The sequence below is a fragment of the Neisseria sp. HMSC073G10 genome, from assembly GCF_001812605.1.
GTDB classification, from domain to species: domain Bacteria; phylum Pseudomonadota; class Gammaproteobacteria; order Burkholderiales; family Neisseriaceae; genus Neisseria; species Neisseria subflava_A.
Genome location: NZ_KV809536.1, coordinates 443,762 through 559,104 on the forward strand (window position 1 = coordinate 443,762; position 115,343 = coordinate 559,104).

The following is a 115,343-nucleotide window of genomic DNA, read 5'->3' on the forward strand; positions in this document are numbered from 1 at the left end:
AAGCTAGCGCGTCTACCAATTCCGCCACCTGGGCTTTGCTTTATTCTTCAAATTAAGGTACAGTTGACTACCTGAACTGCGAAGAAGCAACTATTATATATTTTAAAAAAAGAATGTCAACTATCAAAATGAACAAAAATACTAAATCTTTAAATTTACGAGAAAAAGACCCGTATTTGGAGCGGGAGAAACAACGTTACGCTCATCCGTTGCCCAGCCGTGAGTGGGTCATTGAATTATTGGAACAAAAAGGTGTGCCGACAAAAATCGAAGCTTTGGCACATGAATTGTCGATTACAGAAGATGAATATGAATTCTTCGAACGCCGTCTGAAAGCGATGGCGCGCGATGGTCAGGTGTTGATCAACCGACGTGGTGCGGTATGTGCGGCAGAAAAATTGGCATTGGTTAAATGCCGTGTCGAAGCGCATAAAGACGGCTTTGGTTTTGCCGTGCCGCTAACGCCGACAGGAGAGGGCGATTTTGTCTTGTATGAGCGTCAGATGCGCGGCGTGATGCACGGGGATATTGTTACTGTCCGTCCTGCCGGTATCGACCGCAGAGGCCGTCGTGAAGGTACGGTTTTGGATGTGGTGGAGCGTGCGCAGTCTAAAGTGGTCGGCCGTTTTTATATGGATCGCGGCGTGGCTATTTTGGAAGCCGAAGACAAGCGTTTGAGCCAAAGTATCGTGTTAGAGCCTGAAAGCGTGGCGCACTTTAAACCGCAATCCGGCCAGGTGATTGTGGCTGAAATTGAGACGTATCCTGAAGCGCATCGTCCTGCTGTGGCTAAGCTGATTGAAGTGTTGGGCGATTATGCCGACAGAGGTATGGAAATTGAAATCGCTGTACGCAAGCACCATTTGCCTCATCAATTCAGCGAAGCATGTGTCAAAGCCGCGAAGAAAATTCCTGATCATGTGCGTAAAACCGACTTGAAAGGGCGCGTGGATTTACGCGATTTGCCTTTGGTAACCATTGACGGCGAAACTGCGCGGGACTTTGACGATGCGGTTTTTGCTGAAAAAGTCGGCCGCAATTACCGTTTGGTGGTGGCGATTGCCGATGTCAGCCATTATGTCCGTCCTGATGACGGAATTGATGTAGATGCTCAGGAACGCAGTACCAGCGTGTATTTCCCACGCCGCGTGATTCCGATGCTGCCGGAGAAGTTGTCCAACGGTATCTGCTCGCTCAATCCTGATGTCGAACGCCTGTGTATGGTGTGCGATATGGTGATTACCTATGCAGGCAATATCAAGGAATACCGTTTCTATCCGGCAGTAATGCGTTCTCATGCGCGACTGACTTACAATCAAGTTTGGGATTGGATTTCAGACGGCCAGGATCATCCGTTTAAGCAGCAAATTGATACTCTGTATCAGTTATTTAAAATCTTACAGAAAAAACGTTTTGAGCGTGGCGCGGTTGAGTTTGAGAGCGTTGAGACTCAGATGATTTTCGACGACAACGGTAAAATCGATAAGATCGTTCCCGTCGTCCGCAACGATGCGCACAAATTGATTGAAGAATGTATGTTGGCGGCGAATGTTTGCGCGGCAGAATTTTTGCTGAAAAACAAACATACGGCTTTATTCCGCAATCACTTGGGTCCGACTCCCGAAAAACTGGCCACTTTACGCGAGCAGCTTGGTTTACTGGGGCTGAGTTTGGGTGGCGGTGATAATCCGACGCCGAAAGACTATGCTGCGCTTGCAGAACAATTTAAAAACCGTCCGGACGCGGAGTTGTTGCAAGTGATGATGTTGCGTTCTATGCAGCAGGCGGTTTATGAGCCGCATTGCGACGGTCACTTTGGTCTGGCTTATAGCGCATATGCACACTTTACTTCTCCTATCCGTCGTTATCCCGATTTGACGGTACATCGTGCCATTAAGGCTGTGTTGAACGGGCAAACTTACCAACCCAATAAAACCTGGCAGGCTTTGGGCGTGCATACCTCTTTCTGCGAGCGCCGAGCCGATGATGCCAGCCGCGATGTGGAAAACTGGCTGAAAACTTATTATATGCGCGACAAAGTCGGCGAAGTCTTCAGTGGTAAGATTTCGGGCATGACCAGTTTCGGCATTTTTGTAACCTTGGACGATATTCATATCGACGGTTTGGTACACATCAGCGATTTGGGAGAGGATTATTTCAACTTCCGTCCTGAAATTATGGCAATTGAGGGCGAGCGTAGTGGTGTCCGTTTCAACATGGGCGATACGGTTACTGTAAAAGTCGCGCGTGCCGATTTGGATACCAGCAAGATTGATTTGACCTTAATCAGCGGCGGTTCAGTCGGTAAGAAACGCGGCGGAAGAAAAGCGAAACCTGTGAGTAAGCCGACAGCTGCTGACAAGCCTGTCGAAAAGCGTAAGCGTAAACTTTCGGCTAAAGAAATTGATGAAGCGTTGGCTACTCCCGTGAAGGCAAAGAAGAGCAAGGTGAAAAGTAAACCTGCCTCCAAGCCTGCCAAGTCAAGCAAACCTAAAGCCGTAAGCAAGAAAAAAGCGCAGACGAAAACAGCTTCTGTCAAAGCTGGGCATAAAAATAATGCTCAAGGTAAAAGCGTGAAGATTAAAGTGAAGAAAGCTGCTAAGAAATAAGTAGCATTCAATTCAGGCCGTCTGAAAAGTTTCAGACGGCCTGAATTTGTGATTTTATGAATAAACTTAAGGATAAATAAGATGATAAAACTATACGGTATTCCCAATTGCGATACGGTTAAAAAAGCGCGTAGTTGGATGGCGGAAAACGGCATCGAGTTTGAATTTGTAGATTTTAAGAAAAACGTCCCGACTGCCGAATTGATTGATGGCTGGCTGGAGCAGGTAGTTTTGGAAATTTTGCTCAATAAAAGAGGTACGACTTGGCGCAAGTTGGATAAAGATGCGCAGGAATCTGCCACCACAAGAGAAGGTGCGATTGCTTTGATGGTGGAGAATCCCAGTATCATCAAGCGGCCTGTATTGGTCAAAGAAGGGCAGGTTTATGTCGGATTTTCAGTAGAAGCGTACCAGGAAATTTTCGGATAAGGCATTTTTAGGTTTTTAGGCCGTCTGAAAAAGCAAGCCTCGAAAAAATACGTTACAATACGCGCTTTGAGCCTGTTTTCAGGATTTTAAGATTTTTGCGGCAGCATTTTCCGGCTGCTGCGCCAAACTTTTCTTTCGGATAAATATGTTCCATATTGTTGAAAAATATAAAACACCCGCCCAGATTGTTTTAGGTATCATCGGTCTGACCTTTATCGGATTCGGTGCCAATAACTTGTCTTCGCCGGGTTCTGATTACATTGTTAAAGTCGGGGATGAGAAGGTCAGCGAGCATGCTTTACAGATTGCGATACAGAATGAGCAGGCTGCCGGCAATAATGCGCCTTCGCGTGATGCTATATTCCAATCTTTATTGCAACGAGCTTACCTGAAGCAGGGTGCCAAGCTGATGGGCATTGCTGTGTCTCAGGAACAAATAAAGCAAGTTATCGTGGATGATCCGAATTTCCATGATGCTTCCGGCAAATTCAGTCAGGATTTGCTCAAGAAGTATTTGGATCATCGCAAAATGACCGAGGATCAGTTTGTTGAAGATATCCGCGAACAGTTTCAGTTGCAAAATCTGTTGAATTTGGTGCAAAACGGTGCGTTGGTCAGCGATGCGCAAGCGCGTCAGTTGATTAACCTGACTCAAGCAACACGTACCATCCGTTCATTTACTTTCAGCCCTGAAGCATTTGCGGCACAAGTAAAAGTAGATGATGCGGCTTTGCAAAAGTATTATGAAGCGCATAAGAAAGATTACTTGATTCCTCAAGCCGTTAAGCTGGAATATGTGGCTTTGAACATCAAGGATTTGGCTGACAAGCAAACCGTCAGTGCAGAAGAAGTACAAAAAGCTTATGACAGCAAAAGCGTAGATTTGTCGCCAAGAGCGGAAATTGCGCATATTTTCATTCCGGTTATGCCTAACGGAGATGAAGCAAGCAATGCGGAAATTAAAGCCGAAGTAGACAAAATGGCTGCAGAACTCAAAGCGCACCCAGATGCTTTTGCCGAGCTAGCGGCCAAGTACTCCAAAGACTTGTCCAGCAGCAATAAAGGCGGCAATTTGGGCTATCTGAGCAAAAGCGGCGGCAGTGGCTTTGGACCTGAATTCGATAAAGCGGCATTTGCATTGGGTAAAGGCGAAGTCAGCGATACCGTTAAATCGTCTTTGGGTTATCACGTTATTAAAGTTTTGAATGTCGAAGCTGAGCCGACTTTGGAACAAGCCAAGGCGCGTATCGAAGCAGCCTTGAAACTGAAAAAAGCAGCTTCTGCCTTTAATGCTGCGAAAGAAAAACTGGGTGAAGATACCTTTAATGATCCATCTTCTTTGGCAAAAGCAGCCGCCAATTCAGGTTTGAAAGTGGAAAGCCTGGATGAATGGGTGACCAAAGCGGGCGCGAAGGAAGCCGGCTTGCCTGAAGCGTTGATTAATGCCGCGTTTAGTGATGATGTACTGAAGAAAAAACACAATTCTGAAGTGATCGCCATCAACAACGATACCGTTTGGGTCATTCGTGCGAAAGAAGTGCGCGAAGAGAAAATCGCACCATTTGCGGAAGTCAAAGACAATGTCCGTGCAGCATATCAGCGCTCTGAAGCCGCCAAACTGGCAGAGAAAAAAGCCCAGGAAACTTTGGCCGCATTGAAAGCCGGTAAAGCTGCTGATGTTCAATGGTCGCCTGTTTCTCAATTGAGCGCACAAGATGCACGTAAAACCATGTCTCCGGAGGCTTATGCAGCTTTGCTGAAAGCGCGTCCTGTCGGCGGCAAACCTGCGTATACATTGTTGGAAGGTATGCCTGCGCCGGTGATTATGGAAGTTCAGAGCGTTTCTGCTCCTGAAAATGCCGATTCACAGATTCCGGCTGCTAAACAGGCTTTGGTTCAGCAGCTTTCCGCCAATGTTTTCGATGCCTTGCTCCAGTATTTGGATAAGAAAATCGATCGTACGCAAGGTGCACAACAAGTTAATAATGCTGCCGAATAAGCAGAATATTAGAGTAGGGCAGCCGGATGAATTCCGGCTGTTTTCTTATTTTTAGCTATCTTTTTAAAGGCCGTCTGAAATCATGAGTAAAAATCCTGATGCCTTTGTCCGCTTGATTAATGCATTAAAAATCCTGCCTAATGTCGGCCCGAAATCCGCTCAACGCATGGCTTACCAGCTTTTACAGTACAAACGCGAAGAAGCGCAGGAGTTGGTGGATGCTTTGCAGTTTGCCTTAAGACAGGTGCAGCATTGTCGGATGTGTAATACATTTTGCGAAGGCGATTTGTGTGAAATTTGCGCCGACGAAAAACGTGAGAAAAGCCGCTTGATGATTGTGCATATGCCGGCGGATGTTTCCAGTATGGAGGCGGCTAATTGCCATGATGGCCTGTATTTTGTTTTGATGGGGCAAGTCAGTCCGGCGCAGGGCATGGATATTTCGGCAGTGGCATTAGATAAGCTGGTTGCCCGTTTGCAGGCGAGTGATATTGAGGAAATTATCATTGCAACCAACTTCACAGCCGAAGGCGACGCGACAGCGTATGTATTGGCGGAATTGTTTAAAAATCTTCCTTATAAAGTCAGCCGGTTGGCAAGGGGAATCCCTTTGGGCGGCGAGATGGAATATGTGGATGCCGGTACTTTGGCACAGGCTGTTTACGATAGAAGAAATATCCAATCTTAAATGCCAATATAAAAAGGCCGTCTGAATGTTTTTCAGACGGCCTTTTCATTGATGAAATCAGATTATTTGCAGCTGACGCCTTGAATTTGAGGCGTATCACCGTTGCCGACTTTAAATGCGCATTTGGTTGCGCTGCTGCCGGATACGGTAACAACACCGTTTCCGCTGTTGAGGCTGACAGGTTCTTTTACGCCCATGCCGACAGCAGTGGCTGCCAGTTTTTGAACATCGGCGTCGGAGTAAGCGGTATTGTTTGAACTGATTTTGATTTCTTTGGCGGCATATGCATTGAAGCTGAATGACAAACCTACAGCTACGGATACGAGGGCCAAGAATTTTTTGCTGTTCATTAGTGTATTTCCTTTTTGATGGTGACAAAGTGTGTCACAGCTTCAGAATAAGGGCGATTGGCCGATTGTGCAAGTTTTTCGGCGGAATTTACGGGAAGATACATGGTTTTACATACACTTTATCCCTGAATGCTACATCAGTCGGGCAATCGGACGACCTGTCGGTTTTACGGTACAATAAGCCATTTTTGACAAACGAATGAGGCATTTTTGAATGGCTTCTTTAGAAACTTGGATAGGCCTGCGCTATTTGCGTGCGAAAAAACGCAATGGCTTTATGTCATTTATTACCATGATTTCAATCGTCGGTATCGCCTTGGGTGTAACGGCGCTGATTGTGGTGTTATCGGTAATGAACGGATTTCAGAAAGAGATACGAGGTCAATTGTTGAACGTCGCACCTCATGCAGAAATCGGCTATTACGATGTCGGCAGTGCGCCGGGTTGGCAGAGTTTGCGCGAATTTGTAAAAGGCAAAAAGGAAGTATTGGCCAGCGCGCCTTATGTTTCCGATCAGGCTTTGCTTGCTAATGCAGGAGAAGTGCGCGGTGTACAAATACGCGGTATTTTGCCGTCTGAAGAAAAAAATGTCGTTGATTACGGCAAGGATATGCCGGCCGGCAGTTTCGACGATTTGAAGCCGGGCGAATTTGATATTATTTTGGGTCAAGGGCTTGCTGAGGCATTGGGCACGGAGATTGGTGGCAAGGTTACAGTGATTACGCCTGAGGGGAATGTTACTCCTGCCGGTGTAGTGCCGCGCTTGAAGCAGTTTAATGTGGTCGGTGTGGTAAAAACCGGTGTATATGAAGTCGATAACACATTGGCCATGACGCATATCAAGGATGCGCAAGTCTTGTATCGACTGGGAGAAAATGTCGGTGGGCTGCGTTTACGATTGGCTGATCCTCAGAATGCGCCGTCTTTCATTGCCAAGTTGATTCCTGATGCTAAAAAAGATGAAGTATGGGTGCGCGACTGGACGTTTAACAACCGCAGCTATTTTGAAGCCGTTGAGTTGGAAAAACGCATGATGTTCATCATTTTGACACTGATTATCGCGGTTGCTGCGTTTAACCTCGTTTCTTCTTTGGTAATGGCGGTAACGGAAAAACAAGCCGATATTGCGATTTTGCGCACTTTGGGTTTGTCCCCGGGTGGGGTCATGAAGATTTTCTTGGTACAGGGCGCATTTGCGGGGTTCTTTGGTACGCTTGTGGGCGTGGTATGCGGTGTATTGTTGGGGTGGAATGTTGGTAAGATTGTCGCGTTTTTTGAAGACCTATTTGGCGTACATTTGATTAACTCACAGGTTTATTTCATCGATTACCTGCCTAGCGATGTGAACTTGAAGGATGTCGCCGTTATTGCCTGCATTTCGCTTGGCTTGGCATTTATCGCCACACTGTATCCGAGCTGGCGTGCTGCAAAAACCCAACCTGCGGAGGCTTTGCGTTATGAGTAAGACAATTTTGAAATGTACCGGCGTTGGCAAAAGCTATAATGATGGCGCATTGAATGTACAAGTGTTGAATCATTTGGATTTTGAAGTTGCAGAAGCGGAAAGCGTGAGTATTATTGGTTCGTCAGGCAGCGGTAAATCCACATTGCTGCACCTTCTTGGTGGCTTGGATATGCCGTCTGAAGGCAAGGTGATACTGATGGATCAGGATTTGGGCGGCTTGAGCCAAAAACAGTTGGGCGAATTGCGCAACCGTTATTTGGGCTTTGTGTATCAGTTCCACCATCTATTGCCTGAGTTTTCTGCGTTGGAAAATGTCATGATGCCGCTTTTAATCGGCAAAATGCCCAAGGCGATGGCTGAGGAGAAGGCTGTCAAGATGCTGAAAAAGGTTGGCTTGGACAAGCGTATGCTGCATCGTCCGAGCGAACTTTCCGGCGGTGAGCGTCAGCGTGCGGCGATTGCCCGTGCTTTGGTTAATGAGCCGAAATGCCTGTTGGCAGATGAGCCGACAGGGAACCTTGACCGTAAAAATGCGCAAAATGTGTTGGACATGATGCTGGATTTGAAACGCGAATTAAACACCAGCCTGATTGTGGTGACCCATGATGACGAGCTGGCTGAGCGTTTCGACCGGGTAATGACCATGAAAGACGGCAGCCTGCAAGTGCTGCAATAAGGTTATTATTTCAGGCAAATATTTTATGCTTTGAAAGGTATAATAGAGGCCGTCTGAAAAATAGGTTTTCATTTATGGAAACGCTGTTTTTCAGACGGCCTTTCTTTTTTCCGTATCAATCAATTCTGAGCCATGAATCCGACCGACTCTATCCTTTCCTCTGCCGCAGATGCGGCCATAGCGTTTTTCCGCCGCCACGAAGTACAGGGCGCATCCGTTATTGAGCCTTATGTGGTTCGACTGTTTGCAGCCTTGCAAAACGGGCATTCGTTTATTTACTTGGATAAAGCGGATGTCGATGCCTTAAGCAACTTGCCGAACTTGGTCGGTAATGCGGATAAACCGCTTATCCTGCAAGGCCGGAAATTGTTTTTGGGGCGGATGTGGCAGTTGGAGCATGATTTGGCTATTGAAATCAAACGGCTGGCAAGTGCCGAGGCGGAAGAAGTGAATTTTATGGCGGCTTCAAAAAGTCTGAGCGATTGGTTTGATACTAAAGACAGTAAAGAGCAACGGGATGCTGCGGCTTTGGCTTTGCTGCAAAACTTTATGCTGATTACCGGCGGGCCGGGTACGGGTAAGACGACGACCGTAGCAAAGCTTTTGGGTCTGATTTGTAATAACAGTACGAAGCTGCCCCATATTGCGTTGGCGGCGCCGACGGGCAAAGCGGCTGCGCATATGGCACGGGCCTTGCAACGTGCTTTGGATGGTTTTGATTTGTCTCCGAGCATTAAAGCTCATTTAGAAAACTTGGAAGGGCAGACTGTCCATCGTTTGCTGAAACTGCGGCCGCCGCAAATGCGCCCTGCATTTAATCATGAATATCCGCTTGCTTTGGATGTTTTGGTGGTGGATGAGGCTTCGATGTTGGATCTACCGCTGGTATTGGATTTGTTGCGTGCCGTACCGAGCGGCTGTCGTTTGGTGTTGCTTGGCGATGAAAACCAGTTGCCGTCGGTTGGCTTGGGAGCCGTGTTGGCAGCATTGTCGCGTCCGACGGCTTTGGATAAAGAAACTGCTGAAAAGTTGGAAGTTTACCTGCCCGATCATGGTTTTGAGATTAAAGGACAGCCACAGGCTTTATCGCAAAACAATGCTAAATTGACGTTCAGCCACCGTTTTGGTGCAGACAGCGGTATCGGCTGTTTGGCAAGGGCGGTGGTGTCCGGGGAAAAGCAAACTGCGGTCGAACAGTTTGACAAGTTCCCCAAAGAATTGGAAATGAAATCAGGCCGTCTGAAAGAGCAGGTCGCCTTGCTGTATCAAAAGCAACAGGATTATTGGCAGGCCGTGGCAGAGAATAATGTTGCACTCGCCTATGGTCATGCTGCCGATGTGGTGGTATTGGCAGCTTGGCGGCAGGATGCGGATGATTTAAATCAGGCTTATCAAGAATACTTGCAACGACAAGGCAAGGTTTCGGGCGAAATGCCTTGGTTTGCCGGACAAATCATCATGATTACGCATAATGATTACATGCTGGAAGTGTTTAACGGCGACATCGGGCTGATTATGAAAGATGAAGAATCGTTGAATGGCTTGTCTGCCTATTTTCCTGAGAAAGATGGATTCAAAAAAATTGCCATCAGCCGTTTGCCGGATTTTGAATCGGCTTTTGCCATGACTGTGCACAAGAGCCAAGGTTCGGAATATCGGGAAGTATGGCTGTTGCCCCCGTCAGTGCCTGCGACAACAGAGAGCGAAGAGGAAGCCCGAGGTTTGGATAAGGCTCTGCTTTACACAGCCATTACCCGTGCGCGTGAACGTTTCGTGTTTTGGGGAAATGCAGAGGAATTATGTAAAGCTGTGGGATGCCATCAAAAACGCAGGACGGCATTGGCCGATGCCTTGAAATGGCAGTTTGAACAGCCTGATGAGCAGGCTTCCGTTTGACCTGAATCAAGAGGCCGTCTGAAAGAGGATAAAGCGTTTAAATCTGCTTGACTGATTACACTAATTTACATACGATAAAAATAATTAGTAAATAAAATGAATAATTTATACAAAATTCATAATTTTGTATGCTTTATCGAATACTTCACTTTCAATACTTTCTTTTGGAGAGTCGGCATGAAATTTCAAACCAAACTGATTGCAACCTGTATTTTATTGGCTTCATCATCTTATTCATTGGCAGAAAATGCTGATGGCGGACGTGATGCGGCAGCTTTGGCTACCCCCAATGATTACGTCAATTCTGGCAGTATTATTCGCAAAGATGACGATAAAATCAGTATTTTCAATGATTTGTTGACTGTGAATGGTGGCTTGCGCGTGCGTGCGGATACCAAAGACATCAATGCCAATAACAGCGGTATCAATCCGACGCCTGAAGACACCAATGCCAACTTTAATGCGGAGTTTTGGTTACGCGCGAAACTGTACAAAGATTGGAAATTGGTTGCGCAAATCGAGCCGAATATTGATTTGGAAACCGGTAAGTTCAACGGCGATCATGATGTTCCGGTGAATAAACTGTATGCCGAAGGTACTTTGTACAACAATATTAAAGCGCGTGTCGGTAAATTTGGTGCGTTCTCTTCATACGGTCGCGTATGGGATACCGAAGTAACCGGCGGCGAAATTTTCTTCGACAATAAAACCCTGCCTACTAAAATCTATGCGGGTCGCCGTACTGGCAATCTGAACGACAACGCATGGGGCATTGGCGGCCGTCGCAGACATTTTGCCGCGGTGCAAAGCATGTTGCCTGTGAATGAGAATATCAACGTCGGCGCAACCGTTAGCTACATGAAAGACATCGATGTACGCGGTGCGAAGAAAAATGCGGTCTTCGGAGAAATCGGTACGGACATCAAGTTTAATGACGATTGGTATTGGATGGCGGCGGTTAGCAAGTCCAATATCAAAGCCTATAATGATGCCGGACAAAAAATTAAAAATGATGGCGTGTTCACTGAAGTGCGCTATAAATCAGCCGATTGGAACGTCCGCAATTCTTACGACGTATTCTTGAACTACCGCCGTGTCGGTTCGTTGTCCGGTGTCTCTTCTGTTGAGGATTACAGCAAAAACGTCCAAGGTGTGCAAATCGGTGCGACCTATATTCCTTGGAAAAACTGGAAACTCAAAGGCTTCTATTTGGCCGGCAAACAGGTTACGCCTACCGTCGGCACAGATAAGCAGGGCGTAAATGTTATTCGTGGTCAGTTAGAATATAAATTTTAATCATCACAAATAAAAAACAGGCAGGATGTTCTGCCTGTTTTTGGTTTTCAGGCGGCATGGATATGGGGCCGTCTGAAACAATGGATTCAACGCTTACCAGCTATCGCGCTTCATACGGTCAAGCTGGCGGCGGTCGCGTTTGGTTGGGCGTCCGTCCGGATAAGCAGCACTGATGCGGCTGGCTTGGTCGAGCTGTTTTTGAGCTTCGCGTTCGGCAGCCGTTTTCATGTCTTCTTCGTAGAGTAAACGCGCTTCCGGTGCCGGGCGGCGTTGATGATTGAGTGCGGCAACTTTGAATTTGTAGGGTAGGGAGTTCAAAGTCATGTCGATGGTGTCGCCGGCAGAAATATTTTTGCTGTTTTTCACCTTCGAGCCGTTTACCAAAACCCTGCCCAGCTCAATATGTTTTTGTGCCAGCGCGCGGGTCTTGAAAAAGCGTGCGGCCCACAGCCATTTGTCCAAGCGCATGGACGAATTGTCATGATCGTTTTTCATAGCCTGTTTGAAATGATTGAACTGAATTGAAGTTTATCATAAGATACGGCACTTCATTCGTTTAGTGCAGATATACTATTTCTTTGTTAAAGGCCGTCTGAAAGATTTTTTATTGCAAAAGATGGCAGTTTCCCTTTGAGAAATGCTGTCAAATACGTCTGATTAGCGTATCATGTCAGCAACCGTTACCGAGAGCTTTGTTTTATGAAACCCGTTTTTTTGGACTTCGAACAACCCATCGCCGAATTAACCAATAAAATCGACGAGTTGCGATTCGTACAAGACGAATCTGCCGTTGATATTTCCGACGAGATTGCCAGACTGCAAAAGAAAAGCAACGAGTTGACCAAGTCGATTTTCAGCAAGCTGACTCCGGCTCAAACTTCACAAGTGTCCCGCCATCCGCAGCGTCCTTATACTTTGGACTACATCAACGGTATTTTTACCGATTTTGAAGAGTTGCACGGCGACCGCCATTATTCTGACGATCATGCCATTGTCGGCGGTTTGGCGCGTTTCAACGGCCAAAGCGTGATGGTTATCGGTCATCAAAAAGGCCGCGATACCAAAGAAAAAATCCGCCGCAATTTCGGTATGCCGCGTCCTGAGGGTTACCGTAAAGCACTGCGCTTGATGCAGACTGCCGAAAAATTCAATATTCCGGTCATGACCTTTGTCGATACCCCGGGCGCGTATCCGGGCATTGGAGCAGAAGAACGCGGCCAGTCTGAAGCCATCGGCCGTAATTTGTACGAACTGACCCGCCTGCATGTGCCGGTACTGTGCACCATCATTGGCGAAGGCGGTTCGGGTGGCGCGTTGGCAGTGGCTGTCGGCGACTACGTCAATATGCTGCAATACTCGACTTATTCGGTGATTTCTCCCGAAGGTTGCGCCTCTATTCTTTGGAAAACTGCTGAAAAAGCAGCAGATGCCGCGCAAGCATTGGGTATTACCGCCAAACGCCTGCAAGAATTGGATGTCATCGATAAAGTGATTGATGAGCCTTTGGGCGGCGCACACCGTGATTTTGAAACCACGATGAAAAACGTTAAAACCGTTTTGGAACAGCAATTAAGCGAAGCGCAAAGTATGCCCATGCCTGACTTGCTTTCTCGCCGTTTTGACCGTATCATGGCTTACGGTAAATTTACCGATAAATAAGTTTGACTGCTGAAAAAGCAAGCAGATGTCGCTGCTTGCTTTTTTTGTGTTCTATTTTTGAGTAATTCACAATTTCAGGCCGTCTGAAATGTCGCAAGTATCCCCTGATTCCCTATTTAAAAGTTTTCAAGCAGCTTTTCCTGATTTGCCGAGCCACACTGTTTTTGAAGTTGGCTTGAGTGGTGGATTGGATTCTGTCGTCCTGCTGCATCTTTTGCATCGGATGCGCGAATTTTGCTATTTTGATTTGCGTGCCGTCCATGTTCATCATGGTTTAAGCACTAATGCCGACAGTTGGGCAAAATTTTGTCAGGATTATTGTCGGGGTTTGAATGTTGCCTTTCGGGTGTGCCGTGTCAATGTGGAAAAACAAGGAAAAGGTTTGGAGGCTGCGGCCAGGGCTGCCCGATATCAGGCATTTTCAGACGGCCTGAAGAAAATTATTGTTTTGGCCCATCACCGCAATGATCAAATCGAAACATTTATGTTGTCGGCTGTGCGCGGGGGTGGATTGCGCGGTATGGCAGCTATGCCGGTGTGGCGTGATTTAAATAAAGAGATTCAAATCTGGCGGCCGCTTTTGGCATTTTCCCGTCAGGAATTGGCTGAGTATGCGCAACAATGGGGATTGTCTTTTGTTGAAGACGAAAGTAATGAAGACTCCGGCTATTTACGCAATTGGATGAGAAATCAGGCTTTGCCGCAATGGCAGCAGCGTATTCCGAATTTTGAACAGCAAATTTGTGCCAATGTTCGATTATTGCAGGAAGATTTGCAGCTTTTAGATGAATTGATTGAGTCTGAATACCAGCGCATCAGTCCAAACGGCATATTCAGCATCAGTCTGTGGCGGCAATGTACGCCGCTTTTGCGTCGTCGTTTGCTTTGGTATTTTTTGCGAAAGCAAACGGAATCATTGCCTTCTTATCACAGTATTGCCGATTTTGCCCGAGTGTTAGAAACCGCAGATCAGGCGCAGTTGAATTTGTCAGACGGAGAACTGGTCGCATATCGGGATAAGCTGTTTGTTTGTCAGGAAAGTGAGTTTCAAAAACTGCCTTGGTGTAATGGCAGGGAAGTTCGAGGCCGTCTGAAAGATATTTTGTTGGAAAACGGTTTCGTTTTATTACCGTTGAAGGGAGGTTTGTCAGAAGAGGAGTTGGAGCAGCCGGCGGTACTTAGAAGTGTGGCCAAAGGTGATGTGATTCATTCGGGAGAGAGGGAAAAATCAGTCGAAAAACTATTGCAAGAGTGTCATATTGTGCCATTCGTCCGTAAATATTGGCCGATTATCTTAAGTATGGGCAACAAGTGCCTTGCTGTTGTTAATCTTCGGGTGGGAAGCGATGTTCGAATGGAACAAGGTTATTTACCTGCTCATGAAAAGTTAGCCAAATATATAGCAAAAGATAAAGTAGTTGACTCTAAGTTTAGTAACTATTAGTAATTAAACTACTTTTATTAAGTACATGTATATCAAGAAATATAGTCAATGTTAGAGTATCTATACGAATAAACTTTGGCAATTGAGTGTAATCTCGTGGAACTATTTCAAAGCGTTGCTGTCTTTACTGTGCACAGCACGCTTTACTATTTTTGGTTTAAAGCAGTAAAACGATTAAAGGTTGAATATGAACGATCGCCAAATAGATCAAGTTTTGGTGGAGCGCGCACAGAAAGGTGACCATAAGGCATTCGAGATGCTGATGTCCAAGTATCAGCGTCGGCTAAACAGACTGATTTCCCGTTTTATTCAGGATGAGCACGAAGTACACGATGTAACCCAAGAGGCAATGATTAGGGCTTATCGTGCATTGGCAAATTTTCGTGGAGAAAGTGCATTTTATACATGGCTGTACCGTATCGGTATCAATACGGCAAAGAATTTTCTAACCACTTCGGGTCGCCAGTTTTTTGTCAGTTCGGAAGCAGCCAATGAGGAGGGAGATGTTCTTGATTTAACCGATCAGATTGCGGATTACCATACGCCGGAAGCTGAAATGATGAATCGGGAAATCTTGCAGACCGTCGAAGCAAGCATCGCGCAACTGCCAGACGATATGCGTCAAGCCATTACGCTTAGGGAAATGGATGGCTTGTCTTACGAAGAAATAGCTCGGGTAGTGGATTGTCCGATAGGTACTGTACGTTCGCGTATTTTCAGAGCGCGTGAACTGATTGCAAAAGATTTGCGGCCGCTGTTGGATACTTCTGAAGATCAAAGGTGGTAATAAAAATGAACGACAAAACAAATAAAGCATTGGAGTATGTGTCTGCATTGATGGACGGTGAAGCATTGACTGATGAGATGCTGGATGCCGTATTGGCAGACGAGGAAGCTATGCGCGCTTGGCATGAGTACCACATTATCGGCGACTGTATCCGTCAGGGTGCGGCGGCGAGTGTTGCCGGTGAAACCATGCAAAGCAAAGCATTTACAGTGCCCCAAGCCGAAGCTGAAGGTAAGCAGGAAAAATATGCTCAGCGTGAAGCGGCCAATAGTGGCTTCTTCAAATTCTTCGCAGCCGCTGCAAGCGTGTGTGCGATTGCTGTTGCTGTATGGCAATTTACACCGCAAACTTCTCGTGACGCTATGCCTGTTGCAGAGAAGTCTAATGTTCAGCCTGCGCAAAATATCATTCCGGTAAGCGGTACGCCTAGTGATAAAGCAGCTTCCGAGCCTGGCGAGACTGTTGTGCCGAATGCGGCAAAAGATGGAAAAATTGAAAATCGTCCGACTGTCCGCACCGAGCAAAAAAATGAGCAGCAGACTGTTGTGCAGTAAAAAATGAAATCATGTGAAACCCTTGCTTCATTGCAAGGGTTTTTTATTTTCGAAGCAAAACCGTCAGGCCGTCTGAAAGCATAGCTTCAACGAAGTCAAAACAGTTATAATGCGCTCCATGAAACTGATTACCTCTGCTCAAAACGAACAGCTCAAACATTTATTCCGTCTGCTGACGCAGGCCAAAGCAAGGCGTGAAAGCGGTGAAACCGTATTGGAAGGCGTACATCTACTGCAAACTTATTTGCAAAGCGGCGGTACGCCCAAACAGGTTTATCTGCCTGAAAAGAAACAGCAGCATCCTGAAATTCAAGAAATTGCGGCGCAGTTGGACGAGGGATTGATTACTTGGGTCGGTAACGAAGCGCTGTCTAAAATCACCAGTCTGACCGATGCCGATGATGTGATGACTTGGATTGATATTCCGCAGCAGGCAGGTTTGCCTTCAGACGGCGATTGTGTGGTATTGGAGCGGGTACAAGACCCCGGCAATGCTGGGACGATTTTGCGCAGTGCGGCAGCAGCCGGAGTCAGGCAAATCGTGTGCGGCAATGATTCCGTGGATATCTGGTCGCCTAAAGTGTTGCGAGCGGGGATGGGTGCGCATTTTCTGCTGTCTATTTTCATCCGAGTGGAATTATCCGCTTGGATGGAAAGGTATCAGCATCAAATTTGGGCAACTGCCTTGGGCGGTCGCAATATCGGTTTGTATGAAATGGACCTCAGTCAACCTTGTGCTTGGGTGTTTGGCAACGAAGGCAGCGGCGTGAGCGAAACGGTAAAAGAGAAGGCCGATGCCTGTGTCAAAATCCCTATGTTGGGGCAAACCGAATCTCTGAATGTCGCGATGGCGGCAACGGTTTGTCTGTTTGAACAAATGCGGCAGCGTATCCATACCCAGGCCGTCTGAAAACAATAATACGATTTTATTTTAAGGAACAAAAATGCAAATACTGACTTTTGATGAAGCGGCACGCAGCCGCTTAATGGAATTGCTGGATGCCAAATCCGAAGCCCACAACACCATGCGTTGTGATGAAGTTCAAGGTTTTATGATGGCTTTATTGAGCGGTCCGGATGCTTTGAACCCGACCAACTGGCTGCCTGAGATTTTGGGTGAGGAATCTTTGTTTGATGCCAAAGAGCGCACCGAAATCGAGCGTTTGGTCATGGCAATGGCTGCCGATATGCGCATGAAGCTCAACGAAAAAATTCTGCCTGATTTGTGGTTTTATGAAGATGAAGCCGGCAATCCAGATTTCTACACTTGGTGTAACGCCTATCTTTACGCACTGGATATTGTGCCTACCGATTGGTTTGAAGCAGTCGATCAGGAAGAGTTTGAAGATTTGTTCTATCCGATTATGGCTTTGGGCGGCATCTATGACGATGAGGAAAACGGCGAAGTCATCTTGCATCTCAATGAAAAAGAGCTGACCCAGCTGGAATCTGATTTGCCGCACGTCCTGCTGGATATTTACTGGTACTGGCAGGCCATCATCAATAAACCGCAAACCGTCCGCCGCAAAGGCGAAAAAGTGGGGCGCAACGATCCTTGCCCGTGTGGCAGCGGTAAAAAATACAAAGCCTGCTGCGGCAAATAAGAAAAATAAATAGTGAAATGAAAAGGCCGTCTGAATGCTTGAAATTCAGACGGCCTTTAATGTTTTGTCTTAGAACAACGAGGCCAACCAAACAAACAGGATGGTCAGTGCGATGGTCAAGGCGCAGCCGATTTTGGCCACGGTGCCGATGATAAAGCCGATGAACGTACCGATACCGACTTTGCCTGCCTGCCATGTGTCTTTGCGTGCGATAAATTCGCCGATGGCCGCGCCGGTCAACGGGCCGAGCAATAAGCCGGGAATGGAGAAGAATGCGCCGACGATACCGCCGATAAATGCCCCCCAAACCGCTGTTTTACTTGCGCCGGTATATTTTGCCCCCAACGCACCCGCCACATAGTCCATCGCAGTACCGAATACGGCAACGATAGCCAAAAAGGTCAGCGTACCCGAGCCAAACACTTGATAATCGCCGGCATAACCCAACAGCCATGCACCACCAAACATCAAACCCAATCCGGGCAGGGCGGGATAAATCGTTCCCAAAATACCGACGACAATGGCGATCAAACCGAGGATAATCAGAATGGTGGTCATGGTTTTCCTTTTGATAGAGGGGTGGATAACGGCGCTATTATGAGGGCGTTTTGCCGGATTGCGATAAAGGTTTATGCAAGAAAATGAAAATATGCCTAAATATTCAGACGGCCTTTCAGTCAATAGCTACCGAAAGGCCGTCTGAACGTTTAAACGCGTTTACATACCGCAGGTTTTAGGTTTGTTTGCCAGAATATTGATGACTTTTCGTTCGGCTTTTTGAGGTTCGATTTTGATTTCGCTTTCGTCTTCTTCGCTGCCGTCGGAGAAACGTTCCGGCATTTTTTCGCTGTCAAACGCCAAGTCGCCGCCGTGTTTCAGGCTTTGACCGCGCTCTAAGCCGACAAAGTCAAAAAGTTCGGTATCGGCCAAATGCGATGGAACGATGTTTTGCAGGGCGGAGAACATAGACTCGATACGGCCGGGGAAGCGTTTGTCCCAATCGCGCAACATATCGCCGATGACTTGGCGTTGCAGGTTGGGCTGAGAGCCGCAGAGGTTGCATGGGATAATTGGGAATTGCTTCAGCTCGGCATATTTGATCAAGTCCTTCTCTTTGACATACGCGAGAGGACGGATGACGATGTGTTCGCCGTTGTCGCTCACCAATTTAGGCGGCATGGCTTTGAGTTTGCCGCCGTAAAACATATTCAGGAACATGGTGGCGAGGATGTCGTCGCGGTGGTGTCCCAAGGCGATTTTGGTGCAGCCCAATTCTTTTGCAGTACGGTAGAGGATGCCGCGGCGTAAACGGCTGCACAGCGAGCAAGTTGTTTTGCCTTCTTCCAATACGCGCTTGACGGTGGAATAAGTGTCTTCTTCAACGATTTTGTAGGGAACGCCGATGCTTTCGAGATAGGTCGGCAATACTTCTTCAGGGAAGCCCGGCTGTTTTTGGTCGAGATTGACGGCGACCAGTTCAAAATCAATCGGCGCACTGGCTTGAAGCTGGCGCAGAATATCTAAAAGGGCGTAGCTGTCTTTGCCGCCGGAGAGGCAGACCATGATTTTGTCGCCCGGCTCGATCATATTGAAATCGTTAATGGCATCGCCGACGGCGTGGCGCAGGCGTTTGCTGAGTTTGTTGTTTTCTAATTCTTGCTTGGTTTTTTTGGACATGGCTGTTTGTGCTTTGAAATAATAGAAAAATTTAAGGGCGGTATTGTACCTCAAAAGAATAAAGGCCGTCTGAAAAACTGCGCTTGCTTGGTTGAAGCGGCGTTTTCAGACGGCCTGATATTTGTGCTTTATTTGATTTGAAGGGCGGTAATTTTGATTTCAACCTTCCAGTCGGGCGAAGCCAGTTTCGCCTCCACACAGGCGCGGGCCGGAGCGCGCTCAGGTGCTGTCCATGCGTCCCAGGCTTCGTTCATGGCGGCGTAGTCGCTCATATCGGGCAGATAGATGGTGGCCTCCAAAATATGGGCTTTGTCGGATTGGCATTGTGCGAGCCATGAATCGATTTGCGCCAAAACATTTTCAGTTTGCGCTTTGGCATCGGCTTCAGGATTTTCCGGAACCATGCCGGAGAGGAAAACCAAGCCGTTGGCTACGACGGCTTCCGAATAGCGTTTGCTTGTGCCAAGATAGCGGATGTCCATGTTGTCTCCTGATTTCAAAAAGAAGGTATGGTAACATTGCAGTTGTTTACGTTCCACATTTAAGAGGGGCCGTCTGAAAAGGATGGTGGAAAGCAACCATGAGTAAAGCAGAATATCCGGTTACGCAGGCGGTGCGCTTTTTACGCAGTAAAAAAATCGATTTTATCCCTTATGTTTACGCGTATGAAGAACACGGCGGTACGGCGCGTTTTGCCGAATGTACGGGCAAGCCCGAGCATCAAGTCATCAAAACAATTGTCTTGCAGGATGAGTATAAAAAAGGCTTGGTTGTTTTAATGCACGGCGACAAACATATTTCCACCCGCAATCTGGCGCGTGAACTGGGCTTGAAACACATCGAGCCGGCAACGGTGGATCAGGCGGCGAAATGGACAGGATATTTGGTCGGCGGGACATCGCCGTTCGGTATGAAAACCGCGTTGCCGGTTTATGTGGAAGAAAGCATTTGGGCTTTGGACGAGATTTTTATCAATGGCGGCAAACGTGGGTTTATCGTGGGCATGAAACCTGAAAACCTGCGGACGCTCAACCCGCAAGATGTTCATGTTGCAGTCGATTCATAAAGGATAGGAATACAGATGGAACAATTAAATTTATACGAAATCTTGGGCGTGTCTCAGGATGCTGATATTAACGTTATCCGCGAAGCTTACGGCAAATTGGTGGCCAATCCGGATATTCAGAAAGATGCGGATCGGTTTAAAGCCATCGGACAGGCGTTTGAAGTATTGTCTCATCCGGAAAAACGTCTGGCTTATGATGCGGCTATGCAGTACGAGCGTCAGGAAGTCAAAGACCACAGCTTCAATGATACGGCGACAAATGTGGTCAACACGCCCAGCTCTGACGTAAAAAACTATGTTTTTATTGCTTATGTTACATATGCTGTGGGCTTATTGATTTTGTTTACCCCCGTTGTCGGTGTGATTATGGCGTATGTTAAACGCGATGAGGCTCAAGGCAGTATTTACGCCAGTCATATCGATTATTTGATTAAGACATTTTGGGTGTCTTTAGTGGGTACGGTTTTGGGAACTTTTACTACACTTATCTTAATTGGTTGGCTGATTTTGTTGGTAACTGCCATTTGGTTTATTTACCGTGTAGTCATCGGACTGATTAAACTGAATGAAGATAAGCCCGTCTCCACTCAAGGATGGTTTTAAAGCATGGCATATTTATTGGCAAGTATCGTTTGCAGCGTGTTGGTTTCCGTATTGCTGAAAGTGGCGCGCAAACAAAAAATCAATATTGAGCAGGCGGTGGCAGTGAACTATATCGTTGCCGTTACTTTGACCATGCTGGTGTTAAAACCCGATTTGAGCAATCCGCAGGTATTTTTGCCGACTTGGTGGCTCTTTGCGGCTTTGGGCATATTGCTGCCAAGCGTGTTTGTCATTATGGGCAAATCCGTAGATGCGGCAGGTATCGTCAAATCGGACGCGGCCCAGCGCTTATCGCTGTTTTTGCCCATTATCGCTTCATTCACGCTTTTTCATGAACAACTGACCGAAGGCCGTCTGATTGGTTTGGTATTGGCATTTACAGCATTGTTTTTCTTGCTTTGGAAAAGCGATGGCAGTAAGAAATCCGGCGGTCTTAGCACGCAAGTGATGCTGCTTTTGGGCGTTTGGTGCGGCTATGGCGTCATTGATATTTTGTTCAAACAAGTGGCAAAAAGCGGTACCGCGTTTGCCGGCAATTTGCTGGTGGCATTTTGTTTGGCCGGTATCTTGATGTTTGGCTACCTGTTTGCCAAAGGAAGCAAATGGACCAAAGAGGGTATAGTGGGCGGTATGATTTTAGGCTGCCTGAACTTTTTGAATATTGTTACCTACATCTCGGCACACCAAATTATGAAGGATAATCCGACCTTGGTTTTTGCTGGTATGAATATTGGCGTGATTGTTTTGGGTACGCTGATTGGTGCGGCAATATTTAAGGAAAAAATCAGCAGCATTAATGCAGCCGGTATCAGCATTGCTATTTGCTCGATAGCCTGCCTGTTTTACTGGCCGCAGATTCGCAGCTTACTGGGTTAAAAATACTCAGGCCGTCTGAAAGTTTTCAGACGGCCTTATTTTTATTATAAAATAGCCATTCATGCGCCGATTTGTCCGTATGGAAATTAATTTGCGCTTACGGGCGTTTCTATGTTAAACAAAGAAGTTGAACTCACACAATAATATCGATAGTTACATCATGAAACATATTAAAAAACACATTCAATGCGCCGTTCTCGGCATGCTGGTATTGTCCGGATGTCAATCGTATCAGGAAGATCAAAGCCGCCGCAGTAAAATGGCACAATTTGCGCTTAACCATCCCGTAGCCGCCCAAGTTATCGGAATGGAAGACGAAGGCTTAATCAATATGACCAGTAACGCCACACGCTTTGCCGAGCGTACAGGTTTGGACGACAAAGCAAACGGCGACAGCAGGGGGACACAAGTCAATGCCGTACGCCAAGCATTATGGCAGGCGGCGATTGCTTCTAAATTCGACAGCATGATTGCCGAAAAAGCAGGGAATGCGCGCCTGACGGATATGGAGTTGCGTGAAGGTAAAGACGACTACTTCAGCCGCTACCTTGCCGACCAAGCGGTCGATCAACGCAACAACCGTATCGGCCGCAGTATCGGCAGTGCCAAGCCCGACAGCGATATGAAGACGCTGGCGGCAAGCATTTTGTTCTACTATAACAAAGTAGGCTTATGGACGGCTTCCGAAGTGAACAACCGTTGGCACATCAAACAGGAAAAACTTTCAGACGGCCAGTATGCCGAGGCATTGAAAAATATCGCCAAATTGGATCAAAACGGTATGATCGAACAGGAACGTAATAGTTATAAAACCGGTACGCTCAGCGAAATTAAACGTTCGGTCAAAGCCATACGTCAAGTCGAAGACTGATTTTAAGACTTCATTATTGAAAGGCAATTGTTATGAATTTCCCTCCGCGTTATGTCTCAAACACCCGTATGCGCCGTATGCGTAAAGATGATTTTTCACGTCGTCTGATGCGCGAGCATACTTTGACGGCAGATGATTTGATCTATCCGGTTTTTGTATTGGAAGGCCAGAATCAGGAAGAGGCAGTCCCATCCATGCCGGGTGTCAAACGCCAAAGTTTGGACAAATTGTTGTTCACTGCTGAAGAAGCACTGAAACTCGGCATTCCTATGCTGGCTTTGTTTCCCGTGGTAACGCAAAACAAAACCGAGTTTGCTGAGGAAGCTTATAACCCTGAAGGCTTGGTACCGACAGTGGTACGAACCCTGCGTGAGAAATTCCCAGAGCTGGGTATCATGACCGACGTTGCCTTGGACCCTTATACCATTCACGGCCAAGACGGTTTAACCGATGAAAATGGCTATGTCCTCAATGATGAAACCATTGAAGTTTTGGTAAAGCAGGCTTTGTGTCATGCTGATGCGGGCGCACAAGTCATTGCCCCATCAGATATGATGGACGGACGTATTCTTGCTATCCGCGAAGCCTTAGAAGATGCCGGACATATCCATACGCGCATCATGGCATATTCGGCAAAATATGCTTCAGCGTTCTACGGACCGTTCCGCGATGCTGTCGGCAGCTCCGGTAATTTGGGTAAGGCAGACAAGAAAACCTACCAAATGGATCCTGCAAACACTAACGAAGCCTTGCACGAAGTAGCATTGGATATTCAAGAGGGTGCAGATATGGTAATGGTAAAACCGGGTCTGCCGTATCTGGATGTCGTCCGCCGAGTTAAAGACGAGTTCGGCGTACCGACTTATGTTTACCAAGTTTCCGGCGAATATGCCATGCTTCAGGCTGCCATTCAAAACGGTTGGCTGGATGGCGAAAAAACCATTTTGGAAAGCCTGTTGGCATTCAAACGCGCCGGAGCCGATGGCATTTTGACTTACTATGCGATTGAAGCGGCAAAATTGTTGAAGAAGTAAAATAAAGAAATAAATTAAAAAGCGGCAAACAGTGTTTATCCTGTTTAGCCGCTTTTTTGTATTGCTTAAAATTAGCTCAATGGGAGCCGCTACTAAGGTTTATTTTTTTAAAATCTAAAAAATCGTGTATAGTCATTTTGATCAAATAAAGGCCGTCTGAAAAATCAGAGAACTGTTTTTCAGACGGCCTTGTATAATTTAAACCTTAGTGGTGGCTGCAACCGCCGTGGGTTTCACGTAAAGCTTCGGCTGCTTGCTCGTCTGCGTGGTAGCTGGAGCGAACCATTGCGCCGATGGCGGCATTGGTAAAGCCCAATTCGTATGCTTCTTTTTCAAAAACTTTGAATTGGTCAGGCGTTACATAGCGCAAGACTGGCAAGTGGCCGTCTGAAGGTTGCAGATATTGGCCGATGGTAATCATCTCGATATTGTTGGCACGCATATCGCGCATGATTTCGCGCACGTCCTCGTCTGTTTCGCCCAAGCCGACCATGATGCCGGATTTGGTCGGGATATGTGGCATCATTTCTTTGTAGCGGCGCAGAAGCTCGAGGGAGTGTTGGTAGTTGGCACCCGGACGGGCTTTTTTATACAGGCTTGGATGGGTTTCCAAGTTGTGGTTCATCACGTCGGGCGGTGTTTCTGCCAAGATTTCCAATGCGATGTCCAGACGTCCGCGGAAATCGGGAACAAGGATTTCGATTTTGGTATTCGGGCTGGTTTCGCGGATGGCTTTGATGCAGTCGGCGAAATGTTGGGCGCCACCATCACGCAGGTCGTCACGGTCGACGGAAGTAATCACGACATAGCGCAGGTTCATGGATTTGACGGATTCGGCCAAGTGTTTAGGCTCGTCAGGATCCAACATATTGGGACGACCATGGCCAACGTCGCAGAACGGGCAGCGGCGGGTACAAATATCGCCCATGATCATAAATGTGGCTGTACCCTTGGTAAAGCATTCGCTGATATTTGGACAAGATGCTTCTTCGCACACGGTATGCATTTTTTGTTCACGAAGAATATTTTTGATTTCAAAGAATTTCTTGCCCGGTAATTTGGCGCGGATCCATTCGGGCTTTTTCAATTTTTGTTCCAATGGAACAACTTTAATCGGAATACGTGCAGTTTTGTCTGCGCCTTTCAGTTTGATGCCGCGTTTGGGGTCGTGTTTTACTTCTTCACTCATGGTGATGTGTTCTTTCTGTCGTTATAAAGGCCGTCTGAAAAGCTTATTGTAGTCTTTATGAACTAAGGGCTTGTGGGTTCAGAGGGGCAGTTAAAAGATGGCGTTGGGGTTGAATATTTTCAGACGGCCTTATGCCAGCTCTTTTTGTAAATGCTTGGTCAATTTGTCTGAAACTTCTGCCAAACTGGGTGCCGGAGAGACATAGTCGGCAATTTGGGTCATTTCCATACCGGCATAACCGCAGGGGTTGATATGGGTAAACGGACTTAAATCCATGTCCACATTAAGCGCCAAGCCGTGGTAAACGGAGCCGTCTTTAATACGCAGGCCTAGGGAAGCAATTTTACGCTCGCCGACGTAAACGCCGGGGCGTTTGGGATCGGCTGCTGCTTCGATGCCGTATTCTGCCAAGGTGGCGATGATGCTGTTTTCAAGTGCGGAAACAATATGGCGCACACTGGTCTTACGGCGTTTGAAATTGATCATCGTATAGACGACCAGTTGGCCGGGGCCGTGATAAGTAATTTGACCACCTCTGTCAATTTGGACAACGGGTATATCGTCGCGGATGAGGAGGTGTTCGGGTTTTCCGGCCAAGCCCTGGGTGAATACGGGCGGATGTTCGACCACCCATAATTCGTCTTCGGTGTTTTCGTCACGCGAGGCATTAAATGCCTTCATGGCTTCGAAAGTCGGCAGGTAATCGACCAAGCCTTTGTGCACGATTTTCATTACAGCACCACTTTTACCAATTCGTGTGAAGTTAGGTCGCGGTAGATATTGTCGAGCTGCTCTTGGTTGTCGACATTTACTTTGACGGTTGCGCTGGTGTAGTTGCCTTTGCTGCTTGGGCGCGTAGTAATGTGGTGCGGCTCAGTATCGGGAGCGTGTTTGCGCACGGTTTCCAAGATGGCGGATTCAAATTCCGGATGAACTGCGCCCATGACTTTTACAGGAAAGGTGCAAGGGAATTCAATTAATGATTTTTTTTCAGTTGAGTCTGTCATGGTTTACTACCTTGTTTGGTTAGCCAGGGTCGTCTGAAAAGTTTTCAGACGGCCCAAAATCCGATATATTTTATCGTAAACGTCCATATCGGGCTATTAAAAATGATGTTTTCGAAAATAGGTGCGGATAAGCTGTTTTCAAGTCTTGAAATGGAGCGCTTCAGCCCAATTTTGAGCTACATTCTGATTTAACAATGATTGAGATTATTAACTATGCCGACAAAAGACAAATATTTCGAGGAATACAGTGCGCTGGCTACTTTGCCTTTACGCGATGTCGTGGTGTATCCGCATATGGTATTGCCGCTGTTCGTCGGTCGTCCTAAATCGATTGCGGCCCTTGAGGCGGCAATGGCTAATGATGATCCGGTTTTCCTGTTGGCCCAGCTTGACCCTAATACAGAAGACCCTAAAGCTGAAGATTTGCACCAAACTGGTACGGTTGCCCAAGTTTTGCAGGTTTTGAAGCTGCCTGACGGTACTGTTAAAGTGTTGGTGGAAGGTATCCGTCGTGCGCGCGCATTGACGGTTGACGAAACAGGCGGACTGTTTTTATCCTATGTTGAGGCGATTGATGAAAACAGCGACAAGGACAATCCCGAAATTGAAGCCTTGCGTCGTACCTTGCTGACTCAATTTGAGCAATATGCGAAATTGAACAAAAAAATCCCTGCCGAAGTTATCAGTACCATCAGTAGTATCGATGACAACAGCCGTCTTGCCGATACTATTGCCGCGCATTTACAGCTGAAATTGGAGCAGCGTCAATATGTGCTGGAGACTGCCGGCATTATTGAGCGTTTGGAATTTCTGCTGGCTCAGTTGGAAGCCGAACTCGACATCATGCAGGTTGAGAAACGCATTCGTGGCCGTGTGAAACGTCAAATGGAAAAATCCCAACGCGAGTATTACTTGAATGAGCAAGTAAAAGCGATTCAGAAAGAATTGGGCGAAGAAGACGAACGCGGCGAACTGGATGCGTTGGAAAACAAAATTAAAGAAGCAGGCATGAGCAAAGAGGCTGAAGAAAAATGTCTGTCTGAATTGAAAAAACTGAAAATGATGCCGCCGATGTCTGCGGAATCTACCGTCGTGCGCAACTATATCGATACTTTGCTTGAGCTGCCGTGGAAGAAAAAATCCCGTGTCAGCAAAGATATTGCCAAGGCTGATTTGATTTTGAATGCCGACCATTATGGTTTGGAAAAAGTCAAAGAGCGTATTTTGGAATATTTGGCCGTTCAAAAACGTATGGACAAGCTCAAAGGCCCGATTTTGTGTTTGGTTGGCCCTCCGGGGGTAGGTAAAACTTCCTTGGGTGAATCGATTGCCAAAGCCACAGGCCGACAATATGTGCGTATGGCATTGGGCGGCGTGCGTGATGAAAGTGAAATCCGCGGTCACCGCCGTACCTATATCGGCTCTATGCCGGGCAAAATCCTGCAAAACATGGCGAAAGCGGGTGTGAAGAACCCATTGTTTCTGCTTGATGAAATCGACAAGATGGGCAGCGATTTCCGTGGTGATCCGGCCAGTGCATTGCTTGAAGTGCTCGATCCTGAGCAAAACAATAAGTTCGCCGACCATTATGCCGAAGTCGATTATGATTTGAGCGATGTGATGTTTATTGCCACTTCAAACAGCTTGAATATCCCGACTCCGCTGCTTGACCGTATGGAAATTATCCGTCTGTCCGGTTATACGGAAGACGAAAAAATCAATATCGCCATGCAATACCTTGTGCCGAAACAAATGAAGCGCAATGGTGTGAAAGAGGGCGAGTTGGTGGTTGATGAAAGTGCGGTGCGCGATATTATCCGTTACTACACCCGCGAGGCCGGTGTCCGTTCGTTGGATCGCGAAATTGCCAAAATCTGCCGTAAAGTGGTGATGCAGGTTACTTTGAATGAGGACAAGAAAAAAGCGTCCAAATCCAAAACAGTAAGCAAGGCCAAGCCTAAAGCAATTAAAGTTACTGAGAAAAATCTGCATGACTATCTAGGCGTGCGCCGTTTCGACTATGGCGTGGCCGAAAGCGAAAACCGCATCGGCCAGGTAACCGGTCTGGCTTGGACTGAAGTCGGTGGCGAGTTGTTGACTGTTGAGGCGGTTGCCTTGCCGGGCAAGGGTACGATTCAATGTACCGGCCAACTGGGCGATGTGATGAAAGAATCAGTATCGGCCGCATGGTCGGTTGTCCGTTCCCGTGCCGAATCAGTGGGTCTGGCTCCTGATTTTTACGAGAAGAAAGACATTCACGTCCATGTGCCGGAAGGTGCGACGCCGAAAGACGGTCCAAGCGCAGGTATTGCCATGACTTTGGCGATGGTTTCTGCCTTTACCAAAATTCCAGTGCGTGCGGATGTGGCGATGACCGGTGAAATCACTTTGCGTGGCGAAGTGTTGCCGATCGGCGGTTTGAAAGAAAAACTGCTGGCTGCTTTGCGCGGCGGCATCAAGCATGTATTGATTCCGAAAGACAACGTCAAAGATTTGGAAGAAATCCCTGAAAATGTCAAAACCGGTCTGACCATCCATCCGGTCAAATGGATTGATGAAGTGTTGGCTTTGAGTCTGGAAACTCAGCCTGAGCAATGGGTTGCCGAATTGGCAGTTGCCGAGACCGTGCAAACTCCTAAGACAAAGTCAAGAACAAAAGCAACCAAGCATTAAGTTGGCCGTCTGATGTTGCAAAAAATGTGGTTTTGCCCTGAATGCCCCAAAAATAGGGCAATTCCACATTTTTTACTTGACATGATAATTTCAGAATTGCTATAAAGTGCGTATGTGCTTTGAAAGCGCTCAAGCCCCGAGTATTCGGGCATTTCATCATCTTTATACGATAGGAAGGGACTAATTGTGAACAAGTCTGAATTGATCGAAGCAATTGCTCAAGAAGCCGGCATTTCCAAATCTGCTGCGCAAAAAGCTTTGGATGCTACTACTAATGCCGTAACCAACGCATTGAAAAGCGGCGACACTGTTACTCTGGTCGGTTTCGGTACTTTCTACGTCGGCGAACGCGCCGAACGTCAAGGCCGCAACCCAAAAACTGGCGAGCCTTTGACTATTGCTGCTGCTAAAACTCCTAAATTCCGTGCCGGTAAAGCATTGAAAGACGCTCTGTAATTTAGAGTCTTTCCCTGAATGGGAATAAAAAACCGATTTGATTCGGTTTTTTATTTTGAAGGCCGTCTGAAACCTTTCAGACGGCCTTTAGTTTGTTGAGTGCATAAAAAGGCTGAAATCCTAATGATAAAAGGATTTTAGCCTTTTTAGTTTATCTTGTTACATTTGATTTTTATATTGATATACCTTATCATTAAGGGAAACAATAACAGTATTCAAAACAAACCGCACTTATCGAAAGAAGGGGCAAATAGCCATTCGTAAACAATCTTTCAAATGTGCTACACATTCATCATACTTCTCACGTTTTTTCAATAATCTATTTTTAAAACAAAAAGAAAAGAGAGACTTATGTCTGCTGTTCCTTTGTCGCGCCTGAAAAAAGGCGCAGTCGTACATATTGATTCCATTGCTCCCAATCCTGTTTTTGGTGATTTGGATACCTTGGTAACCCGTCGTCTTGCAGATTTGGGTTTTTCCAGCGGAATGCCGTTGCAAGTGATTGCAGTGGGTGGTTTTGGGAGAGGCCCGTTTGCGGTACGTTTGGGTAACCAATCTCAATTTTCCCTGCGTTCGGAAGAGGCCGGGAAGATTATGTGTCGTATCGTTGAGGCCGTTTAAGGCCGTCTGAAAGAATAAGGAAAAATGATGGAACTAAGCTATTTTGCCTTGATTGGCGCGCCAAACTGCGGCAAAACCGTTTTGTTCAACGGTTTGACCGGCTCACATGCCAAGGTTGCCAATTATCCGGGCGTAACTGTCGATAAGCGCGAGGGCGCCTTCCTCGACGACGAGGCCGTCCGCATTATCGACCTGCCGGGCACATACAGCCTACGCACGACCAGCCCCGACGAAGCGGTGGCGAAAGATGTAATGGTAGGCAAGATGGGCATTCCGCCCGATGCCATTATTGCCGTTGCCGACGCGACCAACCTGCGTATGACCCTGCGCATGATTTTGGAACTGAAAACGCTGGGACTGCCTATGGTGGTGTCGCTGAATTTGAGCGACGTGGCCCGCAAAAGGGGCTTGAATATCGACGCGGCCAAACTGAGCGAGTTGTTGGATGCACCTGTTTTGGAAACAGTTGCAGTGAGCGCGTCGGGTGTACAGGCTGTACGCGAAGCCGTGGCGAAGCTGCCGCGCAAACGCTCTTTCCCCGCAAACCCCGCCTCTGCCGAACGCACGCTCGATGCGCTGGATAGCGACAAACTTTATCAAGAAGTCGAATCGATTTTGGCACAAGTGGTACGCACCCAGATGACGCTGCCCGCATGGCACAAAAAACTCGACGACATCGTGCTGCACCCCGTCTGGGGCATGATTATGCTGCTGGTCATCCTGTTTATGGTGTTCCAAGCGGTTTACACATGGGCGGCGCCGATTATGGACGCCATCGAAGGTGGCTTTACCGCGCTGGGCGAATGGATAGGCGCGAACATGGAGCCGGGCATCCTCAGCGACTTGCTCGTCAACGGCGTCATTGCCGGTTTGGGCAGCGTGTTGGTGTTCCTGCCGCAGATTACGATTTTGTTTGCCTTTATCCTGCTATTGGAAGACTCAGGCTATCTGCCGCGTGCAGCCTTCCTGCTGGATAACATCATGGCAAAAAGCGGTTTGTCCGGCCGTTCGTTTATTCCCCTTTTGTCCAGCTTTGCCTGTGCCGTTCCTGCCGTGATGTCGGCGCGTACCATTAACGACCCGCGCGAACGCCTTGTTACCATCGCGGTTGCGCCGTTGCTGACTTGTTCCGCACGTTTGCCAGTGTATGCGCTGATTATCGCCGCTGTTATTCCTGACCGTACAGTGGGCGGTATTTTCAACCTGCAAGGCCTGACATTGTTTATTCTTTATATCGTAGGCATTCTGTCGGCCGCATTGGCAGCGTATATCATGAAACGCTTGGCGCGCATGAAAGGCAATGTGCAACAATTCCCACTCTTGATGGAATTGCCGACTTTCCGTACGCCTAACTTTAAACACATCATGACCAGCCTGTGGGATAGGGTGAAAGCCTTCCTGAAACGCGCGGGTACCATCATTTTTGCGTTGGCCGTAGTTCTGTGGGGCTTGGTAAGCTGGCCGCAACCGCCTGAAGGCGCAACCGGTGCAGCCATCGATTACAGCTTGGCAGGTACGCTTGGTCATGCTATTCAGCCGTTGTTTGCACCTTTGGGCTTTACTTGGGAAATGTGTATCGCCATGATTCCGGGTATTGCCGCGCGTGAAGTCGTCGTTGCCGCACTGGGTACGGTCTATGCCGTCAGCGCGTCGTCTGAAGATGCCGTACAAAACGCATTAATTCCCATCATACACAACAACTGGGGCTTGCCGACCGCCTTTGCCTTCTTGGCTTGGTATGTGTATGCTCCGATGTGTGCCGCGACTTTGACCGTAATTAAACGCGAAACCAAATCCACGAAAAATATGCTTATGATTACAGGCTATTTGTTCCTGATGGCTTATTTTGCCGCATTCGTGGTTTACCAAATTTCTTCAAGGATACTATCGTCATGACTCAATATATTATCGTCGGCTTGATTATGCTCGCCTGCGTATTCTTCCTCTTGCGAAAATTCGTATTCAAACCAAAAAAACGCGACTGCAGCAGCGGCTGTGGAAAATGTGGTGGTTGCGGTTAAATAAAGAGGGTTAGGTAAAAGTGAAAGGCCGTCTGAAAACTTTTCAGACGGCCTTTTTGTATGTTTGGACTATGGTTCAATTGTTGTTGTAGTGCTTTCTAAGATTCTGTGACAAAATGTTTAAACTGTCTTTTTTCTTGGGAATAGGATACAAGTGATTAAGAATATCAATGCTCCCCCTACGAAATCAATCAAATGGTGTTGATAGACAAATAAGACCGAAATGGCGAGTAAAAATCCCCATATACCAAAAAATGATTTTAAGAATTTGGATTTGAATTCTCTACAATAAACCTCAGCCGAAAGAAAAGCGAAACTCACATGTAATGACGGGCATTGATTAAAACTACTGTCCAATTTTCCCAAAATATAAAAGAAGGATTTTAAAATTTGGTTATCGACTTCAGGCTTGGGAAAATAAAATTTCATGGGAAATATTACAAATAGAGCAGTAGAAACTCCGATTAAAAAGGTTGCTCTTTTTATCAGTAATTTCAGACTGCTTTCGTTCTTTTCCAAAAATATAGTGACCAAGAAGAAAAACGGTGATGTCATATAAGGCAACATAAATATGGGCAAGAAAGGAATATTCCTTTCCCAGTCCATAAAATATGAAGGCACATTATCGACTGTATAGGTATAAAACTCAGCTCCCTTGTAAAAAACGACAAAAAATATTGATATAAAAATTGTATATTTAATCTTTAGTTTCGATAGCTTATCCACTTACCGATTCTCTCCATCCATGATTCCAATATAATTAAAATCGTAAAAATCCATCACATTATCATATGTATCAGTGATATGGAATATGTCGCACTGTCTCTAATATTTTGTCGGATGGTTATCCCACCTATGGTTTCAGACGGCCTCGAAAGGTGGATTGCAAAAAAAGCGCAAAACTACAGATTGGATATGATATTGAAGTGAATTTTTCAGTAGTCTCATGATTTATTGAATGGGAAGCCTGAAATGTCCAGTGATGGTGTAGCGGTAGAGGATATATCATCTTCACGGGTTCCTGAACCGATATTATGGATAATCAGAGGCCTATCGCCGATTTTTCGATCGGAGACGATGCCGATATGGGGACGGTTGCCTTTCAGTTCCCAAGTTACAATATCGCCAGCTTGATAGTTTGTATCTTGAACTGCCCAGCCTTGACGCGTGAAATAAGTTATTAGGTTAGGGACGCGGCGGTGATCGATATTAGTGTCCGGCTGTTTTAATCCCCAGCGTTTCGGATAAACGGAAAAATTCCGACTCATATCTTGATGAACAAGCTCTTGCAAATCTATATTTTGGTCACGTAAGGCTCGGATAATGACGTCTGTGCAAACGCCTTTTGATATCGGCACATCGCCCATCGGATAAGTGAGCTTCGTGTAAGCTGGGTCGTAACGAAGGGTTTTGCCAATTTGGTTTCGCGCAAATTGTACGATTTGCGGTGATGGTCCTTCGGGTTCGGTAATCTTCTGTTGTAGGAAATTGGTATTAATACTTGAGATAGAGTTGTGATGACGGGCAAAAAATACCGCTGTTGTAATCAGAAGGATAGAAAGCGCAATACTGAGAACTATGGGCTTAAAGAGAGTTTTGTGTTTCATGATATATGCACAGATTAGATGTTGTCTGCATTATTATCAGATTTTGGGGAGGCTTGGCAATGCATAATGGAAAAATGGTCTTGAGCAAGTATGTATGGGCTAATAATGGATGAGTGTTATTTGGGTATTATTAAAACGTTTTTTCGTAAATATAGATTTTAATTAGCACATGATAAAAGGCCGTCTGAAAACTTTTCAGACGGCCTTGGTTATTGGAGAAGGCTTATTTCAACGCTTCCAGCAGCTTTCCGTGTATTCCGCCGAAACCGCCGTTGCTCATGACCAAAATATGGTCCCCTGCTTCTGTATTTTTCACGATTTCGGCAACAAAGGCATCGAAGTCTTTGCCGACGTGCAGCTTGCTGCCTAAAGGCGCGAGGGCTTCAGCGACGTCCCAGTCTACGCCGCCGGCGTAGCAGAACACTTGGTCGGCATCGTTTAAGCTTGCAGGCAGGGCGGCTTTCATGGTGCCGAGTTTCATGGTATTGGAACGAGGCTCGAGGACGGCGAGGATGCGAGCATCACCGACACGTTGGCGCAGACCTTCGATAGTGGTTTCGATGGCGGTCGGGTGGTGGGCAAAGTCGTCGTAAACAGTGATGCCGTTTACTGTACCTTTGATTTCCATACGGCGTTTGACGTTTTTAAATGCACTCAAAGCTTCGCAGGCCGTCTGAATATCGACGCCGGCATGACGCGCGGCAGAGATAACGGCGAGGGCGTTCATGCGGTTGTGTTCGCCCATCAGTTCCCAAGCGACATGTCCGACCGTTTCGCCGTGATGGCGTACATCAAACGAGCCATCGGCATGGACGGTACCAACCTGCCAGCCTTGTTCGGTACCGAATTTTTCTACGGGCGTCCAGCAGCCTTTGTCCAAAGTATCTTGCAGGCTTTGCTGCTGGCCGTTGCAGACAATGAGGCCTTCAGACGGCACGGTGCGTACCAAATGATGGAATTGGGTTTGAATGGCGCCCAAATCGACAAAAATGTCAGCGTGGTCGAATTCCAGATTGTTCAAAATGGCGGTATGCGGACGGTAGTGTACGAATTTGGAGCGTTTATCGAAAAAGGCGGTATCGTATTCGTCAGCTTCGATAACGAAGAATGGGGATTTTGAATTAGGGTCTTGGCGCGGCGTTTGCGGCAGACGGGCGGAAACGCTGAAGTTTTCCGGTACGCCGCCAATCAGGAAGCCCGGTGCAAGGCCGGCATATTCTAAGACCCATGCCAGCATGGAGGCTGTGGTCGTTTTGCCGTGTGTGCCGGCTACGCCGAGCACCCAATGATGGTGCAATACGTTTTCAGCCAGCCATTGCGGGCCGGAAATATAAGGCAGGCCTTTGTTCAAAATGGCTTCAACCACATCCATGCCGCGTTTGGCAACATTACCGATAACGTAAATATCGGCTTTAAATTCGTCTAATTGAGCGGCATCAAAACCTTCGTGTACGTCAATGCCCAAGGCTTCGAGCTGGGTGCTCATCGGCGGATACATCTTTGCGTCGCAACCGCTGACTTTAAAACCTGCTTCTTTGGCAATAGCCGCTACGCCGCCCATAAATGTGCCGCCGATACCGATAATGTGGATGTGTTTCATGATAAGACTGTCTTTGGATAAATTAATTTTAAAGCCGTCATTATAACGGAGTTTGGATAAAGGGGTCGTCTGAAAAGTAAAGCGGCAATAAGAATAGGGAAAAATATGGGGGATTTGATTTTAGAAGTAGGGCGTTGAGGTTTTTAAGAATGGGATTGGGTAATTTATTTTTTGGAAAGAGTTATTTGATACGGTAAAGTCGTTCATGAAGGCCAAGGGAAGCATTGCCTTGAATTCCTCCATACTTGATGGCGTGAGGTTTTCGGTAACCGGTTTACTTGGATAGACTTTAGAGAATGGGGGGGTATTCAATTAATGCCGTCTGAAAAATAAGTCCTGAACAAACCACGCTACGACTTATTTTCAGACGGCATTTGTATTCTGTGTTTTGCGATTTCTATTAAAGCGCTGCTTCCGAGCGTTCACCGGTACGGATACGGATAGCTTCTTCAACCGGATAAATAAAGATTTTACCGTCACCGATTTTGCCGGAATGCGCGGTTTCCAAGATGGCATCAACAGCTTGATCGACTTTATCGTCAGCCAATACCAATTCGATTTTTACTTTAGGCAGAAAATCGACTGCGTATTCCGCGCCACGATAAATTTCTGTGTGGCCTTTTTGGCGGCCGAAACCTTTGACTTCGCTGACAGTCATGCCGGTAATGCCGATTTCAGTCAGGGTTTCGCGTACATCGTCAAGTTTGAAAGGTTTGATAATAGCTTCGATTTTTTTCATATTGAGTCTCCTTATTTGCGAAAAGGCCGTCTGAAACATTCAGACGGCCTTTGTTCCATCAAGTTCGTTCAAATTTTATTTGAGTGAACTTATTTCTTTTTCTGAGCAGGCAGGTCGGTACATACGCCCAATGCCACTTCCGCAGCCATACCGATGGATTCGCCCAGGGTTGGGTGTGGGTGGATGGTTTTACCGATATCGGCTGCATCACAGCCCATTTCGATGGCCAAGCAGACTTCGCCGATCATATCGCCGCCGTTAGGGCCAACGATACCGCCACCGATGATGCGGCCGGTTTCAGCATCAAAAATCAGCTTAGTGAAACCATTGTCGCAACCGTTGGCAATCGCACGGCCGGAAGCAGCCCATGGGAAGTTGGCTTTGGTGATTTTGCGGCCGGAGGTTTTGGCAGACAACTCGGTTTCGCCAACCCATGCCACCTCAGGAGAAGTGTAGGCAACGCCCGGAATAACGCGTGCGTCGAAGTAGGCTTTGTGGCCGGCGCAGTTTTCAGCGGCAACGTGGCCTTCGTGAACGGCTTTGTGTGCCAACATCGGTTGACCGACGATATCGCCGATGGCGTAGATGTGCGGCACGTTTGTACGCATTTGTTTGTCAACTTCGATGAAGCCGCGGTCAGTCACAGCAACACCGGCTTTCTCAGCGCTGATCAGTTTGCCGTTAGGCGCACGACCGGCAGCTACGAGTACGGCATCGTAACGTTGTGGCTCTTTAGGCGCATTTGCACCTTCGAAGGTAACGTAAACGCCGTCTTCTTTAGGCTCGACAGCAACAGTTTTGGTGTTAATCATGATGTTGTCAAAACGGTATTCGTTTTGTTTTTGCCATACTTTAACCAAGTCGCGGTCTGCGCCTTGCATCAGGCCGTCCATCATTTCAACAACATCCAGGCGAGAACCCAGAGTGCTGTAAACCGTACCCATTTCGAGACCGATGATGCCACCGCCGATAATCAGTAGTTTGCCCGGCACTTCTTTCAGAGCCAAAGCACCGCTGGAGTCGATGATGCGCGGATCTTCAGGGATGAAAGGCAGTTTGGTTACGCGGCTGCCTGCTGCGATGATACAGTTTTTGAAGGCAACGATTTTTTTCTCACCGGTAGGCGTAGCTTGTTCGTACACTTCGCTGGTCGTCAGAGAAACTTCCAAGTGGTGTGGGTCCAAGAATTGGCCATCACCTTGGATAATGTCTACTTTACGGCCTTTAGCCATGCCTGCCAAACCGGTAGTCAGGCGGGAAACAACGCCGTCTTTGTAGCCGCGCAGCATGTCGATATCGAGTTCAGGCTCAGGGTATTTGATACCGTTGGCAGCCAAGTGACGTACTTCATCGATAACGGCAGCGTTGTGCAACAGGGCTTTGGAAGGGATACAGCCGACGTTCAAGCAAACGCCGCCCAAAGTTTTGTAACGTTCAACGATGGCAACTTTCAAGCCTTCGTCAGCAGCAGCAAATGCAGCAGAATAACCGCCAGGGCCGCCACCCAATACGACTACGTCGTATTCGGCATCGGCAGAACCGCCGAATTGAGCAGCTTGAGGAGCAGGAGCGGCTGCTTTAGGGGCTTCTTGTGCAGGAGCAGCTGGTGCTTCGGCTTTAGGAGCAGCAGCTGCACCTTCGGCCTCAACGACAACAATCAAACCGCCTTCAGAGATTTTGTCGCCCACTTTAACTTTAACTTCTTTGACTACGCCTGCAACTTCGGCAGGTACGTCCATAGTCGCTTTATCGGTTTCCAAAGTAATCAGGGTATCGTCCACAGCAATGGTATCGCCCACATTTACTTCAACCGCAATAATATCTACATTTTCGTGACCGCCAATGTCGGGCACTTTCAATTCAACTAAGCTCATGTCTAATCTTTCTGAATGATGTTCGGACTTCTTTTTTCAGACGGCCTTTCTATACAGGCCGTCTGAAAATGCTCGGATTACAGGGTAATGCGGCGGAAGTCTTTCAACAGGTTAGCCAGGAATACGGTAAAGCGCATACCGGCGGCACCGTCGATGACGCGGTGGTCGAAGGACAGGCTCAATGGGCACATCAGGCGAGGAGCGAATTCTTTGCCGTTCCAAACCGGTTTGATTTGGGATTTGCACACGCCCAAGATAGCAACTTCAGGAGCATTCACGATCGGTGTGAAGCCTGTGCCGCCGATACCGCCCAAGCTGGAAATAGTAAAGCATGCGCCTTGCATTTCTTGTGGTTTGAGCTTGCCTTCGCGGGCTTTTTTAGACAATTCAGTCAGCTCTTGGCTGATTTGTTTCAAGCCTTTTTGATCCACATCTTTGATGACTGGAACAACCAAGCCGTTTGGCGTGTCGGCTGCAAAACCGATGTTGAAGTAGTTTTTCAGCACCAGGTTGTCGCCATCCAGAGAGGCGTTGAATTCAGGGAAGGCTTTCAGCGCAGCAACAGAGGCTTTAATGATGAAGGCCAATGGAGACAGTTTCACGCCTTCGCGTTCCCATTCTTTGTTCAGTTGTTTGCGGAATTCTTCCAATTCGGTCATGTCCGCTTCTTCGTGTACGGTAACGTGAGGAATCACAACCCAGTTGCGAGACAGGTTTTGACCGGAGATTTTCTTAATGCGAGACAGTTCTTTAACTTCGACGCTGCCGAATTTTGAGAAGTCAACTTTAGGCCATGGCAACAAGTCCAGACCACCGCCCAAAGAGGCAGCAGCAGGTTTGCCTGCACCGCTTTGCATAACGGATTTAACGAAGGCTTTAACGTCTTCGCCCATGATACGGCCTTTCAGACCGGTACCTTTTACTTGGCCCAAATCTACGCCCAATTCGCGCGCCAGTTTACGTGCAGAAGGACCTGCATGGGCTTTGGCAAATGCAGCTTCGTCGATTTTGGCAGCTGCAGGTGCAGCCGGAGCAGGCGCAGCGGCTGGTGCTGGAGCGGCAGCAGGGGCTGAAGCAGCGGCTGGTGCAGGTGCGGCAGCTTGAGCGGCAGGAGCAGGAGCAGCTGCGGCTGAACCGGCGGTTTCTACTTCGATAATGGCAGAACCTTCAGATACTTTGTCGCCAACTTTTACAAATACGGCTTTAACCACACCGGCTTCAGTACATGGTACGTCCATAGTAGCTTTGTCGGTTTCCAAAGTAATCAGGGTGTCGTCAACGGCAACAGTATCGCCAACTTTAATTTCAACGGCAATAACGTCTACGTCAGAGTGGCCGCCGATATCAGGTACAACAACTTGTACGGTAGCGCCTCCGGCAGGAGCAGCTGCGGGCGCAGCAGCTGGAGTAGCAGGAGTAGCAGGAGCTTCTGCTGCAGGAGCAGGAGCGGCATCAGCAGCGGCAGCACCGGTTTCAACGGTCAGAATAACGCCGCCTTCAGAGATTTTATCGCCAACTTTAACTTTAACTTCTTTCACGACACCGGCTGCATCAGCAGGTACGTCCATAGTGGCTTTGTCGGTTTCCAGAGTAATCAGGGTGTCGTCAACGGCGATGGTGTCGCCCGCTTTGACTTCTACTGCGATGATATCGACGTTTTCATGACCGCCGATATCGGGTACTTTGATTTCTACGATACTCATTTGAGTTCCTTTGATGATTTCGGTTTGAGGTCGTCTGAAAAACAGTTTCAGACGACATCACTTATGTTTTCCGGCACGGATAACCATTTCCAAGACAGCTTTTCTGCGCTTCGAACCTTTTGCACGACTTACGCCCGCAGCCCGGTAATTCAAGGTTTATCCGTTATACAAACCGTCAACGTATTCTTGATTCAGACAACCCCGCAAGCAAATTGACTTTGAGGTCGTCTGAAAACAGGATTAGCGTTTCCAGCTTGGCGCCACGTCGGCATTGATGCCGTATTTTTCGATGGCTTGTTGAACGGTTTCTTTGCTGACTTTGCCTTGTTCTGCCAATGCGCTCAATGCTGCCACGGCAACGTTGTAGCGGTCCACTTCGAAGAAGCGGCGCAGGTTGGCACGGCTGTCGGAACGGCCGAAACCATCGGTACCCAAGACATGGTAGTCGTTCGGGATGTAGGCGCGGATGCGGTCAGCATAGCTGCGGATATAGTCGGTAGCGGCAATCACTGGGCCGTCATGACCTTGCAGTTGAGAAGTAACAAACGGTACTTTTGCAGTTTCCAAAGGATTCAGGCGGTTGAAACGTTCTGCTTCGATAGCGTCGCGATGCAACAGGTTGAAAGATGGGCAAGACCAGATGTCTGCTTCTACGCCGAAGTCGGCTTTCAACAATTCAGCACCGGCAATGACTTCTTGCAGGATGGTACCGGAACCCATCAATTGAACTTTCTTGTCGCCTTTGCCGCCGGCTTTCAGCAGATACATACCTTTCAGGATGTTTTCTTCTGCGCCTTCAGGCATATCCGGGTGAGCGTAGTTCTCGTTCATCAGGGTGATGTAGTAGAACACATCCTCATTGTTGGCATACATACGGCGCAGACCGTCTTGAACGATAACGGCTACTTCGTATTGGAATGTCGGGTCGTAAGAAACGCAGTTTGGAATCAAATCTGCTTGAATATGGCTGTGGCCGTCTTCGTGTTGCAGACCTTCACCGTTCAGCGTTGTACGGCCGGCAGTACCACCCAACAGGAAGCCGCGTGCATGCATATCGCCGGCAGCCCATGCCAAGTCGCCGATGCGTTGGAAACCGAACATAGAGTAGTAGATATAGAAAGGAATCATCGCAAAGTTGCTGTTGGCGTAGCTGGTTGCAGCCGCGATCCAGTCAGCCATTGCGCCTGGCTCATTAATACCTTCTTGCAAGATTTGACCGTCAACAGATTCTTTGTAGAACATCAGTTGGTCTTTATCTTGAGGGGTATATTGTTGGCCTTTAGGGTTCCAAATACCGTATTGGCGGAACATACCTTCCATACCGAAAGTACGGCTTTCGTCAGGAACGATAGGTACAACGCGTTTGCCGATTTTTTTGTCTTTCAACAGGGTAGACAGGATGCGTACGAAAGCCATGGTGGTGGAGAATTCACGGTCACCGCTGGATTTCAGTTGGGCATCAAATGCTGACAGTTCAGGCACTTCCAGAACATCTTGGGTTGGGTTGCGTTGAGGCAGGTAGCCACCCAAAGATTCACGGCGTGCGTGCAGGTATTTGTATTCTTCGCTGTCAGGAGCAAAAGTCAGGTAAGGCAGGTCGCCACTGTCGATTTGCTCGTCAGTTACAGGAATGTCAAAGCGGTCACGGAATTGTTTCAGAGACGCTTTGTCCATTTTTTTGGCTTGGTGGGCAACGTTTTGACCTTCGCCGGATGCACCCATACCGTAACCTTTAATGGTTTTTGCCAAGATTACAGTAGGTTTACCGTTGGCGTGGTTCGCAGCGCGGTCGTAAGCGTTGTAGACTTTTTGAGGGTCATGACCACCGCGGTTCAATGCCCAAATTTCGTCATCAGTCATATCGGCGACCAATGCTTTCAGTTCAGGCGTATTGAAGAAGTGTTCACGGACGTATGCGCCGTCTTTGGATTTGTAAGTTTGGTAGTCACCGTCCAAGCACTCTTCCATACGTTTACGCAGGATGCCATCTTTGTCTTTTGCCAAGAGGCGGTCCCAACGACGACCCCAGATGACTTTCACAACATTCCAGCCGGCACCGGCAAAGTTGCCTTCCAGCTCTTGAATGATTTTGCCGTTACCGCGTACTGGGCCGTCCAAACGTTGCAGGTTACAGTTGATGACGAATACCAAGTTATCCAAGCCTTCGCGTGAAGCCAGAGCAATAGCACCTTGGCTTTCAGGTTCATCCATTTCGCCGTCGCCACAGAATACCCATACTTTACGGCCTTTGGTTTTAGCCAGGCCGCGAGATTCCAAGTATTTCAGGAAGCGTGCTTGGTAAATCGCCATCAATGGGCCCAGACCCATAGATACGGTTGGGAATTGCCAGAAGTCAGGCAACAGGTGAGGGTGAGGGTAAGAAGGCAGGCCTTTACCGTCAACTTCTTGACGGAAGTTGTTCAGCTGGTCTTCAGTCAGACGGCCTTCAACGAACGCACGTGCGTAGATACCAGGGGCTACGTGGCCTTGGAAGAATACCAAATCGCCTTCTTCACCTTCGCCTTTAGCTTTCCAGAAGTGGTTGAAGCCGACTTCGTACATAGTGGCGGCTGATTGGAAAGATGCAATGTGTCCACCCAATTCCAAATCTTTTTTACCCGCGCGCAAAACGATAGCGGCAGCGTTCCAACGAACGAATGCACGGATGCGGTGTTCGATGTTTTGGTCGCCGGGGATGCCTTTTTCGTCTTCTACGGAAACGGTGTTCAAATATGGAGTAGTGGTGCCGTGAGGCATACGGATGCCTTTGTCACGGCTGTATTTGACCAAACTTTCCAGCAGGTATTGGGCGCGTTCGCTACCTTCATATTCTAAAACAGAGCTTAACGCGTCTAACCATTCTTTGGTTTCAATTGGGTCAACATCGTGTAATTGGGTGGACATAATATCTATCCTTGTGTTGAGTGTTTTTCAATGACGGAGTATTACTCCGATATTTTCGTTTGCGAACAGATGTGAGTTTAAAACGAAAATTCCTAGAGTTAAATTCGAAAAAAGTTTTAATTACTGAAATATTATCAATACGTTATAACCGTTGATAAAAAATCAGAAAGAATTGAACTTTTTACAAACCAGCTAACCTGCAAATGCTATCAGTAATTGGGCAAACTGGCAAATTGTGCTGTAGATATTGATAGGATTTAGAGGTTGAAATTAAGATTTTTTAAAAGAGTTATGTAGCTTGTTTTTAAATCGAGATATTGAGTGGATACAGTAAAAAAGCATCAGATATTTGAGAAAGTTTATTCGAATACGAAAAATATTTTTCAAATTTTGTTGTAAATAGAAAATTAAATTTAGATTATCTGGTTTTTTACAAAGAGAATAGGCCGTCTGAAGACTCTAAAGAGATTAAGGAGAAATGGGATTTGAAGATGGCGATTGTTGAGGAAGGGTAAATGAAAAAAATGACATGTACAGGCTACTTTAGCGCTGACATGTCATTTATGTAGGAAGTTAGAATTTCAGACGGCCTCTAATTATCAGTAGAGCCTTTTTGAGAGAATTGCTTCCATTGAGTCAGAAGCTCTTTGAGAACGTCTTGCTGTTCATGTCCATGTTGGATGGCTTCTTGCAACCAGAAGCAAGCATTGTTGATGTCTTTTTTTACACCCATGCCGTGATAATACAGGCAGGCAAGATTATATTGAGCCATCGTGTCTCTTTGTTTGGCCGCTGCTTCAAACCATTTTGCAGCTTGGGCGTAGTCGACAGGTACGCCTTGTCCGCAGTAATACATCATGCCAAGATTGGTTTGGGATTTACTGTGTCCACGTTCTGCGGACTGATGGTATAACTCCAGTGCTTCAGTGTAATTCTGTTTGCGTTTTAAGCCATAGTGTGCTGCAAATGCCAGCTTGTACAGACGCTCGGCTTCCTGACGTTGGAGGGCAATTTCTTTCGTCAGTTCATAGTTTTGCTGGTTATTCAACGCGCTGTCAGACAGAAGTTTTTGGTAAGCGACAAGATTACCTAAATCGGCCGAGCGTTGATAATATTGACGGGCGGTGTCTGCATCAACTGATCGTCCCAATCCGTAGCGATGGATATCACCTAAAAGGCGCAAACCTTCCGGATCATTTTGATCCGCAGCAAATTTAGCGTGCTGATAGGCCTTCTGAGGGTCTCGTTCGGTGTTTTTGCCTAGCAGATAGATTTCGGCAAGTGCTACATTCGCATTGCTGTCACCTTGTGCGGCAGATTTTTCAAACCATTCCAATGCTTCAGCAGGATTTGATGCGGCTAAGAGTTCTGCAAGAGAAGTTTGAGCTGGAACAATGTCGTAATCGGCGGCAATACGTAAATGTTCGATTGCTTTTTCAGGATTTTGTGCGACACCTTGCCCCAATTTGTATTGGAGACCGAGTTGCCAGTGTGCTGCAATAAATCCCTGTGCAGCGGATTGCTGATAAAGTTTATGAGAATATTCCAAATCAGAAGAGCTGGAATATTGGTAATGTTGGGCTAAGAAGTATTGTGCCTGAGGATTTTGCTGTTCGACAGCTTTCAATGCCCATTTGACTGCTTCTTGGTCATTGCCATTATCTGCATATAAACGCATGAGGTGTAGTTGTGCTGGGGCTAATCCTTCTTCAGCAAGCTCTTGATAGGCTGCAATGAGCTTTTCTATTTCTATTCCATTATTTTCTTGTAACTGGAGAAGATTATAGCGGGCGTATGGATGACCAGCTCTTGCAGCTTGCTTTAAATATTCAACTGCAATTGCTAAATCTTGCGCATTTTCGTGGTGTTCGATCAGACATCCTGCTAGCTGAAATGCGGCCTCAATATGCCCGGCTTCTGCTGCCTCGCAGAGCAATGGGATGGCTCGTGCAAAGTCAGGAGGGTCTTGAGTGATTAATTTTTCTGCTAGAAGAAAAGATTCTTCATATTGTTGAGCATTCATCGGTTTGCTTTTATATTTTGCGAAGGATTAAGAATAAAATAATCGGCCGACAGAGTGCGGCCGTTATGATTTTGTAATTTTGAGGTTATTTACAAAAACAGACGACCGTATTTGTATTTTTATACTTAGAATAATGGAATAAATCATTTCGTACTGCATAAATACAACAGAAGGATATGATTAAAGTGGATTGAGAAAATACTTCTGCTGTTTATTCAGTTTAAATTATTCGTCTTCCGGTTTCTTACGCCACAAAACAAGTAATTTGCCAATATGTTGCACCAGTTGAGCCCCCAGTGTTTCACACAGGGCATTGCAAATTTCAATACGTTCAGCGCGATCATCGCCAAAAACACGGACTTTAATCAATTCATGTGCTGTCAATGCGGCATCGGTTTCTCTGATGACTGAGTCGGTCAAGCCTTGTTGGCCAACCATAACAACAGGATGGAGGTGATGTGCTTGGGCTTTCAAGGCCAAAATTTCTTTGGTGCTTAATTTGTTGTCGCTCATATTAATAAGTATCCAATTCAAAAGAATAATGGCTATATTGTACGCGATTTAGAACATTTACGGGGGAAATAACGTACAATGCTGATTTTAACTTAAGCATTTCAAATCAAGATGGCTGTACGCTCAAAATCTTCAAAAGCATGGCTGCATGAGCACGTCAACGATCATTATGTCCATATGGCACAAAAGGACGGATATCGTGCCAGAGCGGCTTATAAATTATTGGAAATAAATCAAAAAGACAAATTAATCAAGCCAGGTACGGTTTTGGCGGATTTGGGCAGCGCGCCGGGAAGTTGGTCACAGGTTGCGGCCAAGCTGGTCGGTAAAACAGGAGCAGTGTTTGCTTTGGATATTTTGCCGATGGAAGCTATTGAAGGTGTGTCGTTTATTCAGGGTGACTTTAGGGAAGATGCTGTTTTGGAGCAGTTTGAAGCCTTATTGGATAATCGTCCGTTAGACCTTGTAATCTGTGATATGGCACCCAATATGTCAGGCAATGCCGTAACCGACCAGGCACGCAGTTTTTATTTGTGTGAACTGGCCTTGGATTTTGCCTCCCAACATTTGAAAACCGGCGGCAGTTTTTTAGTGAAGGTGTTTCAAGGCGCGGGTTATCAAGAGTATACGGCGGCTATGCGTGAAATTTTTGCCAGTGTACAAACCCGAAAGCCGGATGCTTCCCGCAATCGTTCCAGTGAGATTTACCTATTAGGTAAAAATAAACGCTGACAATGTAGGGTGGGTGCTTTAAAATTCTTTCCCTTGATTTTATTTATTTTGTAACCATGGAGCCTGTTCAGTGGGGAATACCATTAAAAACATATTAGTCTGGGTAGTGGGTGGTGCTATGCTTTTAGCAGCATTCAATGCGCTCAGCGATAAGCAGGAAGATAAACAGCAAATCGAATATTCTCAATTTATTCAGCAAGTTAATAGTGGCGAAGTATCCAATGTCAATATTGAAGGATCTGTTGTCAGCGGCTATCTGATTAAAGGTGAGCGCACCGATAAAACTGCCTTCTATACCAATGCGCCTTTGGATGACAACTTGGTTAAAACACTGTTGGACAACAAAGTACGCGTCAAAGTGACTCCGGAAGAAAAACCAAGCATGCTGGCCAGTCTGTTTTACAGCCTGCTGCCTGTTTTGTTGTTGATCGGTGCATGGTTCTACTTCATGCGCATGCAAAGCGGCGGTGGCGGTAAAGGCGGCGCATTCTCTTTTGGTAAGAGCCGTGCACGTTTGTTGGACAAAGATTCCAATAAAGTTACTTTTGCCGATGTTGCCGGTTGTGATGAGGCTAAAGAAGAAGTACAAGAAATCGTGGATTATCTGAAATCTCCTAATCGCTATCAAAGCCTGGGTGGTCGTGTACCGCGCGGTATTTTGTTGGCCGGTAGCCCTGGTACGGGTAAAACATTGCTGGCTAAAGCGATTGCCGGTGAGGCCGGTGTGCCATTCTTCAGCATTTCAGGTTCTGACTTCGTAGAAATGTTTGTCGGTGTCGGTGCGAGCCGTGTCCGCGATATGTTCGAGCAGGCCAAGAAAAACGCGCCATGTATCATCTTTATTGATGAAATTGATGCGGTTGGCCGTCAGCGTGGTGCTGGTTTGGGCGGTGGTAATGATGAGCGTGAGCAAACATTAAACCAATTGTTGGTTGAAATGGATGGTTTTGAAAGCAATCAAACCGTTATTGTGATCGCAGCAACCAACCGTCCTGATGTACTTGACCCAGCGTTGCAGCGTCCGGGCCGTTTTGACCGTCAAGTCGTTGTTCCATTGCCTGATATCCGTGGCCGTGAGCAAATCTTGAAAGTACACGCTAAAAAAGTACCTTTGGATGCATCCGTAGATTTGACTTCTTTAGCACGCGGTACACCTGGTTTTTCAGGTGCGGATTTGGCAAACTTGGTCAATGAAGCAGCTTTGTTTGCCGGTCGTCGTAATAAAGTTAAAGTCGATCAAAGCGACTTTGAAGATGCTAAAGACAAAATCTACATGGGTCCGGAGCGTCGCAGTATGGTAATGCACGAAGATGAAAAACGTGCGACAGCCTATCATGAGGCCGGTCATGCAATCGTAGCGGAAAGCCTGCCGTTTACCGATCCGGTTCACAAAGTAACGATTATGCCTCGTGGCCGTGCATTGGGTTTGACTTGGCAGCTGCCTGAGCGTGACCGCATCAGTATGTACAAAGACCAAATGCTGAGCCAGCTCTCAATCTTGTTTGGTGGCCGTATTGCTGAAGATATTTTTGTCGGCCGTATTTCTACCGGTGCATCTAACGACTTTGAGCGTGCAACTCAAATGGCACGCGAGATGGTAACGCGTTATGGTATGAGCGACAAAATGGGTGTGATGGTTTATGCTGAGAACGAAGGTGAGGTATTCTTGGGTCGCAGCGTAACCCGTTCTCAAAATATTTCCGAGAAAACCCAACAAGATATCGATGCGGAAATCCGCCGTATTTTGGATGAGCAATACCAAGTGGCTTACAAAATCTTGGATGAAAATCGTGATAAGATGGAAACCATGTGCAAAGCACTTATGGATTGGGAAACCATCGATCGAGACCAAGTTTTGGAAATTATGGCCGGTAAACAGCCTAGTCCGCCTAAAGATTATAGCCACAATGTCCGCGATGACAAAGTGGAAGAGTATGAAGCGCCTATTGCTGAAGCTGCTGAAGCTGTTGAGCAAAATGAGGTTCAGAATACTGAGTCAGTAGAAACAGACAAAACAGATAAATCTGTATAAGGTTTGAAACAGAAAACGGTAGCTTTTAAGCTACCGTTTTTATTTTGAAGATAAGCTAAAGGCCGTCTGAAAATTTTCAGACGACCTGATTTTATTGAGTCAATTACAAAACAGCTAAAGCTGCTTCGTAGTCAGGCTCGTTCGCAATTTCAGAAACCAACTCAGCGTGGAGAACTTGGTTTTGATCATTTAAAACCACCACTGCGCGGGCAGTCAGGCCGCGTAATGGGCTTTCTGTCAGTGTTACTCCGTAATCGTTAGAAAAGCTGCTGCGGAATGTGGAAAGTGTCACTACATTTTCTAAACCTTCTGCACCGCAGAAACGGGCTTGTGCAAACGGTAAATCGGCAGAAATGCACAAGACGACGGTATTTTCTAACGAAGAGGCACGTTTGTTGAAAGTGCGGACGGACTGGGCGCATACACCTGTGTCAATGCTAGGGAAAATATTCAGCACTTTGCGTTTGCCTGCATAGTCAGCCAATGATTTCTCAGATAGGTCTGCTGCTACCAATGTGAAATCAGGTGCAACTTGGCCGATGGCAGGCAAATTGCCGTTTGTAGAAATAGGTGAGCCTTGGAAAGTAACTTGAGCCATGATTCAGTCCTCGTGTCAGGGGAAAATAGGATGGTTAGAAGTTTAGTAATGACGGCGACGGAAATAGAACATGCCTTCGCTGTCAATTTCTAAAATATAGCGGCCGTTTTGTACGGCGGCATAACCGCTTTTGCCTTCGGTATAAGGCTGCAAAGCAGCGTGTGAAATCAGATAGTCGGTCAGTTTGCCGCCGTCTTGGGCAATATTGTCCACCATTTTTGCAAAGGCTGTGTGGCAGACTCCGTTGGCTGACCAGCCGGCTGAAACGCCTTTTTCATTTTTTTCCATGCATTGGCCGCTGATGACTTCTAAGTCGGTAGGGTGCTTGCCAATCAGATTGATGACGCCACCCTCTATGCCGTTAATCGGATAGGTACGTTGTTTTTTACCTTCTTTGGTTTCGCCTTCTTGAGCTGTACCTAAATCCAAACCGGCTATGGCTTGTTCATCGATATATTTAACTTTGAAGGTAGGTTTGGGTGCTTTGCCTGAAGTAATATCATTGGCTGCAGTATCTTCAGATTTACCGCCGCAGGCAGCCAATGAAAGGCTGAGCAAGATAAGGGGGAAGGTTTTTTTCATATGAGAAACCCTAGAAAATGATTATATTTCAAATGATAAACGATATTATGGCCGTCTGAAATTTTCAGACGGCCTTATTATTATTTCAACGGACGAATACCTACCGCATCGCGTACTTTATCCAACAATTCGCGTGCTTCTTTACGTGCTTTTTGTGCGCCGGCTTGCAAAATGTCTTCAATTTGAGAGGGTTTGGCTGTCAACTCATTGTAACGCTCACGCGACTCTGCGAGCTCGGCATTGATTTTTGCACCCAAGAGTTTCTTAGCCTCACCCCAAGCAAGGCCTTCGGCCAGCATTTGCGTGAACTCGGCAGTTTCAAACGGCGTGGAGAAGGCTTTGTAGATTTCAAACAGAGGACTTTCATCAGGCTGTTTCGGCTCGCCGGGTTCTTTCATATTGGTGATGATTTTGTTGACCGATTTTTGGGTTTTCTTGTCGTTTTCCCAAAGCGGAATAGTATTGCCGTAGGATTTGGACATTTTTCGTCCGTCCAAGCCGACCAAGAGTTCGACATTTTCGTCAATTTTTACTTCAGGCAAGGTGAAGAGTTCTTGGAAGCGGTGATTGAAGCGACCGGCAATATCGCGTGCCATTTCAACGTGTTGGATTTGGTCGCGACCGACTGGAACTTCATGGGCATTGAACATAAGGATGTCGGCAGTCATGAGGATAGGGTAGCTGTACAGGCCCATTTCCACGCCGTGATCTGGATCTTCCTGACCGTTTTCGGTATTTGCCTGTACTGCAGCTTTATAAGCGTGGGCGCGGTTCATCAGACCTTTTGCAGTGATACAGGTCAGAACCCAGTTCAACTCCATCACTTCGGGAATATCGCTTTGACGGTAGAAAGTGGTCAGTTCCGGATTGAGTCCGCAGGCGAGCCATGTGGCGGCAACAGCTTGAGTAGATTGATGAATCATTTCCGGCTCATGACATTTGATGATGCCATGATAGTCAGCCAAAAAGAGGAATGATTCGGTATTGGCATCCTGCGCAGCACGGATAGCCGGGCGGATGGCGCCGACGTAGTTGCCCAAGTGCGGAATGCCTGTTGTGGTAACGCCTGTTAAAACTCGTTTTTTGCTCATGAAAGTATCCTTCGGCATAAAGGCCGTCTGAAAATAAATATGGTGCCGATTATACCTGATTATTCTTGATTTTTCAGACGGCCTTTTGAGTAGAGGGTAACTGGATAATAAAAGTTATACACATAAAATTTAAAAAATAAAACACTATAAAACAATAAGATAGTAAAAAATTATTGATTAATGAGTAAATGGCTCTTGAGTTATCCACATTTGCGCTTATATAGGCTCTAACAGAATATATTTGAAGAGGAACTTAAAATGAGATTTGATAAATTGACTGCCAAATTTCAGCAAGCTCTGCAAGAAGGTCAAAGTCTGGCTTTGACTGCGGACAGCAGCTACCTTGAGGCAGGCTTTATCTTAAAAGCGTTGCTTGACGATCAAAACAGTGGTGCTGCTGCGTTACTGGCTCATGCAGGTGTGAATGTGCCTCAAGTAAAACAACGTTTGCAGCAACATTTGAGCAGCTTGCCAAAAGTATCCGGTCAAGGTGGCGACATTATGCCTAGCCGTGAGCTGCAAGCTGTATTGAACTTGATGGACAAGGCTGCGACCAAACGTGGCGATGCCTATATCGCCAGCGAACTTTTCCTGCTGGCTTTGGTTCAGCAAAATGATGCGACCGGCAAAATCCTGAAAGAAGCTGGTGCGACCGAACAAAATATCAATGCCGCGATCGATGCGGTACGAGGAGGACAAAACGTGAATGATGCGAATGCTGAAGACCAACGCGATGCTTTGAAAAAATACACACTTGACCTGACTCAACGCGCCCGAGACGGCAAGCTTGATCCTGTTATCGGTCGCGATGATGAAATCCGTCGTGCAATTCAGGTATTGCAACGCCGTACCAAAAACAACCCTGTGCTGATTGGTGAGCCTGGTGTGGGTAAAACCGCTATTGTTGAAGGTTTGGCGCAACGTATTGTTAACGGCGAAGTGCCTGAATCCCTACGTAACAAACGCCTTTTGGTTTTGGATTTGGCGGCTTTGATTGCCGGCGCGAAATACCGTGGCGAATTTGAAGAACGCTTGAAAGGTGTGTTGAACGACTTGGCTAAAGACGATGGTAACACTCTGATTTTCATTGATGAAATCCATACTTTGGTTGGTGCAGGCAAAACCGACGGCGCAATGGATGCGGGCAATATGTTGAAACCGGCTTTGGCGCGTGGCGAATTGCACTGTATCGGTGCGACTACTTTGGATGAATACCGTCAGTACATCGAGAAAGATGCGGCACTCGAACGCCGCTTCCAAAAAGTATTGGTTGGCGAGCCAAGTGTGGAAGATACCATCGCTATTTTGCGCGGTTTGCAAGAGCGTTATGAAATCCACCACGGTATCGATATTACCGACCCTGCTATCGTTGCCGCAGCGGAGTTGAGCGACCGTTACATTACCGACCGCTTCCTGCCTGATAAAGCAATTGATTTGATTGACGAAGCTGCCAGCCGCATCAAAATGGAGCTGGACAGTAAACCCGAGCAGATGGACAAACTCGACCGCCGCATCATCCAGCTCAAAATGGAAAAAATGCACGTTGCCAAAGAAAGCGATGACGCCAGCAAAAAACGTTTGGAACTGATAGACGAGGAAATCGACGGCTTGCAAAAAGAATACGCCGATTTGGACGAAATCTGGAAAGCCGAGAAAGCCGCCTCTTCCAGCACTGCCGACATCAAGAAACAGATGGACGACATCAAAGTCAAAATCGAGCAGGCCAAACGCCAAGGCGACTTTGCCCGCGCGTCTGAACTCGAATACGGCGAGTTGCCGAAATTGGGCGCACAGTTGCAAGCTGCGGAAAGTAACCCCGACGGCAAAAAACAAAACAAACTCTTCCGTACCGAAGTTGGTGCGGACGAAGTGGCCGAAATCGTATCGCGCATGACCGGCATCCCTGTGTCCAAAATGATGGAAGGCGAACGCGACAAGCTGTTGAAAATGGAAGAAGTATTGCACCGCCGTGTGGTCGGCCAAGATGAAGCCGTGCGTGCTGTATCCGACGCCATCCGCCGCAGCCGTTCCGGCCTTGCCGATCCAAACAAACCTTACGGCAGCTTCCTGTTCCTAGGCCCGACCGGTGTGGGTAAGACCGAATTGTGTAAGGCATTGGCAGGTTTCCTGTTTGACAGCGAAGATCATCTGATTCGTATCGATATGTCCGAATACATGGAAAAACATGCTGTTGCCCGCTTAATCGGTGCACCTCCCGGCTATGTTGGCTACGAAGAGGGCGGTTACCTGACCGAACAAGTCCGCCGCAAACCGTACAGCGTGATTCTTTTGGACGAGGTGGAAAAAGCCCATCCCGACGTGTTCAACATCCTGTTGCAAGTTTTGGATGACGGCCGTTTGACCGACGGACAAGGTCGCACTGTGGACTTTAAAAATACTGTTATCGTCATGACTTCCAACATCGGTAGCCAACATATCCAACAAATGGGTACTCAGGACTACGAAGCAGTAAAAGAAGTCGTGATGGAGGATGTGAAAGAACATTTCCGTCCTGAAATGATCAACCGTATTGACGAAGTCGTCGTGTTCCACGGTTTGGATCAGGCCAATATCCGCAGCATTGCGAAAATCCAGCTTAAAGGTTTGGAAAAACGTTTGGAAGCACAACATCTGCATCTGAAAGTCGATGATGCTGCCTTGGATCTGATTGCTAAAGCCGGTTTCGATCCTGTGTATGGTGCTCGTCCCCTCAAACGCGCCATCCAGTCAGAAATCGAAAATACGCTGGCAAAAGCCTTGCTTGAAGGCAAATATGCGCCCGATAGCACAATCCATGTTAAAGAAGAGGGTGGTAAGCTTTTGTTTGCATAAGTTTAAAACAATGTAGTATGTTGTTGCAAAAGGCCGTCTGAAAGAATTCAGACGGCCTTTCTTGATTATTGATTCATATCATATATTTATTATGTAATTTAGTTATTCATTGAATTTTAGAGAATATTAATTGAAAATCTTGTGCCATGGGTTGATAAAGAATGAGATATAATCCGACCTGTTTGCCAAGGTTCTTGCTAAATATCTCATTTTGTGTAATAATACTACAATGCAAAAACTGACTAATCAAAATCTTCACATTATTTTGTCGGAGCACTTAAATGATACCGACTTTGTTCTTATTCTCAATGCATTAATCAAATTTTTGCGCCGAGGAGGCAAAAAACAGGCTTCCGAACGTTTCGATTTGATTTTATCTACTTTAAAACAAGACGATGCTTTATGCCGTCAATTCAGCCTGCGCTTCTATGCCTGGCTGTCTAAAGTTCACATCTATCCTGCGCTGATTAAGCTGGGTATTTTCTCGCGCCATAGTTTTACTCGGGAGATGGGCATACGGATTTACGAACGTTTCAGCCCGTCTTATAAAGATTTTTCCAATCTGCGCGAAGTATTTTTATATCTTTTTCATTCGAAAAACGATGATAAATGGTTGCAAACCCTGAGTTTGCGCCAATGGTTGAGTATGTATGAGTTGTTGCAGGGTAAAGCCGATCCTGCTTTGCTTCAGACGGCCAGCCGACAGTTGGCAGATGCTCGTTTGCGTGCAGTGGAGATGCTGTCTATTTGGATTGCTTCCGAAGCGATTGAGCCGGATTTAATACGGATCGCCCCCCGTTTGTTGGAGGCGGATTCGGCATTTGTTGCCTTACAACGTGAAATTGCAAAATTGGTTGAACACTATCGCCACAGTGAAGAAACTTACGACACGGCGCATTTGGAGGTTATGTTTGACCAGTGCGACAAGCAAATTGAGTATCTGCGTCGTCGTGGTACAGGAGCAGGGTCTGGCTCATCAGTGAAAGTGGCACACTTGCTGGAGCGCCTGCAACAAACCATAGGCCGTCTGAAACTGTTGACCAATATTCAAATCGAAACCGGCAGCCGTACCCGCTTAACCATCAATCTGATGAATGCGATGATTTACGCGGCGGTAGAGCAATACAGCACCAGCCACTTGCGTAAAAGCAGTATCCGAATGCTGGCACGCAGTATTACGGAAAACAAAAGCCATCATGGTGAGCATTACATCACGCGCAACCGTAGTGAATATTTCAAAATGTTTTATTCCGCAGCAGGCGGCGGCGTAATTATTGCTCTGATGGCATTGAATAAAATCCATATTGCGTCTTTGGGATTCGGCGAGTTTACTACTTCATTCCTTGCCGGACTTAACTACGGCTTAGGCTTTATGTTGATTCATATGCTGCACTGCACCGTTGCGACCAAGCAGCCTGCCATGACGGCGGCGAGTTTTGCCGAGCAGGTGGACTCAAATGAAGGCAGCAAAGCGGTGGACAACAAATTGGCAAAACTGCTGATTGACGTGTGCCGTTCGCAAAGTGTTGCCGTGTTTGGCAATGTATCAATTGCCGTATTGTTGGCGGCGGGGATCGCTTGGGGTTATGCCTACACGCATGGACAGCCCTTGTTGAATGAGGCGATTACAGCCTACCAGCTTAAATCTATTGAGATTTTTACTCAGCCGACCTTGTGGTATGCTGCTATTGCCGGAGTATGGTTGTTTTGCTCGGGGATTATTGCAGGCTTTTTTGACAACCGTTCCGATTATCTGAACCTGCGTCAGCGTCTGCCATTTAATCCGTTTTTACGAAAAATCATGCGTCCGCAGCCACGCCGCCGTTTGGCCGCTTATATTCATAAGCATTACGGCTCGCTTATGGGCAATTTTATTTTCGGTATGCTTTTGGGGATGACCGGCTATTTCGGCCATCTTTTCGGCTTGCCGCTGGATATTCGCCATGTGGCGTTTTCTTCGGCAAATTTGGGTTATGCCGCGATCAGCGGCCATGCAGATGTATTTACGTTTATACTTGGCTTGGCAAGCGTATTGGCAATCGGCATGGTGAATCTAGTGGTCAGCTTTTCTTTGGCTTTGGCCGTTGCGCTTCGTTCACGCGGCACGCGTTTGGGCAGTATGCGTAATCTGCTGAAGAGCTTCTGGAGTCAAGTGAAAGCCAATCCTTTGATTTTGCTGTATCCGGTTCAAGTGAATAACAAAGAAAACACGAAGTAAGATTGAAGGAAAGGCCGTCTGAATATATATTTTTCAGACGGCCTTTTAATTTAAAACCGATAAAGATTAGGCTTGCAGAGAGGCGCGGTTTTCCAAAACTTGGTCAATCAAACCATATTCTTTAGCTTCATCGGCAGACATATAATTGTCGCGGTCGGTATCGCGTTCCAAGTCGGCCAAATCGCGATCACAATGTTTGGCGAGTAAGCGGTTCAGTTTCTCTTTGATTTTCAGCAGCTCTTTAGCGTGAATTTCAATATCGGAAGCCTGACCGGCTAAGCCGCCGTTGATGAGCGGTTGGTGAATCATGATGCGGCTGTTTGGCAGGGCAAAGCGTTTGCCTTTTTCGCCTGCGGACAACAAGAATGCGCCCATGCTTGCCGCTTGACCCAAGCATAAGGTAGAAACATGAGGCTTGATGAAGTTCATGGTGTCGTAAATCGACATACCGGCAGTAACCGAACCGCCCGGAGAGTTGATATAGAAGAAGATATCTTTATCAGGGTTTTCACTTTCCAAGAACAGTAATTGCGCAACAACCAAGTTGGCAGATTCGTCTGTCACCGGGCCGATCAAGAAAACGATGCGCTCTTTCAAAAGGCGTGAGTAGATGTCAAATGCGCGCTCGCCGCGACCGCTTTGTTCGATAACGGTAGGGACAAGGTAATTATTGAAATCGAAGGACATTTTTGTCTCCTGTTAATGATGGAAAAGCACCAAAGCCATTTAAAGCGCTTCGGTGCTTTTGATTGTCTGTTTCAGACGGCCTTAGAGCAATTAAGCTTGTGCGCCCATTACTTCGTCAAAAGACAGCGCTTTTTCAGTTACTTTAGCTTTGCTCAGAACGAAATCAACAACGTTGCTTTCTACTGCCAAAGAAGTCGGACCTTGCAGGCGGGAAGGCTCTGCGTAGTACCAGTCGATAACTTCTTGAGGATCTTCGTAGCTTTCAGCGAAGTTGGCAACAACGGCTTTGATTTGGTCTTCAGTTGGCTCAAGTTTGTTTTCTTCAACCAATTTAGCCAAAATCAGACCCAAAGAAACGCGGCGTTCTGCTTGTTCTTTGAACATATCCAAAGGCAGATCCAAGTTGGCAGCGTCAGCCATGCCTTGGTTAACAAAGTTTTGTTTCATTTCGTTTGCCAAGCGGGCGGCTTCTTCGTTGACCAAAGTAACAGGAACTTGCAAATCAGCTGCTTTGAGCAGGGCGTTCATTACAGATTCTTTGGTTTGTTCACCGATGCGGCGCTCAACTTCGCGGCCAACGTTTTTCTTCACTTCTTCGCGCATTTTGGCAACGTCGCCGTCTTCAATACCCAGAGCTTTAGCAAAGTCAGCGTCAACTTCAGGCAAAGTAGCTTCAGAAACATTGTTCAACGTGATGGTGAATACGGCAGATTTACCGGCAACATCTTTACCATGGTAGTCCTCAGGGAAGTTTACGGTAACATCTTTGCTTTCGCCGGCTTTCATGCCGACAACACCGGCCTCGAATTCAGGCAGCATTTGACCTGCACCCAATACGAAAGCGTAGTTTTTAGACGCGCCGCCAGCGAAAGGTTCGCCGTCGATTTTGCCTTCAAAGTCGATGATGACGCGGTCGCCGTTTTGGGCTTCGCGGTCAACATGGTTGAAGCGGGTACGTTGTTTGCGCAGGATTTCTACAGTTTGGTCAACTTCGGCATCGCCAACAGTCGCAGTAACTTTTTCTACTTCTTGGGCAGACAGGTCACCAATAGTTACTTCAGGGAAAACTTCAAAAATAGCGGCAACTTTGAAAGACTCTTGATCGTCTTGTTCTTCAACGCCTTCAAAGCGTGGGTAACCGGCAACTTTCAATTCTTGAGCAACGGCAACTTCGTAGAATTCGCGTTGTACTAATTCGTTGATAACGTCGTTTTGTGCGCTTGCGCCGTACATTTGGGCAATCATTTTGAACGGTGCTTTACCCGGACGGAAGCCGTCAATTTTTGCGCGGCGTTGGGTTTGTTTCAGTTTTTTCTCAGTTTCTGCGTTGATTTTGGACCAAGGCAGAGACAATACTACTTTGCGTTCCAGATTTTCTAAAGTTTCAACAGTTACGCTCATCGTAAGCCCTTAAATTTGTTGTGTTTAAACGGTTATCCTTCTGCTCAGTATTCCGAAGAATTTCGGAAGCGTGCATAAGGTCAAAATTTAGCTGCTTAGTATAACACAATGTTTCACGAATAACATAAAAAGGCCGTCTGAAAAGTAGGAAATTCTTTTCAGACGGCTTTTGCGTTTCGATATTGTTGTTTTTTACAGCTGGTCTTTTTGAGCCAGAATCCGTCGGCTGCCGTTGATGTCTGCCGGAGAAAGAACACCGGCATTTTCAAGCGCATCTACCAAATTGGCGGCTCGGTTGTAGCCGATGCGTAATTGGCGTTGGAGTGCGGAAATGGAAGTTTTCCGGCTTTCCAATACGAAGGCGACGGCTTGATCAAATAACTCATCGCTGTTTGCGTTCGGATTAACAATATTGGTGGTTTCGATGGCTGCTTCGCCACTGAGCAGGCCTTCCACATAATTGGTCGGAGCCTGTTCTTTGACGAAATTGACGACTTGATGCACTTCATCATCGGAAACAAAGGCACCTTGCAGGCGTGTCGGTTCCGCGCTGCCCGGTTGCAGGAATAATGAGTCGCCGTATTTGAGCAATTCGTCTGCACCCATTTGGTCAAGAATGGTGCGGCTATCGATTTTGCTTTGTACGGTAAAGGCCATTCGTGTTGGAATGTTGGCTTTAATCAGGCCGGTAACCACATCGACACTCGGACGCTGGGTGGCGACAATCATGTGAATGCCTGAAGCACGTGCTTTTTGGGCAAGGCGTGCGATTTGCTGCTCAACGGATTTGCGTTCGGTCATCATCAAGTCAGCCAACTCATCAATAACGACCACAATCAACGGCAGTTTTTCCAGAGGCTCGGGATCATCAGGATTTAAGCTGAACGGATTGAGTAATGGTTTGCCAGCTGCTTTGGCTTGTTCGACTTTTTGGTTGAAACCGTCCAAATTACGCACACCGGCATGGGAAAGCAGGCGATAACGTTTTTCCATTTCGGCAACACACCAGTTCAACGCTTGTCCTGCCTCGCGCATATCGGTCACAACCGGGCATAGCAGGTGCGGAATGCCGTCATAAATGCTCAATTCCAGCATTTTCGGGTCAATCATGATGAAGCGGACTTCGTCGGGCGTGGCTTTGAAGAGCATGGACATAATCATGCCGTTCACACCGACGGATTTACCCGATCCGGTCATACCTGCAACCAAAAGATGCGGCATTTTTGCCAAGTCGCCAACCACAGGCGTACCTGCAATATCTTTACCCAAAGCAACGGTCAGTTTGGACTGGGCGTCGGTAAACACGGGAGAAGAGAGGATTTCGCTCAACATCACGTCTTGGCGTTTCTCATTGGGTAATTCAATGCCCATGGTGTTTTTACCGGCAATGGTCTCAACAATGCGTACGGCTTGCAGGGACATCGAGCGCGCCAAATCTTTGGACAACGCGACAATTTGGCTGCCTTTGACACCTTGTGCCGGTTCGATTTCGTAGCGGGTAATCACGGGACCGGAAGTGGCGGAAACAACCTGTACGCCGATGCCAAATTCAGCCAGCTTGGCCTCGATTAATTCTGCGGTCTGTTGTAATTCATCTGGATTGACGGCAACCGGTTCTTCAGACGGCATACGCAACAGGTTCATGTTGGGTTTGTGGTATTCGCCGTTGTTTTTAGGTTCTGTATCGTCAAACAGGGAAGTTTGGATTTTAGGGGGCGGCGCAACGGATACGGCAACGGTTTTACGGTTGCTGCTGCTGCCTGCCAACGGAGCAACCGGAGTAGCGGTAATGGTTTTGGCTTCTTTAACCATGCGGCGCGTATTCTGGGTTTCCAAAGCTTCGGAGCAGACATCTTCTTTTTTATTTTGGAATTGAGACAGTTTTTTCATCAGGCTGCCAAACAGGCCGCCCATATGGCTGCCGGATTTGGCCATGACTTCCAACCATGACACCTGAGCCAACAGGGAAATGGACAACAGCAACATCACCAGCATAATCAACAGGCTGCCTGATTTGCCCAACAGCCAAGCCAGGCCTGAGCCGGCCAATAAGCCGACCAAGCCGCCGGCGCCGACGGGAAGGGATTCGCTTAATGCGTTGTCAAACAGGAAATGTTCGATAATCGGGCTGCACACCAGCAGGAGAAACAATGCCAAAGCGGCTACGCCATGATTGTAGGGCTTGTGGTTTTCCTGCTTTTTCATGGGGCGGAAATTTTTGTAGAGGAAAACGCAAGAGGCGGCTATCCACCACCAAAATGATAAGCCGAACAGATAATATCCGACATCGGAAAGATAGGAGCCAAAGAGGCCGCCGAGGTTGGCGACATCATGGCTTTTGGGAACGCTGCGCGACCATGCGGGGTCGTCCATGCTGAAGCTGGCCAGGGAAATGGCTAGATAAATGGTGATAACCAAGCCAAACAGCCATAAAGCATCATTAATCAAGTTGACGACATGCTCGGGGCGCGCTTTTTTTTCTTCGTTTCTTTGCAGCTCTTTGGCGGCTTTCAGGCGTTGGGAGACTTTATTGTCGGCTTGAGTTTGTGCTTTGGTGGATTTGCGTGTGGTCGGTTTGGCTGCCGGTTTGGTAGAGACGCGTTTTTTTGTTTGGGTTTTAGAAGATTTTGCAGTCATGAGATAAAGGCCGTCTGAAAAGACCGGAGGTAATGTGCGTAAAGGGCAAATTATACCGTATTTACTAGGCACAAGAAATTGAAACGGGCGTAATCATTATAGGATTCAGGCCGTCTGTTTGGTGTTGCGAAAATTTTGGATTTCGTTTCCACCTGTTCAGACGGCCTGATGTTTTGGTTGATTTGGACTTACATTCTGCCCAGTTCGCGCTGGAGGGCTTGAATGTTTTTCTCCCTATCCAAAACCGCACCTTGCAGCGTACTGATGGCCTGTTGATTGACGCTGCCGCCTTTGGCTGTCCGTGCTTGGCTCAGTTGCTTTTTGGCATCGGCCAAAGCCGCGCGTTCATTGGATAACTCGGTTTCCAAAATAGAGCGGCGGCTGTTGACGCCGGAGGATTTGGGAACCGGAGGAGGAGCTGTTTCAGAAGCGGTACGGACAGGGGCAGGTTTGGGCGTTGCCTTATGGTTGGATTTTGCCGCTGTATTTTTACTTTTTGCCGGAGCCGTTTGTGATGTCGGCGCGTTGAGTGTAGGCGCATCGCTGACCGGGGCATCGTATCGGCTGCTGCTGTATTTGCCGACAATCGGCAAATCGTTGACGGCCTGGCAGTTGCCGCTTGGGCGCGAGGTATAGACAATCGAGCCGTTGACTTCACAGGTGTAGATTTTTGCAGCGTGGGCTTGGCTGTTGAAAACAGCAAGCGGCAGCAGGGATAGGGTAAGCAGATATTTTTTCATGATTCAGGTAGGGCTGATTCGTTGCAGTTGAGCATTTTATTCTTGTTCAGACGGCATGGGCTGCTGTTTTTTAGCTTTTGCACTGTTTTTGTTTTTGCTCGGTTTGTCAGCTTTTTTCTCTTGTTTATCGGATTTTCCCGCGTGTGCCTTTTTCTTAGGCTTTGCACTTGTGCGTTCATCAGAGGCATTGAGGCTGCGGATGTTGAGATGGTAACCGCTGCCTTGATGGCCGCTGATTTTAGGCAATTCGGCCTGTGCGCAGGAGGATTTGGGTTCGGAAGTATAGCTGCCGTTGCCGCAGGAATAAACTGCGGCGGCTGCATGAAGAGAAATGCCCAAGACGAAAGAGGATACGAGGAAGTATCCGGCTTGTTTGATGGTTGAAGTCATGTTTTTCCGTATTGTGTTTTATTTCAGACGGCCTGATGGCTCTATTTTTATTGGGAAAACTCGGCTTCGACATTAACTTGGATTTGCTCAAGCTCTTCCTGCCATTGCAGCCAGTTTTCTTCCAGTTGCGTTAATTTTACTTTAGTTTCTGTTAATTGTGCGAGTGTCTCTTGCAATTTGGGTTTATTTTTTTCTGAATAAGCAGATTCTTGTGCCAAAAATGCTTCACAGGCCGTCTGAATATCAGTCAATCGTGCGATTTCTTTTTCTGCTTTGTCGATTTTCTGCTGAATCGGTTTGCTACGTTTGGCTTTTTCCTGACGGATTTGTGCTTCGATACGCTTGGTATCCTTACGGCTTTGGCTTTGAGCAGAAGCGGCGGGGGTTGCTGCGGCGTTTTCTTGTGCCAATCGCCATTGACGGTAGTCGTTCAAATCGCCGTCGAAGTTGTTCAGACGGCCTTTGTCGATAAGGAGGAAGTTGTCGGTAGTCGCTTCAAGCAGGCTGCGGTCGTGCGAAACGACAATCAATGCACCTTGGAAACTTTGCAGAGCAAGTGTCAGGGCGTGGCGCATATCCAAGTCTAGGTGGTTGGTCGGTTCGTCAAGCAGCAGCAGATTAGGTTTTTGCCAGATAATCATGGCAAGGGTAAGCCGAGCTTTTTCCCCGCCGGAGAACGGCTCGGTCTTTTGAACCGCCATATCGCCGACAAAGTTGAAACCGCCTAAAAAGTTGCGGATTTCCTGTTCGCGGACTTCGGGTGAAAGCTGTTGGATATGCCAAACTGGACTTTGGTCGGCGCGCAAAGTATCCAGTTGATGTTGGGCAAAATAGCCGATATTGAGCTTTTCGGAGCGGACGATGCTGCCGGAAAGTAAATCGATTTTTCCTGCCAATGCTTTGATAAATGTAGATTTACCGCTGCCGTTAACGCCCAGCAGGCCGTAACGTGCCCCGCTTTCCAGAGACAAGGTGATATCGTGCAAAACGGTATTGTCGCCATAACCTAAGTCGGCATGGTCGAGTTTCAATAATGGATTGGGCAGGTGGGTCGGATTGGCAAACTCAAAGGAAAACTCGCTATCCAAATGCGCAGGAGCGATGCGCTCGAGTTTGGCTAATGCCTTCATGCGGCTTTGAGCTTGTACGGCCTTTGTGGCTTTGGCTTTAAAACGGTCGATAAAGGATTGCAGATGTTTGATTTGTGTCTGCTGTTTGACGTAAGCGGCTTGTTGTTGCGCCAGACGTTGGGCGCGTTCGGCTTGGTAGAAATCGTAATTGCCGCCGTATTGGGTCAGTTTTTGTTGCGACAGTTCGATGGTGTGAGTTGTGGTGGCATTCAAGAAGTCGCGGTCATGGGAGATGATGATTTGCGTACAGGGTAGGGAAGCGAGATGGTTTTCCAGCCACAACACGGTTTCTAAATCCAAGTGGTTGGTCGGTTCGTCCAAAAGCAGTAAATCAGCACGACAAATCAGCGCTTGGGCAAGGTTGAGGCGCATGCGCCAGCCGCCGGAGAAGGATTTGACGGGGCGGGTATGTTCTTCTTGTGAGAAACCCAAGCCATTAAGCAGTTTGGCGGCGCGTGCCGGAGCAGTGTAGGCATCGATTTCTTCAAGTTTGGCGTGATATTCGGCTTGCTTCATGCCGTCGTTTTGTGCTTCTGCTTGGACCAAGGCCGTCTGAAAAGCCTGCAATTCGGCATCGCCTTGCAAAACGTAGTCTAAAGCGGAAATATCTAAATCAGGCGTTTCTTGAGAGACGGAAGCCAGACGCCATGTTTTGGGAATAAGGATTTCGCCGCCATCTTGAGTGATTTCACCTTTTATCAGCGCAAACAGGCTGGATTTTCCCGTACCGTTTTTACCGATTAAACCAACGCGTTGACCGGGGTTGATTACGGCATCGGCTTTATCGAGCAGGACTTTCAAACCGCGTTGCAGGGTGAGTTTTTTAATTTCTATCATGATGGCAGGCAAGGGGATAAGTAAAACGAAAGGCGTTATTTTACCTGAAAAGATATATAAAAGGCCGTCTGAACAAGTATGAAGACGAAATCAACTATTTCTATTTCACTTATTCAGACGGCCTTTATGAAATGACGGTCGGAAATGCTTTCAAATTGTCTGTCGTTTCAATTAAATTTGAAGATCGGCATTGTCTGCACGGATTTGGCGCAGGAATTTTTGTGTCCGCTCATGTTTGGGATGATTGAACAAATCTTGCGGGCTGCCTTGTTCGACAATAACGCCGCCATCCATCACGACGACGGTGGTTGCCACTTCCAAGGCAAATTTGATTTCATGCGTAACGACAACCATGGTCCAGCCTTCTTGTGCCAACTCCTTCATGGTATCCAAAACATCTTGCACCAATTCAGGGTCAAGCGCGGAAGTCGGTTCGTCAAACAGCATCAATTCAGGCTGAATTGCCAATGCTCGGGCAATGCCGACGCGCTGCTGTTGACCGCCGGAAAGCTGGTAGGGGTAGAGGTCAATCTTATCGCCCAAACCGACTTTTTTAAGCAATTTGACAGCCTCTTCACGCGCTTTGGCGACAGGCTTGCCTTGTACGGCAACCGGCCCTTCCATAACGTTTTCCAACGCAGTTTTGTGCGGAAAGAGGTTGTATTGTTGGAACACCATGCCGGACTTGCGGCGCAGTGCCAAAATATCGTGTTTGCTTGGTTTTTTGGAAAAATCGATGCTTAACGGCTGCGCATTGTCAAACTCGATCTGACCTTGTTCTGGCATTTCCAAAGCATTTAAACAGCGTAAAAACGTGGTTTTGCCTGAGCCGGAAGGGCCTAGGATAACCACCACTTGTCCTTTGCCGACATCCAAATCGATGCCGCGCAAAATGGTATTTTCGCCAAAGGTCTTATGGATATTGCGGATTTTAATCATGACAACTCCTTATTTGGCGACATAGCGGTCGAAACGTTTTTCCAAACGCGCCTGAATCAAAAACAGCACTTTGCAGAAACACCAATAAACCAATGCGGCTTCGATATAGACCGGTAAAAAGTCATAAGTACGGTTTGCTGTCTCTTGGGCAACACGGAAAAGCTCGGTTACCGTTACCACGGCGGCAAGCGAGGTGTTTTTGAACAAGCCGATAAACTCGTTGCTCAAAGGCGGTACGGCAACGCGGAATGCCTGCGGTGCGACAATGCGGCGGAAAGTCTGCATATAGGTCATACCGATGGAGAAACCTGCTTCCCATTGTCCTTTAGGTACGGACAAAATTGCCGCGCGTATGGTTTCGGAAGCGTATGCGCCGACATTGAGCGAAAAGCCGATGATGGCGGCAGGAATCGGGTCGATATAGATGCCGACGGAAGGCAAACCATAGAATACGATGACCAACTGCACCAAAAGCGGCGTACCGCGAATGATGGAAATATAAAATTCAACCAGCTTCAGCAAGCATTTTTGGAAAATGCCGACGGAGGGCATAATTCGCACCAAAGCAACGGCTACGGCAATAATCATGCCGATAACGAAAGAAGCGATCGCCAAAGGCAAAGATACTGCGAAGCCGGCTTTGACCATAGGCCAAAACGCGCTGATGAGCATATCAGCGCGTGTTTCCGTCATAAACGGCAGAGAGGCAAGGAAATTATTTAACACTGATGTCTTTTCCGAAGAATTGTTCGCCCAGTTTTTTCAGCGTGCCGTCGGCTTTCAGTTCAGTCATGGCTGTGCTGAATTTGGCCAATGCTTCATCATTGCCTTTATTGACAATTAAGCCGGAGCCGACTTTTTCGTCAGCAGGGGCAGACCAAACGATTTGTACGCCGGCATTTGGGTTTTTCTTCAGGTAATCCAATACCGCCAATTCGTCGTTCAGGGTTGCGTCGGCACGTTTTTGTTCAATCAGGGTCAGAGATTGCGCCAAACCATCTACCGGTACGAGTTCTGCGCCTGCAGCTTTGGCTTTTTCGCCATAGTTGCTGGTCAGGGATTGTGCAGTTTTCACGCCTTTGATGTCGTCAATAGATTTGATGTTGCTGTCTTTGCGGGCAACCAATACGGCACCGCTCCAGCTGTAAGGCTCGGATTTGTCAAAAGTCGCTTGACGCTCAGGGCTGGTCAGGCCGACTTGGTTGGCGACTACGTCAAAACGGCCGGCTTTCAAACCTGCCATCATGGAGTCCCATTGTGTTTCTTTAAATTCAACTTTGATGCCCAGTTTGTCGGCAACTGCACGGGTTACTTCGACATCGTAGCCGGTCAATTTGCCGTCTTTGTCGTGGTAGGTGAATGGTGCGTAAGTACCTTCCGTTCCGACAGTGATGGTACCTTTGTTGTTGATACGCTCAATCAGTGAACCGGAGGCCGCACCGGATTGTGCCAGAGCAGAAGAAGCCGAGTTGCTGCCTTCTCCGCCGCAAGCAGCCAAAACTACTGCAGCGATGCTGCCAAGTACGAATTTTTTCAACATGGATTTTTACTCCTGACTTTAAGTGTGTCATTTGGTATTAAAGCGTGCATTCTAAGCGAAACTGCCCAAAATACAAAATACATCTTATGCCTTAAAAGGCCGTCTGAACGCTGATTTGTTCAGACGGCCTTGAATGATGTATAAAAAATTCAGCTTATGCAATTTCAAGCCACATGACTTGATAGGGTTGCAGTACCAAGTCCTGATTCAGAGAAACGGTTTGACCGCTGATCAAATCGTGCGCTTTAAACGGCATGGCCTGCAGGGTGTGCGCACTGATGGTTTGCGCATGTTCGCTGAAGTTGCCGAATGCTAAAAGCGCGTTGTTGCGCATATAGCCGATGATGTGTTTGTTGTTGGTGTTGAAGGTGACCAATCTGCCGCCATTAAAGCGCGGATTGCTTTGGCGGATGGAGATCATATGGCGCAAACCTTGGAAGATTTGACCGGCAGTAGTCGAGCTGTCATGGCGTTGGTTATACAACTCCTCATTGTAACGAGGACGGTGTGCCCAGCGGCTGTCGTCGCTCTTATTGCTGTCTTGCGACCAGTCGTCGTCATTGAGCGTACCCACTTCGTCGCCTAGGTAAATCAGTGGCAGGCCGCCAGTACTCAAAGCAATGCTGTACAAGAGTTTGATGCGGTCAACGGCATGCGGATCGTTTTGAGCCAAGCCGACCAATGCCGCGGCTGTACCGCTGACACGGCAGTCGCCTGTGTTGGGGTTGTATTGGAACGGTACACCGCGTGCGAAGCTGCCGTCAAAATGGTTGACGAAGAAGCGGTTGAGGAATTGGCGGTGGTCGTAGCCGTGGATGCCGAATTGTGAGGCGTCTTCGTCGGCGAACGTCCAGCCGATATCGTCATGGCTGCGGACGTAGTTAACCCATGCAGTATGGTCGGGCAGGTTGTGGCGGTAGGTCAGTGCTTGATGGAGCAGGTTGACTTCGCGTGTGGCAAGCGTGTTCCACAACAATGCCATTTGCAGAGGGTTGTAGCCGATTTGGCATTCGTCTTGGCTGATGTATTGGACAACTTGGTCAGGGTGGACGATGGCTTCGGATTTGAAGAACACGGCTGGCGCTGCGATACGCATTACAGAGTTAAACGCGCGAATCAGAGCGTGTGCCTGAGGCAGGTTTTCGCAGCTTGTGCCCATTTGCTTCCAAATAAAGGCAACGGCGTCCATGCGCAGAATATCAACGCCCAAGTTGGCAAGGAACATCATTTCGCCCGCCATGGCGCGGAACACCCAAGGATTGCTGTAATTTAAGTCCCATTGGAAGGAGTTGAACGTCGTCCATACCCAGCGTCCGTCTTCCAGTTGGGAAAAGCCGCCCGGGTGTTGGTCGGGGAAGATTTCACGCAGGGTGCGGTCGTATTGGTCGGGCATCCAGCGGTCGGGGAAGATGTAGTAGAAGTTGTCGTAGAGCGGATCACCGGCGGCGCAGCCTTTTGCCCATTCGTGTTCGTTGGAAGTATGATTGAAGATGAAATCGACAACGGCGGAAATGCCTGCTTCGTGCAGGGCGGCAATGACATCGCGCAAGTCGTCTATTGTACCCAGTGCCGGATTGACATCGCGGTAGCTGCTGACTGCATAGCCGCCGTCGCTTTTGCCTTCAGGGCATTTAAACAGGGGCATCAGGTGCAGATAGGTTAGGCCCAACTCTTGGAAATAAGGGATTTTGGCTTTCAAGCCTTGCAGATCGCCTGCGAACAAATCGACGTAGCACACGCCGCCAACCTGTTTGTTGGATAAAATCCAGTCAGGATCGTTTTCGCGCGCAATATCGATGTCTTTTAAGGATGAGTTGCGTTGGGAATAGCTTTGCCATGCTTGGGCAATCAGTTGCTCCAGCATGGGGAGGACGGCTTCGTTGTTGTTGTAAACATTGTCCAGCTCGTGCATCAGTTTTGGAAAGTGTTCCTCAAGTCGTCTGTCAAACTGTTTCCAGTCTTCAGATGTCTCGATGCTTGCACGCTGTTCGGGGGTATAAATCGATAGGGTGCGTTCTTTAAGGTGATGCAAGGTCAAATCAACCTGTTGAGTCTGGGTCAACATAATGACTACTCCGAAGTTAAGGTGAAATTGTTTTGAAGCTTGGTTTCACTTCTTTTGCAAATCCATGCCGATTGTGGGCGGCTAAGACTGTAATTTTGCGTCAAGAAATTTTCTCAATAATACTGGAAGTGCTTGAGTGTGCATAGGGTTTTCAAGGTTAAGGAAGAGGTTTTTTCAAGTGTTTGATTTTGATTAAAAGTAGGGTTGAGTATATGGAAGTGGCCTTTTGACGAACTTATCTTTCAGACGGCCTGAGTCTTGTGAGAAAAACTTTTATTTTTATTATGTTAAATATATTTTTATTCCAATGTGGCCGTTTGAAACATATGTAAAGCATAGCGGATTGCTTGTTTCGTCTAAAAACGCGTCATAGCGATTAAATTCATGACTTCTGATGTAAATCAAAATTCTAGAAAGAGGCAGTTATTCTGTTTTAAATAGAGAGGGAATGTACGAATTTCATTCATTAAAAAATGAATCCATCAGTTTTCTTATTGATAGTGGTTATTATGTAGATTATCAAGTTAATAAGGAAAAGGTGTTTGTTTGGTTTGTCATGCTTTTTTAATATTATTTTTTAAAATTAGACTTGACCCATTACAAGCAATTACTTAAAGTATCCATCTTATTTTTACACAAGAAAACGGGTTGTCCCGTTACAAAAAAATGAGTGCAATCAAACCACCACAAATCACCGTATTCGACAGCAAGCCAACTGATGCTTATTTCTTCGGTACTTGCGTTCTCGACCTTTTTATGCCAGAAGCAGGCATGGATGCCATCACTTTAATCGAACAACAGGGTATCCGTATCCATTATCCGATGGAACAAAGCTGCTGCGGCCAACCGGCCTATTCGTCAGGTCATCCTAAAGAAGCCTTTGATGTTGCCAAAGCGCAACTGGATTTATTCCCTGAAAATTGGCCGATTGTCGTGCCTTCCGGTTCTTGCGGCGGCATGATGAAACACCACTGGCCGACTTTGTTTAAAGGTACCGAGTACGAACAAAAAGCCATTGATTGCGCCAACCGTATCATTGAATTTACCCACTTCCTGCTGGCGATTGGTTACAAACCTGAAGATAAAGGTGAGCCGGTTAAAGTGGCTGTCCATACTTCCTGCGCGGCGCGTCGTGAGATGAATGTCCATGTGTCAGGCTGGCAGCTGATTGACGGCATGGAAAATGTTGAACGTATCGTTCACGACCATGAAAGCGAGTGCTGCGGTTTTGGCGGTACATTCTCTGTGAAACAAGCCGATATTTCCGGTGCGATGGTAACCGACAAAGTCGCAGCCTTAAAAGAAACAGGCGCAACTGAAATCATCAGCGCGGATTGCGGCTGCATGATGAATATCGGCGGCAAAATTGCCAAAGACGAACCCAATATGCCACGTCCGAAACATATTGCATCTTTCCTATTGGAACGTACCGGAGGTAAAGCATGAGCGCGCGCGAAAATATTTTAGCGAAATTGAAAAAAGCCGATGCCTTGCCGATGGAAGAACCGCCGGTTTTCGATTATTACCGTGAAATGGGTGTTTCTTGGGCAAACGATGTCGAGCGTTTGAAACATTGGGCGGCTGCCATGCGTGCCGTCAAAACGGAAATCTATTGGGTTACTAAATCTAACTGGCCGCAAGTATTCCGCCAAGCAGCCGAAGGCAAAGGCTTGAAAAACATTCTGCTTCCCTTGGAAACAGAACATGGTCAGCTGGCTCGTGCAGCTTTGGCCGATACCAATATTGAAGTGCGTGGTTTTGAGCGAAAAATCGACGACTGGAAAAACGAATTCTTTACCGATATTGAGGCTGGTTTTAGCGGCTCTAAATGCGGTATTGCCCGTACCGGTACGATTATGCTGGAGTCCAGCCCTGTCGAGCCGCGCAGCCTGAGTTTGGTGCCGCCTGTGCATTTTTGCCTGTTTGACACCAGCAAAATGTACAACGAATTCCATAATGCTGTTGAAGGCGAAAAACTGGTAGAAAAAGGCATGCCTACCAACGTTATTTTGATTTCCGGCCCGTCTAAGACTGCCGATATTCAATTGACTTTGGCCTATGGTGCACACGGCCCGCGCGATTTAGTGGTTTTGGCCGTTCTGCCTGATCACATTTCCCCTGCCGATTTGGAGGAAAAAGCATGAGTTCCCAAACCATTAAATTCCATATGAAGCCGGAAACGTTCAAGCAAAACGCTGCGATTTCTTTGCAAGACAAGCCTCTGCGTAAAAGCTTGCGCACGGCGATGGATATGTTGATGACCAAGCGCAAAGCCGTTTTGACAGATGAAGAAGAGCTGCAAAGCCTGCGTGACTTGTGTGAACATGTCCGTCAACGTTCGTTGTCCAAATTGCCTGCATTATTGGAACAGTTGGAAGAAAACCTGACCAAGTTGGGCGTTAAAGTCCACTGGGCGGAAACACCTGCCGAAGCCTGCCAAATCATTCACAACATCATTACCGATAAAAACGGTAAGCTGATGGTGAAAGGCAAATCTATGGTCAGCGAAGAGATTGAGCTGAACCATTATCTGCAAGATCAAGGCATTAAAGCGATTGAGAGCGACTTGGGCGAGTTTATCGTTCAAATGGCCGGTGAGAAACCAACCCATATCGTGATGCCTGCCATTCACAAGACCAAAGAGCAGGTTAGCGAGCTTTTCCATCAAAACCTCGGCACTCCATTAACAGATGATGTAGACCAGCTGACCGGATTTGCGCGTAAAGCATTGCGCGATATTTACAGTACTGCCGATGTCGGTTTGAGCGGTGTGAACTTCGCCGTTGCGGAAACAGGCACTTTGTGTTTGGTCGAAAACGAAGGCAACGGCCGCTTGAGTACCACTGTACCGCCTGTGCATATTGCCGTTACCGGTATTGAAAAAGTGGTTGCGAAGCTGTCGGATGTTCCGCCTTTGTACAGCCTGTTGCCACGCTCCGCCATCGGTCAGAACATTACCACTTATTTCAATATGATTACCGGCCCTCGCCGTAGCGAAGAGCTGGACGGCCCTCAAGAAATGCACTTGGTACTGCTTGATAACGGCCGTAGCCAAGCTTATGCAGAAGATCAAATGCGCCGTACTTTGCAATGTATCCGTTGCGGTGCGTGTATGAACCACTGTCCGGTTTATACCCGTATCGGTGGCGCGGCTTACGGTACGACTTATCCCGGCCCGATTGGCGAGATTATCTCTCCGCACTTGTTGGGCTTGGATGCGACACGCGATCTGCCGACTGCGTGTACCATGTGCGGCGCCTGTGTTGAGGTTTGTCCGGTACGCATTCCGATTACCGAACAAATGCAACGTCTGCGTGTTGAAGCGCAACGTTCGCCAACCGAAACCGTTCCACATCCTATCCGTGGTCAAGGTGCATCGCATACTTTCGGCGAACAACTGGCATGGCGTACGTTTGACGGTATTTTCAGCGGCAGTAAAGCTTACCGTGCATTCGGTTGGACAGCCTCTAAATTCCGTGCATTGACACCAAGGAAACAGCTGGGTTGGACGGATAACCGTGTTCCGATGAAACCGGCTAAGAAAACGCTGCATCAAATGATGGCAGAGAAACTTCAGAAAGAAAAAGCATAAGGCTTGATAAATAAAACCTGAGGAATAAAAGGCCTCAGGTTTTATTTTTTATTGAATACTGCTGGTGTAGCATCGCTATTTGTAAAGGTATTTGATTTGATTATTGTATTTTGATTCTTTTGAATAAAAAGGCCGTCTGAAAGATTTTCAGACGGCCTTTATTACAGCCACAAGTTTTTGTCTAAGTCCTTAGAGCAATACTTTTTCTACACCGCCGTTATTGGCTTTTTTCACAAACTCATCCAGCCAGTTTTCGCCGAGGATGTGTTTCGCCATTTCAATGACTATGTAGTCGGCAGGCATATTGTTGTCGTCGGCATAGCGGCTTAAGCCTTGCAGGCAGGCTGGGCAGGAGGTGAGCATTTTGACAGGTTCGCCCTGCGGCAGCTCTTTGAGGTTTTTCTCAATTTCCTCTTGTTTGCGGAACTTGACCTGAGTGGCAATGTCTGGTCGTTTTACGGCAAACATACCGGACTCGCCGCAGCAGCGGTCGCTTAAGACGACTTTCTGTCCCATCAGGCTGCTGGCCATTTGGGTGGCGTTCATGGTTTTAATCGGTGTGTGGCAAGGGTCGTGGTATAGGTATTGCTGACCTTGTACGCCGTTTAGCTGCACCCCTTTTTCAAGCAGGTATTCGTGGATGTCGATGATACGGCAGCCTGGGAAGATTTCCTCAAAACGGTATTTTTCCAGTTGGTCGTAGCAGGTACCGCAACTGACGACGACGGTTTTAATGTCGAGGTAGTTGAGGGTGTTCGCCATACGGTGGAAAGCCACGCGGTTGTTGGTGCTCATTTCTTCGGCTTTAGCCTTATTGCCGCCTGCGTCTTGCGGATAGCCGCAACACATATAGCCCGGCGGCAGGACGGTTTGTACGCCGACATGCCAGAGCATGGCTTGAACGGCTAGTCCGATTTGGCTGAACAGGCGCTCAGAGCCGCAGCCGGGGAAGTAGAACACGGCTTCGGCATCTTCCGGAGAAGCCGGATTGCGGATGATAGGAATACTCTTGTCGTCTTCTATACCCAGCATGGAGCGTGGAGTTTTAGCAGGCACGCTTTTCGGCAAAGGACGGTTGATGAAGTGGATAACCTGTTCTTTGATTGAGGCGGTACCGACGGTGGCTTTCGGTTCGGCTTTTTGCTTTTTCGTGCCGATCGGAAGAAGCTTGCCGATTTTGTAGGCAAAGTTTTGCGCAGGGAAGCCGGTCTGTATCATGGCGGCACGAAGGGCTTTGATGGTTTTCGGGCCTGTGGCGTTCAAAAATGCCATGCCCATTGAAGCCGCAGGTGCAAAGCGTTTGTGACCGGAATCGGCAAGATAGTTGCGGACGGCTACGGTAACATCGCCAAAGTCGATATTGACAGGGCAAGGTTTAACGCAGCGGTGGCACACGGTGCAGTGGTCGCCGATGTCCATCAGTTCTTCAAAATGTTTAATGGAAACGCCGCGACGGGTTTGTTCTTCGTATAAGAAGGCTTCGGTCAGCAAGCCTACGCCGAGGATTTTGTTGCGTGGGCTGTACAGCAGGTTGGCACGCGGAACGTGAGTAGAGCAAACAGGTTTACATTTGCCGCAGCGCAGACAGTCTTTGACGGAATCGGCGATGGTGCCGAGGTCTGATTTTTCCATAATCAGCGATTCCGCGCCCAAAAGCTCGAAGGATGGTGTGTAGGCGTTGCGTAAGTCCGAGCCTTTCATCAGTTTGTGACGGTTGAAGGTGTGTTTCGGATCGACTTGGTTTTTGTAGTTCCAAAACGGCTGCAAATCTTCATCGGTCAGAAATTCGAGCTTGGTAATGCCGATGCCGTGTTCACCCGAAATTACGCCGCCGAGCGAGCGGGCGATTTTCATGATGCGTTCGACGGAACGGTAGGCCGTCTGAAGCATTTCGGCATCGTCTGAGTTAACCGGAATATTGGTGTGAACGTTACCGTCGCCGGCGTGCATATGCAGGGCGACGAAGACACGGCTGCGTACGGTTTTAGCGTGGATTTTGCCCAAGCCTTGGATAATTTTGGTATCGGTTTTGCCGCTGAAGATTTCAGAAAGCGGCTTCATTACGTCCGCTTTGACAGACACGCGCAGGCGGAAATCGCGGAAGGCAATAAAGCAGCTTTCATTGTCTTTGGCTTCAGGGGCTGCGTGGACTGCTGCGCCATAGCGAGCTTTATAGTCGGCAAGCGGCGCATCTAAGTTAGCAAGCAGCCATTCCCAACGCGCTTTGACAGCAGAAACATGGGCTAGGGCGTGTTTGCCGCGTTCGCCCAACAGTTCGGCGGTTGGCAGGTCCGTACCCATTTTGTCGATGGGGAGTTTGCCTGACAGATATTGCTCCAAGGCGGCACAGAGTTTGAGTTTGTTTTGGATAGAAAGCTCAATGTTGATGCGTTCGATGCCGTCTGAATACTCGCCGAGCCTTTCGAGTGGGATTACCACGTCTTCATTGATTTTAAAGGCGTTGGTATGTTTGGCGATGGCGGCGGTGCGGCTGCGGTCAAGCCAGAAGGTTTTGCGCGCTTCTGGAGATATGGCGATAAAGCCTTCTCCGTCACGGGCGCGGGCGAGTTCGCAGATGTGTTCGGCGGCTGCCTGCACGGCGGCTTCATCGTCGGAAACCACGTCTGCCAGCAAGACCATTTTAGGTCGGCCTTTGCCTGCCGCTTTGGTGGCATAACCGACGGCACGGACGTAACGCCAGTCTAAATGTTCCAAACCGGCCAGTCGTACGCTTTCATGGGCAAGCAAGAAGTCGCGGATTTCGACGATGGACGGCGTGGCAGTGGCGACCGTACCGAAAAACTCCATACACACGGTGCGCGTGTATTTCGGCATTTTATGCAATACGAAGGCGACGCTGGTGATGATGCCGTCTGTGCCTTCTTTCTGCACGCCGGGCAGGCCGCTTAAGAATTTGTCGGTAACGTCTTTGCCCAAACCGACTTTGCGGAATTTGTGGCCAGGGATTTCCAAGCGTTCGGTTTTAACGATATTGAGACCGTCTGAATCCAGCGTATGTACGTCAAATATGGCGGTTTCTTCATCGTGGATTTTGCCGAAATTGTGGCGCACGCGTTCGATACGCAACCATTCGCCTTGAGGGTTAACCATGTTCCAGTAGGCGAGGTTGTCCAAGGCAGTACCCCACAGCACGGCTTTTTTACCGCCTGCATTCATCGCCACATTACCGCCTACGCAAGACGCATCGGCGGAGGTCGGATCAACGGCGAACACCAAACCTGCCTGATGCGCGGTTTCTTCCACTCGTCGGGTTACCACGCCTGCGCCGCAATGGATAATCGGATGTCTGCCGTCCAAGCCTGCCAGCTCAACGTATTCGACGCCGCGATGCTTGTCGAGTTTTTCGGTATTGATGACTGCGCTGTTTGCGTCCAAAGGTACTGCGCCGCCGGTATAACCCGTACCGCCGCCGCGTGGGATAATGACCAAGTCCAACTCAATTAAGGCGCGCACCAAAGGCGCGATCTCTGCCTCGGTATCAGGATTGACGACGACAAACGGATACTCCACGCGCCAGTCGGTCGCATCAGTAACGTGCGTTACCCGCGCCAGCCCGTCGAACATAATATTGTGCGGCTTGGTGATTTTGCTTAAACGTTCCAAAATCTGATGGCGTTTTTGGATGGTTTCATCAAAACTGCTATCAAAACGTTCGACTGCTTTTTCTGCTGCGGCAACCAAGACATCCACTTGCTGATTGTCGTCGCGGCGCTTGCGGATTTCGTTTAAACGGTGGCGCATTTCCCGCACCAGCGCGGCGCGGCGTTTCGGGTGCTCCAACAAGTCATCGACCAGATACGGATTGCGCACGACCACCCAAATATCGCCCAATACTTCAAACAGCATTCGTGCCGAACGTCCTGTTTTGCGTTGACCGCGCAGGTCTTGCAGGATTTGCCACGCTTCGTCGCCCAACAGTCGGATGACGATTTCGCGGTCGGTATAAGAAGTATAGTTATAGGGAATTTCTCGAATACGCTGAGGGGCAGTAGTCGTGGTCATGGTTGTGTTCCGTTGATGGATGTGTTTTTATATTAAAGGCCGTCTGAAAAATGCAATTTCTTCTTGATGGCGTAAAGTGTTAATGTAGTGTAATTTTCGATATTTTTCAACGGAAAAGACGATAAACATTTCAATGGGAATGATTTGCAACTAGGCAATATTGTTTACAATCTTGTCGTGTAAATGGTTTTCAGACGGCCTGAGAGATTTTATCGCTTGAGTTTTTCTGTAAAACCGCTATAATGCGTTTCTTCTATGGCGGGTCTCCCCGCATGGTAATTCGGAACACCGGGTCAGGGGCGGAAGCCAGCAGCCCACTCTGATGAGCCAGTGCCGGGGGTTCGGCTCGCCACCTTATTCAAAAATGCCGGAGATGGTTAAGTCTCCGGCATTTTTCATTGTATAAAGCGTAATAAAAAGGCCGTCTGAAATCTCATTTTCAGACGGCCTTTGAGTTTATGAGCCAGCTATTTATGCTTCTTCTGATTTTGTATTGGGCAAAACGCAGTTCAGGATAATGGCCAATACGGCGCACAAACCTACACCGGCGAAGCTCAAAGTACCTACTTTGATAATCATGCCGCCGATACCGGTCGTCAATACGGAGCTGACGATAACCAGATTTTTCGGCTGCATCAAATCTACTTTCGCATCAATCAATGTTTTGATGCCCAAAGAGGCGATTGTACCGAACAGCAGCAACATAATGCCGCCCATAACCGGCATAGGAATCGAAGCCAAAAACGCGTTGAACTTACCGAAAAACGCCATAAAAATAGCAAAAATTGCCGCCCAAGTCATGATGACGGGGTTGCTGTTTTTGGTAATCATCACCGCGCCGGTCACTTCGCCGTAAGTGGTCACAGGAGGGCCTCCAATCAAACCGGCTACGCACACGCCTAAGCCGTCGCCGGCAAGGGTTTTGTCCAAGCCTGGGTCTTGAGTGTAGTTTTTACCGGTTACATTACCGATGGCCATAATGCCGCCGATGTGTTCGATGGCAGGGGCGATGGCGACGGGCAACATAAACAAGGCAGCCTGCCAGTTGACTTGAGGCGTTTCAAAATGAGGGACGGCAAACCAAGGAGCGTTGATGATGGCGCTGGTATCGACCAAGCCCATGATCAAAGCCAACACATAACCGGAAGCCACGCCGATCAAAATCGGAATCAGCTTCATCATTTTGCTGCCGAAGACAGAAACAATGACGGTTACCGCAAAGGTAAAGCCGGACAGAATCAGCGAGTCGATATAGTCGATGACCTGTTTTCCATCTGCCTGACCCATGGCCATGCTGCTGGCTGCAGCGGCCACGGACAAGCCGATTACCATAATCACCGGACCGATAACCACAGGCGGCAACAGCTTGTGTACCGCATCCAGACCACGCCATCTGATCAGCGCGGCAAAGACAAAGTACATGAAACCCGCCGCAAACAGACCAAACATGGTAGAAGGCAGGCCCCATTCGCCGATGGAGTAGATAATCGGTGCAATAAAGGCAAAAGAAGAGCCGAGGAAAATCGGCACTTTACGTTTGGTAACCAATTGGAACAATAAAGTGCCCAAGCCTGCGCCCAATAATGCCAAAGCCGGGTTCAGGCCCGTCAGAAGCGGCACAAGCACCATGGCACCGAATGCGACAAACAAAATCTGCGCACCGGCTACCGCCGTTTTAAGCTGATTCATAAAAGCTCCGAAGAAAATTCAAACGGCGCAGATTATACTGATTTATCCTAGTCATGAACATTTATTTACAAAAGGCCTTCTGAACAAATGTAACGATGACACCTGTTCAGACGGCCTTGTTCAATAGCGGATGGTTAATAACTTATCAAAATCGATTAGGAAAATTTTCAGCCGCGTGTTTCGCGCCAAACCAAATAATCGCGCAGGGGCGGCATGGGCGGATTGATGCAGTGCGGACAGATACCGGTTGTGTCTTCATCGTCGCTGTCGATATGGTAGTCGTTTGGATCGAAGCGCACCTGCTGCATCACAGCTTGCGCCAATGCTTGTTCCTGTACGACATCAAATTCAAATTTTTCCAAAATCTCATTCAATAGGCAGATTTCGCCGTCGCTGAAAGATTCGCTGTGTTTGACAATGAGGCGTTGATAATCTTCATTGCTGATTTTTTTGTGAAGTAAATCGGTCTGGATGGTCATGATTTTATTGTTGAAATAAGATGGTCAAGATGCGGATTATAGCAGATATTGTGGTGGCTGTTTCAAAGCTTGTCTATACCATCAAACGCCTTCAACTTCGCTTCAGCCGCCTCTTTGGCTTCGCGGTGCTGCTTGGCTTCGGCATTCAGGCCGCTGATTTTCTGCATCGCGGCAGGCGCGTCAAACGGGATTTCCTTCCCGTCGTCATGCACATATACCGGCTTGCCGTCGGATACCACCACATGACCGTTTTCATCCAATTTCAATTTCATGTTTCAAAACTCCGTAAAAAAAGCGGCATCCGCCGCAAAACGCCCCGTTTTTCCAAACAAAGGGCAATAAAAATGCCGTCTGAAACCAAGTTCAGACGGCATCAAGCCATCAAATCAAACCCTGCCGCCTCATCATCCGATAAGCCTCATCCACATCATCGGTTTGCAGATAAATATCAACAACCCGCTTCAACTGCTCTTTATCATAATCATACGGCTGCATATCATCCCGAAACTCCACAGGACAATAACTGTCGACAGCCAAACTCAAAGACTGTTCGATATAGGGAACAGGCACACGCACGTCATCCGGCTTGCTACTGTTGGCAATCCAATCGTCCATAAACCGGTTGTAAAACGTTTCGGCATCCGTTTTCCCGTCGAAGAAATCTTGCGCCATCTTGGAAAAAACCGTTCTTTTCATTGCAGATAATCCGTATTCAAATAATGCTCGCGCTGTTTTCCACTTATCTTCATTGCCGTTTCAAACCTATTGTCTTTATCAAAAACGACAGCAATATCGGTTTGCCCATTATAAAACACTTTTGAGCCTTCCAAACGGTATCGCCCTTTTAAAACAGTCTGTTCATCATTCAAATGGGAAACAACCGCCTCTTGAATAGCCTCCTATTTTTTCAGCCTGATATGCTTTTTGCAACGGTGTAATTTGTGCCAAGCGGGCATGATCAATTTGTTCGGCAATTAAATGGGATTTTCCTTGTGCGCGGCACTCGGCGGCAATTTTGCCTGCATCTACTTGGTTGGCGGCCTCAAGTAAGGCCAGCCAGTGTTCGCGTTGCGGATAGGGGGTATCTTCAAGATTCAGACGGCCTTGTTTGTCGGCCACGCAAACGTTTAAGGCCGTCTGAAAACGTTCGGGGCGGCGGAATGCGTCGGTTTTTTTCAAAACATTCAAAATGGTTTTGCTTTTGAACTGCCCGACTTGATGGAGCATGATGTGCCAGCGACAGACAAGTTCGGCAAGCTCGGCGCAGTGTTTGGGCGCACGCAGGCGTTGATTGACTTCGCGGACGGGTTCGACGCCGTTGACGTCGTGTCCGTAGTGTTTCGGCAGTATATCGGCCGGTGTTTTTGCCTTGCCCAAGTCGTGCAATAAGGCGGCATAGCGTTCGGCGAGGGACAGGTTCATCTCGGCGGCTCGTTGTACAACCATCAGCGTATGAATACCGCTGTCGATTTCAGGATGATAGTCGGCGCGTTGCGGTACGCCGAACAGGGCATCAAGCTCGGGCAGTAAGACTTTGAGTGCGCCGCATTCGCGCAAAACTTCAATCATTCGGCGCGGATTTTTTTCCATCAAGCCTTTGGCCAATTCTTGCCAGACGCGTTCGGCAACCAAGGCATCCGCTTCGCCGTTTTCTACCATTTGCCGCATCAGCGACAGGGTTTCAGCGGCAATTTGAAAACCATAACGCGCGGCAAAACGGGCGATACGCAAAATCCGCACGGGGTCTTCGGCAAAGGCAGGCGAAACGTGGCGCAGGATGCCGGCCGCCAAATCTTGTTGTCCGCCAAAAGGATCGATGATTGTGCCGTCTGAATCCTGAGCCATGGCATTGATGGTCAGGTCGCGGCGCATCAGGTCTTGTTCCAGCGTAACGTCTTTATCGGCATGAAAGCTGAATCCGGCATAGCCTTTGGCGGTTTTACGTTCGGTACGGGCGAGGGCGTATTCTTCGTGGCTCTCAGGATGGAGAAAGACGGGAAAATCCTTGCCGACGGGTTGATAGCCTTGAGCCAACATGGCTTGCGCATCTGCACCGACGACTACCCAATCGCGGTCTTTGACGGGCAGGCCTAACAGATGGTCGCGGACTGCGCCGCCGACAAGATAGGTTTTGATGGTTTGTGTATTCATATAAAAATCGAACGATATAAAAAGGCCGTCTGAAAAGCCGTATTGGGTTTTCAGACGGCCTGAGTCAGAACGCTATTATGACGCTTTAGGCTTGTTGCCGTCGATGATTTTCAAACCGGCGGAGACCAAGCTGCCGATGTCGGCAACGTTGGCAGGCATAATCAGCGTGTTGCTTTCTTTAGCCAAATTGCTGAAGGCGGCAACGTATTGCTCGGCAACTTTCAGGTTAACGGCTTCAGCACCGCCCTCGGAGCGGACAGCCTCAGCAATTTTGCGGATGGCGTCGGCGTTCGCTTCTGCCACCAGGCGCAGGGCTTCGGCTTCACCTTGTGCGCGGTTGATGCGGGCGATTTTTTCACCGTTTGACGCATTGATGGCGGCTTGCGCTTCACCTTCGGATTGTTGGATTTCTGCTTCGCGCTGACCGCTGGCAAGGTTGATCTGCTCGATTTTACGGCCTTCGGATTCGGCAATGCGCGCGCGTTTTTCACGTTCGGCGGTAATTTGAGCCTGCATGGAGCGCAGAATTTCTTGCGGCGGAACCAAGTCTTTGATTTCGTAACGCAAGACTTTCACACCCCATGCGCCTGCCGCTTCGTCCAAAGCAGCAACAACAATGCTGTTGATTTCGTCGCGTTCTTCAAAGGTTTTATCCAATTCCATGCGGCCGATGACAGATCGCAAAGTTGTCTGCGCAAGCTGGGTAATCGCCATGATGTAGTTGCTGGAACCATATGAAGCGAGTTTAGGATCGGTAACTTGGAAGTAGATGATGCCGTCCACAGTCAGCTGAGTGTTGTCGCGGGTAATACAGACTTGGCTGGGAACATCCAAAGGAACTTCTTTCAGCGAGTGACGATAGGCGACACGGTCGATAAATGGGATCAGGATGTTCAGACCTGCCGTTAGTGCTTTGTGAAAACGGCCTAATCGTTCAACCACATAAACTTCCTGCTGCGGCACAACGATAAAGGATTTGAAACCAAAAACAACAACGACGATGAGGATGAGGACGGGGAGACTGAGCAGAAATTCCATAATGTTTCCTTATGATGATGGTTGGGAGAGTGTGCGGATAATCAGCAGATTGCCGTTTTTGGCGGTAATGACTGCGCTTGAGGCCGTCTGAAAAGTATCTTGAGGCCGTTCGGCTTGTGCCTGCCAATGTGTGCCGCGGTAGGCAACTTCGTAAATATTGTCATGCAGGTGGCGTAGGATGCGGACGTTTTGCCCAATATCCAAATCATCGTTGAGCGCTTGGGGAGCCAAGCGGTTTTTTAGACGGCCGTGTACCAGCCAGATACCGAGTGCGCTGATGATGGCTGCGGTCAAAACGGCGGCAGAAAAGTGACCGCTTAATCCGTACATGATTCCGGCAGCGGCCAGCGCTACGCTGACCACCAAAAGATAAACCGTTCCGATAAACAATTCGACAATCAGAACAACGGCGGCGGCAACAAACCATATCGTCATGCGGCATATCCTTTTAATAATCTTTTGATAATCCTTATCATAATGGCAAGAGCTTAAAATGAAAAGGCTAAGGCTGAAAATTATTTCAGTTATAATAAGTCCATTCAAATACGGAGCGGCAAATAATGCAGACTTGGCACGAGGCGATTGGTGTGGAAAAAGAAAAGGCGTATTTCCAAACGATTTTGGAGAAGGTGCGCCATGAAAGGCAGGCGGGGATAACCGTTTATCCGCCCGAGCGCGATGTATTCAATGCCTTTCGGATGACTGAATTCGGAAATGTAAAAGTAGTGATTTTGGGGCAAGATCCGTATCACGGTGCGGGTCAGGCGCATGGTTTGGCGTTTTCCGTCCAGCCTGAAATTACGGTGCCGCCGTCGCTGGTCAATATTTATAAAGAGCTGGCGACGGATATTGAAGGATTCCAGATTCCTCAACACGGCTATTTGCAGCATTGGGCGGAACAGGGCGTATTGCTGTTGAACACGGTGTTGACTGTCCGTGCCGGATCGGCGCATTCCCATGCGACTTTTGGTTGGGAGGCGTTTACCGATGAAGTCATCCGACAATTGGATAAGGAACGCGAACATTTAGTCTTTATGCTGTGGGGCAGCCATGCGCAGAAGAAAGGTGCGTTTATCGACCGCAGCCGCCATTTGGTGCTGACCGCGCCGCATCCTTCGCCCTTGTCGGCGTATCGTGGCTTTTTCGGCTGCAAACATTTTTCGCAGGCAAACGCTTATTTGCAGGCGCATGGTTTAGAGCCGATTGATTGGCAGGTTTGAATAAGATGAAAGGCCGTCTGAAAGCAGATTTTCAGACGGCCTTATGATTTAGTCTCAAATCGAATATTCAATTAGTTCGTTTTGAGAAAAGACATAAACCTGTTTCGGAATCAGCTTCAATTCTTTGCCTTCGGCGATTTGGTAACGCGCGGCATCGCTGCCAGCCAGCGTGATATGTACGTCCTGTTTGTCGTGTTTTACCAGAATATGCGTCAATGCGCCGACGGCGTGGATTTTTTCGATTTTGGCACGAATCATCGGTGTTTCGTTTTCGGCGGCAAGCTGCCATTCGTGCGGACGAATATAACCGATGGCGGTTTGCTCCTGCCATTTGTAGTGCGCGTCCAATTTCCACGCGAAGCCGTTGTAGTGCCAGATGCCTTTTTCGATTCTGCCTTCAAAAGCATCGGTTTCGCCTAAGAACTCGGTAACGAAGGCGTTTTCGGGTTTGCGGTAAATGGCTTCGGCGCTGCCGGTTTGTTCGATTTTGCCGTGGTTCATGACGACAATTTCGTCGGAAACTTCGAGGGCTTCTTCTTGGTCGTGTGTGACCAAAATGCTGGTTACGCCCAAGTTGTGATGAATATCGCGCAGCCAGGTACGCAATTCTTTGCGCACTTTGGCATCCAGCGCGCCGAAGGGTTCGTCCAAAAGCAGTAGTTTCGGTTCGACGGCGAGGGCACGGGCGAGGGCGATGCGCTGGCGTTGGCCGCCGGAGAGCTGGTGCGGATAGGATTTGGCGAGGTGGGAGAGCTGCACGAGTTTGAGCAGTTCTTCGACTTTGGCGCGGATTTGTTCTTTGGATGGGCGTTCGGACTTGGGCAATACGGTCAAACCGAAGGCGACGTTGTCAAACACGTTCATGTGGCGGAAGAGGGCGTAGTGTTGGAATACGAAACCGACTTTGCGCTCGCGCACATGCTTGGTGGTGACGTCTTGCCCGTCAAAGAGAATATTGCCGCCGTCGGCGTTTTCCAGTCCGGCGATAATGCGTAGGAGTGTGGTTTTGCCGCAGCCGGATGGGCCGAGCAGGGAAACGAGTTTGCCGGTAGGGACGTTGAGGTTGATGTTTTTCAGCGCGTGGAACGCTCCGAAGTGTTTGTTTAGATGTTGAATAGTAATGCTCATGCTGCGTTCCTTTCGGCGGCGGCGAGTTTTTTATCTTGTAATTTTGTGATGATGTTCTGCACCGCCAGCGTCGCCAGTGCTAAAAGTGCCAATACGCCGGAGAGGGCGAATGCGCCGGTGAAGTTGTATTCGTTGTAGAAGATTTCGACCAAAAGCGGAATGGTGTTGGTTTCGCCGCGTATGTGTCCCGATACCACGCTGACCGCGCCGAATTCGCCCATTGCGCGGGCGTTGGTGAGGATGATGCCGTAGAGCAGCGCCCATTTGATGTTGGGCAGGGTAACGCGCCAAAACATCTGCCAGCCGTTTGCGCCGAGAATCAGCGCGGCCTGTTCTTCGCTGTCGCCCTGCGCCTGCATTAAAGGAATGATTTCGCGTGCGACAAAGGGGAAGGTAACGAATAAGGTCGCCAAAATAATGCCGGGGATGGCGAAGATAATCTGTATGCCTTGCGCTTCGAGCCAGCCGCCCAATGCCGTGTGCGCGCCGAACAATAAGACGAACATCAAACCGGCCACCACGGGCGATACGGAAAACGGCAAATCGAGCAGGGTGGTCAGCAACTGCTTGCCGCGAAAGTCGAAACGGGTCAGCAGCCACGCCATCGCCACACCCAAGACGGCATTAACGGGAACGACAATCAGCGCGGTAATCAGCGTCAATTTGATGGCAGACCATGCCTCGGGATCGGTCAGAGATTGCAGGTACAAATCCCAACCGCCTTTTAAGGCTTCATAGAATACGGCAACCAAAGGCACGACCAGCATCAGCAGCAGAAAGCCCAAGGCGGTAGCAGTCAGCAACACGCGCAGCCAACGCGGTTCGCTCAGGTTTGGATTGGTAGAATGGGTTTTCATGTTAGTGAAGTCTCGATTTATTCTTGTATCCGTTTGGGCCGTCTGAAAAATGTTTGCTTAATGTTTCAGACGGCCTGTTGTTTGTTAAACCTTCGCTCCGGCGCGGCGGCTTAAAGTCCATTGCATAATGTTCAAAATCAGCAGGATAACAAACGAAATCATCAGCATAAACAGAGCAACGGCTGATGCGCCCTGAGCATCGTATTGCTCCAGTTTGCCGGTAATAATCAAGGGCAGGATTTCAGACACCATCGGAATATTGCCCGCGATAAAAATGACCGAGCCGTATTCGCCGGTAGAGCGGGCAAACATCATGCCTGCGCCGGTCAACAGGGCCGGTGTGATTTCTGGCAACAGGACGCGGCGGAACGTAGTCCAACGGCTTGCGCCCAAAGTTGCCGCCGCTTCTTCATATTCGCTCGACAATTCTTCCAATACCGGCTGCACGGCGCGGACGATAAAGGGCAGGCTGACGACAATCAGCGCAATCCAAATGCCGATGGGCGTAAAGGCGATTTTGATGCCCAAAGGCTCGAAAAAACGGCCTATCCAGCCATTGGGCGCATACAGGGTTGCCAACGCAATGCCTGTTACCGCCGTCGGCAGCGCAAACGGCAAATCGACCAAAGCGTTTACCAACCCTTTGCCCGGAAATTTATAGCGCACCAATACCCAGGCGACCAGCGTGCCGAACACGATATTGGTCAACATCGCATAAAACGACATCCGCAAACTCAGCCAGACGGCCGCCAAGACATTGGGTTCGGTAATCGTGTTCCAAAATCCGCTCCAGCCGATTTCCGCCGCTTTGGCCGCCATCATCGCAAACGGCAAAACCACCAAAAGTGACAGGCATAAAACCGTCAAACCCAGGCTGAGTTTGAAACCCGGCAATACAGAAGGCGTTTTGAGTAACAACATAATGGCAACCGTCAGAATTTAATACACGCTTACTTTAACAAGGCCATCTGAAAACTGGAAAGAATGCTTTGTTTGGTATAAAGACGATTTTGTTATATTGAAAAGATGAAAAGGCCGTCTGAACATCAAATTTCAGACGGCCTTGCTGGTGTGGTAAGGATCAATAGGCAACAGGATCTTGAGATGCAGGCTGGCGTTGCGCCGCGTCATAGTTTTCCTGAGCCGAGCGGACGGCTTTTTCCAAACCGTTGATCCGTTCGAGATAGCGGGCATAGTTGCGTTCATTGCCATAACGCACTTTTTTGCCTTCTTCCAAATTTTTCTTGGCAGTATCTAAAGCACGCTTGGCCGCGCCGACATCAGCCGGATTGACCGGGGCGACAGCTCCTTCCGCCTGCTCGGCTTTGCTTGGGGAAGTCGGCGTTGCCGGTGTTGAAACAGGAGCAGAAGTATATACGGACGGTTTGCCGATATTGCTGGCTTTGCAGTTTTTGCCGCCAGCTTGGGTATAGACTTTGCGGCCGGCAGAATCGGTACATTCAAAAATAGGCGCGGCGGAAACCGCAGTTGTCAAAGCGAGCAGTAATGTGCTGATCCAGATTTTGTTCATTTTTATTTTTCCTTAAAACCATTTCCACCAAACAAACAAAGCCGCAATCATGATGATGTTGGCGAAGAGGATGGGCTTCCACTGTCTGGGCGCGCGCCGCAATTCAGTGCCAGAGCGCGTGCGGCGGATATAGAAAAACGGGCTGAGCAGCATGGAGGCGGCGCATACCAAAATAATCACGGCGTAATAGATTTTGTGCGTTTCCATATCGTTTCTCCGTTTCAGACGGCCTGAAATGCTACCTACAACGCATTTTTGCGTGAAGCGTTGCCTGTTTTCATCTTGTATCGGGTATTGGACACATTTGCCATGGCCTCAATCCTGAGGTCTTTGCAAAAATATGCTACAATCGCGTCCGATTATAACATTCTATTTATAAAGGTTTTACGAATAATGATTTCTACCAACGGCATCACCATGCAGTTCGGCGCAAAGCCGCTGTTTGAAAACGTATCCGTCAAATTCGGCGAAGGCAACCGTTACGGCTTGATCGGCGCCAACGGCTCAGGTAAATCCACCTTCATGAAAATCCTCGGCGGCGACTTGGAACAGACTGCCGGCGAAGTCGCGATTGAAAACGGCGTGCGTTTGGGTAAATTACGCCAAGACCAGTTTGCCTATGAAGACATGCGTGTGCTGGACGTGGTGATGATGGGGCATACCGAAATGTGGGCGGCAATGACCGAGCGTGATGCGATTTACGCTAATCCCGAAGCCACCGAAGATGACTACATGAAAGCTGCCGAACTGGAAGCCAAGTTCGCCGAATACGACGGCTACACCGCCGAAGCGCGCGCTGCCGAATTGTTGAGCGGCGTGGGCATTTCCGAAGATTTGCACAATGCGACCATGGCAGAAGTTGCCCCGGGCTTCAAACTGCGCGTATTGCTGGCGCAAGCTCTGTTCTCCAAACCAGATGTATTGCTCTTGGACGAACCGACCAATAACTTGGACATTAATACCATCCGCTGGTTGGAAGGCGTGTTGAACCAATACGACTCCACCATGATCATCATCTCGCACGACCGTCACTTTTTGAACGAAGTCTGCACCCACATGGCGGATTTGGACTACAACACCATCACCATCTATCCGGGCAACTACGACGATTATATGCTCGCTTCCGCCCAGTCGCGTGAGCGCGCCCTGAAAGACAACGCCAAAGCCAAAGAGAAACTGCAAGAGCTGCAAGAGTTTGTTGCCCGCTTCTCTGCCAACAAATCCAAAGCCCGTCAGGCAACCAGCCGTCTGAAGCAGGCAGACAAAATCAAATCGGAAATGGTCGAAGTCAAACCTTCTACCCGTCAAAACCCGTATATCCGTTTTGAAGCCGACGAAAAAGCCAAGTTGCACCGTCAGGCAGTGGAAGTTGAAAAACTGGCCAAACGTTTTGAAACCCAGTTGTTTAAAAACCTGAACTTCATCCTTGAAGCAGGCCAACGCCTTGCCATCATCGGCCCGAACGGCGCAGGTAAATCTACCTTGCTGAAACTCTTGGCCGGCGCATACAACCCCGAATATTCAGACGGCCTGTTGCCGGACGAAGGCACCATCAAATGGGCGGAAAAAGCCAGTGTCGGCTACTATCCGCAAGACCATGAAAACGACTTCGACGTCGATATGGACCTGAGCGAATGGATGCGCCAATGGGGTCAGGAAGGCGATGACGAACAAGTCATCCGCGGCACTTTAGGCCGCTTGCTCTTCGGCAGCAACGATGTCGTGAAAAAAGTGAAGGTTCTCTCCGGTGGCGAAAAAGGCCGTATGCTTTACGGCAAACTGTTGCTGTTGAAACCCAATGTCTTGGTCATGGACGAACCGACCAACCACATGGACATGGAAAGCATCGAATCCTTGAACATGGCGCTGGAAAAATACAACGGCACGCTGATTTTCGTCTCGCATGACCGTCAGTTCGTATCTTCATTGGCTACCCAAATCATCGAATTGGATGGCAAAGGCGGATATGAACACTACTTGGGCGATTACGAAAGCTATCTGGAGAAAAAAGGCTTAGTTTAAGCTCATACTGATAAGATATTAAGGTATTGAAATGCCGTCTGAAAACCGTTGTGTTTTCAGACGGCATTTTTTTGAAGCGTTTCATATTGGCAATCACTGAAACTGCTAAGATTAAAATGAATAAATTTCTTGTTAGGAATTTTTATTAAAGCCATAAAACAGATATACAAAAGGCCGTCTGAAAATTTCAGACGGCCTTTATTTATGTTTTGATAGAAAGAGGATTAACTGAATAAACCTTTAAACCACAACACAATCGCGTCCCACATACGGCGCAACCAGCTACCTTCTTCAACACCGTTTAGCGCGACGACGTCTTTTTCGGCAATGATTTTACCGTCTTTCATAACTTTCAGTTTGCCCAATACTTGGCCTTTTTCAATCGGGGCGAGGACGGGCTGAAGCGTTTCTAAGATGGGTTTGACGTTTTTGCCGGTATCGTGGGGAATGGTAATGTAAACATCGTCCAAGAAGCCGATATCTACGGCTTTGGTGCTGCCTTTGTAAACTTTGACTTGAGAAATCACTTCTCCGCCGTTGTACAGTTTAGGCGTATCAAATGCCTGCAATGACCAGTTGAGCAGTTTGCTGCTTTCGCTGGCGCGCGCTTCGGTGGATTCGGCACCGGCAAGGATGGAAACAATGCGGCGGTTGTTGCGTTTGCTGGAAGCGGCAAGATGATAACCTGCGCCTTCAGAATAGCCGGTTTTCAAACCATCGATACTGCTGTCGCGATAGAGCAGAAGGTTGCGGTTGGGCTGCTCGATATTATTGTATTTGAAAGATTTGTTTGCAAATAATGGATAATATTTCGGATAGTCATTAATGAGTGCGGCGGCCAAGATGGCAAGGTCGCCAACGGTTGAAACATGGCCGTTAGAAGAAATGCCGGTCGGGTTGTTGAAGTGGGTGTGCTTCATGCCCAAGCGTTTGGCTTCTTCGTTCATTTGTTTGACGAATTCGTCAATAGAGCCGTTGCCGATGGCTTCTGCAAGGGTAATGGCAGCATCGTTGGCCGATTGGATGGTTGTCCCTTTAATCAAATCGCTGATGCTGACAGGAACTTTGGGGTCGAGGAACATACGCGAACCTTCGACTTTCCAGCCGACGTTTGAAACTGTTAGCATTTGGCTTGCCTCAAGCGTACCGTTTTCCAGTGCTTTAAAGGCAAGGTAGGCTGTCATCATTTGCGTCAATGCGGCAGGCTCGATAGGGGTATCGGCATTGTTGGATGCTAAGGTTTGCTTGCTGTGCAGGTCGGTAACGATATAGGCAGTCGCCGCAATTTCCGGCGGCGTTGTCGGGCTGTTGATACTGTGCAGCAGCGGCTGCGTTTGAGCCTCGCTTTGTACGGCAGGTGCGGATGCAACTGGGTCGGCAGCGAGGGCAGGAGTATTCAGGAGGGCAGCAAAAATTAAGCTAAGTAGCGTTTTTTTCATCATTATGTGTAGATTTGAATATGAGTGGACACTGTTTCAAAGTAAACAGTTTGGCATATTAAATAGATATTAAGTGGACATTATACCGTCTCATTTAGGCTTTGCTAAGATTTTTCTTGCCTTCAGACGGCCTCAGGGGTATGGTTTTAACTTTTTCCTCCGGTCGGTTTGACCGAATTGCAATTTATTTCCGAACACTAAAATACCATGAACCATTCCCTTCCTCTTTCTGATTATCTAACCCGTATTTTGACCGCTTCCGTTTATGATGTGGCCGTAGAAACGCCTTTAGATTTGGCACGCAGTCTGTCAGGCCGTCTGAACAATCAGGTTTTGCTCAAACGCGAAGATTTGCAGCCGGTGTTTTCGTTCAAAATTCGCGGCGCGTACAACAAAATGGCGAAACTGCCGAAAGAAGCCTTAGATTGCGGCGTAATTGCAGCAAGCGCAGGCAACCATGCGCAGGGTGTGGCTTTGTCGGCGCAGTATTTGGGTTGCCGCGCCGTTATCGTAATGCCGGAAACAACGCCTAAAATTAAAATTGACGCGGTCAAGAGCCGAGGCGGCGAAGTGGTGTTGAAAGGTGTGTCTTATAACGATGCCTATGATTATGCGATGGAGTTGGCAGAAAAGGAAAAACTGACTTATATCGCGCCGTTTGATGATCCTGATGTGATTGCCGGTCAGGGAACCATCGGCATGGAAATCCTCCGTCAACACCGCAATATCAATGCGATTTTTGTTCCGATTGGCGGCGGAGGTTTGGCAGCAGGTGTGGCGGCATTTATTAAACAGGTTTGCCCTGAAATTAAAGTGATTGGCGTGCAAACCGATGATTCTTGCTGTATGAAGCAATCGGTAGAGGCGGGGGAAATCGTACATTTGAAAGATGTCGGCCTGTTTTCAGACGGCACGGCGGTTAAAGTGGTGGGCGAGGAAACCTTCCGTCTGTGTAAAGAGCTGCTGGACGAGATTATTACGGTCAATACGGATATGTTGTGCGGTGCGATTAAAGATATTTTTGACGATACGCGCAGCATTACCGAACCTGCAGGTGCATTGGCGCTTGCCGGCTTGAAGGCTTACGTTGCGAAAAACAATATCCAAGGTCAAAACCTGGTTGCCGTTACCAGCGGCGCCAACATGAACTTCCACCGCCTGCGCCATGTTTCAGAACGCAGTGAACTGGGCGAGGGCAACGAAGGTATTTTCGCCGTTACCATTCCTGAAGAAAAAGGCAGCTTCCTCAAGTTTATCAATGTCTTGGGTAGCCGGAACATTACCGAGTTCAACTACCGCTACGGCAACGACAACAATGCTCATATTTTTGTCGGCCTGCAAACTGCCGGTGCGCAAGACTTGGCTGTCATCAGTAAACAACTGGCTGACGCAGGTTTGCCGAATGTCGATCTGACCAATGACGAAATCGCCAAAATCCATATCCGTTACATGGTCGGTGGACGGACGGAAAAAGTATCCAGCGAACGTTTGGTCAGCTTTGAATTTCCGGAGCGCCCCGGCGCATTGTCCCGTTTCTTGAACCATATGCGTGCCGAATGGAATATTACCTTGTTCCATTATCGCAATCATGGTGCGGACTACGGCCGTATTTTGGTCGGTATCGATGTACCTGAAAGCGACAATGAAGCCTTTACCGACTTCTTGGAGAGCTTGGGTTATGTTTATAAAGAAGAAACCGATAATCCGGCTTATAAACTTTTCTTGGCTTAATCAGTAAGATAAAAGGCCGTCTGAAATTTTTCAGACGGCCTTGTGTTTTATGTTCGGCTTTATTTCTTACGGAACACCAAGTCCCAAACGCCATGACCCAATCGTTTGCCTCGGGCTTCAAACTTGGTTTCAGGACGATAATCAGGCGTAGGGGCATAATCGGCAGCCGTGTTTTGCAAAGAGTCGAAACTGCTCAAAACTTCCAGCATTTGCACGGCGTATTCTTCCCAGTCAGTCGCCATATGAACATAGCCACCGCTTTTGAGTTTGGGCAGCAGCTTTTCAACAAACGGCACTTGTACCAAGCGGCGTTTATTGTGGCGTTTTTTGTGCCAAGGGTCAGGGAAGAAAATATGAATGCCGTCTAAAGAACCGTCTTCCAGCATCTTTTCCACTACTTCCACTGCATCATGACGCATTACGCGGATATTGGATATGTGTTCTTCCTCAATCAGCTTCAAGATATTACCGACGCCAGGGCCATGAACATCAATCGCTAAAAAGTCGGTATCGGGCAGACGTTTGGCGATTTCCACCGTTGCGACACCCATACCGAAACCGATTTCCAATACTTTAGGATTGTCCCTTCCAAAAGCGCGGTTCAAATCCAAAGGAGCTTCTTGGAAGTCCACACCAAATTGCGTCCACATCGTATCGATGGCGCGCTGTTGGGCCGCGGTCATATGGCCTTGGCGCAAGACGAAACTGCGGATGCTGCGTTTGTGTTCTTCAGGAACGGTATTTTCGGGTGTATTTTCTGGAATGTTTTCGGACATGTTGTTTTAAATCAGTGAGAAATCAAATAAAAAGGCCGTCTGAAAAATCAGACAACCCTGCATACAAATCGCCGTGATTATAGCGAATAAACGCTTTACCTGAAACCTTTCAACAACAAGGTTTCAGGTTCAGACGGCCTTTTTAAGACAATTCCGGTTGCGGTACTTTGTGTTGTACCGCATAAACCGCAGCTTGAACGCGGCTGCTTAGATTCAGCTTGCGCAACAGGTTTTGCACATGCACTTTGACGGTTGACTCTGCCAAGTTCAAATGGCGGGCAATGATTTTGTTGCTGTGTCCGGCGGCAAGATAGCCCAAGATTTCCATTTCGCGCGGGGTCAGTTGCTCCAGCAGATGGTCTGAGCGGGAAGGAGATGGAGAAATCAGCGATTGCACCAAGCGGCTGGTCATTTCAGGGGAGAATACATTGTCTCCGTCGACAGCTTTGCGAATGCTTTCCAATAGGAAGTCGGCGTTGATGTTTTTCAGCAAAAAGCCTTTTGCACCCATACGCATACACTCGGTCAAATCGTCGCTGTCTTCAGAAACGGTCAGCATGATGACGGTCAGCTGCGGATTGATACTTAAAATTTGAGCCAATGCTTCGCGGCCGTTCATGACCGGCATATCCAAGTCCAGTAAGACCACATCAGGCTTGAGCTGCTCAACCATTTTTACGCCGGCCAGGCCGTCTGAAGCTTCGCCGACGACTTCAAAATCAGGCTGGCGGGAGAGCAGGGCTTTGATGCCGCTGCGAAATAGGGTGTGGTCGTCAATAAGGGTAATTTTAATCGTCATGATGCTGTTCTCATTTGTTGCGGCAAAGTCAGCATAACCGCCGTACCTTGCCCAATCTGCGATGTAATGGCCAATTCTGCGTTAATCCGTTGGGCCCGTTCTTGCATAATGCCTAAGCCGACATGTTCGCCTGAAGGCCGGTTTGATAGGTGTTCTTTATTAAAGCCTGCGCCGTCATCACGAATCGTCATGACAAAATCGCCGTGGTTGGCAATTTCGACGCTGACATGTTGCGCAAGCGCGTGCTTCCGAATATTGGACAGGCTTTCCTGCAAGATGAAGATGATTTGCAAATGCTCATCATAATTCAAAGCCTGCCCGTCGTCCTGCCATTTTAAATCAACTGGAATACCGGTTTGTCGTTCAAAACGCGCCAGCAGCGATTCTACCGCTTCAGGAAAATCTTTATTACTGATTTTGGTGCGGAAATTCATCAAAAGTTCGCGTACGTCCTCGTAGCATTCCTGCACGCCGTCTTTGATGAAGCCGATATTTTCTTCTGCCTGCTCGCGTTGGTCTGAAGCAAACGCGCTTTCCAGCATTTGTACCTGCAAATTCAAAAAGGTCAAAGCTTGTGCGATGCTGTCATGCAAACCTTGCGCAATCAAGTTACGCTCCTGCAAGACTGCAAGCAGGCGGCGCTCTTGTTCCATGCGGTTGTTGGCGATGGAAATGCCCAGCTGTCCGCTTAAGGTATGCAGCAGTTTTTCGTCTTGCTCATCAGGCATATGGCCGTCTGAAAAATACAGGGCCAATACACCGAGCTGTTCGTCTTGGTAAACGATTGGGAATTCTACACGATTTCCCTCTTCGGTTTCACCGACACTTGCCGCCAAGTCAGAGCGTTTGCGTTCTTCATCGGAAAGATATACCGTACCGCCCAAAGCGGAAAACGCCGGCAGAATCTGAGCCAAAAATTCTTCTGCGGCCTGTTGCGGCGTAAAGGTTTGGTGCAGATTGCGCGTGGTTTGGTAGAGCAGGGTCAAATCACGGTTTTGCCGCGCCAAGTCTTGGGTTTGTTTGGCAACTTGTCCTTCCAAGTCTGTATAAAGCGTATGCAGACGGCGGCTCATTTGGTTGAAACCCTTGCTTACTTGGGCAAACTCACGGATCTGGTCTGTCTCGATTTGAACGCCGAAATGCCCTTTGCTGATGGTTTCTACGCCATCACGCAGTTTTTCCAAGGGCCGGATAATCCATGAATAATGCCAAACAATCATCAAGCCTGCAGCCACAACAATCATCAGCATCATGGCCATTTGGAAGCGGCGCAGCCACAAGGTATTTTGCTCGTTGGCATTTTCCATCGCCTGTAAAAATAGCTCGATGTTGCCGGCAAAACGGTACAGGCCGATTTGGGTCGGACGCTCGTAATGTTGCAAAGACGGCTTGATGTTGGATTCCCAATCAATCAACAGCATCGATTGAATCAAGTCGTAAGCCAACGGCGTTTGAGACGGAATCAGCGGATGAATGGCATCACTTTGCGTCACATCGGCCAGCGTACGTTCAAATTCTTTGATTTGGTTGTCAATTTGCGCATTGGGCGTACGGACGCTTGCCATATAAGCCAAACGATACACCTGCATTTTCAAACTGCCTGCATCTTCAATCGTTTTGGCCGAGCTTTCCAAACGCCAAGAAAGCAGAAGGGTAAAGACAATCGACAAAAAAGCCGAACTGACCCATAAAAAAGTCAGCAGTTTTAAACGCGAAGACAGGCTCAGGCCGTCTGAAGATCCGGAGAATAAACGCATAAAGCACGCAGGGGAACTAATCCGATAATCTTATAAAAATATCATTCTTTTGGTCTATAAACAACCTGTCTAAAATAATTGTGTGGTTATGATAAGAAAAAACAGGGGTTTAATGTAAAATCATGTTATGATAAAATTCATCTCAAGTGAATTTAATCATAAAAATAAGGTTTCAGACGGCCTGAAACCTTGAAACTTATCCAATAAACACAACATCTTGAACCACACTCCATACTCTGCTTCGCAAAGGACTACCAAAATGAAAATTTTCGCACTGATATTGGCCGGCGGGCAGGGAAGCCGGATGGGAGGTGTCGATAAGGGGTTGGTGCAATGGCACAACAAAGCCTTGATAGATCATGTTATCGAAAAAATCCGCCCCCAAGTCAGCCATATCGCCATCAGTGCCAACCGCAACCTTGAGTCTTACGCCCAACGTAGCGCGCACGTTTTCTCGGATTCGCGCCAATGGCAGCATTACGGTCCTTTAGCCGCCTTGTGTACCGCTGCCAACGATTTGCAAATTGCTACTGCCGATTGGCTGCTCATCGTATCCTGCGATATGCCCCGCCTGCCTGAAAACTTGGTTTCCCAGTTTGAGACCATCGCCAAACGCACGCCGTTGTGCAATGCATTTTACGTTGAAACCCCGTCCAGACCGCATTACAGCGTGATGTTCATCCGTCCGCAAATTCTGCAAAGCACCGTGCCATACCTTTATTCAGGAATGCGCAGCATCCGCGGCTGGCTGCAGCAACAGCGCGCGCGAGTTGTCCATTTCCCTCATGAGCAGGATTTTATCAGCTACAACACGGAAAACGATTTGGCTCAGCCTTTGTAGTTGGGTAGGTAAGGGGTTTAATGTTCAGGTAGAGATATGCTAAATTGATGATTATTTAATATCTTTCAATAGGTAATAACTATCTTGTAATTAGTTCCCTTAGAAATTCATCAATCCGTATATTTAAATAAAATATACGTTCTTCGTTAAAATAAACTTTGGCTTTTTCCCTATCGACTGTTGCTTTTAGGTCATTTAGTCTGCCTAAGTCCAAATTTTCGCTGGTATATTTTCTTGCCAACAGTGCACGTAGCAAATCTCCATCCAGCCCTAAACCTTTAATTACTTTTAGCACCTTATCATTGGCATCTTTTTGCTTGTACGTGGTGATGTAATCACTTAATGCTAAATTTGGATCAAGCTTGATATCGCCGGATTGCACATCGTGTAAAAACAACTCAGCAAATTTTTGATCTTCTTTAGAAAGCGTAGCAAAAGAGTGGTGTAGCTCCTCAAGTGCAGCAGCTTCTTCTATGCCGCCGATGGTTTTAAGCCATTTTTCAAAACGGGCATTCATATAATTTTGATCAATTTTATCGGTTTCGATTTCGTTGATGTGCGAACGCAAATCAAATGGCACATCATCGCTACCGCTACCATTGCCTGAACTTTCTTTAAACAAATCTTTATAACGAGCCAGCAGTTTATCGTAAGTCTCTTGATCGAAATTGAGTGTGGCAGTGATCACGCTGTCGTCTTCCTGTACCACATCATAGCTTGATTGTTCCCAAGAAAAGCCCAAGAGCCGAGCAGCTTGTAAGTGCTCATTGAGCTGATTGAATAGTTTGACAAACTTTGCGCATGAGGTTGTATCATCAGGATTTTTTGAAAAATCCTCTAATCCTGCCCATTTGAAAATATCGGCAATATCGGCAAAACAGACATTCATTTTGTCGATAACCTTATCTAAATTATCGACAAACAGCCCCATAGGACGGTCGCCCGAATAAAGTTTTACGGCTCGCTCAATATTGCGTTGCATCGTATGCGGCTTGCGGTAATAGCGGATTAAACCAAAAGGCTTATCGGTTTTGTCGCATACGCGGTTAGTACGGGAAAACGCCTGAATCAAGTTGGCGTAATCCAAAATTTTGTCTAAATAGAGCGTATTGAGCCATTTGCTGTCGAAGCCTGTCAGCATCTGATCGACCACAATCAACAAATCCAGCTGCTCGTCGGGCTTGATTCTCTTATACGCATTGATATGCGACAACCTATCCGACAAATCCGTTTTAAATCGGGAATAAGTGGCATAGCCAAAGCTTGTGCCGAACTGGGCGTTGTAATCTTCCAAAATTTCGGCAATCCATATTTCCTTGTCGTTGCCTTGCCCATCGTTAAGAATATTCGGATCGAAAAGGGCGGTCAGTTTCGGCAAGGAATTTTTAGCTTCCTCAGAATTTCCGACTTCCTCAGCAATTCTGATTTTCTCAGCAATTCTGGCTTTAATTAAGCGATAATAATTGACCGCTTCGGGAATAGAACTGGTGGCAAAAATGGCATGATATTTTTTGCCTTGGCTAAGCCGCTGCCAATTTTCCAGCATATCGCCAATCACTGCATTCACATGTTCCGATTCTTGATATTGCACATTGGGCACATAATCTTCAATGCCTTTTTGATATTTGCCGTCTGAAGCATAGTCGCCCGCCATCGGCACATCGTTCATAAAGCGGTTGTAGATTTTTTTCTTTTGATCATCGGCAAATACTTCGCTTTCATCTGCTGCTTTTGCCTCCTGCAAAGCAACGGCTCTGCGCAAATCGCTGTCTTTAAAGGTGCGGATATGGAAGGGGTGAAAGCCCAGCACGTTTTCATCACGAATGCCGTCTGCAATCGAATAGCGGTGCAATTCATTGCCGAAAACCGTGGCAGTGGTTGAATTTTTCTTAGCGTTTTCTTCTTCAATCGGCGTGCCGGTAAAGCCGAAGAAAATCGCATTGGGGAAGGTGTGCTTAATGGTGAGCAACATATCGCCAAAAGTAGTGCGGTGGGCTTCATCAATGATAAACACCAAACGTTTGCCACTGATTTGCTCGATGTCAGCCTCATTTACCCCTTCTTCCGCCTTGATATTACTCATTTTTTGAATGGAGGTAACAATTAAGCGGTCGCGGTCTTGTTTGCTTTTCAGCTTAGCGAGCAAAATGGCGGTGTTTTCCGTTGCCTGCACATCATCTTTACTATCGGCAAAATTCTGATATTCCTCCAGCGATTGCTTGCCCAGCTCAATACGGTCGAGCAAGAAAATCACCTTATCCGCATCTTTGCGGCGGCTGATTAACTGTGCCGATTTAAAACTCGACATCGTTTTGCCCGAGCCTGTGGTATGCCAAATATAGCCGCCGCGCTGATTGCCCGAAGTCCAATCTGTTTTTGCCACCGTGTCGGCAATTTTGTTGACTGCATAATACTGATAGCTGCGCAACACTTTCAGCTGTTCGTCTTTCGCATCGGCAATGGTGTAATCGCCGATAAACTGATGCGCCATCGGAATCGAGAGGAAATGCGTCGCCACCTTATCCCAATCGTTCATATACACATTATTGAAATCCGCCCAACGGAAATAAAACGCAGGATTTAATTGACCGCCGGTATTGGCAAAATAGCGGCATTCTTCCGGCGTCATCGCCACAAACACCTGCACCAGGCTAAAAATGCCCGAAAACGCGCCTGCCTTATGGTATCGCTCAATTTGATTGGTCGCTTGGCTGATGGGCACGCCAGAGCGTTTCAGCTCAATATGAAACATCGGCATGCCGTTGATTAACAACATCAAATCGCCGCGCTGCTTAGGGTATAAATCTGAACGAGGAGTAAATTGGGGCTGCTGGGCAATTTGATAGCGGCTTTTGCCGGCAGAAATTTCCTCACGGTCGAAAATATCCAGCGACACTTCCTTGCCGAAATGACGGCTCGCCTCATTTTCACGCTTGATGGCCACCGTTTTGCCGTTGATAAAGCCGTTTAGCGCATAAGGCGTTTTCAATGCCTGCACCTGCTCCAAAATCTGGTTCATTTCCGAGCGAAGCAACGGTACATCGAGCTTGTCGATATGTTGGTTGGTTTTATTCAAATGCTCCTGCCAGTTGGCAATCAACTTTTCTTCGGTGGGATAGCGCAACACTTCCTTTTCCCAGCTTTTAGTGGACAGCAAGGCAATCAGTGCGTTTTCAAAATCAGCTTCTTTATTAAACATTCTTTTTCTCCGTAAGGGCGCTACTACAATTTTTCAGACGGCCTTAATCATGGTCAGGAACGCCCGCCCTATACCAACATCGCCGCCAACAGCCCTTTTTTAAGTTGGTTTAATTTTTCGACCTCTGCCGACTGTAAGGCAATGGTTTCGTCCAGTTGGCGGAAGAAGTTGCCGATGGCGGTTTGTTCTTTAGGAGTAGGAATAAACACAATATTCTTCTCAATATCTTTTGCATTTATGGATGGCAAAGCTCCGATTTGGGCTAATGCAGGCAAATCAATCGTATCAAAAAGTGTTTTCATAAAATAATTATCCAAGCTTGAATCTAAGATAAACGCCATTGTATTGTTATCAAGTAAAAATGGAGTATTAACCAGCCGTTTACGATTTAACAGTAAAGCTGCTCCAACTTTGGCAAAAAATATACATGGAAGCTGTTGAATAACTTGCCATCGTTGTTTATCAATTTGTTCTTGGGTTACATAGTTATTGGCTTTTCTTAGATAAACTTCGTTACCCGATAAATTCATATCTGACACTTTGAAAAATGGTATGCCATTTTCTCCACCTTGCTCATTTTCAGAAAAACCAATACCTGATAAGCAATAACCCAAGCAGCCTAATTCATTTCGCTCCCACTCCCCCTCAAACCCTTTAAAACGGATTTTCGGTATTTTTTCACCGTTTGCGGGGAACATTTTTGCCAACATGGCCTTTTTAAGCTGACGGCTTTTTTCCAACACCGCTTGGCTCTCGGCGATTAGGCTGTCTAAGCGGCGGAAAAACAAACCAAGGTGGGTTTGTTCTTCGTAAAGAGGAAAATTAAATTTATAGGCTCTTAACTTTTCTAAAGTAATACGGGTAATTGCTTGCCCAGCCATTGAGCCTTTAATTTCATTTTGTCCAATAGGGCTTTGTAATACTTGGCATAAAAAATTAGCATTATGTTTCTTTTGCTTTGGCCTTAATACAGCAACGCTGGATAATAATGAAAATTCTTCGTCAAGAAAGTTAATACAACAATTTCCTGTACTAGCTCCATCTTTCGTTAATAACAAATCTCCAAATTTGACTGAACAACGTTTATATATTTCTTGATGCTCTTCAGCTGAAATATAAGAAACATCAGATAAATCTAAACCTGAATTTCTAATATTTTTCGAAGTTATATATTTGTATTCTCCATTTTGGGATTTTGGGGAAAAATGAGTACCATCACTAAGATATTCTGTTACTTCACCCAATACCTTTTCTTCCCAAGCATCAGTAAACCCATTAAACCGCAAACGTGGCTCTTGTTGCTTATTCATTTTGCCCCCTTAGCCTTTCAAAATTGCCTGCCATGCGGCAATGCCCTGCAAGTCAAACTCGCTGCCGGTGAGTTCGTCCATCATTTGTGCCAGTGCGGCGGCGCTTTCTTGTTTACGCTCGCTGATATGCTGATAGGTGTTGGCATATTTGTCGCAAAGTGCGCTCAGTTTTTGGCTGAATTGCGCCAGCATGTTTTCAGGCAGCCTGCACATCGCCGCATTGAGCGGAACAAACCATTTTTGGCGGAGCAAGTCGAGGGCTTCGGCATCATCCAGGGCTTCAATAGCGGCTTTGGTTTTGCTGTGAAGCTCGGCAGATAGGGTTTTGAGTTCTGCTTTGAGCGTTTTTTCTTCGGCAAGCAGCTTATAGGCAGCCTGCAATTTTGCGCCCAGGCTTTCTTCGGCAAAAGTGTGTTTGTCGATGGCTTTGGTCAAGTCGGCTTTTTTGGCAATCGCGATGCCGTCGGCTTCCAATTCTTGTTGCAAGGCTTTTGGAATTTCGGCATTGATAAAGCCGTCGCCTTCTTCATTGACGGCAGGGCAGGCTTTTTCTTCTTCGCTCAGGTTTTCCAAAATGCTTTGCATTTCGGCGGCGATTTCCGCCAAGCGGGTTTCTTTGGCTTTTAGGGTTGCCAATTCCTGCGGCAGTTTGACGGCTTGCACCAATTCAAACGGCAGAATATGCCCCACCCAGCCGTCTTGTACTTCGGCTTCTTTTTTGGTTTTGCTGTCTTTTTTCAGCACCATAAATGGATCAACCTGCTTAATTGCCTGTTTGCCTTCGGTTTGAATCATCTCCAAATCCGCGGCAATGCCTGCCACATCGGCGCGCCATAGGTCATCGAGTTTTTGATAGGCGGTATAGAAATCCAATAAGGGCATTGCCTGCACTTTTTCCCGAATGAGTTCGGCAAGCTGCTGCTGAGTTTGGGAGATGTTGAGCGTTTCCATCGGCTCAATCAGCAGGCTTTCCAAGCTGGTAGTGAAATTGGCAAAGTTTTGGGCAAATTGCGCTTGGTAATTCAGCACGCTAGCGTGGCTTTGCATGGCGGCTTTGAGATTGTCGGTTTTCGGCTGCACATAAGGTGTGCCGTTATCGGTAAACAAGGCCGTCTGTAAACCATCAAAGGCTGCCCAATAGTCTGCGAATTGTGCCAGCTCTGCTTTGGGAATGCCGCCGTGTATGGTGGCGAAAATATCCCATTGCTCCGCCGGCTCGGCGGAATCGACATAGCGTGGAATGTTGAGGTTGTAGCCGTTTGCCACAATTTCGGCTTTCGGCACAATGCGGGAGAATTTAGGCAATTCCCGGCGATGGGTCACGCAATCGACAATGCGCTTGATGTCGCTTGCCTGCAAATGGTTGTTTTTGCCCACTTTGATGAAATGCTTGGAGGCGTCAATCATCAATACGTTGTTACGTTCGCGCTCTTGGCGTAAAACGACGATGATGGTGGGAATGCCCGTACCAAAAAAGATATTGGCAGGCAGACCGATAATGGCATCGATATGATTGTATTCAATCAGATTTTTGCGGATTTTCTCTTCTTCGCCACCTCTAAAAAGCACGCCATGCGGCAAGACGATGGTCATGATGCCGTCGGGTTTTAAGTGGAAGAGGTCGTGCAATAGAAAGGCAAAATCGGCTTTTGCCTGCGGGGCGACGCCAAAACGTTTGTAGCGGATGTCGCCTTCTTTGTCTTTGGGATTCCACGGCTGGGAATAGGGCGGATTGGACACTACGGCATCCAGATACAGCGGCTCGCCTTCCAGCGGCCAGTCGTCTTCTAATGTATCGGCATTGCGGGTGAAAATATTGCTCGGCAAAATGCCGCGCATGACCAAATTCATGCGCGTGAGGTTGTAGGTGTTTTCTTTTAATTCTTGGGCGTAATATTTGATGCTGTCGGCGCTTTTGAGATGTTTGGCAACGCTATGGCCGATGTTGATCAGTAATGAACCTGAGCCACTGGTCGGGTCGTAAATGCTGATTTCTTCACGATCTTTGAGATGGTCGGCAATGATTTCAGACATCAGCAAAGATACTTCGTGCGGCGTATAAAATTCGCCTGCTTTTTTGCCTGCGTTGGCAGCAAACATGCTAATCAGGTATTCATAAATAAAGCCCAATACGTCATAGCCTTGTTTACCGTCCATCGGAATATCGGCAATCAGTACGAAAAGGTCTTTCACCGCATTGGTTTGGCTGGCTGCGGTATCGCCCAATTTGCTCAAACCGGATTCTAGGGTTTTGAAAATACCGTCAAAAACTGAGATGTAGTTTTCTGCGATATTGCGGCTGAAAGCGCTCATTGCTGTGCGGACGTTGGCAATATTGAAATCCGAGCCTTGGGCTAACCAAGTTGAGAATAGATGTTCGTAGCTAATGAAATAGCCGAGGTTTCTTTTGACATGGTTGACAAGCTCCCCGTTAGCTTCGGTAAGCTCATCGGCAAAATTTGATTTTTCTAAGCCTTGTTCAAGGGCAAATTTTTCCAGTTTGTCGGACAAAAATTTGTAGAAAATAAAGCCTAAGATGTAGTCTTTGTATTCGTTCGCTTCAATTTTGGAACGCATTTTATTCGCAGATTGCCAAATTTTGGCTGCAAGTTGTTGTTTATTCATTTTTTCTCTTATTAGTTTTTGATTTTATACATATTACGGTATTTATGATTACTTGGTGCAGGCTAGCTATGATAAACCATCAACACGGTGTTTACATAATTTACATCGTAGAGGAAGTATGATTCATCGATGCAAGGAAAAATGGTAGGAAAGCTCACATTACACAAAGGCCGTCTGAAACTCAACTTTCAGACGGCATCTTGTATCCATATAAGAGCCGCTATCTTTATTGGCAAGGATGAGATTGAGATTGTCATCTTTGAATATAAATGATTAGGATAGAACAAGCGTTTGGATTTTGAAGACGATTTATAAAAACTCTTTGAAATCTTTCTACTCTTTGAAAAAGAAAAAAGGCCGTCTGAAAAGTGCAGGCTGCTTTTTGGGTTTTCAGACGACCTTCAAAGCAACCTGCACCCAGGTATCTTGGATTGACTAACGCGAGCTATCTGCCAAATACTTTCCGCCAGGCATTCGGATTGATTTTAAACTTGGCTTTGAACTGTAAACGCAGGTTTGCCGCGCTGCCGAAGCCGCTTTGTTCGGCGATGCGTTCTATCGGCAAATCCGTATTTTCCAACAAATCCTGTACTTGCCATAGTCGCTCTGTGGTGAGCCACTCGCCGAAATTCATGCCTGTGGCTTGAGAAAAATGGCGGATGAAGGTACGGCGTGAAACGGCTAATTTTTTTGCCAAATCGTCCAAGCGGTATGGGGTTGCAAGGTTTTGGCGCAGTTCGTCCAATAAGTGATTGATTTTGTCATCGGCGGTACGACGTTCGACAGGTCGGTGGATAAACTGTGCCTGCCCGCCTTCGCGGTGTGGTGCCGCAACCAAGGTACGGGCAAGGTCGTTGGCAACGGTTGCACCGTGGATTTTGCGGATGAGGTACAGACAGCAATCCAGCCCACCCGCCGCACCTGCCGATGTTAAAAAGTTGCCGTCTTCCGCATAAAGGCGGTTGGTATCCAGATGAATTTTAGGGAAACGGCGGACAAAGTCGTCTTCGGCAAGCCAGTGGGTTGCGGCGGTTCTGCCGTCTAAAAGTCCTGTGTAGGCAAGGGCGTAAGTGCCGTAACATAGGGCGGTGATATGTGCACTACGTTGTACTGCTTTCTGTAAATGTGCGCTCAACTCGGGTGTCGGGGCTTCTTCAATATTGCGCCAGCCTGCGATGACGATGATGTCGGCTTCTTCCGTCAAATCCAAGCTGCCGTGTACGGGAATGCTTGCACCCAGTGCCGTGATGACGTTTTTGCTGTCATCGGAACAGATTTTCAGGTCAAAGAGCGGATTGTCCCGATAGGTCGTCTGAAAAATAGAAAAGGGAATGTTGAAGACAAAATCATTCATGCCCGATTGAGCATATAGCACGATTTTGGGGGCTGCTTGATTTTGGCGAAACTCGTTACGCTCGTTTTCAGACGACATTTTGGCACTATCCTTGCGTTTGTTGGCAATATTGCCTATTTTAGCCGATACACCTGCTGTTTAAAATACGCTCCATGATTTTTTAAGGAGCAACATCATGAAATTAAAGCAATTTATTCTTGCCACTGTTTTGGGCGCGACAGCCTTTTCCGCTTGGGCAGACGATTCATACCAACATATCCGTAACGCTACCGCCAAGGTCGAATATGCGGGGCAGACGTTTTTGATTGACCCGTTTTTCGCACCCAAGCACTCCATGAACGGCTTTGCCGGCACGTTCAATAACCAAGCCAAAATGCCGCTGGTCGGGCTGCCGATGAGTGTGAATAAAATTTTGGACGGTGTGGATGCAGTTGTCGTTACCCATACCCACGAAGACCATTGGGACGAAACCGCCGCACGTTCCATTCCAAAAAACCTGCCCGTATATGTGCAGCACCAAGCTGACGCTGCCAAAATCCGCAGCCAAGGCTTTACTGATGTACGCGTGTTGAACGGCAGCACTGTCTTCAACGGTGTAACCATCAGCAAGACCGGCGGCGTACATGGTACAGAAGCCATGTATGCCAACCCTCAGCTAGCCGAAATCTTAGGCGATGCAATGGGTGTGGTATTCCAAAGCAGCGGACATAAAACCGCTTATATTATGGGTGATACTGTGTGGACGGCAGATATAAACAAAGCATTGAACCGCTACAAACCCGATTATCTGATTATGAACACGGGCTACGCGCTGATTTCAGGCATTTCAGACGGCATTATTATGGGGACGGCAGATGTATTAAAAGCCAGCCAAGTCATGCCTAAAGCCAAAATCATCACCGTACACATGGATACCGTGAATCATACCGCCGTCAGCCGCGCCGATATGCGTAAATTTATACGCGGTCAAGGCATTGAAAGCCGTGTGAACGTTCCGGAAGACGGAGAGACTGTGAGGCTAGATTGATAAGCGGTCATCTTTTAAAGAGAATTTGCAAAAATACTGGAAAATTTGGCCTCTCTTTGTTATGAAAAAGGCCGTCTGAAATTTCAGACGGCTTTTACTTTTAACGCATCCACAATCAACTTAAATACATTGGAATGCCCGCGGCGGCTGGGGTAATAGAGGTAAAACGGTTCGTAAGTGATTGCGTATTCAGGCAACAGCTCGACCAGGTGCCCCGAATTGAGTGCATCCGCTACGCTCATATGTGCTATCCACGCAATGCCAAGGCCGTCTGAAACGGCTTGCCGGCGCAGATGATTGTTGATGGAAAAGTGCGATTTTGGCGTGAACGTAATCAGCTCTTTTTTGTATTTGAATTCCCACTGCATCTCCGTGCCGTGTTCAGCAGAGAGTTTTATGCCGATAAGGCGGTGCTGTTGCAGATCATCAATATTTTTCGGCGAACCGTATTGCGCCAAATAATCGGGCGAGGCAACCAATACCATTTTGAGCGGTGCAGAAATCGGCACGGCAATCATCTCTTTCGCCACATCGTTGCCCAGCCGCACGCCTATGTCAAACCCTTCTTTCACAATATCTGCCCAGCGGTCGTCCACCACGATTTCCAAGCGGATTTTCGGGTATTGGTTCAAAATCGGCTTTAATTTTGGATACAACACGGCTTCCGCTGCCATTGCAGGGGCATTGATGCGAATCAATCCCGATGGCGTATTCAAAAAATCATTTAAAGCATCGACTTCTTGGTTTATGGCTTGATAAAGCGGAGAAAGTTGGTCGAAAAGCTGCTGTCCGGCTTCGGTCAGCGACACATTGCGCGTAGTGCGGTTGAGCAGGCGCAAATTTAGCCGCGTTTCTAAATTTTTCATGCTGTGGCTCAACGCCGAAGAAGAAATCCCCAAAAGCTGTCCTGCCTTCACAAAACTCTGAGTTTGCGCCAGCGTCAAAAAATAATTCAGCTCGTTAAAGTTCTGCATTTTCCTACCCCGTTTTAGGTGATTAGTGAATTTAATTCACGACATCATAAAACCAAACCTAATTTATCTCAATAAAAACACGGGCTAAAATGGCTACACGTTTATGAGAACAAACAGGAGACAATATCATGCAAAACATCACATTAAACAACGGCGTACAAATTCCTGCACTTGGTTTCGGCGTATTCCAAATTCCGCCCGCAGAAACTGAACAGGCCGTGATTGCCGCCATCAAGGCAGGCTATCGTCACATCGACACCGCGCAGGTTTATATGAATGAAACCGAAGTCGGTTTGGGGATTAAAAACAGCGGCGTGGCACGCGAAGAATTGTTTGTTACCACCAAAATTTGGGTAGAAAATTTCGGCTACGAAGCCGCCAAGGCCTCGCTGGATCGTTCATTAGGCCGTCTGAATTTGGATTACATCGATATGGTGCTGATTCATCAGCCTTACGGCGACAGCTACGGTACATGGCGCGCGCTGGAAGAATATCAGGCAGCCGGCAAAATCCGCGCCATCGGCGTGAGCAATTTTTCGCCGGTGCGTGCGGTGGATTTGGGACTATTCAATAAAGTGATGCCGCAAGCCAATCAGATTGAAATTAATCCGTTCCAACAAAAAAACGAAGCCGTTTCCGCTTTGCAGGCTGAAGGTATCGCCGTGGAAGCATGGGCGCCGTTTGCTGAAGGCAAAAACGATATTTTCCACAATCCCGTGTTAAGCAAAATCGGTGCGAAATACGGCAAATCCGTGGCGCAGGTGATTACCCGATGGCTGGTGGAACGTGGCATCATTGTATTGGCAAAATCCACCAAACCCGAACGCATGGCGGAAAACTTGAACATCTTTGACTTTGCCCTCAGTGATGAAGACAAAGCAGAAATTGCCAAACTGGACGGCACGTTCGACGCCATCGTCAATCACGACACGGTGGATAATTTGAAACGTATCGCTTCATGGAAAACGGGACAATAACCGCAAACATCACATCCCTTTTTTATAAATTATTTATTCTAGGAGTAAAAATGAATATTTTATTATTAAACGGTGGTAAAGCTTTCGGCCATTCGCATGGTGAGTTAAACAACACGCTTCACAAAAAAGCAAAAGACGTTTTGACCGCACTTGGACACAATGTAAAAGAAACTGTGATTGATGCTGGCTATGATGTTGAGGCAGAAATCGAAAAATTCTTGTGGATGGATGCCGTGATTTGGCAGATGCCTGTTTGGTGGATGCACGAGCCTTGGACAGTGAAGAAATACATAGACGAAGTATTTATCGCTGGACACGGCAAGCTTTACCACAGTGATGGCCGTCATCGTGTTAGTCCAACTGAAGGCTTCGGTACAGGTGGTTTGTTGCAAGGCAAAAAACACATGCTTTCGCTTACTTGGAATGCGCCGATTGAAGCGTTCACCCGTGAAGGCGACTTCTTTGAAGGCAAAGATGTGGATGCTGTGTACATGCCTTTCCACAAACTCAACGAGTTCATCGGTTTGACCCGTCTACCGACATTTACATGTAACGATGTAGTTAAAAATCCACAAGTAGAACAATACTTCACAGACTACCAAGCACATTTGGAAAAAGTGTTTGGTTAATGATAAAACATCAACTTGAAGTGGTGGGCTTTTGCCCACCATTTTGTCAGTCGCTAATTGGTACGAAATAGTGTAGCGAAAAACCATCTGCAATTCATCATATGAAAGGACAAAACATGATTAACGGGTTAGATATCGAACGTTTCCGAACTACCATGGCAGCGGTTGAAAACGACCATGCAAAAGGCAAGGCAGTATTACGCGCCGATTCGCGCTGGGTATCCGGCACGAAGAATGAAATCTCCGTGCGCCGCTTCCCTGCCTTTACCACAGACGAACCGAAAAACATGGGCGGTGAAAACGCCGCCCCAAATCCGATGGAATACCTGATCGGCGCTGCGGCAGGCTGCTGCTCCATAGGTTTCGAGTTGCAAGCAGCACAAGCAGGCGTGAAACTGGAACAGTTTGAAATATCCGCAAGGGGCGGTATCGACATGGCCAAACTGTTCGGCATGGAAGATGGCTACGGCGGACTGGATAATCTGGTGCTAACCATAAAAGTAAAAGCCGACGCCGACCTTCCTACCCTGCAAAATTTCGCCGACCGATCAGCCGCCACCTCCCCAGTGTTAAACAGCCTGAAAGCGCGGGCAAAAGTGGTTGTGGAAAAAATCTAGACGACTCAAAACGTTTTCTTGTTTTCATTTCGTTAAAAGCCCCTTTTCTGGACAACTAGAAAAGGGCTTAATCGCTCAAAGGAGTACATGGCATGCAACAACTGCACACTTTGAAAGACATCGAACAGGCCATCGCCACACACCCTTTAGTATCACTGTACATCAAAGCCCCAATCTGCGGTGTTTGTACGGTCGTGGGCGCCCAGCTTGACTCAGCTTTGGCGGAGGAAGGAAATGTGTATGCCGTAAAAGCCGATATTGCTGAAATACCCGAAATGGCCGGACGTTTCCACGTGCTGACCGTACCTGCATGGCTGCTGTTTTATCAAGGCAAGGAAGTAGAACGGATGGCCCGCTTCATCCCTCAGGCACAGATGAAGCAGACATTGGCAAAATGGACAAAAGTAGCAGAAAGCGAACATCAGTAACCGGTCTATCAATGTTTCAGACGGCTGCGGTCTTGATAATGATGCAAGCGGTCAAATTTTTAAGATGATTTGCAAAACACTTAAAAATTTGACCGCTCTTTATTACGAAAAAGGCCGTCTGAAACAACTTGCAGACTGAGATAATTATTGATGAAACGCTGTGATTTGTACACTAAAACCATCTTCTGAAAATTCCCTTTGACATTCCCTATCTTTCCCTCTAAAATACGTTCAAATTTTTAAACATATAAACTCAAAAAGCCGAATATGCCGCAACAAACCATGAATTTAATGCGCGAGTGCATTCCTATTTTTACCGTGTTGAGTGATGAAAACCGCCATCAAATCCTGCGCGTGCTGTGGGAACATGGCAAGATGAATGTGAATGAGCTGACCGAGCATCTGCATCTGTCGCGCCCTGCGGTGTCGCATCATTTGAAAATCATGCTGCAAGCCGGAGCGGTGGCGGTGGAGCAGGTCGGCAAAGAGCGTTTTTACAGTATTGCCATGGCGGATGCGGTGGCGAGATTGAAACAGCTTGCCGATTTGATGGCTCAAAATTGCCCGCTTTCAAAATAGGGTTATCCGTTAACCCTTTATTTTTACCCAAATACGTTTATATTTTTAAACTTATCAACTTAAAGGAACGATTATGTTATTCACGCCATTCACTTTTCAAAACGGCAAAACCGCCAAAAACCGTATCTTCAAATCCGCCATGGAAGAGCAACTTGCCCAAAACGACCAGCCGTCTGAAAAACTCATCCGCCTGTACGACACTTGGGCAAAAGGCAGCGCAGGCGTTTTGGTGACGGGCAATGTGATGGTCGCCGAAAGCGGCAAAGGTTCGATAAACGATGTGGTGATTTCAGACGACTGCAGCCTTGAGATGCTAAAAAAATGGGCGAAAGCCGGCACGCAAAACGACACGCTGCTCATCATGCAAATCAACCATGCGGGCAAACAGTCGCCTGCGGTGGTCAATAAAATGCCGCTTGCGCCGAGCGCCGTGCCGTTGGTGGGCATGGACGGCTTTATCAATCCGCCGCGCGAATTGACTGCCGACGAAATCAACGGGCTGATTCAGCAATTTGTACAAACCGCGAAAATTGCCGAACAGGCGGGCTTTTCAGGCGTACAGATTCACGCCGCGCACGGCTATCTCATCAGCCAATTTCTCTCGCCGCACCACAACCGCCGCCAAGACCAATGGGGCGGCAGTTTGGAAAACCGTATGCGCTTCCTTTTAGAAACCTACACCGCCATCCGCGCCACCGTGGGCAAAGATTTCTTGGTAGGCGTAAAACTCAATTCGGCGGACTTCCAAAAAGGCGGTTTTGACGAAAGCGAATCGGTGCAGGTAGTACAAAAACTGTCAGAAATGGGCATTGATTTTATTGAAGTTTCCGGTGGTAACTACGAAAGCCCGCAAATGCTCGCTGCCAAAGACAGCACCCGTAAACGTGAAGCCTTCTTCATTGATTACGCCGAAAAAGCCCGTGCAGTCAGCCAAGTTCCATTGATTATCACTGGTGGCTTCCGTTCACAAAGCGCAATGGAAGATGCCTTATCCAGCGGCCATTTAGATTTGGTCGGTGTTGCTCGTCCGTTTGCCTTAGTCCCTGATTTGGCGAACAAAATGCAAAACGGCTCTTACCAAACCGTACAAACTGACCGCATCAAAACTGGCGTGGCATTGGTTGATAAAAAAGCAGGGGCAATGTTGGAAATGAACTGGTATATGACGCAAATGGACTTGATCGGACAAGGAAAACAGCCTGATCCTAAATTGTCGGCGTGGAAAGTATTGCTGAAAACTTTGTGGGAAAATGGAAAAGCAGGGTTAAGTACTGGCAGATCTTGATGGGGTAAGCAGGGATTTGAAGGAGGATTAAATTTTAAAATTTAACCGTATTTAAAAGTATGAATATAAATAAGTTGATACTAAAAAACCATTTGAATCTTTAAGTTCAAACGGTTTTTTAGAATTTACGATAAAGACATTAATACAGAAAAGACCTTGTTTTAGTTGAGATTTAAAATAAAAAATAATGAGTAGATTTAAAATGAGCGTATTGGGGCTTGAGCTAACAGTGTGTTGATGTGTGAAGTAGGTAATTATTGTAAATGAGCCACATTGTTAAGCTGCTCAATATGAAAACCGCTTTCACTATTGTATTTCACGATACTGATCGAAGTATTCAACAATGACACGGATTTACCCTCATCACGATGATTGTCCCAAGTTGCTCCGCCTAGTAAGGACAATAAAAGCCGCAAGGTATGGCCATGCGATACCACTAAAATATTGGCTCCCGATTGATGTACCTTAATGATATCGTAAATGGCAGTCATTGCACGTACTGCTAATTGTTCAAAGGTTTCGCCACCATTACTTAATGCTTTATAAGCTGCCGGGTCATTGGTCAGTTGTTTGAATTCGGTTAGCTTCCGCAGGTCAGCGATTTGCATACCTTCCCAACTTCCAAATGATTGCTCATTTAGTCCACAGTGCTGAAAAAGAGGGATGGGACGCTGGCCGATAATATGGCTAGCCGTATCAATGGCGCGTTGTAAAATACTGGAATAAGCAGCGGTAAATTCTACTTGTTGTAGCGCCGCCCCGGTTTTCTGAGCTCCTGTAATTCCTTGTTCGGTCAGTGGTGAATTGCCTGATCCCTGCAAAAGCCCCTGTTCGTTCCATTGGGTACGGCCATGGCGAATAAAATAAAAAGTGAGTTGTTTTGACATCATAGTTCCTTGGAGAACGGGAAGTATAGGGTATAACTAATTCATGATGCAAAGGCCGTCTGAAACGATAATTTCAGACGGCCTTTTTACTTTAACGTGTGCCGTTTAGATAAGGTCGTGCCTGGAGGATGACAAGCTTACCATTGTCAAACGCCCATTCGATGTCCTGCTCACCATTAGCAAATAGCTGTTTGATTTGTTGGCCGGTTTGGTCAAGGCGACGTATTTGTTCTTGATTCATCACATTGCCACTGGTTACAGGCACCTCCCGTACTCCACCGTTTTTATCCAGTTGCAACGCTGTGGTTTCATTAGAGGAGCTGAGACGTTGTACAGAATCATTGCGACGGTTATAGACTACCTGTTCGGCTACCCGTTTGCCCTCAACGACACGAATACCCAACCCGCGTTTGGCGGCAATGTAGGCGCTGTTTTTCTGAGCAATATCATAAGGATTGATGGTAACCAGTACGCCGGAGAGATCTGCATTAATGCTTTGTTGCACAAAGACACTCATTTTCACGCTATCGTGAGGCAGTCCGGCAATACGGCGGGCTTCGTATGCACTGTAATTGAAAACAGAAGCCCAAGATTGTTTCACCGCTTCGGCCAACGTGTTTTCATTGGTAACATTTGGTACGGTAGTATACAGTCCTGCGCCGCTGAAATTGGGCAGGTCTTCGGAATTAGAGGAGCTGCGGACAAACACACCTTTGCTGTTTAATTGATTACGCCATTGCTCAGCCCATCTGTGTTTCCATTCCGATGGAATTTCGGCATCGGTGATTTTTTTCTGCAGTGTGAGTAAGGCAGTGCGGCGCTTGCGGTTGTCTCCATCACTTTGCGTTTCGATTTGTGTCAGTGTTGTCGCGTTAATACCCAGCCTATCCATCATGGCTTGATAGTAGGCAAACGGAATGCAGAATCCGTCAGGTACATTACTACCTTCAATCTGGGCGCGGATATGGCCGAGGTTGGCAGCCTTACTGCCGCAGTAACGGCTGTCATCACGGCGCAGGTTTGCCAAAGCCCGAAGGCTGTAATCGGAAACATCAGGTTGGGGCAGGGTAAAGCCGTCTGAAAAGCTTTTGCTGGTAGTATTCCGGTTGGTTTGGACAATTCGGTATTGCTTAGCAGTCGCTTCAAATTCGATACGACGGCCAATATATGGGGCTAGGATTTTTTCTGCGTCTTTAAGGTAAATATTGGGAATCCCCCAACCGCGTGCCAGTACATTCACATGCGATAGTGCAGTGGATGGTTTTTCACTGATAATCCCCGCCACAGGGGGCAACTCTAGGGGAACCTCTTTCAAAATAATAATATCGTCGGCGCCGACATTATAAAGATCATCTTCTTTGGCAATAACGCGTAATGTGCCTATCGCTTTACCTTGGTTTAGAGGCAGGTAGGGGAAATTCTTAATCAAACTTTCTTGGGTAATAAAAGGAACTTCGCTTTGTTCGGCAACGGTTTCCTGCCATAAAGAATTGGTTTTATAACGCAACGGAGCGTAGAAACTGTCTTTCAGACGGCCTGTTGCCAATTTCAACAATTCAGGCGTGATTTTGTCTCCTTCCCAAAACTCATAAACATATTCCTGAGTACTATTCTGCCAACTGATAGTACCAAACAGATAACGCCGGTTAGGACTACGGTATTGTTGATTCAATTCAGTTTTTGACAGCATGGGTTTCAAGATAGTAGCCAGATAGTGCTCATGCAGCCGAAATTTGGGAGTATTGATGTAGTCGGTACGGTTATCGTCTTCACGATCGATGAGGAAAAGGATATGAGGAATTTCATATTCACTACCTTGCTCATAAATACGCGAAAGCAAGTCAAAATCGGCCTGGCTTTTGATTGCAGATAACACAGGAATTTGTGTTTTAATTGGAGTGGCTGTTGGTTGACGCTTTTCAGACTCGTAATAAGAAGGCTTACGCGCCGTTGGTGCAGCCGTATCGAATGTCTCCGCTTCAGGACGGCACGCTGAAAGTAAAAACAATATTGGGAGGCAAAAAGCAGGTTTCATGATGTTGTCGGTTATCTAAATCAGATGAAAAGCAATATATTTATGGTAAAAATATGTATTGTGTTCTTTCCGTAGGGAGGACATGTGCTGCCTACGCGTCTTGTGTTCCCAAACAGCCTGAAACCGCAAGGATGGAGGCATTTGCGTTTTTCAGGCTGTCCCAATTTACCGCTGAATCTGCGAGGTAATCGTGCTGTCGGTAATCTTGTCGTCTTCCGCCAGCAGCATGGCTTTGGAGAGGACGACCGAGAGCGTGTTGTCGCCCTCAAACGGGATAAACAGCTTGTCGGATGCGTCTTTTTTGCGGCTGTCGGGTACGATGCAGAGGTATTGGTCGTCCGGCAGCATTAGGATGTTGCTGCTTCCGATGTGGATTTTGTAGGTACGCAGCTTGCCCTGCACAACGAGGAAGTTGCCGTCTATGTGGGCAACCTTGGTGATTTTCAGGCGCGGCAGTAGGGTTTCTAGCACGGCTTTGCGGGTTTTGGCGACTTCGCCCAAGTCACCGAAGGAATAGCTTTGCCAGTAGCTGTAAAAACGCGCCTCTCCGCCGTTGTCTTCCCAGGTCGGGTCATTACCTACGCTGGCCACGCCCACAAACAAATCCACGTCGCGCAGCACTTCTGAAAACACGCGTGGCGGAATATCAATTAAGTCCAGCGCGGTAGCATGGTAATCGTCGTCCAACCGGTGAAAGCGCACTTGGTCGGTACTGACATACTGCCAGATACCGCTTTCTGTCCATGCTTCTTCGCTATCCACCGCGTTTGTCCAAAATTCGGCGCGTAGGTTGTATTCGGGCAAATCCAACGATACGGTTGCGTCGTCGCTACCGTCCCACGCACCGGCCAGCGAGCCCCTCCAGCCGCGTCCTTTGGCAAGCGTCATATATTGGTGTTGTTTCAGGATGTGGGCGGCAAAACGGTTGCTGTATGTTTTGGTGTTGATTTCGGCTTCGGTGAGCAGATAGATTTCACGGTATGCCTGTTTCAGCGGCTGGCGGATTTCTTTGTCCTGTAGAAGTTTGCGCCACAGGGCGATGCTTTGCTGAGTGGCAAGCGTGGGATGCCACAAGCAGACTTGCAGGCAGTCTGAAACATCGGTTTGCGCTCCCGTTTCGTCCACCCATGTTCCGTCCAACCACAGTGCAGCGTGACCCTGTGTGTCGTTTTCGTCGCGGAAAAATTGCCATATTAGCGGGCGTGTGAGGCAGGACATCAGCCCGTGTTGCCAGTAATACTGTTCGGCGTGTTCCAGCGGTACGTGGTGTTCGGAGCGCATCATTTGGTCCAAGCGGTCGCGTTGCGTGGTGAGCGTGGTGTTGAGGTTTTTTTGTGCGGCTTTAATCTTTTTCAGTTTGTCGGCGTAGTCGGTTTTCACGAAGGCGGGCATGGTTTTCTGCGGCGAACCGTCGGGTTTGAACCAGCGCAGTTCGGATTTTCCTACGCCCGTAACCGCCAGACGGCAAGTGTAGCCGCCGAAGTCGTAGTCGCAGCAGCCTTCCTGCAAGCCGAAATCATCCACCGCCATATCTTCGATTTCGTTGCGGGATACACCCCGCTGTGCGGCGGCTTCGTCCAGATAGTTGGCAATCGCGTTCTGCGCGTTGCTGAACTTAATCCGAAGGCGCAGGCGAGAGAGGCAGGCGATGCCGTCCAGCCCTTTGGAGCGGAACAGCGCGTAGAAACAGGCGTTGCCCACGGAAGCATAGCGCGCCCCGAGATTGGGGATTTTGTCGTATGAATGCAGCGCAAGTTGGGTAAGGGCGGACAGGGTGGCGCTGTCGTGAAAATGGCTGCACATCCACACCAGCCCTTTGAGCACGGTTTGGTTGATGCTGCAAACGGGCAGGACATGGGTGTCGTAGCTGTATGTTCCGTGAGTAACGGTTTCGATCTGCACTTCGCTGCCGCGGACAAATTCTATCCAGCCGTGCAGCATTTTTTTGAACCTGTCCGCACCCAATGTGTCGATCAGCGTTTTGGATTCTTTCAGGTATTTTTCGCTTGGCTTGCCTGCATTGGCGGATAGGGCAAGCGCAATGATTTTGCTCCATATGTCCTGCTGTTCCGGTGGCAGCACGGCAAGTTGCGGATTGGCGTATCGGGCAAACTCGTCGTCTTGGGCGGGGAAGCAGGCTTCGGCGGAACCGCCTGCCAGTTCTGCCAGGGCGGCAAGGTTGGCGGTAGCGGCTTTCTTGTCCCACAGGTTTTCCGCAAAGACGTGGTAACGGTTGCAGGCGTTTTTCAGGCCGTCTGAAAGCGTTTTGCTCGGATTGGGAAACTGTTTTTTGATTTGGTTTATCAGATATTTGAGCGGATAGTAATCTGCCTCCTGCTCGGACAGCCCGTTATCGTCCAGCATGGCGGCAAAAATATGCTGCACATCCTGCTCCGTCATCGGCAGCGTTTTACGCGCCAGAGCCATCGCTACCGCTACACGGATGGTGCCGTAATTGCGTATCCTGTCCTCGCCCATATTTTTAAAAATTTTATTCCGTCCCCAGCCGCGTATCAAATCAATGCAGTGGATTAGGAAATCGACACGGTATTCGGGCGCGGCTTTCTCCACTTCGGCAAAACTGGGACAGAGTTTCAGGCTTATCGTGTCGTATTCGTGTGAACGGTTTTGGAGCCATTCCTTTTCCAGTGCGTTGAGAAGCTGATTGAACTTGGCACGGCGGCTGTCGGAAATCTGTATGGTTTGGTTTTGGGTCATAGGACTTTCTTTACGTATCAATGTGTTGGTTATTTCGCTGCAAAGGTGGATAACGTCGGTAAGCGTTTTCTTGTCCGCACTATTCAGGCTGTATGGGGCATCTTCTACAAAGGTGAGGTAGCGTTGCGCGGCGGTTTTCAGGCTGCTTATCCGCCCACCAGCGGCGTGAGTTTGATGAAATTGACGACCAGCCCGTCATGCAGGCACACCATGTCGTCCAGCGTTTCCAGTTGGCGGTTGTCGGCAAGGATGAAAAACGCGTTTTGCTCAAAAGCTTTCAAAGCGACGGCGATTTGCTTTTCCACGTCCACAGGTTGCGGGTGCGTGCCTTTTTTGCCGTGCGTTTCCCGAATCACGATGTCGCCGCGATCGGTGGGGATAACGAGGCTGTGGCGTAGCAGGACATCGGCGGCGCGGTTGTTGTAGGCTGCAACTTCCTGCCGCACGCGTTCGGCAATCAGCTCCGCCGCGCTGATGTGGTTGGTTCGGAACTTCAAAAACAGCTCATGCAACACTTTGCCGGAGAGATTTTGATCTTGGATGGTGATGGTAGCTGCAATCATGGATGACTCTTCCAAACAGAAAACAGACAAATCATACTGTTTTTTGATCGTTTCAGACAGGCTGAAAACAAAGCAGCCTTCACATTGATAGATGCGAGT

Annotated in this window: 98 protein-coding genes, 1 tRNA gene and 1 other RNA gene (1 of these 100 cut by a window edge); 43 read left to right on the forward strand and 57 right to left on the reverse strand. The window is 47.7% G+C overall.

Annotation, left to right across the window (positions count from 1 at the left end):
* Nucleotides 1-34, reverse strand: a tRNA-Leu gene (locus HMPREF2865_RS12270) (it extends 176 nt beyond the left edge of the window).
* Between the two features lie 94 nt (nucleotides 35-128).
* On the opposite strand from HMPREF2865_RS12270, the gene rnr reads away from it, so the two are divergent.
* The 4 genes from rnr (at nucleotide 129) to recR (ending at nucleotide 5,725) form a co-directional block, all read left to right on the forward strand.
* Complete coding sequence (gene rnr / locus HMPREF2865_RS10480) at nucleotides 129-2,609, forward strand: ribonuclease R (protein ID WP_141752544.1); 2,481 nt, start codon at nucleotides 129-131, stop codon at nucleotides 2,607-2,609.
* 81 nt (nucleotides 2,610-2,690) lie between these two features.
* Nucleotides 2,691-3,038, forward strand: coding sequence for an ArsC family reductase (locus HMPREF2865_RS10485; protein ID WP_070647042.1), 348 nt, complete (start codon nucleotides 2,691-2,693; stop codon nucleotides 3,036-3,038).
* 145 nt (nucleotides 3,039-3,183) lie between these two features.
* Nucleotides 3,184-5,037 (forward strand): SurA N-terminal domain-containing protein, encoded by a 1,854-nt coding sequence (locus HMPREF2865_RS10490; RefSeq protein WP_070647044.1) that lies wholly within the window; start codon nucleotides 3,184-3,186, stop codon nucleotides 5,035-5,037.
* 82 nt (nucleotides 5,038-5,119) lie between these two features.
* Complete coding sequence (recR, locus tag HMPREF2865_RS10495) at nucleotides 5,120-5,725, forward strand: recombination mediator RecR (protein ID WP_003679078.1); 606 nt, start codon at nucleotides 5,120-5,122, stop codon at nucleotides 5,723-5,725.
* A 62-nt stretch (nucleotides 5,726-5,787) separates the two neighbouring features.
* Here recR and HMPREF2865_RS10500 read toward each other — a convergent pair whose 3' ends face one another.
* The gene (locus tag HMPREF2865_RS10500; protein WP_003683377.1) at nucleotides 5,788-6,075 is read right to left on the reverse strand and encodes a hypothetical protein; all 288 of its coding nucleotides are present in this window, start codon (nucleotides 6,073-6,075) and stop codon (nucleotides 5,788-5,790) included.
* A gap of 214 nt (nucleotides 6,076-6,289) precedes the next feature.
* Between HMPREF2865_RS10500 and HMPREF2865_RS10505 the strand changes: the two genes are divergently transcribed.
* The 4 genes from HMPREF2865_RS10505 to HMPREF2865_RS10520 all read left to right on the forward strand — a co-directional run bounded on the left by HMPREF2865_RS10505 (nucleotide 6,290) and on the right by HMPREF2865_RS10520 (nucleotide 11,408).
* On the forward strand, nucleotides 6,290-7,540 hold the full coding sequence (locus HMPREF2865_RS10505) for a lipoprotein-releasing ABC transporter permease subunit (protein ID WP_004519734.1): 1,251 nt from the start codon (nucleotides 6,290-6,292) through the stop codon (nucleotides 7,538-7,540).
* Nucleotides 7,533-8,216 carry a lipoprotein-releasing ABC transporter ATP-binding protein LolD gene (gene lolD / locus HMPREF2865_RS10510; protein WP_003683651.1) on the forward strand — a complete coding sequence of 228 codons (684 nt, stop codon included), beginning with the start codon at nucleotides 7,533-7,535 and terminating at the stop codon, nucleotides 8,214-8,216. The genes HMPREF2865_RS10505 and lolD overlap by 8 nt, the downstream gene beginning before the upstream one ends.
* Before the next feature lie 132 nt (nucleotides 8,217-8,348).
* Nucleotides 8,349-10,112: an exodeoxyribonuclease V subunit alpha gene (gene recD, locus HMPREF2865_RS10515; protein ID WP_070647047.1), complete on the forward strand. Its 1,764-nt coding sequence runs from the start codon at nucleotides 8,349-8,351 to the stop codon at nucleotides 10,110-10,112.
* Between the two features lie 96 nt (nucleotides 10,113-10,208).
* On the forward strand, nucleotides 10,209-11,408 hold the full coding sequence (locus tag HMPREF2865_RS10520; RefSeq protein WP_070647050.1) for a hypothetical protein: 1,200 nt from the start codon (nucleotides 10,209-10,211) through the stop codon (nucleotides 11,406-11,408).
* 93 nt (nucleotides 11,409-11,501) lie between these two features.
* Here HMPREF2865_RS10520 and HMPREF2865_RS10525 read toward each other — a convergent pair whose 3' ends face one another.
* Nucleotides 11,502-11,903, reverse strand: coding sequence for an RNA-binding S4 domain-containing protein (locus HMPREF2865_RS10525; RefSeq protein ID WP_003679090.1), 402 nt, complete (start codon nucleotides 11,901-11,903; stop codon nucleotides 11,502-11,504).
* Between the two features lie 204 nt (nucleotides 11,904-12,107).
* Between HMPREF2865_RS10525 and HMPREF2865_RS10530 the strand changes: the two genes are divergently transcribed.
* From HMPREF2865_RS10530 to HMPREF2865_RS10555, 6 genes are all read left to right on the forward strand, one after another.
* On the forward strand, nucleotides 12,108-13,067 hold the full coding sequence (locus HMPREF2865_RS10530) for an acetyl-CoA carboxylase carboxyltransferase subunit alpha (protein ID WP_070647052.1): 960 nt from the start codon (nucleotides 12,108-12,110) through the stop codon (nucleotides 13,065-13,067).
* A gap of 88 nt (nucleotides 13,068-13,155) precedes the next feature.
* Nucleotides 13,156-14,511 carry a tRNA lysidine(34) synthetase TilS gene (tilS, locus tag HMPREF2865_RS10535; RefSeq protein WP_070647055.1) on the forward strand — a complete coding sequence of 452 codons (1,356 nt, stop codon included), beginning with the start codon at nucleotides 13,156-13,158 and terminating at the stop codon, nucleotides 14,509-14,511.
* 187 nt (nucleotides 14,512-14,698) lie between these two features.
* Nucleotides 14,699-15,298: an RNA polymerase sigma factor RpoE gene (gene rpoE, locus HMPREF2865_RS10540; protein ID WP_036493687.1), complete on the forward strand. Its 600-nt coding sequence runs from the start codon at nucleotides 14,699-14,701 to the stop codon at nucleotides 15,296-15,298.
* A gap of 5 nt (nucleotides 15,299-15,303) precedes the next feature.
* A complete protein-coding gene (locus tag HMPREF2865_RS10545; RefSeq protein ID WP_070647057.1) occupies nucleotides 15,304-15,852 on the forward strand; it encodes a sigma-E factor negative regulatory protein in 549 nt (182 codons plus the stop codon).
* Between the two features lie 118 nt (nucleotides 15,853-15,970).
* The gene (locus HMPREF2865_RS10550; RefSeq protein ID WP_070647212.1) at nucleotides 15,971-16,762 is read left to right on the forward strand and encodes a TrmH family RNA methyltransferase; all 792 of its coding nucleotides are present in this window, start codon (nucleotides 15,971-15,973) and stop codon (nucleotides 16,760-16,762) included.
* A gap of 34 nt (nucleotides 16,763-16,796) precedes the next feature.
* Nucleotides 16,797-17,456: a YecA family protein gene (locus HMPREF2865_RS10555; protein ID WP_070647061.1), complete on the forward strand. Its 660-nt coding sequence runs from the start codon at nucleotides 16,797-16,799 to the stop codon at nucleotides 17,454-17,456.
* 69 nt (nucleotides 17,457-17,525) lie between these two features.
* Here HMPREF2865_RS10555 and HMPREF2865_RS10560 read toward each other — a convergent pair whose 3' ends face one another.
* From HMPREF2865_RS10560 to HMPREF2865_RS10570, 3 genes are all read right to left on the reverse strand, one after another.
* The gene (locus tag HMPREF2865_RS10560; RefSeq protein WP_070647064.1) at nucleotides 17,526-18,014 is read right to left on the reverse strand and encodes a DUF456 domain-containing protein; all 489 of its coding nucleotides are present in this window, start codon (nucleotides 18,012-18,014) and stop codon (nucleotides 17,526-17,528) included.
* 159 nt (nucleotides 18,015-18,173) lie between these two features.
* Entirely contained in the window at nucleotides 18,174-19,133 is a 960-nt protein-coding gene (ttcA, locus tag HMPREF2865_RS10565; protein ID WP_070647067.1) for a tRNA 2-thiocytidine(32) synthetase TtcA, read from the reverse strand.
* A 128-nt stretch (nucleotides 19,134-19,261) separates the two neighbouring features.
* A complete protein-coding gene (locus HMPREF2865_RS10570) occupies nucleotides 19,262-19,615 on the reverse strand; it encodes a RidA family protein (RefSeq protein ID WP_070647070.1) in 354 nt (117 codons plus the stop codon).
* A 98-nt stretch (nucleotides 19,616-19,713) separates the two neighbouring features.
* Here HMPREF2865_RS10570 and HMPREF2865_RS10575 point away from each other — a divergent pair, with 98 nt between their 5' ends.
* The 5 genes from HMPREF2865_RS10575 (at nucleotide 19,714) to hemB (ending at nucleotide 23,583) form a co-directional block, all read left to right on the forward strand.
* Nucleotides 19,714-20,199 carry an aminoacyl-tRNA deacylase gene (locus tag HMPREF2865_RS10575; protein WP_070647073.1) on the forward strand — a complete coding sequence of 162 codons (486 nt, stop codon included), beginning with the start codon at nucleotides 19,714-19,716 and terminating at the stop codon, nucleotides 20,197-20,199.
* Between the two features lie 15 nt (nucleotides 20,200-20,214).
* The gene (locus HMPREF2865_RS10580; protein ID WP_070647076.1) at nucleotides 20,215-20,802 is read left to right on the forward strand and encodes a DnaJ domain-containing protein; all 588 of its coding nucleotides are present in this window, start codon (nucleotides 20,215-20,217) and stop codon (nucleotides 20,800-20,802) included.
* A gap of 3 nt (nucleotides 20,803-20,805) precedes the next feature.
* Complete coding sequence (locus HMPREF2865_RS10585; RefSeq protein ID WP_070647079.1) at nucleotides 20,806-21,678, forward strand: DMT family transporter; 873 nt, start codon at nucleotides 20,806-20,808, stop codon at nucleotides 21,676-21,678.
* A 160-nt stretch (nucleotides 21,679-21,838) separates the two neighbouring features.
* A complete protein-coding gene (locus HMPREF2865_RS10590; protein ID WP_070647082.1) occupies nucleotides 21,839-22,549 on the forward strand; it encodes a DUF6973 domain-containing protein in 711 nt (236 codons plus the stop codon).
* 32 nt (nucleotides 22,550-22,581) lie between these two features.
* Nucleotides 22,582-23,583, forward strand: a complete 1,002-nt coding sequence (gene hemB / locus HMPREF2865_RS10595; RefSeq protein WP_070647085.1) for a porphobilinogen synthase — start codon at nucleotides 22,582-22,584, stop codon at nucleotides 23,581-23,583.
* 205 nt (nucleotides 23,584-23,788) lie between these two features.
* On the opposite strand, the gene lipA is transcribed toward hemB, so the two are convergent.
* The 3 genes from lipA to HMPREF2865_RS10610 form a co-directional block, all read right to left on the reverse strand.
* Nucleotides 23,789-24,772: a lipoyl synthase gene (gene lipA, locus HMPREF2865_RS10600; RefSeq protein ID WP_070591250.1), complete on the reverse strand. Its 984-nt coding sequence runs from the start codon at nucleotides 24,770-24,772 to the stop codon at nucleotides 23,789-23,791.
* A 129-nt stretch (nucleotides 24,773-24,901) separates the two neighbouring features.
* The gene (lipB, locus tag HMPREF2865_RS10605; RefSeq protein WP_070647088.1) at nucleotides 24,902-25,504 is read right to left on the reverse strand and encodes a lipoyl(octanoyl) transferase LipB; all 603 of its coding nucleotides are present in this window, start codon (nucleotides 25,502-25,504) and stop codon (nucleotides 24,902-24,904) included.
* On the reverse strand, nucleotides 25,504-25,779 hold the full coding sequence (locus HMPREF2865_RS10610; protein WP_049328369.1) for an HP0495 family protein: 276 nt from the start codon (nucleotides 25,777-25,779) through the stop codon (nucleotides 25,504-25,506). Before HMPREF2865_RS10610 ends, lipB begins: the two co-directional genes overlap by 1 nt.
* Before the next feature lie 213 nt (nucleotides 25,780-25,992).
* Here HMPREF2865_RS10610 and lon point away from each other — a divergent pair, with 213 nt between their 5' ends.
* The 5 genes from lon to HMPREF2865_RS11805 all read left to right on the forward strand — a co-directional run bounded on the left by lon (nucleotide 25,993) and on the right by HMPREF2865_RS11805 (nucleotide 31,550).
* Nucleotides 25,993-28,452 (forward strand): endopeptidase La, encoded by a 2,460-nt coding sequence (gene lon / locus HMPREF2865_RS10615; protein ID WP_070647091.1) that lies wholly within the window; start codon nucleotides 25,993-25,995, stop codon nucleotides 28,450-28,452.
* Between the two features lie 186 nt (nucleotides 28,453-28,638).
* Nucleotides 28,639-28,908: an HU family DNA-binding protein gene (locus HMPREF2865_RS10620; RefSeq protein ID WP_070625332.1), complete on the forward strand. Its 270-nt coding sequence runs from the start codon at nucleotides 28,639-28,641 to the stop codon at nucleotides 28,906-28,908.
* 351 nt (nucleotides 28,909-29,259) lie between these two features.
* Complete coding sequence (locus HMPREF2865_RS10625) at nucleotides 29,260-29,529, forward strand: FeoA family protein (protein ID WP_003746882.1); 270 nt, start codon at nucleotides 29,260-29,262, stop codon at nucleotides 29,527-29,529.
* 27 nt (nucleotides 29,530-29,556) lie between these two features.
* Nucleotides 29,557-31,425 (forward strand): ferrous iron transporter B, encoded by a 1,869-nt coding sequence (locus HMPREF2865_RS10630; RefSeq protein ID WP_070647093.1) that lies wholly within the window; start codon nucleotides 29,557-29,559, stop codon nucleotides 31,423-31,425.
* The gene (locus tag HMPREF2865_RS11805) at nucleotides 31,422-31,550 is read left to right on the forward strand and encodes a FeoB-associated Cys-rich membrane protein (protein WP_003683546.1); all 129 of its coding nucleotides are present in this window, start codon (nucleotides 31,422-31,424) and stop codon (nucleotides 31,548-31,550) included. Before HMPREF2865_RS10630 ends, HMPREF2865_RS11805 begins: the two co-directional genes overlap by 4 nt.
* Before the next feature lie 120 nt (nucleotides 31,551-31,670).
* Here HMPREF2865_RS11805 and HMPREF2865_RS10635 read toward each other — a convergent pair whose 3' ends face one another.
* From HMPREF2865_RS10635 to yhbY, 9 genes are all read right to left on the reverse strand, one after another.
* Nucleotides 31,671-32,276, reverse strand: coding sequence for a phosphatase PAP2 family protein (locus HMPREF2865_RS10635; protein ID WP_070647095.1), 606 nt, complete (start codon nucleotides 32,274-32,276; stop codon nucleotides 31,671-31,673).
* Between the two features lie 218 nt (nucleotides 32,277-32,494).
* Nucleotides 32,495-33,157: a DUF1287 domain-containing protein gene (locus HMPREF2865_RS10640; RefSeq protein ID WP_234394567.1), complete on the reverse strand. Its 663-nt coding sequence runs from the start codon at nucleotides 33,155-33,157 to the stop codon at nucleotides 32,495-32,497.
* A gap of 223 nt (nucleotides 33,158-33,380) precedes the next feature.
* Nucleotides 33,381-34,757, reverse strand: a complete 1,377-nt coding sequence (mpl, locus tag HMPREF2865_RS10645; protein WP_070647096.1) for a UDP-N-acetylmuramate:L-alanyl-gamma-D-glutamyl-meso-diaminopimelate ligase — start codon at nucleotides 34,755-34,757, stop codon at nucleotides 33,381-33,383.
* Nucleotides 34,758-35,157: 400 nt separating this feature from the next.
* Nucleotides 35,158-35,496 (reverse strand): P-II family nitrogen regulator, encoded by a 339-nt coding sequence (locus HMPREF2865_RS10650; protein WP_070647098.1) that lies wholly within the window; start codon nucleotides 35,494-35,496, stop codon nucleotides 35,158-35,160.
* Nucleotides 35,497-35,585: 89 nt separating this feature from the next.
* Nucleotides 35,586-37,370, reverse strand: a complete 1,785-nt coding sequence (gene lpdA, locus HMPREF2865_RS10655; protein ID WP_070647100.1) for a dihydrolipoyl dehydrogenase — start codon at nucleotides 37,368-37,370, stop codon at nucleotides 35,586-35,588.
* Nucleotides 37,371-37,447: 77 nt separating this feature from the next.
* Entirely contained in the window at nucleotides 37,448-39,073 is a 1,626-nt protein-coding gene (aceF, locus tag HMPREF2865_RS10660; protein ID WP_070647102.1) for a dihydrolipoyllysine-residue acetyltransferase, read from the reverse strand.
* Nucleotides 39,074-39,313: 240 nt separating this feature from the next.
* Nucleotides 39,314-41,977 carry a pyruvate dehydrogenase (acetyl-transferring), homodimeric type gene (gene aceE / locus HMPREF2865_RS10665; RefSeq protein WP_070647104.1) on the reverse strand — a complete coding sequence of 888 codons (2,664 nt, stop codon included), beginning with the start codon at nucleotides 41,975-41,977 and terminating at the stop codon, nucleotides 39,314-39,316.
* A gap of 592 nt (nucleotides 41,978-42,569) precedes the next feature.
* Entirely contained in the window at nucleotides 42,570-44,000 is a 1,431-nt protein-coding gene (locus HMPREF2865_RS10670) for a tetratricopeptide repeat protein (RefSeq protein WP_070647106.1), read from the reverse strand.
* 225 nt (nucleotides 44,001-44,225) lie between these two features.
* Nucleotides 44,226-44,513 carry a ribosome assembly RNA-binding protein YhbY gene (gene yhbY, locus HMPREF2865_RS10675; RefSeq protein WP_070647107.1) on the reverse strand — a complete coding sequence of 96 codons (288 nt, stop codon included), beginning with the start codon at nucleotides 44,511-44,513 and terminating at the stop codon, nucleotides 44,226-44,228.
* Between the two features lie 111 nt (nucleotides 44,514-44,624).
* On the opposite strand from yhbY, the gene HMPREF2865_RS10680 reads away from it, so the two are divergent.
* Both HMPREF2865_RS10680 and ftsH read left to right on the forward strand, forming a co-directional pair.
* Entirely contained in the window at nucleotides 44,625-45,245 is a 621-nt protein-coding gene (locus HMPREF2865_RS10680; protein ID WP_070460733.1) for an RlmE family RNA methyltransferase, read from the forward strand.
* A gap of 70 nt (nucleotides 45,246-45,315) precedes the next feature.
* Nucleotides 45,316-47,277 (forward strand): ATP-dependent zinc metalloprotease FtsH, encoded by a 1,962-nt coding sequence (gene ftsH / locus HMPREF2865_RS10685; protein WP_070647110.1) that lies wholly within the window; start codon nucleotides 45,316-45,318, stop codon nucleotides 47,275-47,277.
* 103 nt (nucleotides 47,278-47,380) lie between these two features.
* Here ftsH and tpx read toward each other — a convergent pair whose 3' ends face one another.
* The 3 genes from tpx to trpS form a co-directional block, all read right to left on the reverse strand.
* Nucleotides 47,381-47,875, reverse strand: coding sequence for a thiol peroxidase (gene tpx / locus HMPREF2865_RS10690; RefSeq protein ID WP_070647111.1), 495 nt, complete (start codon nucleotides 47,873-47,875; stop codon nucleotides 47,381-47,383).
* Between the two features lie 42 nt (nucleotides 47,876-47,917).
* Nucleotides 47,918-48,457: a hypothetical protein gene (locus HMPREF2865_RS10695; RefSeq protein ID WP_070647113.1), complete on the reverse strand. Its 540-nt coding sequence runs from the start codon at nucleotides 48,455-48,457 to the stop codon at nucleotides 47,918-47,920.
* A gap of 80 nt (nucleotides 48,458-48,537) precedes the next feature.
* Nucleotides 48,538-49,548: a tryptophan--tRNA ligase gene (gene trpS / locus HMPREF2865_RS10700; RefSeq protein WP_070647115.1), complete on the reverse strand. Its 1,011-nt coding sequence runs from the start codon at nucleotides 49,546-49,548 to the stop codon at nucleotides 48,538-48,540.
* Nucleotides 49,549-49,806: 258 nt separating this feature from the next.
* On the opposite strand from trpS, the gene clpB reads away from it, so the two are divergent.
* Nucleotides 49,807-52,380 (forward strand): ATP-dependent chaperone ClpB, encoded by a 2,574-nt coding sequence (gene clpB, locus HMPREF2865_RS10705; RefSeq protein WP_070647117.1) that lies wholly within the window; start codon nucleotides 49,807-49,809, stop codon nucleotides 52,378-52,380.
* 229 nt (nucleotides 52,381-52,609) lie between these two features.
* The gene (locus tag HMPREF2865_RS10710; protein WP_070647119.1) at nucleotides 52,610-54,598 is read left to right on the forward strand and encodes a site-specific recombinase; all 1,989 of its coding nucleotides are present in this window, start codon (nucleotides 52,610-52,612) and stop codon (nucleotides 54,596-54,598) included.
* 66 nt (nucleotides 54,599-54,664) lie between these two features.
* Here the strand turns inward: HMPREF2865_RS10710 and clpP are convergent, their stop codons facing one another.
* The 10 genes from clpP to HMPREF2865_RS10760 all read right to left on the reverse strand — a co-directional run bounded on the left by clpP (nucleotide 54,665) and on the right by HMPREF2865_RS10760 (nucleotide 66,964).
* Nucleotides 54,665-55,285: an ATP-dependent Clp endopeptidase proteolytic subunit ClpP gene (gene clpP, locus HMPREF2865_RS10715; protein WP_070460720.1), complete on the reverse strand. Its 621-nt coding sequence runs from the start codon at nucleotides 55,283-55,285 to the stop codon at nucleotides 54,665-54,667.
* 90 nt (nucleotides 55,286-55,375) lie between these two features.
* Entirely contained in the window at nucleotides 55,376-56,686 is a 1,311-nt protein-coding gene (tig, locus tag HMPREF2865_RS10720) for a trigger factor (protein ID WP_070647121.1), read from the reverse strand.
* 192 nt (nucleotides 56,687-56,878) lie between these two features.
* On the reverse strand, nucleotides 56,879-59,323 hold the full coding sequence (locus tag HMPREF2865_RS10725) for a DNA translocase FtsK (RefSeq protein WP_070647123.1): 2,445 nt from the start codon (nucleotides 59,321-59,323) through the stop codon (nucleotides 56,879-56,881).
* Nucleotides 59,324-59,511: 188 nt separating this feature from the next.
* Nucleotides 59,512-60,063, reverse strand: coding sequence for a hypothetical protein (locus HMPREF2865_RS10730; RefSeq protein ID WP_036490789.1), 552 nt, complete (start codon nucleotides 60,061-60,063; stop codon nucleotides 59,512-59,514).
* A gap of 36 nt (nucleotides 60,064-60,099) precedes the next feature.
* Nucleotides 60,100-60,453 (reverse strand): nucleolar protein, encoded by a 354-nt coding sequence (locus HMPREF2865_RS10735; protein ID WP_070647125.1) that lies wholly within the window; start codon nucleotides 60,451-60,453, stop codon nucleotides 60,100-60,102.
* Between the two features lie 47 nt (nucleotides 60,454-60,500).
* Nucleotides 60,501-62,420: an ATP-binding cassette domain-containing protein gene (locus HMPREF2865_RS10740; RefSeq protein WP_070647126.1), complete on the reverse strand. Its 1,920-nt coding sequence runs from the start codon at nucleotides 62,418-62,420 to the stop codon at nucleotides 60,501-60,503.
* 171 nt (nucleotides 62,421-62,591) lie between these two features.
* Nucleotides 62,592-63,359, reverse strand: coding sequence for an amino acid ABC transporter ATP-binding protein (locus HMPREF2865_RS10745; RefSeq protein ID WP_004520600.1), 768 nt, complete (start codon nucleotides 63,357-63,359; stop codon nucleotides 62,592-62,594).
* 9 nt (nucleotides 63,360-63,368) lie between these two features.
* Nucleotides 63,369-64,085, reverse strand: a complete 717-nt coding sequence (locus HMPREF2865_RS10750; RefSeq protein WP_083309601.1) for an amino acid ABC transporter permease — start codon at nucleotides 64,083-64,085, stop codon at nucleotides 63,369-63,371.
* Nucleotides 64,075-64,899 (reverse strand): amino acid ABC transporter substrate-binding protein, encoded by an 825-nt coding sequence (locus tag HMPREF2865_RS10755; RefSeq protein WP_070647128.1) that lies wholly within the window; start codon nucleotides 64,897-64,899, stop codon nucleotides 64,075-64,077. Before HMPREF2865_RS10755 ends, HMPREF2865_RS10750 begins: the two co-directional genes overlap by 11 nt.
* A gap of 154 nt (nucleotides 64,900-65,053) precedes the next feature.
* On the reverse strand, nucleotides 65,054-66,964 hold the full coding sequence (locus HMPREF2865_RS10760) for an alpha-amylase family protein (protein WP_070647130.1): 1,911 nt from the start codon (nucleotides 66,962-66,964) through the stop codon (nucleotides 65,054-65,056).
* Nucleotides 66,965-67,630: 666 nt separating this feature from the next.
* On the opposite strand from HMPREF2865_RS10760, the gene HMPREF2865_RS10765 reads away from it, so the two are divergent.
* From HMPREF2865_RS10765 to HMPREF2865_RS10775, 3 genes are read left to right on the forward strand one after another with little or no spacing between them, the layout of a single operon-like run.
* A complete protein-coding gene (locus tag HMPREF2865_RS10765) occupies nucleotides 67,631-68,410 on the forward strand; it encodes a (Fe-S)-binding protein (protein WP_070647216.1) in 780 nt (259 codons plus the stop codon).
* Complete coding sequence (locus HMPREF2865_RS10770; protein WP_070460702.1) at nucleotides 68,407-69,108, forward strand: LutC/YkgG family protein; 702 nt, start codon at nucleotides 68,407-68,409, stop codon at nucleotides 69,106-69,108. The genes HMPREF2865_RS10765 and HMPREF2865_RS10770 overlap by 4 nt, the downstream gene beginning before the upstream one ends.
* Entirely contained in the window at nucleotides 69,105-70,556 is a 1,452-nt protein-coding gene (locus tag HMPREF2865_RS10775) for a LutB/LldF family L-lactate oxidation iron-sulfur protein (protein WP_070647134.1), read from the forward strand. Before HMPREF2865_RS10770 ends, HMPREF2865_RS10775 begins: the two co-directional genes overlap by 4 nt.
* A 189-nt stretch (nucleotides 70,557-70,745) precedes the next feature.
* Here the strand turns inward: HMPREF2865_RS10775 and HMPREF2865_RS10780 are convergent, their stop codons facing one another.
* Nucleotides 70,746-74,579, reverse strand: a complete 3,834-nt coding sequence (locus HMPREF2865_RS10780) for a DUF3683 domain-containing protein (protein ID WP_070647136.1) — start codon at nucleotides 74,577-74,579, stop codon at nucleotides 70,746-70,748.
* 257 nt (nucleotides 74,580-74,836) lie between these two features.
* On the opposite strand from HMPREF2865_RS10780, the gene ffs reads away from it, so the two are divergent.
* Nucleotides 74,837-74,933, forward strand: an RNA gene (ffs, locus tag HMPREF2865_RS10785) — signal recognition particle sRNA small type.
* A 117-nt stretch (nucleotides 74,934-75,050) separates the two neighbouring features.
* Here ffs and HMPREF2865_RS10790 read toward each other — a convergent pair.
* From HMPREF2865_RS10790 to HMPREF2865_RS10820, 7 genes are all read right to left on the reverse strand, one after another.
* Nucleotides 75,051-76,268, reverse strand: coding sequence for a uracil-xanthine permease family protein (locus HMPREF2865_RS10790; protein WP_070647138.1), 1,218 nt, complete (start codon nucleotides 76,266-76,268; stop codon nucleotides 75,051-75,053).
* Nucleotides 76,269-76,435: 167 nt separating this feature from the next.
* Nucleotides 76,436-76,747: a hypothetical protein gene (locus HMPREF2865_RS10795; protein WP_070647140.1), complete on the reverse strand. Its 312-nt coding sequence runs from the start codon at nucleotides 76,745-76,747 to the stop codon at nucleotides 76,436-76,438.
* 62 nt (nucleotides 76,748-76,809) lie between these two features.
* Nucleotides 76,810-77,019 (reverse strand): hypothetical protein, encoded by a 210-nt coding sequence (locus HMPREF2865_RS10800; RefSeq protein ID WP_070647142.1) that lies wholly within the window; start codon nucleotides 77,017-77,019, stop codon nucleotides 76,810-76,812.
* Nucleotides 77,020-77,128: 109 nt separating this feature from the next.
* A complete protein-coding gene (locus HMPREF2865_RS10805; RefSeq protein WP_070647144.1) occupies nucleotides 77,129-77,443 on the reverse strand; it encodes a colicin immunity domain-containing protein in 315 nt (104 codons plus the stop codon).
* A 165-nt stretch (nucleotides 77,444-77,608) separates the two neighbouring features.
* Nucleotides 77,609-78,883, reverse strand: a complete 1,275-nt coding sequence (locus HMPREF2865_RS10810; protein ID WP_070647217.1) for a multifunctional CCA addition/repair protein — start codon at nucleotides 78,881-78,883, stop codon at nucleotides 77,609-77,611.
* 90 nt (nucleotides 78,884-78,973) lie between these two features.
* Entirely contained in the window at nucleotides 78,974-79,936 is a 963-nt protein-coding gene (locus HMPREF2865_RS10815; protein ID WP_039863787.1) for an SPFH domain-containing protein, read from the reverse strand.
* A 9-nt stretch (nucleotides 79,937-79,945) separates the two neighbouring features.
* Complete coding sequence (locus HMPREF2865_RS10820) at nucleotides 79,946-80,371, reverse strand: NfeD family protein (RefSeq protein WP_039863785.1); 426 nt, start codon at nucleotides 80,369-80,371, stop codon at nucleotides 79,946-79,948.
* A 125-nt stretch (nucleotides 80,372-80,496) separates the two neighbouring features.
* Between HMPREF2865_RS10820 and ung the strand changes: the two genes are divergently transcribed.
* A complete protein-coding gene (gene ung / locus HMPREF2865_RS10825) occupies nucleotides 80,497-81,156 on the forward strand; it encodes a uracil-DNA glycosylase (RefSeq protein ID WP_070647146.1) in 660 nt (219 codons plus the stop codon).
* 54 nt (nucleotides 81,157-81,210) lie between these two features.
* On the opposite strand, the gene HMPREF2865_RS10830 is transcribed toward ung, so the two are convergent.
* The 5 genes from HMPREF2865_RS10830 to HMPREF2865_RS10850 form a co-directional block, all read right to left on the reverse strand.
* Complete coding sequence (locus tag HMPREF2865_RS10830; RefSeq protein WP_070647148.1) at nucleotides 81,211-82,284, reverse strand: sulfate/molybdate ABC transporter ATP-binding protein; 1,074 nt, start codon at nucleotides 82,282-82,284, stop codon at nucleotides 81,211-81,213.
* Complete coding sequence (cysW, locus tag HMPREF2865_RS10835) at nucleotides 82,281-83,141, reverse strand: sulfate ABC transporter permease subunit CysW (protein WP_070647149.1); 861 nt, start codon at nucleotides 83,139-83,141, stop codon at nucleotides 82,281-82,283. Before cysW ends, HMPREF2865_RS10830 begins: the two co-directional genes overlap by 4 nt.
* Before the next feature lie 84 nt (nucleotides 83,142-83,225).
* The gene (gene cysT, locus HMPREF2865_RS10840; RefSeq protein WP_070647151.1) at nucleotides 83,226-84,062 is read right to left on the reverse strand and encodes a sulfate ABC transporter permease subunit CysT; all 837 of its coding nucleotides are present in this window, start codon (nucleotides 84,060-84,062) and stop codon (nucleotides 83,226-83,228) included.
* A gap of 160 nt (nucleotides 84,063-84,222) precedes the next feature.
* On the reverse strand, nucleotides 84,223-84,672 hold the full coding sequence (locus tag HMPREF2865_RS10845) for a DUF4124 domain-containing protein (protein ID WP_070647152.1): 450 nt from the start codon (nucleotides 84,670-84,672) through the stop codon (nucleotides 84,223-84,225).
* 12 nt (nucleotides 84,673-84,684) lie between these two features.
* Nucleotides 84,685-84,879 (reverse strand): hypothetical protein, encoded by a 195-nt coding sequence (locus tag HMPREF2865_RS10850; protein WP_070632972.1) that lies wholly within the window; start codon nucleotides 84,877-84,879, stop codon nucleotides 84,685-84,687.
* Nucleotides 84,880-85,065: 186 nt separating this feature from the next.
* On the opposite strand from HMPREF2865_RS10850, the gene HMPREF2865_RS10855 reads away from it, so the two are divergent.
* Nucleotides 85,066-86,694 carry an ABC-F family ATPase gene (locus HMPREF2865_RS10855; RefSeq protein WP_003683571.1) on the forward strand — a complete coding sequence of 543 codons (1,629 nt, stop codon included), beginning with the start codon at nucleotides 85,066-85,068 and terminating at the stop codon, nucleotides 86,692-86,694.
* A gap of 224 nt (nucleotides 86,695-86,918) precedes the next feature.
* Here HMPREF2865_RS10855 and HMPREF2865_RS10860 read toward each other — a convergent pair whose 3' ends face one another.
* Nucleotides 86,919-88,136, reverse strand: a complete 1,218-nt coding sequence (locus HMPREF2865_RS10860; RefSeq protein ID WP_070647154.1) for a D-alanyl-D-alanine carboxypeptidase family protein — start codon at nucleotides 88,134-88,136, stop codon at nucleotides 86,919-86,921.
* Nucleotides 88,137-88,340: 204 nt separating this feature from the next.
* Between HMPREF2865_RS10860 and ilvA the strand changes: the two genes are divergently transcribed.
* Complete coding sequence (gene ilvA, locus HMPREF2865_RS10865) at nucleotides 88,341-89,864, forward strand: threonine ammonia-lyase, biosynthetic (RefSeq protein ID WP_070647156.1); 1,524 nt, start codon at nucleotides 88,341-88,343, stop codon at nucleotides 89,862-89,864.
* A 59-nt stretch (nucleotides 89,865-89,923) separates the two neighbouring features.
* Here the strand turns inward: ilvA and trmB are convergent, their stop codons facing one another.
* The 3 genes from trmB to HMPREF2865_RS10880 all read right to left on the reverse strand — a co-directional run bounded on the left by trmB (nucleotide 89,924) and on the right by HMPREF2865_RS10880 (nucleotide 93,196).
* Entirely contained in the window at nucleotides 89,924-90,640 is a 717-nt protein-coding gene (gene trmB / locus HMPREF2865_RS10870) for a tRNA (guanosine(46)-N7)-methyltransferase TrmB (protein ID WP_070647158.1), read from the reverse strand.
* A 142-nt stretch (nucleotides 90,641-90,782) separates the two neighbouring features.
* Nucleotides 90,783-91,439 carry a response regulator gene (locus HMPREF2865_RS10875; RefSeq protein WP_070647160.1) on the reverse strand — a complete coding sequence of 219 codons (657 nt, stop codon included), beginning with the start codon at nucleotides 91,437-91,439 and terminating at the stop codon, nucleotides 90,783-90,785.
* A complete protein-coding gene (locus tag HMPREF2865_RS10880; RefSeq protein WP_070647162.1) occupies nucleotides 91,436-93,196 on the reverse strand; it encodes a histidine kinase in 1,761 nt (586 codons plus the stop codon). The genes HMPREF2865_RS10875 and HMPREF2865_RS10880 overlap by 4 nt, the downstream gene beginning before the upstream one ends.
* A 259-nt stretch (nucleotides 93,197-93,455) precedes the next feature.
* Between HMPREF2865_RS10880 and mobA the strand changes: the two genes are divergently transcribed.
* On the forward strand, nucleotides 93,456-94,037 hold the full coding sequence (mobA, locus tag HMPREF2865_RS10885; protein WP_070647164.1) for a molybdenum cofactor guanylyltransferase MobA: 582 nt from the start codon (nucleotides 93,456-93,458) through the stop codon (nucleotides 94,035-94,037).
* Nucleotides 94,038-94,116: 79 nt separating this feature from the next.
* On the opposite strand, the gene HMPREF2865_RS10890 is transcribed toward mobA, so the two are convergent.
* From HMPREF2865_RS10890 to HMPREF2865_RS10905, 4 genes are all read right to left on the reverse strand, one after another.
* Nucleotides 94,117-97,236: a type I restriction endonuclease subunit R gene (locus tag HMPREF2865_RS10890; protein ID WP_070647166.1), complete on the reverse strand. Its 3,120-nt coding sequence runs from the start codon at nucleotides 97,234-97,236 to the stop codon at nucleotides 94,117-94,119.
* A gap of 68 nt (nucleotides 97,237-97,304) precedes the next feature.
* Nucleotides 97,305-98,546, reverse strand: coding sequence for a restriction endonuclease subunit S (locus HMPREF2865_RS10895; protein WP_070647168.1), 1,242 nt, complete (start codon nucleotides 98,544-98,546; stop codon nucleotides 97,305-97,307).
* 9 nt (nucleotides 98,547-98,555) lie between these two features.
* Entirely contained in the window at nucleotides 98,556-101,171 is a 2,616-nt protein-coding gene (locus HMPREF2865_RS10900; protein WP_070647170.1) for a type I restriction-modification system subunit M, read from the reverse strand.
* Between the two features lie 445 nt (nucleotides 101,172-101,616).
* A complete protein-coding gene (locus HMPREF2865_RS10905; protein WP_070647171.1) occupies nucleotides 101,617-102,603 on the reverse strand; it encodes a GlxA family transcriptional regulator in 987 nt (328 codons plus the stop codon).
* Nucleotides 102,604-102,700: 97 nt separating this feature from the next.
* On the opposite strand from HMPREF2865_RS10905, the gene HMPREF2865_RS10910 reads away from it, so the two are divergent.
* Entirely contained in the window at nucleotides 102,701-103,552 is an 852-nt protein-coding gene (locus HMPREF2865_RS10910; RefSeq protein ID WP_070647173.1) for an MBL fold metallo-hydrolase, read from the forward strand.
* Between the two features lie 83 nt (nucleotides 103,553-103,635).
* Here HMPREF2865_RS10910 and HMPREF2865_RS10915 read toward each other — a convergent pair whose 3' ends face one another.
* On the reverse strand, nucleotides 103,636-104,526 hold the full coding sequence (locus tag HMPREF2865_RS10915) for a LysR family transcriptional regulator (RefSeq protein ID WP_070647175.1): 891 nt from the start codon (nucleotides 104,524-104,526) through the stop codon (nucleotides 103,636-103,638).
* A 128-nt stretch (nucleotides 104,527-104,654) separates the two neighbouring features.
* On the opposite strand from HMPREF2865_RS10915, the gene HMPREF2865_RS10920 reads away from it, so the two are divergent.
* The 6 genes from HMPREF2865_RS10920 (at nucleotide 104,655) to HMPREF2865_RS10945 (ending at nucleotide 109,041) form a co-directional block, all read left to right on the forward strand.
* Nucleotides 104,655-105,503 (forward strand): aldo/keto reductase, encoded by an 849-nt coding sequence (locus tag HMPREF2865_RS10920; RefSeq protein ID WP_070460670.1) that lies wholly within the window; start codon nucleotides 104,655-104,657, stop codon nucleotides 105,501-105,503.
* Nucleotides 105,504-105,553: 50 nt separating this feature from the next.
* On the forward strand, nucleotides 105,554-106,132 hold the full coding sequence (locus HMPREF2865_RS10925) for an NAD(P)H-dependent oxidoreductase (RefSeq protein ID WP_070647177.1): 579 nt from the start codon (nucleotides 105,554-105,556) through the stop codon (nucleotides 106,130-106,132).
* A 116-nt stretch (nucleotides 106,133-106,248) separates the two neighbouring features.
* Nucleotides 106,249-106,749: an OsmC family protein gene (locus HMPREF2865_RS10930; RefSeq protein ID WP_234396208.1), complete on the forward strand. Its 501-nt coding sequence runs from the start codon at nucleotides 106,249-106,251 to the stop codon at nucleotides 106,747-106,749.
* A 92-nt stretch (nucleotides 106,750-106,841) separates the two neighbouring features.
* Nucleotides 106,842-107,177: a thioredoxin family protein gene (locus HMPREF2865_RS10935; protein WP_070647181.1), complete on the forward strand. Its 336-nt coding sequence runs from the start codon at nucleotides 106,842-106,844 to the stop codon at nucleotides 107,175-107,177.
* 267 nt (nucleotides 107,178-107,444) lie between these two features.
* Nucleotides 107,445-107,756: an ArsR/SmtB family transcription factor gene (locus HMPREF2865_RS10940; RefSeq protein ID WP_070591088.1), complete on the forward strand. Its 312-nt coding sequence runs from the start codon at nucleotides 107,445-107,447 to the stop codon at nucleotides 107,754-107,756.
* 73 nt (nucleotides 107,757-107,829) lie between these two features.
* Complete coding sequence (locus tag HMPREF2865_RS10945; RefSeq protein WP_070647183.1) at nucleotides 107,830-109,041, forward strand: NADH:flavin oxidoreductase/NADH oxidase family protein; 1,212 nt, start codon at nucleotides 107,830-107,832, stop codon at nucleotides 109,039-109,041.
* Between the two features lie 254 nt (nucleotides 109,042-109,295).
* Here HMPREF2865_RS10945 and HMPREF2865_RS10950 read toward each other — a convergent pair whose 3' ends face one another.
* The 4 genes from HMPREF2865_RS10950 to HMPREF2865_RS10965 all read right to left on the reverse strand — a co-directional run bounded on the left by HMPREF2865_RS10950 (nucleotide 109,296) and on the right by HMPREF2865_RS10965 (nucleotide 115,244).
* Nucleotides 109,296-109,928 (reverse strand): histidine phosphatase family protein, encoded by a 633-nt coding sequence (locus HMPREF2865_RS10950; RefSeq protein ID WP_070647184.1) that lies wholly within the window; start codon nucleotides 109,926-109,928, stop codon nucleotides 109,296-109,298.
* Between the two features lie 91 nt (nucleotides 109,929-110,019).
* Nucleotides 110,020-111,963, reverse strand: a complete 1,944-nt coding sequence (locus HMPREF2865_RS10955) for a PEP/pyruvate-binding domain-containing protein (protein WP_070647186.1) — start codon at nucleotides 111,961-111,963, stop codon at nucleotides 110,020-110,022.
* Between the two features lie 165 nt (nucleotides 111,964-112,128).
* On the reverse strand, nucleotides 112,129-114,681 hold the full coding sequence (locus HMPREF2865_RS10960; protein WP_070647188.1) for a DUF4132 domain-containing protein: 2,553 nt from the start codon (nucleotides 114,679-114,681) through the stop codon (nucleotides 112,129-112,131).
* 146 nt (nucleotides 114,682-114,827) lie between these two features.
* On the reverse strand, nucleotides 114,828-115,244 hold the full coding sequence (locus tag HMPREF2865_RS10965) for a hypothetical protein (RefSeq protein ID WP_283120666.1): 417 nt from the start codon (nucleotides 115,242-115,244) through the stop codon (nucleotides 114,828-114,830).
* Between the last annotated feature and the right edge of the window lie 99 nt (nucleotides 115,245-115,343).

What these genes read in the sequence shown, in the direction of transcription:
- rnr (WP_141752544.1), top strand. Translation starts at nt 129, where the DNA reads ATGAACAAAAATACTAAATCTTTAAATTTACGAGAAAAAGACCCGTAT.
- HMPREF2865_RS10485 (WP_070647042.1), top strand. Translation starts at nt 2,691, where the DNA reads ATGATAAAACTATACGGTATTCCCAATTGCGATACGGTTAAAAAAGCG.
- HMPREF2865_RS10490 (WP_070647044.1), top strand. Translation starts at nt 3,184, where the DNA reads ATGTTCCATATTGTTGAAAAATATAAAACACCCGCCCAGATTGTTTTA.
- recR (WP_003679078.1), top strand. Translation starts at nt 5,120, where the DNA reads ATGAGTAAAAATCCTGATGCCTTTGTCCGCTTGATTAATGCATTAAAA.
- HMPREF2865_RS10500 (WP_003683377.1), bottom strand. Translation starts at nt 6,075, where the DNA reads ATGAACAGCAAAAAATTCTTGGCCCTCGTATCCGTAGCTGTAGGTTTG.
- HMPREF2865_RS10505 (WP_004519734.1), top strand. Translation starts at nt 6,290, where the DNA reads ATGGCTTCTTTAGAAACTTGGATAGGCCTGCGCTATTTGCGTGCGAAA.
- lolD (WP_003683651.1), top strand. Translation starts at nt 7,533, where the DNA reads ATGAGTAAGACAATTTTGAAATGTACCGGCGTTGGCAAAAGCTATAAT.
- recD (WP_070647047.1), top strand. Translation starts at nt 8,349, where the DNA reads ATGAATCCGACCGACTCTATCCTTTCCTCTGCCGCAGATGCGGCCATA.
- HMPREF2865_RS10520 (WP_070647050.1), top strand. Translation starts at nt 10,209, where the DNA reads ATGAATAATTTATACAAAATTCATAATTTTGTATGCTTTATCGAATAC.
- HMPREF2865_RS10525 (WP_003679090.1), bottom strand. Translation starts at nt 11,903, where the DNA reads ATGAAAAACGATCATGACAATTCGTCCATGCGCTTGGACAAATGGCTG.
- HMPREF2865_RS10530 (WP_070647052.1), top strand. Translation starts at nt 12,108, where the DNA reads ATGAAACCCGTTTTTTTGGACTTCGAACAACCCATCGCCGAATTAACC.
- tilS (WP_070647055.1), top strand. Translation starts at nt 13,156, where the DNA reads ATGTCGCAAGTATCCCCTGATTCCCTATTTAAAAGTTTTCAAGCAGCT.
- rpoE (WP_036493687.1), top strand. Translation starts at nt 14,699, where the DNA reads ATGAACGATCGCCAAATAGATCAAGTTTTGGTGGAGCGCGCACAGAAA.
- HMPREF2865_RS10545 (WP_070647057.1), top strand. Translation starts at nt 15,304, where the DNA reads ATGAACGACAAAACAAATAAAGCATTGGAGTATGTGTCTGCATTGATG.
- HMPREF2865_RS10550 (WP_070647212.1), top strand. Translation starts at nt 15,971, where the DNA reads ATGAAACTGATTACCTCTGCTCAAAACGAACAGCTCAAACATTTATTC.
- HMPREF2865_RS10555 (WP_070647061.1), top strand. Translation starts at nt 16,797, where the DNA reads ATGCAAATACTGACTTTTGATGAAGCGGCACGCAGCCGCTTAATGGAA.
- HMPREF2865_RS10560 (WP_070647064.1), bottom strand. Translation starts at nt 18,014, where the DNA reads ATGACCACCATTCTGATTATCCTCGGTTTGATCGCCATTGTCGTCGGT.
- ttcA (WP_070647067.1), bottom strand. Translation starts at nt 19,133, where the DNA reads ATGTCCAAAAAAACCAAGCAAGAATTAGAAAACAACAAACTCAGCAAA.
- HMPREF2865_RS10570 (WP_070647070.1), bottom strand. Translation starts at nt 19,615, where the DNA reads ATGGACATCCGCTATCTTGGCACAAGCAAACGCTATTCGGAAGCCGTC.
- HMPREF2865_RS10575 (WP_070647073.1), top strand. Translation starts at nt 19,714, where the DNA reads ATGAGTAAAGCAGAATATCCGGTTACGCAGGCGGTGCGCTTTTTACGC.
- HMPREF2865_RS10580 (WP_070647076.1), top strand. Translation starts at nt 20,215, where the DNA reads ATGGAACAATTAAATTTATACGAAATCTTGGGCGTGTCTCAGGATGCT.
- HMPREF2865_RS10585 (WP_070647079.1), top strand. Translation starts at nt 20,806, where the DNA reads ATGGCATATTTATTGGCAAGTATCGTTTGCAGCGTGTTGGTTTCCGTA.
- HMPREF2865_RS10590 (WP_070647082.1), top strand. Translation starts at nt 21,839, where the DNA reads ATGAAACATATTAAAAAACACATTCAATGCGCCGTTCTCGGCATGCTG.
- hemB (WP_070647085.1), top strand. Translation starts at nt 22,582, where the DNA reads ATGAATTTCCCTCCGCGTTATGTCTCAAACACCCGTATGCGCCGTATG.
- lipA (WP_070591250.1), bottom strand. Translation starts at nt 24,772, where the DNA reads ATGAGTGAAGAAGTAAAACACGACCCCAAACGCGGCATCAAACTGAAA.
- lipB (WP_070647088.1), bottom strand. Translation starts at nt 25,504, where the DNA reads ATGAAAATCGTGCACAAAGGCTTGGTCGATTACCTGCCGACTTTCGAA.
- HMPREF2865_RS10610 (WP_049328369.1), bottom strand. Translation starts at nt 25,779, where the DNA reads ATGACAGACTCAACTGAAAAAAAATCATTAATTGAATTCCCTTGCACC.
- lon (WP_070647091.1), top strand. Translation starts at nt 25,993, where the DNA reads ATGCCGACAAAAGACAAATATTTCGAGGAATACAGTGCGCTGGCTACT.
- HMPREF2865_RS10625 (WP_003746882.1), top strand. Translation starts at nt 29,260, where the DNA reads ATGTCTGCTGTTCCTTTGTCGCGCCTGAAAAAAGGCGCAGTCGTACAT.
- HMPREF2865_RS10630 (WP_070647093.1), top strand. Translation starts at nt 29,557, where the DNA reads ATGGAACTAAGCTATTTTGCCTTGATTGGCGCGCCAAACTGCGGCAAA.
- HMPREF2865_RS11805 (WP_003683546.1), top strand. Translation starts at nt 31,422, where the DNA reads ATGACTCAATATATTATCGTCGGCTTGATTATGCTCGCCTGCGTATTC.
- HMPREF2865_RS10640 (WP_234394567.1), bottom strand. Translation starts at nt 33,157, where the DNA reads ATGAAACACAAAACTCTCTTTAAGCCCATAGTTCTCAGTATTGCGCTT.
- mpl (WP_070647096.1), bottom strand. Translation starts at nt 34,757, where the DNA reads ATGAAACACATCCACATTATCGGTATCGGCGGCACATTTATGGGCGGC.
- HMPREF2865_RS10650 (WP_070647098.1), bottom strand. Translation starts at nt 35,496, where the DNA reads ATGAAAAAAATCGAAGCTATTATCAAACCTTTCAAACTTGACGATGTA.
- lpdA (WP_070647100.1), bottom strand. Translation starts at nt 37,370, where the DNA reads ATGAGCTTAGTTGAATTGAAAGTGCCCGACATTGGCGGTCACGAAAAT.
- aceF (WP_070647102.1), bottom strand. Translation starts at nt 39,073, where the DNA reads ATGAGTATCGTAGAAATCAAAGTACCCGATATCGGCGGTCATGAAAAC.
- aceE (WP_070647104.1), bottom strand. Translation starts at nt 41,977, where the DNA reads ATGTCCACCCAATTACACGATGTTGACCCAATTGAAACCAAAGAATGG.
- HMPREF2865_RS10670 (WP_070647106.1), bottom strand. Translation starts at nt 44,000, where the DNA reads ATGAATGCTCAACAATATGAAGAATCTTTTCTTCTAGCAGAAAAATTA.
- yhbY (WP_070647107.1), bottom strand. Translation starts at nt 44,513, where the DNA reads ATGAGCGACAACAAATTAAGCACCAAAGAAATTTTGGCCTTGAAAGCC.
- HMPREF2865_RS10680 (WP_070460733.1), top strand. Translation starts at nt 44,625, where the DNA reads ATGGCTGTACGCTCAAAATCTTCAAAAGCATGGCTGCATGAGCACGTC.
- tpx (WP_070647111.1), bottom strand. Translation starts at nt 47,875, where the DNA reads ATGGCTCAAGTTACTTTCCAAGGCTCACCTATTTCTACAAACGGCAAT.
- HMPREF2865_RS10695 (WP_070647113.1), bottom strand. Translation starts at nt 48,457, where the DNA reads ATGAAAAAAACCTTCCCCCTTATCTTGCTCAGCCTTTCATTGGCTGCC.
- trpS (WP_070647115.1), bottom strand. Translation starts at nt 49,548, where the DNA reads ATGAGCAAAAAACGAGTTTTAACAGGCGTTACCACAACAGGCATTCCG.
- clpB (WP_070647117.1), top strand. Translation starts at nt 49,807, where the DNA reads ATGAGATTTGATAAATTGACTGCCAAATTTCAGCAAGCTCTGCAAGAA.
- HMPREF2865_RS10710 (WP_070647119.1), top strand. Translation starts at nt 52,610, where the DNA reads ATGCAAAAACTGACTAATCAAAATCTTCACATTATTTTGTCGGAGCAC.
- clpP (WP_070460720.1), bottom strand. Translation starts at nt 55,285, where the DNA reads ATGTCCTTCGATTTCAATAATTACCTTGTCCCTACCGTTATCGAACAA.
- tig (WP_070647121.1), bottom strand. Translation starts at nt 56,686, where the DNA reads ATGAGCGTAACTGTTGAAACTTTAGAAAATCTGGAACGCAAAGTAGTA.
- HMPREF2865_RS10725 (WP_070647123.1), bottom strand. Translation starts at nt 59,323, where the DNA reads ATGACTGCAAAATCTTCTAAAACCCAAACAAAAAAACGCGTCTCTACC.
- HMPREF2865_RS10730 (WP_036490789.1), bottom strand. Translation starts at nt 60,063, where the DNA reads ATGAAAAAATATCTGCTTACCCTATCCCTGCTGCCGCTTGCTGTTTTC.
- HMPREF2865_RS10735 (WP_070647125.1), bottom strand. Translation starts at nt 60,453, where the DNA reads ATGACTTCAACCATCAAACAAGCCGGATACTTCCTCGTATCCTCTTTC.
- HMPREF2865_RS10740 (WP_070647126.1), bottom strand. Translation starts at nt 62,420, where the DNA reads ATGATAGAAATTAAAAAACTCACCCTGCAACGCGGTTTGAAAGTCCTG.
- HMPREF2865_RS10745 (WP_004520600.1), bottom strand. Translation starts at nt 63,359, where the DNA reads ATGATTAAAATCCGCAATATCCATAAGACCTTTGGCGAAAATACCATT.
- HMPREF2865_RS10755 (WP_070647128.1), bottom strand. Translation starts at nt 64,899, where the DNA reads ATGTTGAAAAAATTCGTACTTGGCAGCATCGCTGCAGTAGTTTTGGCT.
- HMPREF2865_RS10760 (WP_070647130.1), bottom strand. Translation starts at nt 66,964, where the DNA reads ATGTTGACCCAGACTCAACAGGTTGATTTGACCTTGCATCACCTTAAA.
- HMPREF2865_RS10765 (WP_070647216.1), top strand. Translation starts at nt 67,631, where the DNA reads ATGAGTGCAATCAAACCACCACAAATCACCGTATTCGACAGCAAGCCA.
- HMPREF2865_RS10770 (WP_070460702.1), top strand. Translation starts at nt 68,407, where the DNA reads ATGAGCGCGCGCGAAAATATTTTAGCGAAATTGAAAAAAGCCGATGCC.
- HMPREF2865_RS10775 (WP_070647134.1), top strand. Translation starts at nt 69,105, where the DNA reads ATGAGTTCCCAAACCATTAAATTCCATATGAAGCCGGAAACGTTCAAG.
- HMPREF2865_RS10780 (WP_070647136.1), bottom strand. Translation starts at nt 74,579, where the DNA reads ATGACCACGACTACTGCCCCTCAGCGTATTCGAGAAATTCCCTATAAC.
- HMPREF2865_RS10790 (WP_070647138.1), bottom strand. Translation starts at nt 76,268, where the DNA reads ATGAATCAGCTTAAAACGGCGGTAGCCGGTGCGCAGATTTTGTTTGTC.
- HMPREF2865_RS10795 (WP_070647140.1), bottom strand. Translation starts at nt 76,747, where the DNA reads ATGACCATCCAGACCGATTTACTTCACAAAAAAATCAGCAATGAAGAT.
- HMPREF2865_RS10800 (WP_070647142.1), bottom strand. Translation starts at nt 77,019, where the DNA reads ATGAAATTGAAATTGGATGAAAACGGTCATGTGGTGGTATCCGACGGC.
- HMPREF2865_RS10805 (WP_070647144.1), bottom strand. Translation starts at nt 77,443, where the DNA reads ATGAAAAGAACGGTTTTTTCCAAGATGGCGCAAGATTTCTTCGACGGG.
- HMPREF2865_RS10815 (WP_039863787.1), bottom strand. Translation starts at nt 79,936, where the DNA reads ATGGAATTTCTGCTCAGTCTCCCCGTCCTCATCCTCATCGTCGTTGTT.
- HMPREF2865_RS10820 (WP_039863785.1), bottom strand. Translation starts at nt 80,371, where the DNA reads ATGACGATATGGTTTGTTGCCGCCGCCGTTGTTCTGATTGTCGAATTG.
- ung (WP_070647146.1), top strand. Translation starts at nt 80,497, where the DNA reads ATGCAGACTTGGCACGAGGCGATTGGTGTGGAAAAAGAAAAGGCGTAT.
- HMPREF2865_RS10830 (WP_070647148.1), bottom strand. Translation starts at nt 82,284, where the DNA reads ATGAGCATTACTATTCAACATCTAAACAAACACTTCGGAGCGTTCCAC.
- cysW (WP_070647149.1), bottom strand. Translation starts at nt 83,141, where the DNA reads ATGAAAACCCATTCTACCAATCCAAACCTGAGCGAACCGCGTTGGCTG.
- cysT (WP_070647151.1), bottom strand. Translation starts at nt 84,062, where the DNA reads ATGTTGTTACTCAAAACGCCTTCTGTATTGCCGGGTTTCAAACTCAGC.
- HMPREF2865_RS10845 (WP_070647152.1), bottom strand. Translation starts at nt 84,672, where the DNA reads ATGAACAAAATCTGGATCAGCACATTACTGCTCGCTTTGACAACTGCG.
- HMPREF2865_RS10850 (WP_070632972.1), bottom strand. Translation starts at nt 84,879, where the DNA reads ATGGAAACGCACAAAATCTATTACGCCGTGATTATTTTGGTATGCGCC.
- HMPREF2865_RS10855 (WP_003683571.1), top strand. Translation starts at nt 85,066, where the DNA reads ATGATTTCTACCAACGGCATCACCATGCAGTTCGGCGCAAAGCCGCTG.
- HMPREF2865_RS10860 (WP_070647154.1), bottom strand. Translation starts at nt 88,136, where the DNA reads ATGATGAAAAAAACGCTACTTAGCTTAATTTTTGCTGCCCTCCTGAAT.
- ilvA (WP_070647156.1), top strand. Translation starts at nt 88,341, where the DNA reads ATGAACCATTCCCTTCCTCTTTCTGATTATCTAACCCGTATTTTGACC.
- trmB (WP_070647158.1), bottom strand. Translation starts at nt 90,640, where the DNA reads ATGTCCGAAAACATTCCAGAAAATACACCCGAAAATACCGTTCCTGAA.
- HMPREF2865_RS10875 (WP_070647160.1), bottom strand. Translation starts at nt 91,439, where the DNA reads ATGACGATTAAAATTACCCTTATTGACGACCACACCCTATTTCGCAGC.
- HMPREF2865_RS10880 (WP_070647162.1), bottom strand. Translation starts at nt 93,196, where the DNA reads ATGCGTTTATTCTCCGGATCTTCAGACGGCCTGAGCCTGTCTTCGCGT.
- mobA (WP_070647164.1), top strand. Translation starts at nt 93,456, where the DNA reads ATGAAAATTTTCGCACTGATATTGGCCGGCGGGCAGGGAAGCCGGATG.
- HMPREF2865_RS10890 (WP_070647166.1), bottom strand. Translation starts at nt 97,236, where the DNA reads ATGTTTAATAAAGAAGCTGATTTTGAAAACGCACTGATTGCCTTGCTG.
- HMPREF2865_RS10895 (WP_070647168.1), bottom strand. Translation starts at nt 98,546, where the DNA reads ATGAATAAGCAACAAGAGCCACGTTTGCGGTTTAATGGGTTTACTGAT.
- HMPREF2865_RS10900 (WP_070647170.1), bottom strand. Translation starts at nt 101,171, where the DNA reads ATGAATAAACAACAACTTGCAGCCAAAATTTGGCAATCTGCGAATAAA.
- HMPREF2865_RS10905 (WP_070647171.1), bottom strand. Translation starts at nt 102,603, where the DNA reads ATGTCGTCTGAAAACGAGCGTAACGAGTTTCGCCAAAATCAAGCAGCC.
- HMPREF2865_RS10910 (WP_070647173.1), top strand. Translation starts at nt 102,701, where the DNA reads ATGAAATTAAAGCAATTTATTCTTGCCACTGTTTTGGGCGCGACAGCC.
- HMPREF2865_RS10915 (WP_070647175.1), bottom strand. Translation starts at nt 104,526, where the DNA reads ATGCAGAACTTTAACGAGCTGAATTATTTTTTGACGCTGGCGCAAACT.
- HMPREF2865_RS10920 (WP_070460670.1), top strand. Translation starts at nt 104,655, where the DNA reads ATGCAAAACATCACATTAAACAACGGCGTACAAATTCCTGCACTTGGT.
- HMPREF2865_RS10925 (WP_070647177.1), top strand. Translation starts at nt 105,554, where the DNA reads ATGAATATTTTATTATTAAACGGTGGTAAAGCTTTCGGCCATTCGCAT.
- HMPREF2865_RS10930 (WP_234396208.1), top strand. Translation starts at nt 106,249, where the DNA reads ATGATTAACGGGTTAGATATCGAACGTTTCCGAACTACCATGGCAGCG.
- HMPREF2865_RS10935 (WP_070647181.1), top strand. Translation starts at nt 106,842, where the DNA reads ATGCAACAACTGCACACTTTGAAAGACATCGAACAGGCCATCGCCACA.
- HMPREF2865_RS10940 (WP_070591088.1), top strand. Translation starts at nt 107,445, where the DNA reads ATGCCGCAACAAACCATGAATTTAATGCGCGAGTGCATTCCTATTTTT.
- HMPREF2865_RS10945 (WP_070647183.1), top strand. Translation starts at nt 107,830, where the DNA reads ATGTTATTCACGCCATTCACTTTTCAAAACGGCAAAACCGCCAAAAAC.
- HMPREF2865_RS10950 (WP_070647184.1), bottom strand. Translation starts at nt 109,928, where the DNA reads ATGTCAAAACAACTCACTTTTTATTTTATTCGCCATGGCCGTACCCAA.
- HMPREF2865_RS10955 (WP_070647186.1), bottom strand. Translation starts at nt 111,963, where the DNA reads ATGAAACCTGCTTTTTGCCTCCCAATATTGTTTTTACTTTCAGCGTGC.
- HMPREF2865_RS10960 (WP_070647188.1), bottom strand. Translation starts at nt 114,681, where the DNA reads ATGACCCAAAACCAAACCATACAGATTTCCGACAGCCGCCGTGCCAAG.
- HMPREF2865_RS10965 (WP_283120666.1), bottom strand. Translation starts at nt 115,244, where the DNA reads ATGATTGCAGCTACCATCACCATCCAAGATCAAAATCTCTCCGGCAAA.